The organism is Hallella bergensis DSM 17361 (assembly GCF_000160535.1).
In the GTDB taxonomy this organism is placed as follows: domain Bacteria; phylum Bacteroidota; class Bacteroidia; order Bacteroidales; family Bacteroidaceae; genus Prevotella; species Prevotella bergensis.
This window is the reverse complement of record NZ_GG704780.1, coordinates 256549-345102: the sequence shown is the minus strand read 5'-3', so window position 1 is coordinate 345102 and position 88554 is coordinate 256549. Positions and strand designations below refer to the sequence as shown.

General features: G+C 48.2%; 70 protein-coding genes and 1 tRNA gene (1 of these 71 only partly in view). 46 read left to right on the top strand and 25 right to left on the bottom strand.

The annotated features are described in order from the left end of the window. Nucleotides 1-852: 852 nt before the first annotated feature. Nucleotides 853-1377 carry an STM3941 family protein gene (locus HMPREF0645_RS01320; RefSeq protein ID WP_007172991.1) on the bottom strand — a complete coding sequence of 175 codons (525 nt, stop codon included), beginning with the start codon at nucleotides 1375-1377 and terminating at the stop codon, nucleotides 853-855. Between the two features lie 616 nt (nucleotides 1378-1993). Next, nucleotides 1994-3490, bottom strand: a complete 1497-nt coding sequence (locus HMPREF0645_RS01315; protein WP_044123121.1) for an oligosaccharide flippase family protein — start codon at nucleotides 3488-3490, stop codon at nucleotides 1994-1996. A gap of 43 nt (nucleotides 3491-3533) precedes the next feature. Between HMPREF0645_RS01315 and HMPREF0645_RS01310 the strand changes: the two genes are divergently transcribed. From HMPREF0645_RS01310 to HMPREF0645_RS01295, 4 genes are read left to right on the top strand one after another with little or no spacing between them, the layout of a single operon-like run. After that, nucleotides 3534-4460 (top strand): glycosyltransferase family 2 protein, encoded by a 927-nt coding sequence (locus HMPREF0645_RS01310; RefSeq protein WP_044123120.1) that lies wholly within the window; start codon nucleotides 3534-3536, stop codon nucleotides 4458-4460. Next, nucleotides 4424-5386 carry a glycosyltransferase family 2 protein gene (locus tag HMPREF0645_RS01305; RefSeq protein WP_044123119.1) on the top strand — a complete coding sequence of 321 codons (963 nt, stop codon included), beginning with the start codon at nucleotides 4424-4426 and terminating at the stop codon, nucleotides 5384-5386. Before HMPREF0645_RS01310 ends, HMPREF0645_RS01305 begins: the two co-directional genes overlap by 37 nt. Before the next feature lie 41 nt (nucleotides 5387-5427). After that, nucleotides 5428-6537, top strand: a complete 1110-nt coding sequence (locus tag HMPREF0645_RS01300; RefSeq protein WP_007172987.1) for a glycosyltransferase family protein — start codon at nucleotides 5428-5430, stop codon at nucleotides 6535-6537. Beyond that, entirely contained in the window at nucleotides 6521-6814 is a 294-nt protein-coding gene (locus HMPREF0645_RS01295) for a hypothetical protein (RefSeq protein ID WP_044123118.1), read from the top strand. Before HMPREF0645_RS01300 ends, HMPREF0645_RS01295 begins: the two co-directional genes overlap by 17 nt. Before the next feature lie 21 nt (nucleotides 6815-6835). Here HMPREF0645_RS01295 and HMPREF0645_RS01290 read toward each other — a convergent pair whose 3' ends face one another. After that, nucleotides 6836-9268, bottom strand: a complete 2433-nt coding sequence (locus HMPREF0645_RS01290; protein ID WP_007172985.1) for a glycoside hydrolase family 2 TIM barrel-domain containing protein — start codon at nucleotides 9266-9268, stop codon at nucleotides 6836-6838. A gap of 135 nt (nucleotides 9269-9403) precedes the next feature. On the opposite strand from HMPREF0645_RS01290, the gene HMPREF0645_RS01285 reads away from it, so the two are divergent. Further along, the gene (locus tag HMPREF0645_RS01285; protein ID WP_007172984.1) at nucleotides 9404-10201 is read left to right on the top strand and encodes a hypothetical protein; all 798 of its coding nucleotides are present in this window, start codon (nucleotides 9404-9406) and stop codon (nucleotides 10199-10201) included. A gap of 153 nt (nucleotides 10202-10354) precedes the next feature. Here the strand turns inward: HMPREF0645_RS01285 and HMPREF0645_RS01280 are convergent, their stop codons facing one another. Beyond that, the gene (locus tag HMPREF0645_RS01280) at nucleotides 10355-11839 is read right to left on the bottom strand and encodes a glycoside hydrolase family 10-like protein (protein ID WP_044123211.1); all 1485 of its coding nucleotides are present in this window, start codon (nucleotides 11837-11839) and stop codon (nucleotides 10355-10357) included. Between the two features lie 679 nt (nucleotides 11840-12518). On the opposite strand from HMPREF0645_RS01280, the gene HMPREF0645_RS01275 reads away from it, so the two are divergent. Further along, nucleotides 12519-12974 carry a DIP1984 family protein gene (locus HMPREF0645_RS01275; protein ID WP_007172982.1) on the top strand — a complete coding sequence of 152 codons (456 nt, stop codon included), beginning with the start codon at nucleotides 12519-12521 and terminating at the stop codon, nucleotides 12972-12974. A 274-nt stretch (nucleotides 12975-13248) separates the two neighbouring features. Here the strand turns inward: HMPREF0645_RS01275 and porX are convergent, their stop codons facing one another. The 8 genes from porX to HMPREF0645_RS01235 form a co-directional block, all read right to left on the bottom strand. Next, nucleotides 13249-14823 (bottom strand): T9SS response regulator signal transducer PorX, encoded by a 1575-nt coding sequence (gene porX, locus HMPREF0645_RS01270; protein ID WP_007172981.1) that lies wholly within the window; start codon nucleotides 14821-14823, stop codon nucleotides 13249-13251. A 2-nt stretch (nucleotides 14824-14825) separates the two neighbouring features. Then, a complete protein-coding gene (porW, locus tag HMPREF0645_RS01265; protein ID WP_007172980.1) occupies nucleotides 14826-18194 on the bottom strand; it encodes a type IX secretion system periplasmic lipoprotein PorW/SprE in 3369 nt (1122 codons plus the stop codon). Between the two features lie 112 nt (nucleotides 18195-18306). Beyond that, entirely contained in the window at nucleotides 18307-18693 is a 387-nt protein-coding gene (locus HMPREF0645_RS01260; protein ID WP_044123117.1) for a hypothetical protein, read from the bottom strand. Between the two features lie 39 nt (nucleotides 18694-18732). Beyond that, entirely contained in the window at nucleotides 18733-19989 is a 1257-nt protein-coding gene (locus HMPREF0645_RS01255) for a 3-phosphoshikimate 1-carboxyvinyltransferase (RefSeq protein ID WP_007172978.1), read from the bottom strand. 30 nt (nucleotides 19990-20019) lie between these two features. Further along, the gene (locus HMPREF0645_RS01250; RefSeq protein ID WP_007172977.1) at nucleotides 20020-21195 is read right to left on the bottom strand and encodes a zinc-dependent metalloproteinase lipoprotein; all 1176 of its coding nucleotides are present in this window, start codon (nucleotides 21193-21195) and stop codon (nucleotides 20020-20022) included. A 228-nt stretch (nucleotides 21196-21423) separates the two neighbouring features. Then, nucleotides 21424-24648, bottom strand: coding sequence for a carbamoyl-phosphate synthase (glutamine-hydrolyzing) large subunit (carB, locus tag HMPREF0645_RS01245; RefSeq protein WP_007172976.1), 3225 nt, complete (start codon nucleotides 24646-24648; stop codon nucleotides 21424-21426). Nucleotides 24649-24655: 7 nt separating this feature from the next. Next, nucleotides 24656-25732 carry a glutamine-hydrolyzing carbamoyl-phosphate synthase small subunit gene (gene carA, locus HMPREF0645_RS01240; protein WP_007172975.1) on the bottom strand — a complete coding sequence of 359 codons (1077 nt, stop codon included), beginning with the start codon at nucleotides 25730-25732 and terminating at the stop codon, nucleotides 24656-24658. Between the two features lie 179 nt (nucleotides 25733-25911). Then, nucleotides 25912-26709 carry a polysaccharide biosynthesis/export family protein gene (locus HMPREF0645_RS01235; protein ID WP_007172974.1) on the bottom strand — a complete coding sequence of 266 codons (798 nt, stop codon included), beginning with the start codon at nucleotides 26707-26709 and terminating at the stop codon, nucleotides 25912-25914. Between the two features lie 226 nt (nucleotides 26710-26935). Between HMPREF0645_RS01235 and HMPREF0645_RS01230 the strand changes: the two genes are divergently transcribed. From HMPREF0645_RS01230 to HMPREF0645_RS01165, 14 genes are all read left to right on the top strand, one after another. Next, a complete protein-coding gene (locus HMPREF0645_RS01230) occupies nucleotides 26936-27727 on the top strand; it encodes a DUF4738 domain-containing protein (RefSeq protein ID WP_007172973.1) in 792 nt (263 codons plus the stop codon). A 600-nt stretch (nucleotides 27728-28327) separates the two neighbouring features. Then, nucleotides 28328-29365 carry an HU domain-containing protein gene (locus HMPREF0645_RS01225; protein WP_007172972.1) on the top strand — a complete coding sequence of 346 codons (1038 nt, stop codon included), beginning with the start codon at nucleotides 28328-28330 and terminating at the stop codon, nucleotides 29363-29365. A gap of 7 nt (nucleotides 29366-29372) precedes the next feature. Beyond that, nucleotides 29373-29894, top strand: a complete 522-nt coding sequence (locus HMPREF0645_RS01220; RefSeq protein WP_007172971.1) for an FHA domain-containing protein — start codon at nucleotides 29373-29375, stop codon at nucleotides 29892-29894. A gap of 208 nt (nucleotides 29895-30102) precedes the next feature. Then, nucleotides 30103-30966, top strand: a complete 864-nt coding sequence (gene purU / locus HMPREF0645_RS01215) for a formyltetrahydrofolate deformylase (RefSeq protein WP_007172970.1) — start codon at nucleotides 30103-30105, stop codon at nucleotides 30964-30966. A gap of 3 nt (nucleotides 30967-30969) precedes the next feature. Further along, nucleotides 30970-31563, top strand: a complete 594-nt coding sequence (gene hisH, locus HMPREF0645_RS01210) for an imidazole glycerol phosphate synthase subunit HisH (RefSeq protein WP_007172969.1) — start codon at nucleotides 30970-30972, stop codon at nucleotides 31561-31563. A gap of 9 nt (nucleotides 31564-31572) precedes the next feature. Next, the gene (gene hisA / locus HMPREF0645_RS01205) at nucleotides 31573-32289 is read left to right on the top strand and encodes a 1-(5-phosphoribosyl)-5-[(5-phosphoribosylamino)methylideneamino]imidazole-4-carboxamide isomerase (protein ID WP_007172968.1); all 717 of its coding nucleotides are present in this window, start codon (nucleotides 31573-31575) and stop codon (nucleotides 32287-32289) included. Further along, the gene (gene hisF / locus HMPREF0645_RS01200; RefSeq protein ID WP_007172967.1) at nucleotides 32286-33059 is read left to right on the top strand and encodes an imidazole glycerol phosphate synthase subunit HisF; all 774 of its coding nucleotides are present in this window, start codon (nucleotides 32286-32288) and stop codon (nucleotides 33057-33059) included. The genes hisA and hisF overlap by 4 nt, the downstream gene beginning before the upstream one ends. 58 nt (nucleotides 33060-33117) lie before the next feature. Then, the gene (gene hisIE, locus HMPREF0645_RS01195) at nucleotides 33118-33777 is read left to right on the top strand and encodes a bifunctional phosphoribosyl-AMP cyclohydrolase/phosphoribosyl-ATP diphosphatase HisIE (protein ID WP_272866888.1); all 660 of its coding nucleotides are present in this window, start codon (nucleotides 33118-33120) and stop codon (nucleotides 33775-33777) included. Between the two features lie 43 nt (nucleotides 33778-33820). Continuing rightward, nucleotides 33821-34537 (top strand): cell division ATP-binding protein FtsE, encoded by a 717-nt coding sequence (locus HMPREF0645_RS01190; RefSeq protein WP_007172965.1) that lies wholly within the window; start codon nucleotides 33821-33823, stop codon nucleotides 34535-34537. Nucleotides 34538-34592: 55 nt separating this feature from the next. Next, a complete protein-coding gene (locus HMPREF0645_RS01185; RefSeq protein WP_007172964.1) occupies nucleotides 34593-35912 on the top strand; it encodes an aspartate kinase in 1320 nt (439 codons plus the stop codon). A gap of 29 nt (nucleotides 35913-35941) precedes the next feature. After that, on the top strand, nucleotides 35942-37123 hold the full coding sequence (gene lysA, locus HMPREF0645_RS01180; protein WP_007172963.1) for a diaminopimelate decarboxylase: 1182 nt from the start codon (nucleotides 35942-35944) through the stop codon (nucleotides 37121-37123). Then, nucleotides 37120-38301, top strand: coding sequence for a glycosyltransferase family protein (locus tag HMPREF0645_RS01175; protein ID WP_007172962.1), 1182 nt, complete (start codon nucleotides 37120-37122; stop codon nucleotides 38299-38301). The genes lysA and HMPREF0645_RS01175 overlap by 4 nt, the downstream gene beginning before the upstream one ends. 5 nt (nucleotides 38302-38306) lie before the next feature. After that, complete coding sequence (locus tag HMPREF0645_RS01170) at nucleotides 38307-39470, top strand: hypothetical protein (protein WP_007172961.1); 1164 nt, start codon at nucleotides 38307-38309, stop codon at nucleotides 39468-39470. A gap of 48 nt (nucleotides 39471-39518) precedes the next feature. Beyond that, complete coding sequence (locus HMPREF0645_RS01165; protein WP_007172960.1) at nucleotides 39519-41510, top strand: fructose-1,6-bisphosphatase; 1992 nt, start codon at nucleotides 39519-39521, stop codon at nucleotides 41508-41510. 481 nt (nucleotides 41511-41991) lie between these two features. On the opposite strand, the gene HMPREF0645_RS01160 is transcribed toward HMPREF0645_RS01165, so the two are convergent. Beyond that, nucleotides 41992-42387 carry a DUF3127 domain-containing protein gene (locus tag HMPREF0645_RS01160; protein WP_419185637.1) on the bottom strand — a complete coding sequence of 132 codons (396 nt, stop codon included), beginning with the start codon at nucleotides 42385-42387 and terminating at the stop codon, nucleotides 41992-41994. A gap of 195 nt (nucleotides 42388-42582) precedes the next feature. Here HMPREF0645_RS01160 and dnaN point away from each other — a divergent pair, with 195 nt between their 5' ends. From dnaN to HMPREF0645_RS01115, 9 genes are all read left to right on the top strand, one after another. After that, nucleotides 42583-43707, top strand: coding sequence for a DNA polymerase III subunit beta (gene dnaN / locus HMPREF0645_RS01155; RefSeq protein ID WP_007172956.1), 1125 nt, complete (start codon nucleotides 42583-42585; stop codon nucleotides 43705-43707). Between the two features lie 7 nt (nucleotides 43708-43714). Then, a complete protein-coding gene (locus HMPREF0645_RS01150) occupies nucleotides 43715-44578 on the top strand; it encodes a 3'-5' exonuclease (protein ID WP_007172955.1) in 864 nt (287 codons plus the stop codon). A gap of 18 nt (nucleotides 44579-44596) precedes the next feature. Beyond that, nucleotides 44597-45505 (top strand): type IX secretion system protein PorD, encoded by a 909-nt coding sequence (gene porD, locus HMPREF0645_RS01145; RefSeq protein WP_044123116.1) that lies wholly within the window; start codon nucleotides 44597-44599, stop codon nucleotides 45503-45505. A 6-nt stretch (nucleotides 45506-45511) separates the two neighbouring features. Next, nucleotides 45512-47188, top strand: a complete 1677-nt coding sequence (recN, locus tag HMPREF0645_RS01140; RefSeq protein ID WP_007172953.1) for a DNA repair protein RecN — start codon at nucleotides 45512-45514, stop codon at nucleotides 47186-47188. Nucleotides 47189-47209: 21 nt separating this feature from the next. Beyond that, the gene (locus tag HMPREF0645_RS01135) at nucleotides 47210-48889 is read left to right on the top strand and encodes a tetratricopeptide repeat protein (protein ID WP_007172952.1); all 1680 of its coding nucleotides are present in this window, start codon (nucleotides 47210-47212) and stop codon (nucleotides 48887-48889) included. Between the two features lie 127 nt (nucleotides 48890-49016). After that, a complete protein-coding gene (locus HMPREF0645_RS01130; RefSeq protein WP_245543978.1) occupies nucleotides 49017-49439 on the top strand; it encodes a hypothetical protein in 423 nt (140 codons plus the stop codon). Between the two features lie 15 nt (nucleotides 49440-49454). Further along, nucleotides 49455-50354: a hypothetical protein gene (locus HMPREF0645_RS01125; protein WP_007172950.1), complete on the top strand. Its 900-nt coding sequence runs from the start codon at nucleotides 49455-49457 to the stop codon at nucleotides 50352-50354. 17 nt (nucleotides 50355-50371) lie between these two features. Further along, on the top strand, nucleotides 50372-50881 hold the full coding sequence (locus HMPREF0645_RS01120; RefSeq protein WP_007172949.1) for a S24/S26 family peptidase: 510 nt from the start codon (nucleotides 50372-50374) through the stop codon (nucleotides 50879-50881). A gap of 21 nt (nucleotides 50882-50902) precedes the next feature. Next, nucleotides 50903-51190, top strand: coding sequence for a PqqD family protein (locus tag HMPREF0645_RS01115; protein ID WP_007172948.1), 288 nt, complete (start codon nucleotides 50903-50905; stop codon nucleotides 51188-51190). A gap of 46 nt (nucleotides 51191-51236) precedes the next feature. On the opposite strand, the gene HMPREF0645_RS01110 is transcribed toward HMPREF0645_RS01115, so the two are convergent. Both HMPREF0645_RS01110 and HMPREF0645_RS01105 read right to left on the bottom strand, forming a co-directional pair. Next, a complete protein-coding gene (locus HMPREF0645_RS01110; RefSeq protein WP_007172947.1) occupies nucleotides 51237-52445 on the bottom strand; it encodes a DUF4861 domain-containing protein in 1209 nt (402 codons plus the stop codon). 15 nt (nucleotides 52446-52460) lie between these two features. After that, on the bottom strand, nucleotides 52461-54671 hold the full coding sequence (locus HMPREF0645_RS01105) for a S9 family peptidase (protein WP_007172946.1): 2211 nt from the start codon (nucleotides 54669-54671) through the stop codon (nucleotides 52461-52463). A gap of 112 nt (nucleotides 54672-54783) precedes the next feature. On the opposite strand from HMPREF0645_RS01105, the gene mnmL reads away from it, so the two are divergent. Continuing rightward, complete coding sequence (gene mnmL / locus HMPREF0645_RS01100) at nucleotides 54784-55671, top strand: tRNA modification radical SAM protein MnmL/YtqA (protein WP_044123208.1); 888 nt, start codon at nucleotides 54784-54786, stop codon at nucleotides 55669-55671. Nucleotides 55672-55721: 50 nt separating this feature from the next. Here the strand turns inward: mnmL and HMPREF0645_RS01095 are convergent, their stop codons facing one another. Further along, a complete protein-coding gene (locus HMPREF0645_RS01095; protein WP_044123207.1) occupies nucleotides 55722-56141 on the bottom strand; it encodes a YolD-like family protein in 420 nt (139 codons plus the stop codon). 83 nt (nucleotides 56142-56224) lie between these two features. Continuing rightward, the gene (locus HMPREF0645_RS01090) at nucleotides 56225-57736 is read right to left on the bottom strand and encodes a Y-family DNA polymerase (RefSeq protein WP_007172943.1); all 1512 of its coding nucleotides are present in this window, start codon (nucleotides 57734-57736) and stop codon (nucleotides 56225-56227) included. 228 nt (nucleotides 57737-57964) lie between these two features. On the opposite strand from HMPREF0645_RS01090, the gene HMPREF0645_RS01085 reads away from it, so the two are divergent. From HMPREF0645_RS01085 to lpdA, 10 genes are all read left to right on the top strand, one after another. After that, nucleotides 57965-58270: a transposase gene (locus HMPREF0645_RS01085; RefSeq protein WP_007172942.1), complete on the top strand. Its 306-nt coding sequence runs from the start codon at nucleotides 57965-57967 to the stop codon at nucleotides 58268-58270. Between the two features lie 71 nt (nucleotides 58271-58341). Then, on the top strand, nucleotides 58342-59034 hold the full coding sequence (locus HMPREF0645_RS01080) for an XAC2610-related protein (protein ID WP_007172941.1): 693 nt from the start codon (nucleotides 58342-58344) through the stop codon (nucleotides 59032-59034). 1040 nt (nucleotides 59035-60074) lie between these two features. Continuing rightward, complete coding sequence (gene thrA, locus HMPREF0645_RS01075) at nucleotides 60075-62510, top strand: bifunctional aspartate kinase/homoserine dehydrogenase I (RefSeq protein ID WP_007172939.1); 2436 nt, start codon at nucleotides 60075-60077, stop codon at nucleotides 62508-62510. Nucleotides 62511-62535: 25 nt separating this feature from the next. Next, nucleotides 62536-63819, top strand: coding sequence for a cofactor-independent phosphoglycerate mutase (locus tag HMPREF0645_RS01070; RefSeq protein ID WP_007172938.1), 1284 nt, complete (start codon nucleotides 62536-62538; stop codon nucleotides 63817-63819). Next, nucleotides 63816-65144 carry a threonine synthase gene (gene thrC / locus HMPREF0645_RS01065; protein WP_007172937.1) on the top strand — a complete coding sequence of 443 codons (1329 nt, stop codon included), beginning with the start codon at nucleotides 63816-63818 and terminating at the stop codon, nucleotides 65142-65144. The genes HMPREF0645_RS01070 and thrC overlap by 4 nt, the downstream gene beginning before the upstream one ends. A gap of 246 nt (nucleotides 65145-65390) precedes the next feature. Continuing rightward, nucleotides 65391-66476 carry a glycine cleavage system aminomethyltransferase GcvT gene (gene gcvT, locus HMPREF0645_RS01060; RefSeq protein ID WP_007172936.1) on the top strand — a complete coding sequence of 362 codons (1086 nt, stop codon included), beginning with the start codon at nucleotides 65391-65393 and terminating at the stop codon, nucleotides 66474-66476. A gap of 11 nt (nucleotides 66477-66487) precedes the next feature. Next, nucleotides 66488-66847: a glycine cleavage system protein GcvH gene (gene gcvH, locus HMPREF0645_RS01055; protein ID WP_007172935.1), complete on the top strand. Its 360-nt coding sequence runs from the start codon at nucleotides 66488-66490 to the stop codon at nucleotides 66845-66847. Between the two features lie 31 nt (nucleotides 66848-66878). Next, nucleotides 66879-68195 (top strand): aminomethyl-transferring glycine dehydrogenase subunit GcvPA, encoded by a 1317-nt coding sequence (gene gcvPA, locus HMPREF0645_RS01050; RefSeq protein WP_007172934.1) that lies wholly within the window; start codon nucleotides 66879-66881, stop codon nucleotides 68193-68195. Nucleotides 68196-68209: 14 nt separating this feature from the next. Beyond that, complete coding sequence (gene gcvPB / locus HMPREF0645_RS01045) at nucleotides 68210-69598, top strand: aminomethyl-transferring glycine dehydrogenase subunit GcvPB (RefSeq protein WP_007172933.1); 1389 nt, start codon at nucleotides 68210-68212, stop codon at nucleotides 69596-69598. Beyond that, nucleotides 69595-70920: a dihydrolipoyl dehydrogenase gene (gene lpdA / locus HMPREF0645_RS01040; protein ID WP_007172932.1), complete on the top strand. Its 1326-nt coding sequence runs from the start codon at nucleotides 69595-69597 to the stop codon at nucleotides 70918-70920. Before gcvPB ends, lpdA begins: the two co-directional genes overlap by 4 nt. A gap of 74 nt (nucleotides 70921-70994) precedes the next feature. On the opposite strand, the gene tamL is transcribed toward lpdA, so the two are convergent. Beyond that, nucleotides 70995-73217, bottom strand: a complete 2223-nt coding sequence (tamL, locus tag HMPREF0645_RS01035; protein ID WP_007172931.1) for a translocation and assembly module lipoprotein TamL — start codon at nucleotides 73215-73217, stop codon at nucleotides 70995-70997. A gap of 105 nt (nucleotides 73218-73322) precedes the next feature. Here tamL and HMPREF0645_RS01030 point away from each other — a divergent pair, with 105 nt between their 5' ends. The 4 genes from HMPREF0645_RS01030 (at nucleotide 73323) to HMPREF0645_RS13555 (ending at nucleotide 76372) form a co-directional block, all read left to right on the top strand. Next, the gene (locus HMPREF0645_RS01030; RefSeq protein ID WP_156777810.1) at nucleotides 73323-74099 is read left to right on the top strand and encodes a TrmH family RNA methyltransferase; all 777 of its coding nucleotides are present in this window, start codon (nucleotides 73323-73325) and stop codon (nucleotides 74097-74099) included. 3 nt (nucleotides 74100-74102) lie between these two features. After that, on the top strand, nucleotides 74103-75029 hold the full coding sequence (locus HMPREF0645_RS01025; protein ID WP_007172929.1) for a hypothetical protein: 927 nt from the start codon (nucleotides 74103-74105) through the stop codon (nucleotides 75027-75029). 67 nt (nucleotides 75030-75096) lie between these two features. Then, nucleotides 75097-76167 carry a bifunctional histidinol-phosphatase/imidazoleglycerol-phosphate dehydratase HisB gene (gene hisB / locus HMPREF0645_RS01020; RefSeq protein ID WP_007172928.1) on the top strand — a complete coding sequence of 357 codons (1071 nt, stop codon included), beginning with the start codon at nucleotides 75097-75099 and terminating at the stop codon, nucleotides 76165-76167. A 134-nt stretch (nucleotides 76168-76301) separates the two neighbouring features. Then, a tRNA-Cys gene (locus HMPREF0645_RS13555) sits at nucleotides 76302-76372 on the top strand. A gap of 591 nt (nucleotides 76373-76963) precedes the next feature. On the opposite strand, the gene HMPREF0645_RS01015 is transcribed toward HMPREF0645_RS13555, so the two are convergent. The 5 genes from HMPREF0645_RS01015 to ileS all read right to left on the bottom strand — a co-directional run bounded on the left by HMPREF0645_RS01015 (nucleotide 76964) and on the right by ileS (nucleotide 84342). Then, on the bottom strand, nucleotides 76964-78598 hold the full coding sequence (locus tag HMPREF0645_RS01015; RefSeq protein WP_007172927.1) for a dipeptidase: 1635 nt from the start codon (nucleotides 78596-78598) through the stop codon (nucleotides 76964-76966). A 43-nt stretch (nucleotides 78599-78641) separates the two neighbouring features. Further along, nucleotides 78642-79559, bottom strand: coding sequence for a DUF4296 domain-containing protein (locus HMPREF0645_RS01010; protein WP_007172926.1), 918 nt, complete (start codon nucleotides 79557-79559; stop codon nucleotides 78642-78644). After that, the gene (locus HMPREF0645_RS01005) at nucleotides 79556-80233 is read right to left on the bottom strand and encodes a lipoprotein signal peptidase (protein WP_007172925.1); all 678 of its coding nucleotides are present in this window, start codon (nucleotides 80231-80233) and stop codon (nucleotides 79556-79558) included. The genes HMPREF0645_RS01010 and HMPREF0645_RS01005 overlap by 4 nt, the downstream gene beginning before the upstream one ends. A 4-nt stretch (nucleotides 80234-80237) precedes the next feature. Further along, nucleotides 80238-80618, bottom strand: a complete 381-nt coding sequence (locus tag HMPREF0645_RS01000; RefSeq protein ID WP_007172924.1) for a TraR/DksA family transcriptional regulator — start codon at nucleotides 80616-80618, stop codon at nucleotides 80238-80240. Nucleotides 80619-80691: 73 nt separating this feature from the next. After that, nucleotides 80692-84342 carry an isoleucine--tRNA ligase gene (gene ileS, locus HMPREF0645_RS00995; protein WP_044123206.1) on the bottom strand — a complete coding sequence of 1217 codons (3651 nt, stop codon included), beginning with the start codon at nucleotides 84340-84342 and terminating at the stop codon, nucleotides 80692-80694. Nucleotides 84343-84524: 182 nt separating this feature from the next. Between ileS and yihA the strand changes: the two genes are divergently transcribed. Next, complete coding sequence (gene yihA / locus HMPREF0645_RS00990) at nucleotides 84525-85142, top strand: ribosome biogenesis GTP-binding protein YihA/YsxC (RefSeq protein ID WP_007172922.1); 618 nt, start codon at nucleotides 84525-84527, stop codon at nucleotides 85140-85142. Next, a complete protein-coding gene (gene abc-f / locus HMPREF0645_RS00985) occupies nucleotides 85139-86935 on the top strand; it encodes a ribosomal protection-like ABC-F family protein (RefSeq protein ID WP_007172921.1) in 1797 nt (598 codons plus the stop codon). Before yihA ends, abc-f begins: the two co-directional genes overlap by 4 nt. 441 nt (nucleotides 86936-87376) lie before the next feature. On the opposite strand, the gene HMPREF0645_RS00980 is transcribed toward abc-f, so the two are convergent. Together HMPREF0645_RS00980 and HMPREF0645_RS00975 are read right to left on the bottom strand one after the other, a co-directional pair. Beyond that, on the bottom strand, nucleotides 87377-88300 hold the full coding sequence (locus HMPREF0645_RS00980) for a glycoside hydrolase family 25 protein (protein WP_211205367.1): 924 nt from the start codon (nucleotides 88298-88300) through the stop codon (nucleotides 87377-87379). An 89-nt stretch (nucleotides 88301-88389) separates the two neighbouring features. Beyond that, a protein-coding gene (locus tag HMPREF0645_RS00975) for a diphosphate--fructose-6-phosphate 1-phosphotransferase (RefSeq protein ID WP_007172919.1) crosses the window boundary here: on the bottom strand, nucleotides 88390-88554 show its 3' portion. The gene runs 1485 nt beyond the window's last position; only the last 165 of its 1650 coding nucleotides appear in the window; the start codon falls outside the window, past its right edge; it ends in the stop codon at nucleotides 88390-88392.

The following is an 88554-nucleotide window of genomic DNA, read 5'->3' as shown; positions in this document are numbered from 1 at the left end:
ATATCTGTTTTAATTGAAAAAGCGTTAAGACAAATCATACAACAGAAGATGATTAATATATTTCTTAAATTTAAAAACATAACTCGTTGGCGGAATTTATTTAAGTTGATAGGTATGAGTAAAAAGTTGCACACGTCGTTGACCTTTTAGTAACTTAGTGGTATAAAATCTATTAGGTTATAAAATCTTTGCTATGCGCAAACTCATGGCAAAGTTCAAAAAAATACTTGAAATCTGCAAGCAATATGCTGGAAATCAAGTCTACGGGAAGAGAAAGTTCTCGATTTGGAGCATTACCCACTGTTTTAGATTATTACCCCCAATTGTAGCATTACATTATTCTATATAAACAATCCTAAAAGACAATGTATCCAATTTAAAAATATTTAGAGAATTAACATAGGTCATTGGAAAAGCAATAAATGTTGAAGTGACAATAAATGGTCGGGGAGTATCATAAGAGAATGAGTAGGAAACCTGATTTATGGAATCTGTTAGGATCTGTTTGTGTTGCCAAGGACCTATAGTTGTACTTCTATAATGAAATTTATTTGTGAAATCTATTAAATCAGGATAGCATCCATATTTATCTATAGGTAGTTTCCTCAATGTATCTTGCACAAAGTTCGGTAGTTCTCGAAGAGATAACACTGCCATCTTTCTATTATTAACATTGTTACAACCTGTATACAGCAAAATAACGATTATTGTTGCAGAAAAAATATTCCTATTCATTTTACTGACTTTTATTTCAAAATGGTTATTAAAATGTGTGATCTTGATAGAATTTACGAATGGCTTATCGATTAATTTTTCGTTTTCTTTTTTCCTGCCAAAATATCTATTGCCTATTCATACATTTTGATTCAAGTGTTCGTTTAATATGTCACATATCTTTTTCCCGTTCATAGTCAGATTATCAGCAGGAAGGCCTTCAATTGCTCCGGACACATCGAAATTCAATACCATTATACGCTGCGTTAAAGCCGATGATTCCTCTATCTTATGTATCAATGACGTTACCTTATAATCAACGGCAATCAGTTTGGTAGATTGGATTTTTATTAACCGAAAACGCTTTACATCCGTAAAATAGATGGTATGATAGGATCCCTTTACCTGTTCGTATAATTCCAATCTATCTTCATGGATTATTAAAAGCGGAATTTGACGAATTCGGTTATAGACGGTTGATAGAATGAGAAACAATCCGCCACCACCGAAAAATATAATTCCCAATCCGCCGCCAAATACTTTTGTTGGCCAGCTTGTACTGGCATCTGTGAGAATAAAATATCCGCCTAAGGCAAAAACAAAGCATAGGATAGCCCAAAGCATATTTTTTCGCAGGCTTTGATAAATTCGTATTTCTTTCATGTTCGTTTTATTGGACGGTTTCGTTGTCAGGACCTTATTTGTAACTTATCGTCACAAAAGTACACATAATTGTCTTTTATTCTTATTTTTTGTCATCACATTTATATATTTTATCCATATTCTTTAGGTTTCCTCAATTCCGTCAGCTGTCAAATGTTCTTCACCATAAGTTGGGCATCTTGCATGGATGCTACAGAAAGAAACACGCCACCTTTTTGACAATTTCCGAACCGGGAGACGGTGCAAAAAATGAGGTGATTCTGCCGTTGCTATCCAATGGCGCTGCGACAAAAGCTGAAACGTCAGGTCACTAAAGTCTAATCATCGGGCCACAAAGCCCTTTTCGCGATGCGAAAAAGGCTTAACCGCAACCCCACCCTGCCTCTGTGCGCTCTACTTTTTAACAAAAGCAGTATAACTTCCAGAAAAACAAACGATTATAAAATGCCTGAAATTTCGGAGAATTTCAGGCCATCGCACTTTCTTTTTCAAATCAGCTAAATATAAATGGGTGTTTGTCGGATATTTTCATACGTATATCGTCAGTTCAGGAAACCCCAAGTCCGGTTGTCTACGTCACTTCGAGCCCACTCGACAACTGGAGTGAGCAGACGCCCTACTTCTTGCGGAATCGCCGGAAATAACGGCTTTTCAGCGAGTTCCACAGATGAGTCTTGGCGTGTAGAATCCGAATCGAAAACAACAGTGAAGCCAAGGTCATGACCGATCCCATCAGCCAGTAGGTCACGCCCGTGAGCGAAAATGTGAAGAAGCATGCCACAAGACCCAGTAAAACCTGAACCATCGTATTGGTCAGCACGTCGCCGGAAAGCCAAAAGCGGTATTTCCATCGCACGTATACCAGTACCATCAGGAAGTTGGCAACGGTACATGCCAACAGGGCTCCGCCCGTACCCGTTAGTCCTCCCCACTGCCAGCCCAGGATAACCATCAGCAAGAACATGACATAATAGGCAGCCTCCAGAAACAAAAAGCTCCGCGAATCGCCGCGCGACAGGGCTATATACTCCATGGGCAGGTTGACAGCGCGGAAATACATGGCCAGAAGGGTGAGTCGCATCATTCCCTGCATGGGCAGAAACTCGCGGCTGAATAAAAATGGAAGTACGATGGGCAGGGAAACCATGAAGAACACAAGCATGGGCGAAATGATCAGCACCGACACCTCGATCTGCCGGTTTACGGTTAGGTTGAGTTCTCCTCCCAACTGCCTGATGCCCGACAGGCGGGGGAAATAATCGGCCTCCATGGACGAGAACACCATACTTGTGTATGTCATGGTCAGTACGAAACCAGAATTGTAGAGTCCCACAATGTCAAGGCCGGCCACATTATTTAGATAGGAACGCAGCACAAACTCGGCGCCACTACCAAAAATTCCGGCCAAGACAAAGGCCAATCCCAATCTGATCATGCCCTCGCCCTCCTGGAAATGCTGCCGGGAGAAGGAAAAGGAAGGTCGGTAGAGTCTGTAGGAATAGGCTATGGTCAGTACACACTGCATCAGCGCCATCAGGAATATCGAGGGCACGATGCCCGCCTGACCAAAGAAGTAGAACAGCGGCACGGAGCACAGCAATGCGAAAATCATGTTGTAAACGCTCACCACGGCCAAGGCTTTCAGATGTCGCCCACCTTTGAGGATGGCAGCCTCTCCGCCCGTGACAGCCAGCAGGGCTATAACCGGAGAGAGCAAAACAAAGTGAAGCGTGTGGTTGCCCCATGAAAACGTCCAGTCGCTGAGCCATGGACTCAATGCCATGCAAAGCAGCATGCCCAGCAGGGCAGTAAGAAGACTCCAGGTTCTCACCGTTCCGATGACATGGTGCAAACGCTCTTCGTCGCCCGACTCGATGGATTCGGATATATTCTTGACCGCACTCATGGCGATGCCGAAGTTGGTCGAGTCGGAAACTACCTTGATGGTGGAGTTGAAAAGCGACACCAACCCCATGCCCTCAGGCCCCAGAATCAGGGCCACAAGTTTGTTGCGCACAAGCCCGATAAGGATGTTCAACCCCTGAACACCACCGAACAGACCTGTATATTTTAATATGTGGGAATAGGAATTATCGCTTGCTTGTTTTTCCATCGTAATGTTAACGTAAATGCAAAACATTTATTATCTTTGCATTATGAAATTAAGTATAGTTATCCCCATATATCAGGCGGAGAGCACGCTGACCCGCTGCCTCGACAGCATTGCCAACCAGTCGTTCAGAGACTGGCAGGGCATACTCGTCGATGATGCTTCGACGGATGGCAGTAGTGCCATCTGCGATGAATACGTCAAGCGCGACAGGCGGTTCCAAGTTGTGCATCTCAAGCAAAACGGCGGCCTGAGCAATGCTCGCAACACGGGTATCAGCAAGGCCCGCGGCGAATATATCACATTTGTTGACAGCGACGACTACATCGCTGACGAGAGCTTCAAGACGCTCTTCGAAATCATTAACACTCGTCCGGATTACGACATGCTGGAATATCCGGTCTATGAACACTATGGCTCCAAGAAGCGTAACCGACTGCAATTCCAGCGCAAGGATTACACCGATATGATGGCCTACTGGCTGGAGGGCGAGGCCTACAAGCACGCGTATGCTTGGAACAAGATATACAAGCGCGAGGTATTCAAGGGCGTGAGATACCCTAAAAATAAAGTGTTTGAGGATGTCTTTACCCTACCCGAGATTCTTAAAAACTGCAAGCGGGTGGCCACCACCGATGTGGGGCTGTACTATTACTGTCACAACCCTAAGGGCATCACGGAAACGGCTAATGGCAAGGACCTGTCCAACCTGCTTGAAGCCCATACTCGAACACTGGCCGACATACGCAAAGCCATGAGGAAGCGCAAAGATAAAGAGGAGATAAACCGCTATCTGAAAGACTATTATGCCCATGTGTTAAATATTCAGTTGGATGTTTATCGGGAGCGCGGTATGATATCTAAATATTTCCCCACCCTGCCCTTTAAACACACTTTCAAGCTGAGATTATTACATCTTATCGGACTGAAACGCTTATGCCAACTTCACAAAATATTCCATCGAATCCGCTGATCAGCTTCATCGTCACCACATTTGACCTGCCAGCCGAGATGATACGCGAGTGCATCGAGAGCATCCTGCGGTTGTCGCTGGCCAGAGATGAGCGTGAAATTATTATTGTGGACGATGGTTCCGACATCCCAGCTCTCAACAATCTGACTGACCTTCAGGACCAGATCACCTATATACGTCAGCCTAACCAGGGACCTTCGGCTGCCCGAAATCGGGGGCTGCAATGTGCAACGGGCAAATTTATACAGTTCGTGGATGGCGACGACTACATCATTCAGGCTCCCTACGAGCACTGTCTCGACATCATAAGATTCCGTGAGGCTGACGTCGTGCTGTTTCACGAAACCACCAAGACGCAACCCGAGGTGCCCTTTATATACGATGGGCCGGTGTCGGGCGTGTCCTTCATGCGACACAACAACCTGCGGGCTTCGGCCTGCGGATACCTTTTCAAGCGAAGCATCTTGGGTTCGCTGCGATTCACACCCGGTATCCTGCACGAGGACGAGGAGTTCACTCCCCAGCTCATGCTGCGGGCAGAGCAGGTGTATTCCACCAAGTCGGAGGCATATTTCTATCGTAAACGCGGAGGGTCGAGATTAAACAAGATAGGCAGGAGACACACCGTCAAAAGGCAAAGCGACACGATACATGTCATCCTGAAGTTGCGCGACATTGCTGAAACGCTACCCGAGACAGACCAGATGGCTGTGAATCGGCGCATTGCACAACTTTCGATGGACTACCTATACAACACCATCAAGCTTACACACAGCCACAAGCAGCTGAACAAGGCTATGAACAGACTCCGGCGATATGGTTTGTATCCGCTTCCGGACAAGAATTATACGAAGAAATACAGGGTGTTCAAAAAGCTCGTCGACAGTTCTATTGGGCGATGGATTCTCCTGTTAACGATAAGATGAAACGTCAAACCTGCCCCCGAACTCTCTGATAGCATCAGGTCATGAATATACTTTTACTGGGCGAATACAGCAATGTGCATGCTACATTGGCCGAGGGGCTAAGGCGGCTGGGGCATGATGTGACCGTGGCCAGCAACGGCGACTTCTGGAAAAACTATCCCCGGGACGTCGACCTCGAGAGGAAGCCGGGAAAGATAGGAGGCATGAGGCTGATAGGGAAAATCATCATGAACCTGCCGCGCATGAGCGGATATGATGTGGTGCAGGTCATCAACCCTATGTTTGTGGAACTCAAGGCTGAACGCGTGATGATGCTCTACCAATGGCTTCGCCGTCACAACACGAAAGTAATCATGGGAGCCTTTGGGATGGATTACTATTGGGTGCACGAGAATGTTACCCGGAAGATGTTGAGATACAGTGATTTTAATATAGGAGAAGACCTCCGACAAACGCCGATTGCCGTTCAGGAGCGACAGGACTGGCTGGGGACGGCCAAGGAAAGACTCAACAAACACATGGCCCAGGACTGTGACGGTATAGTCTGCGGACTCTATGAGTATTGGGCGTGCTATCATCCGCTGTTCCAAGAAAAGACGACGTTCATCCCCTTCCCCATCAAACCCAAGCCCAACATTAAGATAGCATCGAAGCGACAGAATGATCCGGTGGATATTTTCATAGGAATAAGCAAGGGCAGGAGCGTCTATAAAGGTACCGACGTGATGCTGGCTGCGGCGCAGGCCGTTAGCAGGAAATACCCGGGAAGGCTGAATCTAAAAATCGCCGAGGGAGTTCCGTTTGCCCAATACGTGGAGATGATGAACAGTTCGGATGCAATTCTCGATCAACTCTATAGCTATACCCCGGCCATGAATGCACTGGAGGCTATGAGTCGCGGGATTGTCTGCATAGGCGGAGGCGAACCCGAGAACTACGATATCATTGGGGAGAAAGAGCTAAGACCGATTGTGAACGTGGAGCCTAACTATGAGAGCGTGTTCCGAGAAATAGAGCGTTTGGTGCTGAATCCACAACATCTTCTCGAACTCAAGCGCCAAAGCATTGAATATATACGGCGTCATCATGATTACATGAAGATTGCCAAGCGGTTTGTTTCCTATTATTCTGGAGATGGGCAGAATTGTTAAATACAGGTGCCGACAGTGCGGATATACGGCCGATGTGTATGAGGGGCGTGGTTTCATGGGGCAACACATCATCATGATGAACTGTCCGGATTGCCACACCATTCAGCCATTGGTGGTAGGCGGAGTTATCGGCGACTCCGCCCCCTCGTTCAGCGGCATTGTCGGACGGCTGTGCTTGCACTGCGGAAGCAGCAAGATTACAGAATGGGACAAGCACACTTGTCCCAAATGCAACGCGGAGATGGAACCCGGAAGTGAGTCGGAGTTTTGGACGTAAGCCTATCCGAGGGGTGTCTTGTCAGTCCCGAGGAACGAATTTAAGTTCGCAACCTTTGAGCAAAGGTGAAGAGAAGCGAACGCCGGATCCATTGCTGATATAGACCATCATGCGTCCGCCATACACACGTTCACGATTGTCGCGCTTATTGGTGATATCCCGGTTGTTGCTGTTCTCCATGCCCAACAAACTGCCTTGGCCTAGTACCGTGCATGTAATTTCGTTATCTGCCAACTTGACCACGACTCCATGCTCGTCGATTACACAAAGTTCTATCTGATAAAAAGCGTCTTGCGCATCCAATATTTTGGCTTGCAAAGCATAAGGACGACCACTGGTTTTTATTTCATAGCTTGATTCGTCAAGCCCCTCTCCTATCAAGGTGCCCGACTGATATGGAATATCCCAATAAACAATGCCCGACTCGACCTCCGGAGCCTTGGCTTCGCCCACAATGTTTCCATTTAAACGTAACTGTGCTTTCGCCTGATTGGTATAACACACGACACGCACGGCCTGTCCCTCGTCGAAATTCCACACATCTTGTGCGTAGATCGACGGAGCGTCGCCACCTCTCCGCCTACTTCCGCGCTGCCCATCTCTTGTGCGAAAGGGATAAGCCCCGATGTAAGTGGACGGCTTGTCGCTCCACAAAGCAGCACGCCACCAACCTAACGGCTTTCTGAACCCGCCAAGATTGAGCAGTCCTGGCTCTGAGCCGCGCGAAGGCCAACGTCCGCTTTCGCCCAGATAGTCAATGCCAGTCCAAAGGAATTGACCAAAAATGAAGTCATGATCCCTCACGGCCTTCCAAGCGGGGAAGTCGTGCCGGTTTTCCGATCCATAAATCACACGGTTAGGATATTTATTGTGATCTTCCGCGTAACGGCTTTCGGTGTAGTTATATCCCACCACATCCACCGCTTCCGGATATGCCGTTTCGTTGCTCATCACCACACCGGCCAGGGCTCCTGTCACGGCACGCGTGCGATCTTCACCTCTGACCACTGCGGCCAATCGCTTGGCAATCCGCCCTATGCGCTCTGCGTGAGGGGCATGTTCGTCATATCCACCATACATGGGTTGGGTAATGCTGTTGCCATTGAGCACTGGGTGCGAGTACGGGTCGTTAGGATAATCCACCTCGTTGCCAATGCTCCACATAAAGATGCTGGGATGACGGCGGTTGCAACGAACCATGTCTCGCACGTCGCGGTCGATCCATTCCTCGAAATAGTCGAACGTTCCCTGAAATCCCGGCGTACCAACATTCCACCCCTCTAACCATTTACGCTTGGGAAATTCCCACTCGTCGGAGGCCTCATCCATCACCAACAGTCCAAGGCGGTCGCACAAATCATAGATCATCGGCGCATGAGGGTTGTGGCTCATACGTATGGCATTGACACCAATGGATTTCAATTCTTTCAGCCGACGCTCCCAGACCGGAGCCGGAACAGCATTGCCCAACACGCCGGCATCTTCGTGCAGGCACACTCCCTTGACCTTCATCCACTGACCATTCAATGCAAATCCCTTGTTGGGATCCCATCGAAGTGTGCGAATACCCACGGGCATGCGGTCAGAATCGATGTCCCGTCCATTGCGCAAGAGTCTGATGTGAGCCGTATATAAATAAGGTGAAGTTGGCGACCAGCGCTTAGGATTTCTCACGACAAGTTCGGCATGAGTCTTTCCCGAGCTGCCAATCTTCACACGACGGCGCGCAACTTCAGAACCTTCAGCGTCTTTCAGGCTCACCTCAGCTGTCAAGACACCATTGGGGTTCTCCACATCCAAGTCGAAATTAATCGTGGCCCGAGACCGAGAGATGTTCTTCAGACTCCACGTGTTGCCCCATAACGAAAAGTGAGTGGCCGCCGACCTGACCAAATAAACATTGCGATAGATGCCCGACCCGGTGTACCAGCGGCTGTCTGCAGAGCGACTGTGATCCACGCGTATGGCCAAAACGTTGTCGCCATCGGTATTGAGGTAAGGGGTCATGTCGTAGCAGAGTGCAGCGAAACCACTTGGTCGATAACCCAAGAGGTGACCATTGAGATAAACGTGCGAGCGATTATAGATGCCCTCAAAATAAATATACTTCTTGGCATCCTCCCCTAAGCTGCTGCCATTAAAATGTTTGCGATACCAGGCCACACCTCCCGGAAGGTATCCTGTGCACGAGGCCAGATGGGGTGACATGGGATGTTCCACCGACCAGTCGTGTGGCAAGTCGACCGACCGCCATTTGGAATCATCGTAATTCGGGGCTATTGAAATGGAATCGTCGGCCAGATTAAAAAGCCATCTCTCATTCCATAATTCCGCATTGCCGAAACCTGACTGTGCCGGAAGTAATGATGGGAATAAGCTACAGAATAAAAGCACGACAAACCTGTTGAATATCGTCTTGTAGGTCATCATAAAAGGGTTTGGGTAGAATTTCATGATGCGAAGTTAATCAAAATATAGCCATTTTTCATGCCTTCCTTCCTGTATTTTAGAAACGAACGAAAAAAAATCGTGAAATGTTTGTGGATTATAAATTTATACCTATTTTTGCAACCAATATGACGTGCAAAAATGAAAGATAAGAAAGCCATTACATTTAAGACATTGACCAAGAGCAACGTTTGGGATATTCAGGAGAGCGATGTGTTTCGTATGTGGGAAGCTGCTGAACGCGATGCAGATTTGAAAGAAAACATGCGACGCTATACTGACATCATCCGCAGTGCGTTTGACCTTGAAGAAGTGAAAATTGACAAACCGGAGGTTATCAAGAAATACGAAGCACGTGGCTTCAAAATCGGTTTGATTCGTACCAGTGAAAGTGCCAAGCAAAAATTTGCTGTCAAAAAGCGGCCGATACAGCGGGTTACCGACCTGACCTACGAGAACATCCGCCACATCTCCGCCCCGAAACTTATCGAGGTGCTTGAGCGAAACTTCGGTGGAGGATGGGGATCGCTGTCACAGAGCGTGCAGGATATTATTGAATCGGGATTTGACATTTCAACCACCACCCTACCCAAGGACCGACTTCACAAAGAAGGCGGGCTCTATAAGAAAAAGCTTGCCGACGGTTTTGAGGTGCTCGAAATCCCCAAAGGACTATGGGTAGAAGCCATTTTTGCCAAGGAAAAACCAGAAAAGGAAATGTACAAGGCCAAAGCAGGTGGCAAGGGCAAAGCTGATGACGATATCGAAGACTTTGAAGATGATGAAGAACTGCCTGAAGACAACTTCAAGCAAGACGACGAAGACGATGGTTTCGATGAGGACAAGCTCACTGAAGAAAGCTATCGCACGACCTACGACGCTGATCCTGAAGACCTGAACTACGAGGCAGAGGAACTCAGCGATGACAGCGACTTCTAAAACAAAATACTTTTTCCAAACAACAAAACAAAATATTCTCCCCATCATTCAACAAGAACGATGGGGAGAATTTTGTTGATGACCATTTGATTTTGCATGTAACATCGACGACGAAAGTCCGTCGACTAAGCTACAAAGGAATCGCATGGCTGTCTATAGCTTTACCTTTTTCTTCTTGGCTTTGCTCTCATTCGACATTCTATCCAAAGCCGTCACCACGTAGGTGTAGCGGACATTACCCTTGTCGTAGGGCAGATTGACAAACGTTCGCTGCGTAATGGCAAAAATCTTAGACGGATCATCCGTGTTGATACGCTCACCGTTGTTGAATCTGTAAACCACATACTTGACAGCCTTATCGTCCCACTTCTTCCCTCTGGGCGCCTTCCAGAACAGCACATAACCGTCACTGGTCCACACAGCCTTCAGTTTACGTGGCTTTTTAGGATTTTTTGAATCAATAAAACTCATCCGAGGCTGCAAGGCAGGATACTTCCAATAGGAATGGCGGAGCACCGAAGCATAATTCCCCACGTTGTCGACCGCTGCCTTGGCATACCATAACACCACCCCGTTGACATGATGCATCTGCTGATGCAGGCGGTGTTTGGCCGGCAGCTGATGGCTGGCAGGATTCTGTGGATCAGGATATTTAGTGGTGCGTTCCACGTCTTCCCCGATGAACAAGGGGCGGTTGGAAGCGTGCTTGTCCCACCATTTGATCAGCGTAGCATAGTCGGCTGCAGGATGCCCTATTTGCCAATACACCTGCGGCACACAATAATCTATCCATCCATTGTTCACCCATAGCAAGACGTCGGCATAAAGATCATCATAGTTTTGAAGACCATGGGTTGCAGAACCATTCTTGGGGTCGGAAGATTGGTTACGGTAAATGCCAAATGGAGACACGCCAAACTTCACCCATGGCTTGCGTCGATGAATGGTCTCGCCAAGTTGTTTCACAAAAAGATTGACATTGTTGCGGCGCCAGTCACCGATTGTCGCAAATCCACCTCGGCTGGTTTGATAATATTGTTGGTCGGGAATGAGCTGCCCCGGAGCCGGATAAGGATAGAAATAATCGTCGATATGGAATCCGTCGATGTCGTAACGAGACACAATATCATCGGCAACCCTGCAAATATAATCACGGTTTTCTTTCAGCGCAGGATTAAGAATGTACTGATTGTCGTACACGAAATAGCTGTTGGGGCGCATCATGGAAATGTGGGTATTGGCCAGTTGGATAGTGCCTTTGGTCTTGGCACGATACGGATTGATCCACGCGTGAATTTCCATTCCCCGTTTGTGACACTCGTCCACCATCCATGCCAAGGGGTCCCAATAAGGTTGGGGAGCACGTCCTTGCACACCGGTGAGAAACCTGCTCCATGGTTCAAGCTGACTGGCATAAAGGGCGTCGCACTCCGGACGCACTTGAAATATAATGGCATTCACGCCAATTTGTTGCAAAGTGTTGAGCTGTTCAACAAGGGTTTGCTGCATCAAGTCACGCGACATTCCCTGGAACTGTCCGTTCACTGCTTGTATCCAAGCTCCCCTGAACTGTCGTTTTTGTGCATGAATCGAGCATGTAGCTGTCAGCAGGAGGGCAAAGAGGAAAAATCGTTTCATCATTATTTAGAAATCGCTTTTAATATTATACAAACGCAAATTTACATAAAAATCGCGACATATGAGCCTGTTGAGAACAAAAAAACGGGAGACTGATTCCGAAATCTACGATGAAAAAACAAGACAAACACCCTTCTATAATTGGCGTCTACGAAAAAAGAAATCTTGTGGCTTGAAATACGCTCGTATTTCAAGTTTTCTCACAACATGCTGTCATTCAGAGTTGTACGACCTTATTAAAAATTATTCGACCATTATATTTTTCCAAAGGTCCTGCCGTTCGGGTCTAACCGCACCATGATGAAGGCTTTCTCGCGGTGCGCTCAAGGCTTAGAGGCATTGTCGTTAGGCTGTAATCGCAATGCCGATAGGCCTTCAACGCAACACTTTCACGATTTCAACACCGAAAAAATGCGATTTCAGGGCTTCATCGCCCTGCTTTATTTTCTATTTCACTCGTTTTCATCGACGTCCTAACAGGCAATAGATTCTTACAAAACATGGGCAAAATGACAATTGCCGAGTACTCTTTACTTGTTGAAAAATGTGAAAAATTAATGAAAAACAAAAGAAAGAAATACGAACTCATCGATTATTCTGAAATTTTTGATTAATTTTGTGGAAACCGTCAGGACAATGTCCGGACATCAACACGGTCATCACATAAAAACTCCACAATATGAAACTCGCAGAAGCATTAGCCATTCGTAAAGACACGCAAAGGAAAATCGAGCAGCTCAGAAGTCGCTTGCTCAACAACGTAAGAATCCAAGAAGGTGAGGCTCCTTCAGAGGATCCCTCCGAACTGATGAAGGAACTGGATAGCTGTCTGAACCGATTGCAGACCTTGATCTTCCGAATCAACAAAACCAACATGCATACCCAGGACGGGGGTAAGACTTTAACGGAGCTGATGGCCGAGAAAGATGTGCTCGCGTTGCGCATTTCATCTTTGCGCGATGTGTTCAACAAGTCCTCCGAATCGCAAGAACGCTACAGCCGGTCGGAAATCAAAGTTGTCACCACGATAGATATCAAGGCACTCGGACGCCAAATCGATCAGTATTCGAAACAGCTGCGCGAGTTGGATATCCGGATTCAGGGGTTGAACTTTTCAACCGACTTGGAAGAATAAAACGATAGTTTTTTAGATGGTAGTCTTCTCTGTTATAGGTGCGAACTAAAAAGATCATGGTTATCGGAGCGGGGATCCGATGGCGTTCGAATCGCCATTTCTGCATGTAGCACATCCCAGCATAACCACGCATGTTGCATTTCGCATATTGCATTTAGCACGACCATTAGTTGACTATAACGAGAAGATGAGGGTGGGATCGGGGAATTTTGAGTATCTGTTCTATCGACAGACCCTCTCGTAGATGTTTCTCAAGAAAACGGGCAAGTCAAGTTTACCGCTTCTTGCCCTTCATGGTCACGAGGGGAATCAGCATTTCCTCCATGGAGATACCTCCATGCTGGAAGGTGTCTTTGTAATAAGAGACATAATAATTGTAGTTGTTGGGATAGGCAAAAAAGTTGTCGCCAGAGACCAGGACATAGCTTGTGCTGACATTTGGCGCGGGGAGTTGTGCTTTGTGTGGCTCCTTGATGACAAACACTTCCTTGGCATTATAGCTGAGATTTTTGCCAAGTTTGTAGCGCAGGTTGGTATTGGTGTTTCGGTCGCCGATAATTTTTATGGGGTTCGAAACACGTATAGAGCCGTGATCGGTGGTCAGAATAATCTTGTAGTCGCTCTGTGCCAGGCGTCTGAACAAGTCTGACATGACAGAATGGCGAAACCAACTCAGCGTGATGCTGCGGTAGGCACTCTCGTTATTGGCAAGCTCGCGCACCATCTTCGACTCCGTTCGGGCATGCGAAAGCATATCGATGAAATTAATAACGACAACATTCAGGTCGTTATCTTTCAGCGTGTTGTATTGCTGAAGAAGTTGGTCGCCAGCGGCTGAGTCGTTGATCTTGTAATAGCTAAACTTGTCGTGCCTGCGAAAACGTTCTATTTGTGTCTGGATGAGGGGTGCCTCGTTGAGATTCTTGCCCTCTTCCTCATCTTCATCAACCCATAGTTCCGGGTACATCTTGGCTATCTTGGTGGGCATCAGTCCGCTAAAAATGGCATTGCGGGCATACTGCGTCGCCGTGGGCAAGATGCTCATATACATATCTTCCTCAATATCAAACTGGTCGCCGATTTCCTGAGCCAGCAACTTCCATTGATCCCATCGGAAATTGTCGATAACGATCAGGAACACTTTCTCGCCGGCGTTGAGGGCCGGAAAGATTTTCTCTTTGAAAAGTCCGGGACTCATCAGGGGCTGTCCTTCCGGACGGCGATTGGTAATGGGGGCATTCGGGTCCACCCAGTCCATATAGTTTTTCTTGATGTATTTGGCAAAGCCAAGGTCGGCCTCTTCCTTTTGCATTTGGAGCATTTCCGTCATCTGACTCTCCGTGGAGCTGAGTTCCACCTCCCAATGCACCAACTTTTTGTAAACATTCATCCAGTCGGAATAGTCCTTGCAATCGCTGATTTGCATGCCGAGTTGCTGGTATTGCTGCTGGTATCCACTTTGTGTCACCTCGGTTACAATTTCCTTGCGGTGGATGTTCTTCTTCAGCGTCAGAAGGATTTGACTGGGGTTGACCGGTTTGATCAGATAGTCAGCTATCTTTGAACCTATGGCCTGATCCATGATATTTTCCTCTTCGCTCTTGGTCACCATCACCACGGGTGTTTGTGGCTGTATCTCCTTGATGCTCTGCAGGGTTTCAAGTCCGGAAAGTCCGGGCATCATCTCGTCGAGCAAGATGATGTCGAACGATTGCTGCGAACATAACTCGATCGCGTCGGTTCCGTTGCTCACGGTGCTGACGTCGTAACCTTTCTTTTCTAAAAATAGGATATGGGCTTTGAGAAGTTCTATCTCATCGTCGACCCACAGTATAATTCCGTTGCTCATAGTTAAAATCCCTCTAATTCATAGTACTCGTCCTCAAGGTCGAAAGTGTTTTTTTTGTTTTCGGCCTTCTTGGGTGGGTTTGTCTTGTTTTGACCATTGGTGGTCTTGTTGCCTGTCGTTTTGGAGGCGTTGGTTTTGGTTCCGGTGCGCTTGGTTGCACTTCTGGGGCGTGCCTTGCTTGGTGGAATGCTATCTACGTTGTCCAAGATAATCTCTGCTCCATTGATAATGTTTGGTCGGGGACGGCGAGGCGGTGTTTCGGTCTTGACAGGGTTTGTCGGCCGAATCGGAGTGGTGCGTTTGGACTCGGTTGGTTTTTGCACCGGCAGATTGTCAGTGGGGATTACCGTGGTGCCAGCTGGTGGTGGAGTCGATACGGGCTTCTCGACGGGAATTGTCGTGGTTCCGAGTTGCTCCGTTGGCGTGGTTTCAGCAGGCACTACCGTTGTTCCTGTCGGAGTTTCTGCAGGTTTTTCCTCCATGGGAATGACGGTTTCGGCCGGCGGCGCTGTTTCCTCGGGTATAATAATGGTGTTGTTGAGGAAGTCGTCGATATCGCTTTCCGAAACAGGAGTATCTGATTTTTCGGTGGGTCTAACCGTAACACTGGCCGGCTCGGTGAGCAGATGGAACGTGGAAATCTTGAGCGGGGCAAAGTGTTTGGTGTAGAATTTGCTGTACTCGTCGTAACTGAAGTTCGTGCCGAGCAACGGCAGGTTCTCCTCACTGATGATCACAGGTCGTGCCTTGCCCATGTGGAGTGCCACTTCTTGCTGTTTGAGCAGTTGTCGACCATATTGTAATGCTTCATCATAATTGCGGAATCCGCTGATCATCATACGGTTCACGCCCTTCCCCTCTTCCACGTTGATATTGAAATCGCGGACCAGATAGCTTGTGAAGTTATACCTCGCGAGTTCGAAGAGCAACTTGTTCTGGTTCACAGAGTCGGGTTGATAAACAAGCATGAACACGAAGTTGGTGTTGCGCTCGTTACTCAGTTTGCGCGCATGGATGGAGTCGCTGTCGCTCAGCACGACACTGCGGCGAGCCCACACGTCGCCAAGGTCGAATTTGCCACCGCGCAGACGGCGCCCCTCCTTCACGCCGTTGATAATCATTCCGGCCATCTCGGCCAGTCTGCTCTGCGGATATTTCTCCACCACGATCCTCATATCAGCAAGGCATCCGTCTCCATCGCCACTGTTCAGCTTGCTCAATCCTCCGATAAACAAGAACTTGTCTCGGTTGGCTCCCAGCGGGAAACGTTTCTCAGAAATCCGGGTGTTGCCCTGCACCTCTGCAAGTCGATCGGCCTTGAAAGCCTCGTAGGTGGCAGCATAGAGCGAGTCTTCAAGATGTACGCCTTGTCGTGCGTTTTGTGTAAAGTAGGGGTCGGTGAGCACTTGGGTCCACTGGCTCTTGGGATATTCGCTTTTCAGTCTGCTGATATAGCTTTCGGCCAACTGGGGTTCTCCTTTCCTGGAGTAAAGCAGGAAGAGGTGATAATAAACCTCGTCCATTTTCTCAAAGGTGGAGTATTGTTGAACGATGCGTGTGAGCGCCTTCTCGCTGAGAGGCAGGTTGTCGAGTTTGTCTTTGAAAATCACACCGCTGTTATAGAGTCCGTCGACAATCAGCAGGTTGCTGGCCTTGACCTGATCTTCGGTAAACGGAATCTGTGCCATGTAGTATTCGCGCTTGTGCGGGTCGTTTTGTGCGCTGTCGGCTATTTGCTGCAGCGAGTCGGCCACGGCTTCTGCCCGGGCTATCGAGTCGCGTTGCACGTCTGTCAGGCCGATACTCTCGTCGACGGCACCCAATCCATCCACCACGGTGGTGTTCACACGCTGCCAGTTGTCCACGTTGTCTCGCTTGCCCCACATGCGTTGGAACTGCTGTTTACCTTGCTGGACGGCCATGGGGTTGTAAAAATACCATGCGCCATTTTGCTGCTGCATACCGGCGACAGGGCGCGGCGGAGTTGGAGAAGTGGTGCCCATGGAACTGTTTTTCTGTATCACCTGCTGGGCATTTTGTTCGGCCAGCTGCTTTTTTTCTTCCTTTTCTTTCTTTTTCAGTGCCTCGATCACCCGGTCGATAGCTGCATTGCGATCATTCTCGCTCATCACGGCCAGTGCCTGCAAGGAATCCTGCAGTTGTACGGCATCGGTGAACGGTACCAACTCGTCGAGTACCTTCGACCGTTTGGAAAGCGTTTCATAGTCTTTGCGGTCTTTGTCGAGCAATCCGATAGCCTCGCCATAGCAACGCTGCGCATCATTATATTTTTCCTTATCCCAGTACAGATTGCCTAACTTGAGGAGCAAGACGCCCTTCTCAATACCATTTCGCGTGGCTTTGGTGTTGCCGCGCTCATAGTTGGCTATGGCTTGCATGGTGTCGCGGCGGCTTAAATAAATATTACCAATGGCATAGTACACCTGGTCAAGATAATCCTTATTTTTGTCTGATCTGGCCATGCGTTTCAGTTTGGTAATCATTTTCTTGTACTGTGCATCGGCCATCACCTCCGTTTGGGCTATGCGAGCATTAAACTCCAGCTCATAAGGTGGGTTTTGCCGAATGACCTTTTGATAGGCTTTGTAGGCTTCCTGATGATTTCCCAAGGCCGCCTGCAACTGTCCCAGCAGGAAGTATTCGCGTGCCTTCTGCTTCTTGCGCATCTCATGTTTGATAACCTTTTTAAGGTATGGGATGGCTTGTTCGTATTGTTGGATGTGAATATAGTAGTCGGCCAGGGTGTAGTCCCATTCCTTTTGCGCACGCCAATGAATGGAATCTCGCTGCATGTTCCTGATTACATCCTCGGCATCATAGAGAAAGTTGTTTTCGATATAACTCTTGGCGAGCCATGCTTTTGCACGACCGTAGATGGCCGGTTGTGTCTCGTAGAGGCGGGCCATGTAGCTGAACGTGGAAGAGGCGGCATCGAAATCGCCTTGATAAAATTGGGCACGCCCCATCAGCATCCAGGCTTTCCACAGGAAGGGATTATACTCTTTGCGCCCCAACCACTCGATGTCGCGCTCGGTTTTCCGGCCACGCTTGTTCCACACGGGACGACGTTTGATGCTATGCAACTTGATGGCTTTTTCGGCTTTCTCAATCGCCCGGTCAAAATTGCCCTTGCCGAGTGAAATACTGTTTTTGTTGCCAACAGTATAGAGGGGAATAAGTTCTGTGAAGTTGTCCTTGTTGCCATTCTCTTTCTCGAGAGACCCTTCTATATAAGCTACTTTTCCATTATAATAAGTGTTGTATCGGGCATTAAACGAGTGCCACCACCGGGACTTTGCAGTGTTCTTCTCGGTGGAACATCCGGCGATGAACAACGAGAGGCAGGCCATGACCGGAAAAATAATATGGGGTTTAATTTTCAATATGAGATTGACTTCTCAACACTTATATAACCAGTTAATCGTCGATTTATTGCCTTGGAAAGTAGTGCTGATCGGCATTTTATCCGGCTAATTCTATATATTCGTCCTTAATGCCATCGGGCATATTGATGCCCCGAAGGACAAGACTTCGGCTCCATGCCTTCACCTCTTCAGACCTCAGCGTCTCAAGGATTTCGGCAAACTGTTCGGTCTCGTCATCTGTGTATGCATCCGATGGGCGGCCCTTGTAAGCATCAAGTTCTTCGTCATCGAAATACTCGATGGGCTTGACGGCTGCTTTCATCATGCATATTTGCTCACAGGAGGCGGTTGGGTCGCTGCAGGTGGAGCAGTCGGACGAGGTGGGTGTAATGACAGGAGTCTCACCATGTCGCCTGTAAGAAATAATGCCAATGATGCCAGTGAATAAAGCCAAGGCAACGAGGGATAATGCGAGAATGAGCATGATGGTGCGTTGTTTGCCCCGAAAGGTGTGGGTGATGGTTTAAAGGGATTCGATCTTGAACCCGGCGAGTTTCAGGTCGTCCCAGAATTTGGGATAAGACTTGGACACGACCTGTGGATTGTTGATTTGAAGTCCGGGAAACCTGATGGCCAGCGGTGCGAAAGCCATCGCCATGCGATGGTCTTCGTAGGTGTCGATGGGTTCGAAGGATGGGTCACATCGCCCATGTTCCCATATGAGTTCGGAATCGTTTTCGCTCCTGATAAGATAGCCCAGCTTGCGCAATTCTGTCTTAAGAGCCTCGATTCGGTCGGTTTCCTTGATTTTAAGACTGCTCAATCCCGTGAAATGAAATGGAATATCGAGGGCACAGCATGATGTAACAACCGTTTGTGCCAAGTCCGGACAGTTCACAAAGTCAAAGTCGAGCCGCTGTACCCGTCCCATGCGGTGAGCAAGGGTGACGGCAGTGGGATGCTCGCTCTCCACGTTTTCAAAAGCGGTTTTGATGCCGAGCAGGGAATATATATATTTCACCGCAGAGTCGCCTTGTTTTGAACCATCGGCCAGTCCGTTGAGAACAAGTGTGTCCTCATGATTGTCGTAGAGTGCCATCATCTCGTACCAATAGCTTGCCGAGGTCCAATCGTTCTCAATCACATAGGGTCTGGAGGTATAGTTTTGTGGTCGAATGGTTATGGTATCACCCCCTGTCCAATCAGCATCGGCACCATATTGCTTCATCATATAGAGCGTAAGGTCGATATATGGACGCGAGACGATGTTTCCGGCAAGGTGAAGTTCCAGTCCATTTTGCAAGACAGGCCCAATCATCATCAGTGCAGACGTATACTGTGAACTCACGTCTCCGGGAATGACGAGGCGACCGCCGGGAAGAGCCTTGCCCTTGATTCGCAGGGGTGGGAAGCCCTGTTTGCCTTCGTAGTCGATGTCTGCTCCCAATTTTCGGAGTGCATCGACCAACACACCAATAGGTCTGTGCTGCATACGCTTGGTGCCCGTGATGACATGTTCGCCTTGGGTGACAGCAAGATATGCTGTCATAAAGCGCATGGCTGTGCCTGCGGCCTTGACATCTATCACCGGTGGACGGTTGGTCAGTGCTTTGACAACCACTTCGGTATCATCGCAGTCGGAGAGGTTTTCGGGCATGAATCGAGCACCCGCCAATGCATTAATGATTAGTGCCCGGTTACTGATGCTTTTGGATGAGGGTAATGCAATGCTAGCATTCAGCATGCTTGGCGGCATTATTTTATACGTTGTTTTGGTCATTCGTTGTTGTTTTCAGAGGAATGAAATATGTTACCTGATGAGTCTCGGATGGGAATAGATGATGTCTTGTGAACCATTCGTAGCACGTGTCTTCTTGTTGATTCCATTCTTTTTGGGACCGGGAATGAGCGGACTGTAATAGAGTACATGCCGCATGCGTGCCTTTTGTTCTTTCGATATTTTATAACCCAGTGTAAAAGCGTAGTCCATGATATTGGCACTATGGAATTGCGACGCATCACAGGCAGAACGCTTCAGGACATCCCACACATCCAGCATTTCCGGCTGGGTGGTTGCAAGATAATGGTCGAGATAGGCGTTGTATTCACTTCGGTTATACGAGGGTGTGTCATTACAGTAATCCGTATCGGCACAAGAGTCTGCAAAATTGAAGATGTCGGCATCATGGGTGTTGCGAATATTTTCCGTAAATATGTGAAACAACCCCAGGTAATGCCCCAATTCGTGAGCGAGCGTCACGACAACGTCGGATGCAACAATCGATTTGGTTTGATGACCGATGGCTGTGTAGCGGTTGGACTGATAGTATTCTCCGGAGGGGGACTGTCCTGCGTAAATGCTGTTGATGGAAGAACACAATGGAAAGCCCAACTGTTTTTTGCTAATGTATCGATCTTCTATTTCCTCTAAGCCTTCAAGTTTCTTGTCCCCCTTCACCGTAAAAGGCATGTGTGAGATGCCCAACACCTCACCGCTATCCTTTTTCTTAAAGGGATAAAACATCACATTAATGTATTTGTTGGGATCCCAGATGTACTTCGTATGGTCTTTTGAAGACATGAACGTGACCTCGTCGATAGGGTATTCACCGGAATAATAGACATAATCCACTCCGGGTACAGGCAGGGTCCGACCACTCTCATCCCTTTTTGCCAATTCAAAACGAATGTGCGTATTGGCACTTTCACCGTAGATTCCCCCTTGGTAAATCTGATTGACATAGCTCAGGAGATTCTTCAGGCGTGCAGCCGGTATATATTGACTGGCGTTGTCTTTGTCTTGATAGAACACATGGAAGATGATGGGAAGTTGATATTCGTATGTACTGTCTATGACTTCGGCCATCTCTTCTTGTCCTTGAGCGGTGGATGAGGCGTGCTTGGGGGAGTCAAGTCCGTCGTCACCACCGCATGATGCTAACAACAACGATGTCAAAAGCAATATATATATATAAGGTTTATTCATTCTCCTGTATTTATAAGGGATTGTGCCTACTTCTTATTCTCCCGTCTATCATTTCAGTGTTCATGGCAAAGTTAACGCTTTCGTTCAAGTAATCCAACATTTACCATAAGAATTAATCAATTTGATGGTCAGAACATCATCGTTTTACTTTTCCATCAAAGCAATTGAGCCCCAAAAGTCAGACAAAGACTTCCGGGGCTCATATCTCAACAATTCCTTTCCCTGAAATTAATATTCGCTCCAGGCTTTGATATCAATGTCTTCGGGTTTCAAAGTACAGAAGGCTGTGATAAAGGCACCGGCCAAGCGACTGTTGGTTATCAGTGGCACATTAAGGTCTATGGCTGCACGCCGAATCTTGTAACCGTTGGTCAATTCGTGAGTAGTCAAATCCTTCGGTATGTTAACTACCATGTCGATCTTCTTTTCGTGGAGCAGGGTCAGAGCCTGAGGTTCATTCCCTTCATCAGAAGGCCAATAAACCATGGTGTTGTCCACACCGTTGTCCTTGAGGTATTTGGACGTTCCACTTGTAGCATAGAGCTCGTAGCCATGTTGGATAAGCATCTTGGCTGCATCCAGCATTTCGGCTTTCTGCTTTGCACCGCCTGTTGAAAGCAACACGGTGTGCTTGGGGATACGCAGACCAACTGAGAGCATGCTCTTGAGCAAAGCTTGGTTAGTGTCATCACCCAAACATCCCACTTCTCCGGTAGAACTCATATCAACTCCAAGCACTGGGTCGGCTTTCTGCAAGCGGTTGAAAGAGAACTGGCTGGCCTTGATGCCCACATAGTCGAGGTCGAAAAGGTTCTTGCTGGGCTTTTCTACGGGCAAGCCAAGCATGACCTTGGTGGCCAGGTCGATCAGGTTAAGCTTGAGAACTTTAGACACAAACGGGAAGGAGCGGCTGGCCCGGAGGTTGCATTCAATGACAAGAATGTCGTTGTCACGAGCCATGAACTGAATGTTGAATGGGCCAGAGATATGCAGTTCCTTGGCAATCTGACGGCTCACGCGCTTGATTCGCCTAACGGTTTCAATATATATCTTCTGTGGCGGGAACTGAATGGTCGCATCGCCAGAGTGTACACCTGCAAACTCAATATGCTCTGAAATGGCATAGGCCAATATTTCTCCTTCCTTGGCCACGGCATCCATTTCTATTTCCTTGGCATTCTCTATAAACTTTGACACCACAACCGGATGATCCTCACTAACATTAGCGGCCAGTTTGAGGAAGCGCTCCAGCTCCTCCATGTTAGAGCAAACGTTCATGGCAGCGCCCGAAAGCACATAACTCGGACGAACAAGAACCGGGAAGCCCACACGGTCTACAAACTGATTGATGTCGTCCATGGAGGTCAGCGCACTCCACTCCGGCTGGTTGATGCCATTGCGGGTCAGCATGGCCGAGAACTTAGCGCGGTCTTCGGCATTGTCTATATCCTTGGCCGATGTTCCCAGGATGGGCACATGCTGCTCGGCAAGGTGAACTGCCAGGTTGTTGGGAATCTGGCCGCCTGTGGAAACGATCACTCCATGTGGATTCTCAGCTTCAATGATGTCCAAAACCCGTTCGAAAGTCAGTTCGTCAAAATAAAGCCGATCGCACATGTCATAGTCTGTCGATACCGTCTCAGGATTATAGTTAATCATAATACTGCGATAGCCTTGTGTGCGGATGGTGTTCAGGGCCTGAACACTGCACCAGTCGAACTCCACAGAACTACCGATGCGGTAGGCACCGGAGCCAAGCACGATGATGGAACGCTTGTCGTTGGAGAAAGTGATATCATTCGCCACGCCGGAATAAGTGACATAGAGATAATTGGTCTGTGCAGGATATTCGGCGGCAAGCGTGTCGATCTGTTTCACGACAGGGAGTATACCAAAGCTCTTGCGGAGTCCTCTCACGGCCAGCATGGCCTGATGCATGTGTGGCATCTCCTTTTCCAAGCCAATGGCTCGGGCGATCTGGAAGTCTGTAAAACCATACACCTTGGCTTCCCGCAGCAGTTTGGCATCCAACGTGTTAACATTTGTTCTTTTAAGTTCCTCATCAATATCGATGATGTGTTTCAACTTGGCCAAGAACCACTTGTCTATCTTGGTAAGGTCATGAATCTGGTCGATAGTATAGCCCTTGTGCATGGCCTTTGAGATGACAAACACACGTTTATCAGTGGGCTCGCGCAAGGCCGCATCAATATCTTCTATTTCCAACTCCTTGTTCTCGACAAAGCCATGCATGCCCTGACCGATCATGCGGAGTCCTTTCTGGATGGCTTCCTCAAAGTTGCGGCCAATGGCCATCACCTCGCCCACACTCTTCATGCTCGAGCCGAGTTCTCGGTCGACGCCCCGGAACTTGGAAAGATCCCAACGCGGGATTTTACAAACCACATAGTCGAGGGCGGGTTCGAAAAAGGCACTCGTTGTCTTGGTCACCGAGTTTTTAAGTTCAAACAGCCCGTAGCCCATACCCAATTTGGCTGCCACAAAGGCCAAGGGATAACCTGTTGCCTTGGAGGCTAAAGCAGAACTGCGACTCAAGCGGGCGTTCACTTCAATAACACGATAGTCCTCGCTGGATGGATCGAAAGCAAACTGCACATTGCATTCGCCCACAATACCAACATGACGCACAATCTTGATGCTCAGCGCACGGAGTTTATGATACTCGCTGTTGGTCAGAGTTTGCGAGGGAGCAATAACAATAGACTCGCCGGTGTGGATGCCCAGGGGGTCGAAGTTTTCCATGTTGCAGACCGTGATGCAGTTATCGTAGCGGTCGCGCACAACTTCATACTCAATCTCCTTCCATCCCTTCAGACTCTTTTCGACAAGTACCTGGGGCGAGAATGAAAAAGCCTTCTCACAGATGGCACTCAATTCCTCATCGTTGTCGGCAAAGCCGGAGCCAAGTCCACCAAGCGCGTATGCTGCACGCACAATCACCGGATAGCCCAAGTCGTGGGCTGCCTTCTGCGCTTCATCAAAGCTTTCGCAGGCTTCGCTTTTGATGGTTTTCACGTCTATCTCGTTGAGCTTTTCCACAAACAGCTCACGGTCTTCTGTATCCATGATGGCCCGTACGGGTGTACCCATCACCTTCACATGATATTTGTCGAGCACCCCACTCTCGTAAAGTTCCACTCCACAGTTTAATGCAGTCTGCCCGCCAAAACTGAGTAGAATACCGTCGGGGCGTTCCTTCTCAATGACTCGTTCTACAAAATAAGGCTGTACGGGGAGGTAGTAAATCTGGTCTGCCACGCCCTCGGATGTTTGAACCGTAGCAATATTCGGATTGATGAGGACGGTCTCCATGCCTTCTTCACGAAGAGCCTTGAGCGCTTGAGAACCGGAATAGTCGAACTCTCCGGCTTCGCCTATCTTCAGGGCTCCGGAGCCTAATAACAAAACTTTCTTGATGGTTGTATCTTTCATGACGTAATTACTTTAGAGTTTCGATGAATTTGTCGAACATGAACATGGTATCCACCGCCCCGGAACAAGCCTCGGGATGGAACTGGCTGGTGAACCATGGATTGGTTTTATGACGGATACCCTCGTTTGAGCCGTCGTTCATATTGACAAACAATTCTTCCCAGTCTTCTCCCAGCGTTTTTGCATCGACCGCATAGCCATGGTTTTGAGCCGTGATGTAGCACTTATCTGATCCGGCAAGGCGCACCGGCTGGTTGTGGCTGCGATGTCCGTATTTCAATTTGTATATGGTTGCCCCGGCGGCTTTGGCCAACAATTGATTGCCCATACAAATGCCACAGATGGGTTTGTTGCTCATACTCATCTGCTTACGGATAATGTCCACCGCATCTTGGCATGTGTCGGGGTTTCCGGGACCATTGGCTAAGAAAAGTCCATCGAAATCCATAGAGGTATAATCGTAGTTCCAAGGTACACGCACCACTTCTGCCCCACGCTTGACAAGACTACGAATGATGTTGGCCTTCACGCCGCAGTCCACAAGAACTACTTTTTTGCCAGCACCTTCATTATATCGGATGATTTCCTTGCAGGATACTTGGTCTACGAAGTTGACTCCCTCGTAGTTTGCCTCTGGAACATTGTCGGGCTCATCATCAAAGACCAAGGTTCCCATCATCACACCGTGCTTCCGCAGTATTTTGGTGAGCTGACGCGTGTCGACACCTGTTATGCCGGGGATGTGCTCTCGTTTCAGCCAGTCACCCAAGCTCTCAACAGCATTCCAATGGCTGTAATGAGCGCAGTAGTCGGATACAATGAGTGCTGAGGCATAGATGCGATCGCTCTCCATAAATGTGGGTAATCCGTTTTCCCCGATGGTAAAGGGTGGCACACCATAATTGCCAACCAAGGGAAAAGTTAGAGTTATCATCTGGCCTGCATACGATGGATCCGTCAGCGATTCGGGATAACCCATCATAGCGGTATTGAAAACAACTTCGCCGGCTGCAGGAGCATCATAGCCAAAAGACTGGCCATGAAATTCTGTTCCGTCAGATAATACTAAGGTTACATTCTTCATCTTATCATGTTTTTAAGAGTATTCTTGATGTTATGGCAACTGAATGAAATATCACACATCCGTTTGGGTCAGCTGCTTGAGACATTACCATAAAAAATGGAATATTAAAAATTACGCAAAGGTAAGATTTAATATTCCATTTTCGCATATTCTTGTTTTAATATATTTCAACTGTTGGCTTATCTCAATATGTTAAGTACTAATGAAGCGAGTGAGGTGACAATGCCGATAACCGAGAACCATATTGTCGTGCTACTGCCTATAGATGAGTTCTTCGACTTGGTCGAGTTCGGCTCGACATATACGATGTCATTTTGTTGCAGATAATAATAAGGAGAGTTAAACAGGTTGGCGTCGTTCAGATTGATGCGCACCGCATGTTTTTCGCCGGTGGCGTCTTCACGTATCAGAAGAACATTGCCGCGCTTACCATATATACTCAGGTCTCCGGCCGAAGCCAACGCCTCGATAATGCTCATTTTCTCTGTCGATACCGGGATAACACTTGGACTTCCAACCTCGCCAATCACGGTTACTCTGTAACTGGACATTCTGACCGTGACAATCGGATTCTCGCGAGCGTTCAGATAAGGCATCACCTTCTCCTTGATCATGGCCTCGCACTCGGTCTTTGTCTTGCCCGCAACATGAATTGTACCAATGATCGGAAAGTTGATGTTTCCATCATTATCCACAAGATAGCCTTGCAGCGACCCTGAGTTGGCAGCCAGCTGCCCACTTGTGCCTACGGTGTTGGATACCGACAAGTTGAAAGGAGCAGAAGCCTCGGGGTTGGTTGTCAGCACCGTAATGGTTAATTGATCCTTGGGCATGATGCGCGCATCGTATAATCCACGCGACGCAGCCAAGCTGATGGTGTCAATGTTTTGGAAATAGGCAACGTGTTTGCTGCTTGAACAACTACCCACAAGCATTATCATTGCAAACAGGATAAAGGGTACAAATAGTTTCTTCATGTTGGATGGAATTTCTACCTCTGTTTTGTCTGCAAAATTAATATATATTTTCCAAAGCGACAAATAAATAATGTGATAATTTAAGCGTAAAATAAAAATAATAAAACCTGTATGAAAACTAAAATTCGAATCACTTCTACCTGTTGAAATAAATAAAATAATTGAAAGACTTGGGATCTCATAAATTTTTGTATCTTTGCATGGTCATTATGACTTGAATATAACAATGAATAAAAAATACTTGTTGCTATTACTTTGCGGTATAATCTTGTATGGATGCAAAGACAAGCAGCCCCAATCTGCGAGTCAGCAGGAAGATGTCCAAGCCAAGCAGATGCTGCAAGGTATTTGGATCAATGAGGAGAACCAGAGTGTAGCTTTTCAAGTGAAGGGTGACACCATATTTTATCCTGACAGCACCATTCAGCCCGTTTATTTCCAGATTTTCAAGGACACTTTTGTCCTGCACGGACCGAATGACGTGAAGTATCCCATCTTGCGCCAAACAAGACACCTGTTGAAGTTCCGAAATCAGAATGATGAAGAAGTTACGCTCACACTGAGTTCTGATGCAGAAGACGTCACGCTGTTTCCGACAAAGCATCCTAAACCCTTAAATCAGAACCAACTGATTAAGCGTGACACGGTTGTCGTACACGAGGGGGAACGTTACCATTGTTATGTACAGGTAAATCCCACGACCTACAAGGTTGCCAAAACCAGCTATAATGATGAGGGGGTTGAGGTATACAACTTTTACTATGACAACATCGTCAACCTACACATTTTCCATGGCAACAGAAAACTGTTTTCCAAGGATTTTCACAAGAATGATTTTAGCTCATTTGTCCCTCGCGAATTCCTCGAGCAATCTGTGTTTAGCGATTTGATATTCAAAGCGGTAGACAACAATGGTTTCCACTATGTCGCTTCCCTTGTCATCCCGGACTCGATGAGCAGTTTTGAGGTGGAGATTATCGTGAGCTTCAGTGGTAAGTCAAGAATATCGATACGCTAAGTTCTGAAACATCAGGGAAGGTTATTTATATTGACAAAGGACCTTCTCATTTTCGCTGATTTTAAAATCAGTTTGCTTTCGCTCAAAATACGTGAAATATGCGGTTGTTTGCAAACGCCTGACCTTCAGTGCTTTTGAAAAAACGACGCTTTTTCTCCTCTTTTTTCACCCGCGATTGAGTATCGAACGGCGAGACGAAAAGGCTTTAGACGCCGCGCGATCGAGCTTCTTTCGCACAGCCACTAAGGCCTAACCATGCGATGAGAAGGCTTTTATCGCAGCAACTTTGCGGTTTTTGGTCATGCTCGTCTCAGTCGAGCCGAAAAAAGATGGCGCTTTTCTCTCTAATTGTCTAATAAAACAATGACTGAAAAACGGTAATTATATTTTACTGCTTTGGGACGCTCGTGTGCACAAGTCAGTGCCCTCACAACTTCATGTCAGGGGTATAATCCTATTATAATAAGAAAGTAACAGCGCCCTGGTCGATTGCAGCGTAGTTTCCGATGAGTTGACCAAGTGTTTTCAATAAAATTTTTGTTTCTTTTTTTTCTTGGGCAATCTTGTTTCATTCACATTATTTTATTATCTTTGCAATCCATGATAGAACTCGGTAGACACATAGAAATATTGCTCCTGAACAGCGATTGCGTCATTATCCCCAACTTCGGAGGATTCATGGCACATTATGTTGAGGCTCGCAAAGATGAGCGCGATTCTGCGTTCCTCCCCCCTATGCGTACGATCGGGTTTAATCCCAAGCTTACACTCAACGACTCGCTGCTGGCTCAGTCGTATGTCGAGGTTTATGACATGAGCTATCCGGATGCCCTTGCCCGGATAGAGGATGAGGTTCGTGAACTCAAGCAACACTTGAACAATGAGGGGCAATACGAAATCAGTAGCATCGGCACGTTGAAATTCAAAAGCAACGGTAGCTTTGAGTTTGAACCTTGCCGGGCAGGACTGTTGACTCCGTCGCTTTACGGCTTGAGCTATTATGAATTTAAGACTTTGACGCAACTCGACAAGGAGAGTGCCGGTCAAACGCAGGACGAGCAGCATATTGAGCCCAAGGTGGTGGTACATCCGGCAACGCAGGATATACAGCAGCAGGCTATAGATGAGGTTGAAGAGGATATCGAAGAGACCGGCAAGACCACTACACTCTGGCGCAATATTGCGGTGGCATGCATCGCCTTCATCATTTTCCTGCTTATTCCTGCGCCGTTAGCCAACAATCATTCTCATGTTACTCAAAGCAAAATCAACACGAACTTACTTGAATATATTATGCCCAAGGAAGTTACGATGGGCACAACCCGTGTTGAGAATGCGGTGAAAAGTACGAAAAAGGCTTCTCCTGACCCATCGTTGTCAAAGGAAAAAGCGATTGCGCAAGAGGAAAACAAATCAGGCTTTACTATCGTTTTGGCAAGTAGGGTGAGTAAGAAGAATGCTTCAGCTTATGTGAACTCCCTTCATCAGAAAGGGATTGCCGATGCAGAGGTCTACACAAACAACAAACATACTAAGGTTGTATACGGCCACTACACCACGCAGGCAGATGCTTACAATGACCTTAACAAACTGCATGGTCGTCAGGAGTTTGCAGATGCTTGGGTGATGAAATACTAAAGCGCAGATGAAACGAATACACTGCCCCAAGTGCAACAACAATATCACATTCGATGAGACGGGCTATCGGGCCGGTCAGGTACTGCAATTCACCTGCCCTAACTGCCAAAAGAAATTCGGGATTCGGCTGCCCGAGGTGAAAAAGAAGGAAGTAGCAGAACCTGATCCAGAAGAGACTGAACCAGAAATATGCGGATATCTGCATGTGATAGAGAACGTTTTTCATTACAAACAGATCGTTCCGTTGACCTTAGGTGACAACACCATCGGACGCTACATGAAAGATGCACGAATCAATTGTCCGATCATGACTGATGATCCGAGCATGGATATCACCCATTGTCACATCCATGTGAGTCGTGACAAGAATGGCCACATGAAATATGTTCTGCGCGACGGCCCCAGCAACACAGGAACTTTTGTTGACAATCAGATTCTCAACGACCGCGAACGCAGGGTTATCGAAGACGGCACCTTGTTCACGATTGGGGCTACATCGATTATATTCAACATCAACGAGGGGGAATAAGGCTGTCGAATTCTTCTGTCATTTGATGTCGGGATTGTAAATCAGATCCTAACATATTCTTCCTTCTGCACGCTGAACAACGACCTTTTTGCATCTAATTTGTAGGTTGCATTTTACAAATAGAAGACGAATGTTGCTTTTTTCTATCAATCTTGATTGATTATAAAAGAAAATATGTAAATTTGCACTACCAACAAAACAAATTCAGATGAAGCCAACAGCCGTATTGCTTTTACACTGCCAAGATAAACCGGGAATCATTTCCGAAGTGACTAAGTTTATTACGGACAACAAGGGTAATATTGTCTACCTTGATCAATATGTTGATCATGAAGACGGCATGTTCTTTATGCGGATTGAGTGGGTTTTGGAAAATTTCATGATTCCCAAGGAAAAGATTCATGAATACATCGAAACGCTCTACTCCCAAAGATATCAAATGACTTTCAATCTTTATTTCAACGAGGACAAACCGCGTATGGCGATCTTCGTGAGCAAGATGAGTCATTGCCTCTATGACTTGCTGGCCCGCTACAAGGCAGGTGAATGGAATGTCGAGATTCCGTGCATTATCAGCAATCACGAGGACCTGAGATATGTTGCAGAGCAGTTTGATATTCCTTATTATGTATGGTCGATCAAGAAGGATCACAGCAACAAGGCTGAAGTGGAAGCCGCTGAAATGGAATTGCTGGAGCGCGAAAAGGTCACCTTTATTGTGCTGGCCAGATACATGCAAATTATCAGCGACGAGATGATTGCAAAATATCCCCACCACATTATTAATATACACCATTCTTTTCTTCCCGCTTTTATCGGGGCCAAACCCTATCACCAAGCATGGGAACGCGGTGTGAAAATTATTGGTGCCACAAGCCATTACGTGACCCAAGACCTCGATGCAGGGCCGATTATCGAGCAGGATGTGATGCGCGTGTCGCATAAGGACACACCGGAAACATTGGTATTAAAGGGCAGGGATTTGGAAAAAATCGTCTTGTCGCGTGCTGTTACCAAGCACATTCAGCGCAAAATATTGACGTATAACAACAAAACCATCATATTCAGTTAGCGCATGGAAGTGGCCATCATCAACTACAATGCCGGCAATATCTTCTCGGTGGTTCATGCCCTAAGACGTCTTGGTGTGGAACCGGAGATTACTGATGATCCCGAGAAGTTGCAAAAGTCTGACCGGGTGCTGTTTCCGGGTCAGGGGAATGCCCAGACCACCATGCACCACCTGCGAACCCACGGCTTGGACCAAGTGATTCGCGACCTCAGACAACCCGTGTTGGGCATTTGCGTTGGCCAACAGCTGATGTGCCGTCACTCCGAAGAAGGCGACGTGGACTGTATGGGAATCTTCCCGGTGGGTGTCAAACGGTTTCGGCCAACGCGTCATGAGGAAAAAGTGCCGGCCATGGGATGGAATGCCCTACGCAGCCCCAAGGGAGCATTGTTCAACGGTATTCAAGAATCTGATTATGTGTATTTTGTGCATAGTTTCTATGTGCCGATATGCGATTTCACTACTGCTGAAACCGATTACATACTCCCCTACTCTGCTGCGCTGCACAAGGACAACTTCTGGGCCACGCAGTTTCATCCGGAGAAAAGCGGGAAGGTCGGCGAGCAGATCATTGCCAACTTCCTCAATATGAAATAAGAAGGAGCTATGAATATAGAACTGATACCAGCCATAGACATCATCGAGGGCAAGTGTGTACGCCTGACCCAGGGCGACTATACCCGTAAGAAGGTGTACAACGAGGACCCGATTGCTCAGGCACAAGAGTTCGAGCAGTTGGGGTTCAAGCGTTTGCATTTGGTTGACTTGGATGGTGCTAAATCCAGACACATAGTCAACGATGCCGTGTTACGGGCCATCACGGCTCGCACCCGACTCGTCGTGGACTTTGGTGGAGGTATCAAAACCGATGATGATATAGCCAAAGCGTTTGATGCCGGAGCCTCGATGGTAACAGCAGGAAGCATTGCTGTCACCCAGCCGGAACTCTTCATGAAATGGGTTCAACGCTATGGAGCAGAACGTATGATTTTGGGCGCCGATGTCAGGAACGGCAACGTGAGCATTCATGGTTGGAAGGAGGACTCGTCGGAGAAGCTCATCCCATTTTTGAATAAATATGTTAAGGCGGGTGTCAAGAACGTGCTGTGTACTGAGATCTCAAGGGACGGCACCTTGGAGGGGCCGGCCACTGAACTTTACAAACAGATCTTGCAGCAATATCCCGAGTTGTACCTCATTGCCAGTGGTGGCATAAGTTGTAACCAAGATATCACAGAATTAGAGCAGGCCGGTGTTCCGGCAGTGGTGTTTGGCAAAGCTTGGTATGAGGGCAGAATAGACTTTAAAAAACGAAACGTATGAATACCCATGGTTTGGCCAAGCGCATCATCCCCTGTCTTGACGTGAGAAACGGAGAGACGGTGAAGGGTATCAACTTCGTGAACCTGCGTAGTGCCGGCGACCCCGTTGAACTTGGCAAGGCGTATAGTGATGCAGGAGCCGATGAACTCGTGTTTCTCGACATCACGGCAAGCTTTGAGGAACGCAAGACTTTTACAAACTTGGTTTCGCGTGTGGCTCAGGAGGTTAATATTCCCTTTACGGTTGGCGGTGGCATCAGTACGATCGACGACGTAGAACGCATGCTCTTAGCCGGGGCTGACAAAGTAAGTATCAACTCCGCTGCCATACGAAACCCACAGCTCATCAATCAGATAGCCAGTAAGTTTGGCTCTCAGGTCTGTGTCTGTGCTATCGATGCCCGCTTAGATGAAGATGGCTGGCACTGCTACGTCAAGGGAGGTCGCGAACGGACAGCATTGTCCTTGTTCGACTGGGCCAATGAGGTGGCCGACCGTGGAGCAGGCGAAGTGCTGTTCACCAGCATGGATCATGATGGTGTGAAACAAGGATATGCAAATGAAACCTTGGCTCAACTGGCTGAAAATATACCGATTCCGGTCATTGCCAGTGGTGGAGCGGGCAGGAAAGTGCATTTCAGGGATGCCTTTATTCAAGGACATGCCGATGCGGCACTGGCTGCCAGTGTTTTCCATTTTGGCGAGATCAAGATTCCTGAACTAAAGAAATATCTGAGTAAGGAGGGGGTCAATGTCAGGCTGCAAAACTGATTTAAAAATCCCCTAAAAACAGCTGGAGTACAGTTTTTTACTGTCAAAACAGCATGAATTGAAGTGCATCATGCAAATAGATTTCGATAAACAAGGCGGTCTTGTGCCAGCAGTGATACAAGACGACACAACAAAGAATGTTCTGATGCTGGGCTACATGAACGAGGAGGCGTATCAGAAGACCATTGAAACCCGAAAGGTGACCTTTTGGAGTCGCAGTCGCAACTGCTTATGGACCAAGGGAGAGACCTCTGGAAACTATCTTAGTCTGGTGAGCATCAAGAGCGATTGTGACAACGATACGCTTTTAGTCAAGGTTCATCCCCATGGTCCCACCTGTCATACGGGCACAGATACCTGCTGGGGAGAAACCAACCGGCTCAACCCTATCCTGTTCTTGTCAGAACTGCAAAACTTTATAGATGCCCGTCATGAAGAGATGCCGCAAGACAGTTATACCACATCTTTATTTAAAAAAGGTGTGGAAAAAATAGCCCAGAAGGTTGGCGAGGAGGCTGTAGAAACAATTATTGAGGCCGTAAAGGGTAACAACGACAGTCTCGTTTACGAAGCCTCCGACATGATTTACCACCTGATGGTGTTGCTCACCAGCAAAGGTCTCCATATAGAGGACTTGGCACGGGAGCTGGCTCGGCGTCACAATCCCGAATGGGACAAGGCCAGACGTGTGGAAAAAGCTAACGACGACACGAAATAAAATGATAACACAATAATCTTATTAAAGATAAAAGACATTAATCATGCTAATTGACTATCAAAAAGTTAACATATACCAACAAGAGAAACTGATACTGGAAGATGTAGACTTTCATGTTGATGAGGGTGAGTTTATCTATATTATCGGTAAGGTTGGCTCAGGCAAGAGTTCGCTTTTAAAGACGATTTACTGTGAACTCGACGTCAAAGAAGACGAAACAGAAAAAGCAGAGGTGCTCGGACGCGACCTGAAATCGATACGCAGGAAGGAGGTTCCGGCGCTGAGAAGGGAAATGGGCATTATCTTCCAAGATTTCCAACTGCTTCACGATCGCAGCGTTTATAAGAATCTTAACTTTGTTCTGAAGGCCACCGGGTGGAAGAACAAGGAGGAAATCAGGCAGCGCATCGATGAAGTGCTCAATGCGGTGGGCATGACAGAAAAGAAAGACAGCATGCCCCATGAACTGTCAGGAGGTGAACAGCAGCGTATTGCCATCGCACGATCCCTGCTGAATCATCCGAAAATTATTATTGCCGACGAGCCAACGGGCAACCTCGACCCTGAAACTGCAAACCGCATTGTCAAACTCCTGAAGGAGATTACATCGCAGGGTACGGCTGTCGTGATGTCCACACATAACATTCCGATGCTTGACCGTTTCCCCGGAATAGTATATTGCTGCAAGGACGGTCGCATGGACGATGTAACCAAAGACTACAATAAACTTGACCTGTCTGACGACCGGGAAGAAAGCTAACGTCCGACGATAACTCAATCACACATAGCATACAGTAATTTAAAACAGAAATAAAATGAAGGTATTAAAATTTGGAGGCACCTCTGTCGGGAGTCCGGAACGCATCAAGAATGTCGCCTCGTTGATTACAGAATCTGGAGAACCTACATTTATTGTGCTCTCAGCCATGAGCGGCACCACCAATTCATTAGTCGAAATTTGCGACTATCTCTATAAGAAGAATCCGGAAGGTGCCAATGAAGTAATCAATAATCTTGAAAAAATATACCTCAAACACGTCCAAGAGCTCTACTCCACTGATGAGTTTAAATCTAAGACGAGCGATTTTCTCACAGAGATGTTCAATTATCTCCGTACCTTCACCAAGGACATTTTTACCAGCTTCGAGGAAAAAAACATCGTGGCACAGGGTGAGATTATGTCTACCAACATGATGGTCAACTACCTGCAGGAAATCGGTATTCAAGCTGTATTACTGAATGCACTCGACTTCATGCGAACTGATAAAAACGCCGAACCCGACTTGCAGCATATCAAAGACAAGCTGCAGGCCATCATGAAGGATAATGAAGGGAATCAAATTTACATCACCCAGGGCTTCATATGTCGCAATGCATACGGTGAAATCGATAATTTGCAGCGTGGCGGATCGGATTATACCGCTTCGCTTATCGGGGCTTCTCTGCCTGCCGAAGAGATTCAGATATGGACTGATATCGACGGAATGCACAACAATGACCCACGTATTGTGGAGCATACAGATGCTATTCGCCAACTGAATTTTGAAGAAGCAGCCGAGCTGGCCTATTTTGGAGCAAAAATACTACACCCCACTTGTGTGCAGCCGGCTAAATATGCAGGCATTCCTGTACGGCTCAAGAATACCATAGATCCCAAGGCTGACGGTACGATTATAGATAATGTGTTGGTTCGTGGCAAAATCAAGGCCGTGGCTGCCAAAGACAACATCACCGCCATTAAGATTAAATCATCCCGCATGCTCTTGGCAACGGGATTTCTGAGAAAGATTTTCGAGATTTTCGAAACTTACCAGACACCTATCGATATGATTGCCACCTCAGAGGTGGGCGTGTCTATGAGCATTGACAACGATGCACATCTCAATCTGATAGTCGATGAACTCAAGAAATACGGCACGGTTACTGTAGACAGCAACATGTGTATTATATGTGTCGTTGGCGACCTCGATTGGAGCAATTTGGGATTTGAAACCTGGGCCACGGACGCCTTGAAGGACATCCCCGTACGCATGATTAGCTACGGAGGAAGTAACTATAACATCTCTTTCCTGATTAAGGAGACCGACAAGAAGCGTGCCCTGCAGAGTCTGAGCAACACACTTTTTAAGAAATAAACAGCTTGTCGAAAAGATTCCGTGCCGTCATGAAAGGAATGTTCCCATTACATCGCTTCCGGGATTTACCAACCCCGTTCTACTACTACGACACCGACCTGTTGCGCCAAACCACGGACACGGTGAGGCGCGAGGCCGGAAAGTATGAGGATTTTGTGGTGCATTATGCTGTAAAGGCTAATGCTAATCCCAAAATTTTGGGCATGATCTGTGCTTCCGGATTGGGTGCAGACTGTGTGAGCGGAGGCGAAATTCAGGCATGTCTTGATGCAGGCTTTTCTCCAAACAAGATTGTCTATGCCGGGGTTGGGAAGAGCGACTGGGAAATTAACCTGGCCCTCGAAGCCGGAATATTCTGTTTCAATGTGGAGAGCATGCCCGAATTGGAGATTATCAACGAACTTGCCGCAGCAAAAAATGTGACGGCTGGCATTTGCTTGAGAATCAATCCCGATGTGGATGCCCACACGCATGCCAACATCACTACGGGGTTGGCAGAAAACAAGTTTGGCATTGCCATGAATGAAATGGAGACAGCTGTCCTCAAGGCAACATCCCTGTCAAACATCAACTTCATGGGGCTTCACTTCCATATTGGTAGTCAGATACTTGAAATGAACGACTTCGAGAAGCTGTGCAACCGCATCAACGCGCTGCAAGACCTTTTAGAAGCGCGTGGCATAGTGGTAAAAGAACTGAATGTAGGGGGTGGACTCGGCGTTGATTATGAGGTTCCGGATCAGCATCCCATTCCCGATTTCGAAACTTATTTTGCCACCTACCACCATCATCTGAAGCGTCGCCCGGGTCAACGTGTCCACTTTGAGCTTGGTCGTGCCATCGTGGCGCAAATGGGAACACTCATATCACGCACGCTCTACGTCAAGCAGGGCACGCACAAGAAATTTGCAATCCTCGATGCCGGAATGACCGAACTCATCCGCCCCGCTCTTTATCAGGCTCTCCACAAAATAGAAAACCTGAGCAGCAAGGCTCCCCAGGAGAGATATGATGTGGTGGGACCCATCTGCGAGTCGAGCGATGTCTTTGCAAAAGATTATTTGTTAAACCAACTCCATCGGGGCGATCTGGTTGCCATTCGTTCATCCGGCGCCTATGGAGAAAGCATGGCAAGTCAATACAATTGTAGGAAACTGCCGAAGAGCTACACTCCGGAAGACCTGCAAGATTGTCAATGTCATAAAATATGAACACATTAATCCTTGATCATTTAACCCTTACAGCCAGTTTGGTGCTTGTCTTGTTGGGCATCCTCACACCGATGCTCAACCCTTTTTTCAGATTCAGAAAAAAACAACAATACAGCCAAGAAAGCCTTGAAGAACCAGCTGTCCAACCATCGGTCTCACTGATTCTTACCCCCTACGACGACGCTGACAAATTAGAAAAGAACTTACCTTACTTTCTCCAGCAGAATTTTTCATCGCATTATCAAGTCGTCATTGTCATCGAACAGGGTGATCATCAGGCCGAGGATATCATTAACCGCACGCTCAATGCCACCGATTTGTCCGAATCGCATGCCGAGGTTTACGTCACTTGCATTCCGAAAACATCCCGATATGTCAGCAAGAAGAAACTGGCCATCACCCTTGGTATCAAAGCCGCCAAATACGATTGGGTTCTGGTTACGGAGTCCTCGTGTCGCCCGGCCTCCCCACAATGGCTCAGTTTGATGGCACGTCACTGCAATGGGGATAACAATCTCGTGATCGGGTATGGAAGATATGACGACAGCACCCCGTCTTTTCGCAGGTTTGAACGACTGCACACCTCCTGCTATCTCATGCACGAATATACCCAAGGCGTGGCCTATCGCATGAACAGCTACAACCTTCTCATGCGCAAAAACGAATTTATGGATCAAGGCGGATTTCTTGGAAACCTGCACCTCGTGCGCGGAGAATACGACTTTCTCGTTAATAAATATGCCCCCAAAGGTACAACAGCTATCGAGACAGACGAAGACGCATGGCTCATTGAAGACCAGCCTTCTAACAAGAAATGGTTGAACAAACACTTGTACTACATGGAATCCCGGAAATTCCTCGAACGCGGAGCCAAACACCGACTGCTGTTCAACGTTGACCAAACGGCCATGCACCTCACCTATCTGCTTCTTCTCGCTAGCATAATCTACGCCATACTGACCCACAACTGGTTTCTTTTAGGTACCTCCGCAGGGGCGTTGCTTTGCAATTTGGCGTTCCGACTGATCCTCTGCCGCCGGGTCTTGAATGATTTTGACGAGCAAATCTCTGCTGTCAAAGCTCTTTTTTATGAAATGAGTCTGATATGGAGAAATGCCGGTTACATGATGCGCTACCGTTTTGCTGACAAATACGACTTCACCACCCATAAGTTGTAAACGCCATGGAACCACTCAAAATCCTGTTTTTCGTATCTCCCAAAGCCGATGCCGTAGCTGTTAACCACGAGCTGACCACGGGATTAGCACACATTTTGTCGCAGCGTGCAGAGGTGGATCTCCGCACATCGCTGCATGGCCTCGGCTCCGAAATGCTCAGCAACTACGATATCATTCATATCTTCGGCTGCTGGAACACTGCCGTCATACAGCTGCAGCACACTGCCTACAAACTGCACATTCCCACCGTCTATACACTCTTGGGCGGACTTCAGCCCTGGAACATCAAGAACCTCAAACCCACCTGCGGTTACAAGAGGCAGAAAAATGCCATCCAAAAAGCATCGGCCATACACCTCTGCAGCAAGCTGGAGTGTGACACGTTCAGCAGCTTGGGCTGGAACCAACGTTGGATGCTGGTCATGAATCCCGTGTTGACAAACCAGTTGACGTTTGCAGAGATGGGCGATAGTATGTCTGTGCTCTATCGCAAAGTTCTCGACACCCAGGCCCGACTGCTTCTCTCGTCCGATTCCAAGCAGGCAGTCGGCGACTTGCTCCAACTCGGTACAGACCGGGATGTGCTGCTCGACCAGCCTCGTTGCGCGTCGATCAAAGAACTCCTCAACAAACTGACCGGCACCGACTGGCGTAGAATCATGATATATGCCGACGATGAAAACATCATCGAACCCATAGAAACCGCATTCGAGCGAATCAACTTCACGCCGCCGGAAATCAACACGGAGGCTATCAATCGATTCACGATTCACCAATCCTATCCTGCATGCATACTGCAAGACGATGAACTTTGCTTTAAAAGCTCATCGCTCAACAGCAAATTGGAATCTTTGCTCAAGGAACACGAGGTAAACGAGCGCAAACTCTGCATCGAACTGCTGAACCTCAAGCACGAAACCGAGCATCACACTGCCCCACTCCTTCATTTGGCCAATATCTACACCACGTTGCGCTTCTGCGATATGGACGAAGACCGAATGAACGAAATTGTGAACGAATTGGGATTGGCAGACTTCGCCTCGCGACTCATGACCGTCATGCACGACCTATTGAATCTCACAGAGGGTTTCATGCCTTTCCGACCGAAGGATGATCGTGCGGCCCAGCAACTCAAAAGCAATATAACCAAGTTTAACACGTGGGCATAACTGCTTTGAAATTAAATAATTAATTGATACTGATTAAATCTTTAAATAATGGAACACAACTTTGACATCGAGAACGACATGCGCTACATACAGTTGCTCTCCAATTCGTTTCCGACGATAGCGGATGCCAGCACCGAAATCATCAACCTCCGAGCCATACTCAACCTGCCCAAAGCCACCGAGCATTTCTTGGCCGACCTCCATGGTGAGTATGAGGCCTTTCGGCATGTTCTGAAAAACGCCTCCGGAAACATCAAGCGCAAAGTGAACGACCTATTTGGCATCACGCTGCGCGAAGCTGAAAAGAGAGAACTGTGTACCCTGATCTACTATCCCGGACAGAAGCTTGAATTGGTGAAGGAGGAGGAACAGAATATCGAGGACTGGTATCGCATCACCATTCACAGGCTTGTGGCGGTTTGCCGGGATGTGTCAAGCAAGTACACTCGCTCGAAAGTGGGTAAGTCTTTGCCCAAAGATTATGCCTACATCATCCAGGAACTGCTCGATGAACGGACCGAGGATGTCAACAAGGCGGCTTACATCAATGTCATCATAGACACGATTATAGACACCGGTCGGGCCGACGACTTCATCATTGCCATATCCAATGTTATCCAGCGACTGGCCATAGACCAGTTACACATTCTTGGAGATGTCTACGACCGTGGGCCGGGGGCACACAAGATCATGGACCTGCTGGAGAACTATCATCATTGGGATATCACCTGGGGCAACCACGATATTCTTTGGATGGGGGCTGCGGCCGGCAACAACTCGTGCATCTGCACGGTCATCCGACTGTCGCTACGCTATGCCAACCTGATTACCTTGGAAGATGGCTACGGCATCAACCTCGTCCCCTTAGCCACATTTGCCATGGAGACTTACGGCGATGACCCGTGTCAGGAGTTCATGCCAAGACTGACGGGCAGGAGCGAGCATGCTGACGAGAAAACCGTGCGCCTCATTGCCCAGATGCACAAGGCTATCACGGTTTTGTCGTTCAAACTGGAAGCCCAGCTCTTTGACAAATACCCAGCCTGGCAGATGCAAAACCGCAAACTACTGGAACAGATCGACTACGAACGGGGCACCATCACACTGGATGGCAAGGAATATGAGCTGACCAGCTGCAATTTCCCCACCATTGACCCCAAGAACCCCAACGCCCTGACAGCCGATGAGCAAGAATTAATCAAAAAATTGCACCACAGCTTCTCCGTAAGCGAAAAACTGCAAAAGCACATGAGCGTGTTGCTGGCTCATGGTTGCATGTATGGCATCTACAATAACAATCTGCTCTTCCATGGTTCGGTGCCGCTCAACGACGACGGAACGCTGAAGGAAGTGGAGGTATATCCAGGCAAAAAAGCGTCCGGACTGCAACTCATGAAAGACATTGGGCATGTGATTCGCCTGGCCTTTCAAGAATACTTGAGCGATGAGGTCAGAGCGTATCCGATAGATTATTTCTACTACTTATGGTGCGGCCCCAACAGTCCTCTGTTTGATAAGCAGAAGATGGCTACGTTCGAGCGTTACTTTATCAAAGAAAAGGAGACCCACAACGAGTGTAAGGGAAACTATTTCAAGTGTCGTGACAACGAAGACGTGTGCGACTATATCCTCGATTCCTTTGGGGTAAAGGGTCCCAATCGACATATCATCAACGGCCATGTGCCCGTGCATGCGCGCGACGGGGAAAACCCCATCAAGGCCAATGGCAAGCTCATGGTTATCGACGGTGGTTTTTCGCAAGCCTATCACAAGGAGACCGGCATAGCCGGATACACCTTAGTGTACCACAGCCGAGGTCTCCAGCTGGTACAACACGAGCCGTTTACCAGTGCCAAGGATGCGATTGAAAAGGGAACCGACATCAAGTCGACCACTCAAATCGTGGAAATGTCGTCAAACAGAATGCTGGTGGCCGATACCGACATCGGCGTCGAGCTGCGCAAACAGATAGCCGATCTCGAAAAACTGCTTTACGCCTATCGGCATGGTTTGATTAGCCAGCATGAGCGAAGGAGGTAAAGATTGTCAGGAAAACTTCACCAAAAACATGACGCAAAAAACGATCGTTCCAGAAACGGAACGGTCGTTTTTGCGCTGTTATTATCCCATTTTTGATGCAAAACATTCGACCCGCTCCGCCAATAAGGTTTAATCAGGATGCGGATAGGCTTTAAACGTCGTGTGGATCGGGCTTTTTCGCCTGACCACTAAGCCTTAATCATCTTGCCGTTAAATATCAACCGCAACCCGTTTAAAAAACTTTTGTTCGGTGAAATGGCGTGTTCTTTATCACCGGTCTGGTAGACAGCGGATTGCAGAAAACTCATTTTTTTGACGAATTCAGAGACGTTGTGTTTTTGTTTTTAAATTCGCCAAGCATGCGATCTACTTTATTCGATTTTTTCGCAGGTTTTATTCAGGTATCTAAAACTTGAGGGCGGCACCTGCAACAATCTTGTTGCAAATGCCGCCCCCAGTTTAATGGTTCTTCGTATAAGTCTTAGAAGGGCAGGTCGTCCGATCCGTCGGATGAGGCAGCCAGCGGGTCAGACCCGGTTGTCGCTGCACCAGCCTCCTGTGTCGGAGCTGCTTCGCCCTGTGCCGGAGCCGGAGCTGCATTGGCGTCCACATGGTCTACGCGGAAAGCACTGATATCGTTAAAATAGCGATCCTGCCATGCGCGGGCGTTGATGTCTAACCACACGCGAATGTTATCACCCTGATGAATGTTGAATTGCTCGATCTTATCTGCTCCAAACACCCTGAAAAGACAGGTTCGGGGATACTGATCCTTGGTCTGAATAACAAATTCCTGAGATTTCCAAGGGTTGCCGGTCCTGTTGGACACCCCCTCTTTGGCAGGATATTCCTTGATGATGATTCCCTCTACTTCTATTCCTTGTAATGACATATTATGTGTGATTTTAATTGTTTTGCACGTTTAAACTGTATGCGAAATTAGGAAAAATATTTATAAAACGCAAACTTTTGGCTCTGAAAAAACAAAAAAGAAGAAAAAAAAACAATTGTGCATTTTCTTTAGATGAATTTTTAGTATCTTTGTGAGAAAATATAACAAATACCAGAACTTATGAGATTCACTTTATCCAGCACTGCCCTTAACAGTCGTTTGCAAACGCTTTCAAAGGTTATCAACAACAAGAATTCCCTGCCTATTCTTGAGAGTTTTCTCATGCAGGTGCACAACGGACAACTCACCATTACTGCATCAGACAATGAAAACATGATGCAAGCATCGCTGGCACTCGATAATTTTGACACCGATGGCGTTTTTGCCATCCCCAGTCATACCATCCTCGATGCTGTGAAGGAATTGCCCGAGCAGCCCCTGACTTTCGAAGTTAACCCCGACACCTACGAGGTGACCGTGGGATACCAGAATGGTCAATACCAGTTTGCGGCACAAAATGCCGATGATTATCCGCGCAACGAACCGCTGTCGGGTGATGTACACGTGATCACCATCGATGCAGAAATGTTGTGCAACAGTCTTTCGCGCACACTCTTTGCCACCGACAACAACGAGATTCGTCCGGTGATGAACGGTGTGTACTTCGATCTCACGCCCGACTGCCTGTCCTTTGTTGCCAGCGACGGCCACAAGCTGGTGCGTTGTCGCAACTACAGCATCAAGAGCGACATACCTGCTTCGCTCATCATGCCCAAGAAGCCAGCCACCCTGCTGAAAAACACCCTTGCCAAGGAACATGGCGACGTGGTGATCAAGTTTAACGACCAGTCGGCCGAAGTCAAATACTCCGAAGGCCTGTTGATTTGCCGTCTGATCGAGGGCGTGTTCCCCAATTATAATGCAGCTATTCCGACGGACAATCCCAACGAAGTGAACATCGATCGCAAGGTGTTGCTGTCGGCGATTCGCCGCGTTCTTCCGTTTGCCAGCATGAGCAGTCAATTGGTGCGCTTCCGTCTGAATACGGGCAGCCTTGAGGTGTCGTCAGAAGACCTCGACTTTGCCACCAGAGCCAAGGAAGAACTGGTTTGCGAATACAACGGGCAGCCGATGCAGATAGGTTTCCGTGGAGATTTCCTCATGGAAATACTCAATTCGCTCGACACCGACGAGATCAAAATACAGCTTGGCGATCCCAGTCGTGCAGGAGTCGTGATTCCGGCCACACAGTTGGAGAACGAAGACCTGCTGATGCTCATCATGCCCTTGCTACTCAACGATTAAAACAGACATGAAGTTAAACCTTACCAAACCTCTTATCATATTCGACTTGGAGACCACCGGCCTGGATTTGGCCACGGATCGGATCATCCAGATATCATATATCAAGGTAGACCCCCAGGGCAACGAAGAGCGCAAGAGCCTCTTCGTCAACCCGGAGAAGCCTATCCCGCCATTCGTTCAGGAGCTGACCCACATCACCGATGACATGGTGAAGGATGCCCCCACATTCAAGCAGATAGCGAAGTCGCTGCAGGAAACGTTTGCGGGATGCGACTTTGCCGGTTTCAACTCCAACCGTTTCGACGTTCCTATGCTGGCCGAAGAATTTCTGCGAGCCGGTGTCGACTTCGATTTTCAACGCTGCAGGCTCATTGATGCCCAGAACATCTTTCACAAAATGGAACCTCGAAATCTTGCTGCCGCCTATCGTTTCTACACGGGCAACAAGATGGAGGACGACTTCCAGGCTCACCGGGCAGACGAAGATACGGAGGCAACCTATCGGGTGCTGCAAGGACAGTTGGACAAATATAACCCTGAAAATCCTGCCGACCCGGAAAAGACGCTGGCCAACGACATGGATGTGCTGGCCGAGTTCTCGACCATGAGCAATAATGTTGACTTTGCCGGCCGTATCGTTTGGCAGGAGATGAAAGACGGGGATGGGAAAACCCTGCTCGACAGTCATGGGAAACCACGCCTGCACGAGGTGTTCAACTTCAGCAAATACAAAGGTTGGGCGGTAGCCGACGTGGTGCACCGCGACCCAGGTTTTTGCAACTGGATACTGTCGTCGGACTTCCCCCTCAACACCAAACAAGTGTTGACACGTATTCAACTGCGCGAGGCTAAGATGAATAGTAACTTTTAAACTATACCACAGCAAGTTATGCAGTTGCGTTCATGGATTGCTTGTTGTGTCGCTGGACTTTCGTCCATGATGGCTTCGGCACAAGAACTCGATGCCCGGATTGTGGTTAACCATAACCAGATACAGGGCACCGAAGCCACTGTGTTCGAGAATTTGCAACAGACGCTGGAGCAGTTTGTCAACGACCGGCAGTGGACCAACCTCAAGTTCCAAAAGAACGAACGTATCAGTTGCAGTTTCAATATAACCGTAACGAAATACGACCAGGCTACGGGTATGTTTACCTGCAAGGCCATGGTTCAGGCCAACCGCCCTGTCTACAACGCATCATACACCACGACCCTGTTTCAAATCACGGACAACGACTTCAATTTCCAGTTCAATCCGTTTGACCAGTTGGAGTGGAACGAGCAGTCGGTGGACAATCAGCTCACCGCCCTCTTTGCCTATTACGCCTATCTTTTCATCGGGATGAATCTCGATAGCTTTGCTCCGATGGGCGGCGAAGATGTGTTGCAACGCTGCATGAACCTAACCAACAATGCACAAAACCTCAATTTCACCGGGTGGAAATCGTTTGACAGCGACCGTAATCGCTTTGCCATCATTAACGATTATTTGGACGGTTCTATGCAGCCTTTTCGACAATTGCAATACGACTATTACCGCAAAGGACTCGATGAAATGGCCAATAATGTGGAGCGTGGGCGCACCGAGGTGAGCACGGCCATAGAAAACGACCTGAAAAAGTGTCACGAGGAAAGGCCGACAAGCATGCTCCCACAGATATGGACAGACTATAAACGCGACGAGTTAGCCAATATATATAAAGGAAAAGGAACTCAAAAGGAGAAGGAAACCGTTTACGACATCCTCTTTTCCATCAATGCTTCCCAAAACAATGCATGGGAAAAAATAAAGCAATAATAGTTCATGCTGAAACAACTTTACGTCAGGAACTTCACTCTTATTGACGAATTAAACATCATTTTATACCCTGGTTTTTCGGTTATCACCGGTGAGACGGGAGCCGGAAAGAGTATTATTCTGGGGGCAATCAATTTGTTGTTGGGACAAAGAGCCGACACCAAGCAGATCAAAGCCGGGCAAAGCAAGTGTGTTGTGGAAGCCCACTTCGATTTGTCCAAATACGAAATGAAGGACTTTTTTGATGAAAACAACATTGACTTCGAACCCGGCGACTGCATTATTCGGCGAGAAATAAACAGCAACGGCAAAAGCCGCGCATTTATCAACGACACTCCGGCCTCACTCAATGTCATGCGCGAACTTGGCGAGCGACTGATTGACATTCACAGTCAGCATCAGAGTCTGCTGCTGCAAAAGGAGGATTTCCAACTCAACGTGGTGGATATCATGGCCAAAAACGACAGGCAACGAACAGCCTACAAGGAGGCGTACCGAGCCTATCGCGATGCCCAGGAAGGATATATGGCCTTTGAGAAACACTTTAACGAAAACCGGGAGAATGAGGATTTCCTGCGGTTCCAATACACGGAACTTGACAATGCCAAACTCGAGGAGGGTGAACAAGACGAGGTGGAGCAACAACTCAGGACGCTGACACACGCCGAGGATATCAAGACTGCGCTTTACACAGCCACCAACTGTCTTTCGGCCGAATCGGTCGGAGGCATGGACCAAGTGAGGGAGGGCATCAATCAATTGGAGAGTATTCTCGATGTTTATCCCGAACTCTCTGAGATTGTGGAAAGACTGAATTCCACTTATATTGAACTCAAAGACGTGAGCCGTGAGGTTGAGGAACGCGCAGAGGACGTTAACTTCGACCCAGGATTGCTACAAAAGCTCTCCGACCGGCTCGACCTGATTTACTCGCTGGAGCGGAAATACCATGTCGACACGGTGGAAGCTCTTATAGAAAAGCGGGATGCCATCTACACGGAGCTTCAAAGCATTGAGAATGGCACCGAACAACTGCAGGAACTCAAGGCCATGGCAGACAAATGCTATGCCCAATGCATGAAGTTGGGCCAGGAACTGAGCGACATTCGCCGGAAAGCTGCAGCCAAGGTGGAGGCTGAAATGAAAAAGCGATTGGGACCATTGGGTATTCCGAACGTGAAGTTTGCCATAGAATTTAAGCAGAAAGAATGCTCATCAAACGGAATTGACAATATCTCTTTCCTCTTCACGGCCAACAGCAACACCCCTCTCCGACCGATCTCGGAGGTGGCTTCCGGCGGTGAAATCGCACGTATCATGCTATCGCTGAAGGCCATGATTAGTGGTGCCGTGAAGCTGCCTACGATTATTTTCGATGAAATCGATACGGGTGTAAGCGGTCGGATAGCAGAAAAAATGGCACATATCATGCGCGAAATGGCTGACAACAACCGGCAGGTTATTTCGATTACCCATCTCCCTCAGATAGCGGCATTGGGCGATGTACATTATAAGGTGAGCAAACAAGACACACCTGAAGGTACCGTGAGTCACATGCAGAAACTCTCCGATGAAGAAAGAATCAGGGAGTTGGCTCAGATGTTAAGCGGAAGCAATGTCTCAGAAGCAGCTATCGAGAATGCGCGAACGCTGTTGGGCAATGCGGCCAGAAATTCCAAATGACATGACTAAGAATTTAAATCGATGAGAAAATCAATCCTATTTATATTGTTTGCAGTTTTCCAGATACTCTCCGGAACGCCTTTGTACGCACAATCGTCAGCAGTAAAGAAAGCCGGGCAGAGTGTTTTCACACTCACCACATTCAAGGCAGACGGTTCCATCCATGGTTCCAGCTACGGTGTCTTTGTAGGTTCCGGCGGAGAAGGCATTGCCATGTGGCATCTCTTTGACGGGGCAGAGCAAGCTATTATCGTTGATGCGAAAGGCAAGAAGCATGATGTTGACGTGATGCTGGGTGTGTCGGAACTATACGATATCTGCCAATTCAGAGTAAAGGATATGAGCAGTACAGGACTCCCCCTGCCTACTTCAGACGCTGCTGCCAAAGAAACCTACTTGATAGGATATGACTTAAAGAAGTCGGTCGTTAAGAAACTGAAGCCACTGCGAAGTGAAAAGTTTATGACGACCAATAACTATTATGTGTTCAACGATGTGGATGTGTCGAACACCGACTTGGGAAGCCCGCTGCTGAACGAGCAGGGAGAATTGCTGGGTATTATGCAACGTCATAAGAACGGAGGTCAGGCCTATTCGGCAGATGCCCGCCTGATCAACACGTTTAAGCTGAACGGACTGTCCATCAACGACCGGACCATGCGGGCAACCGGTATTCGTCCGGCGCTTCCGACCGACGAACAGCAAGCTGTTCTCATGCTCATGGTGGCCGGACAGCAGACCGACAGTACAAAATATGAAGCCTATATCAATGATTTTATCTCGCAGTTTCCCACGGCTACCGATGGTTATAAAGCCTTGGCAGCTCGCTATGTGCTGAAGGGAGACCTCGGTATGGCAGACAAAACCTTGGAGCGTGAGGTGAAGAATGCAGCTCAGAAGGACTTGGCTTACAATGATTATGCGCAGGCGATGTACACGGCAGTGGCCTTTAAACGCGACACAACTTTCACCAAATGGAACTATCAGAAAGCCTTGGAACTGGCTCAGAATGCTTATCAAACCAATCCACTGCCGAGTTACAAACACCTGCAGGCAAAAATCATATATGCCCAAGGAGATTATCAGAAGGCGTTGGAAATGTTTACCGAACTGCAAAAAACAGATTTGGGAAAGAACGGTGAGGTGTTCTATGAGGCTGCACAGTGCAAGAAAATGCTCAACAGCCCGAGTGAGGAAGTGATTGCCTTGCTTGATGCCGCGGCCACAGCACAAAACGGTTTGGCTGCTGCGCCCTATATTTTGGCACGTGGACAATATTACGATCGTGCCGGAGAGTATAGAAAAGCCTTTGCAGACTACCTCGCATACGACACGCTGATTAACAATCGAGGAACCCATGATTTTTATTATACCAAGTTCCTGTGTGAGAAGAAAATACGCCAATACAAGCTGGCGCTGAACGATATTGCCCATGCCATCGTGCTCAACCGCACAGAACCCACCTATTATGCCGAGATGGCGAGCCTGCAGTTGCAGTTGAACCAAGTAGAAGACGCGATTATGACATGTGACATGGGGCTGAAGATTACTCAGGAATACTCCGATCTCTACATTATTAAAGGTATTGCTCAATGTGAAAACAAGGATAAAACCAACGGTTTGTCGACATTGCAGAAAGCTCACGAGCTGGGAGACACCCGTGCTCAAGGCCTGATAGAAAAGTATAGTAAAAACAAATAGTACAGCAGGCAGCACGCACGGAAACCCTCACATGTGTTTGATGATGAGCTGTGTGTTTAAAAAAAAGAAAGCAAGAGCATTAAGATTTTTTTTCGTAACTTTGCGAGCGAAACAACATAACGTGAACATGAATATGATTTTAAAACGATATCTGCTATGTGCAGCAATCATGTTGGCAAGCCTAAATATGTCGGCTGCCAACAAACCCCAGACAGTATATATGTATGGTTTTGCATCTTCTTTTAATGACTCCACAGTTTATTTTACAGAAATAATACGGGTGGATTCGGCTTATATAGACTCCAAAACCAAATTCCTCTATGGCCGCAACAACTATTCCTACCAGTTGCGTGACTATTTGGCCAAGAATGGATTTGACAATGCTACCTGCATCACATCGTTTGCTTTAAACCGAAAGAAAGCAGAGAAGAAATACCTCTCCATGCGTAAACGATATTTGGAAGGTGGTCATTACACCATCAAGTACCTCAAGAACGAAGACTTTGTATTCCTTCCTATCAAGGCAGAGAACGAAGCATCAGGTCGATAATGCAGGAAACTGGATATGGGAGAAAAGGATATTCATAATTTTCGTATTGCTGAATTTAATGTTCAAATTATTTTTAAGGGAAGCGAAAAGAACGGGATGCATCTGCTCCGCTCTTTCGAACCCTTCAGAGTTGACACGTTGAACGAAGAAGCTCCACTGTTTCAACTAACGGTAGACGACACGCTCAAAGCAAGACCGAAGGATACGAGAGAACGAATCAGAACCTTTGAGACCGGGAACGGTGATACCATTGTCGACCAGCTTGACGATGGCGGCTACCAATATATTATTAAGAATATTAATGGGGTTGAATGTTGCTTGCTTATTGCCAACAAAGATTTCGACAAGTGCTATTGTGCCCTTAATGGGAATTACAACATGCGGTGCTTTGGATTGAACAATGCACTCATGATGATATTCTCCTTTGCCGGCAGTCGAAGACAAGCTGTAATGATGCACGCTTCATTAGTTCGGCAAAACGGATATGGCTATGCTTTCATAGCCAAGAGCGGTACAGGCAAGTCCACTCAAGTAAGCATGTGGCTGCGTTACCTGCCGGGGTGTGACCTGATGAACGATGACAATCCCATCGTGAGGATTATAGACGACAAGGCATATATTTATGGTAGTCCGTGGAGTGGAAAGACTCCATGCTATCGCAACATCAAGGCACCACTGGGAGCTATTACTCGCATAGACAGGGCAAAGCACAATTCAGTGGACGTTCTCTCTCCCGTCGAGGCTTTTGCCTCTATCCTTCCCTCCTGTTCGACCATGAAATGGGACTTGGAAATTTTCAACAACATCTGTTATACCGTTACGAAACTAATAGAGACGACAGGGGTTTATACCCTGCACTGTCTACCCAACAAAGAGGCGGCAGAAGTTTGTAATCAAGCCATTAAGGTGAAATAATCCGGCCAACCCATGATATGTTTGTTATGAAACAGAATCAGGATGTGTCCGGTGCCAAGGATGTCAAGGAAGTTCAGATTCCAAATGCCATACTCATTCCGGAGATTATCAGTTTAATGGAAGAAGGCCATACGGTGACTTTGCGGTTGAAGGGCTTTTCCATGCGGCCTTTTTTAGAAAACAATCGGGACAAAGCCCTGATGTGTAAGGCCGTTAACCCCCAAGTGGGTGACCCCGTACTGGCCATGGTAAGTGACAAGCACTATGTGCTGCATCGCATTATTCGCATCGATGGAGAACAAGTAACGTTGCGTGGGGACGGTAATATTGGTACCGAAACCTGCCGACTACAGGATGTGAAGGGGGCGGTCATCGGTTTCTATCGCAAAGGGCGCACGACCCTTGACCGTACTGATGCCACCAAATGGAAAGTGTATTCATGGATATGGACACGCCTATTTCCCGTGCGACGATATCTTTTGGCTGCTTACAGAAGAATATGGATTCCACTATTCGGAACAATATAGAATCAATTCAATAAAGAAAATATGAAGGCAAAAAAAGGCTTTAACTTACGCAATGTGTGCGGTCAAAACTTAATTGTGGCCGAGGGCAAGGAGAATATGGACTTTAGCAACATCATCAGCATGAATGAAAGTTCTGCCCTGCTATGGGAAAGGATACAGGGAAAAGACTTTACTGTAGAAGACCTTGTGCAGATACTTCAGGATGAGTATCAGATAGACGACAACACGCCGCTTCCTCGGGAGCAGGCTATGCAAGATGCTGCTACCGTAGTTAACCAATGGAAAGAAGCCGGCATGTTAGAAGATTAAGTCACAAATGACTTTAGTAAATGAGGGTGTGTCAATCGACACGCCCTTATTTGATTTCAGGAACCAGAGGCTGTTCCAGTGCTTTCATGAAATGATTGATACGCAACTGCCACTCTTCCTGATTCCTCACATCATATTCACTCCAAGCACTACCGAAGTAATAGGTATAGCGCTCATTGTTTTTCAATCCCTTCTTCACACCAATGGCATGCCCTTCAATCCCGTTGAAAGGTTTGTCAAGCAATAACTTTTTGGTGTTGGCTCCGTATGGAAACAGGGTAGCAACATAAATCTGAAAGCCATATTTTTCAGGGTGTTCCGTGGGATCGGCATAGTGTACAAAGTTCTTTCCGATGACCACGCTTTCCGTGTCGGCAGAATGAATCACCACTCCTGCGGCCAAGTCACAAGGTTCACTCAGTCCCTCATACCATACGGTCATCTTATTAAAGTTCGATCCTTTGTCAAGACTGATTAGCCGATGTTCTACCACATGGTCATCGTTCTTGATCTTGGCGGGGTTGAAGATCAGCTCCACTGTAAAGCGTAACGGACCGTTATCCAGAATCTTATAAGTCTTAAAGCAATAAGGCATCTTCAGTTCACCGTTCACCATCAAGGCAGGAGTTCCGCAACCCAGCGTCGGTCCAACGCCATAGCAGTCAAGTCCATGACCATGGTTAAGGTGAAAAGAGGTGTGCAGATTGATGTCCCTTTTAATGCTGTCGTTGTCTGCAGCATTTATTCTGATACTTCCCTCGTATGTTGTATAATACCGTTGCGACATGTCCAATTCCTTGGAATTCTTAGTCCACACATCAATGCCATAACTTTTTTCGCCTGAACGCTGTAAGGCCGGGCCATAAACACGATACGCACCGCGGTCGTTTTCCCAGCCGAGGTCGTCTTTCCTCATAGGATACAACTTGCCTTGCACCCATGTACGCATCGGTTCCGGAGTTCCCTCAGACACCTTAAAGACTGTTTGTCCTTTTGGTTTTACGGCTGCATCGATCAGGAGTTTGCCATCGTGGGTTATTTGATAAGTTAATTGTTGTCCCATCAGGTTTTTCACAACAAATGGAGTTCCGCTTGCAATACCCATTCGCTGTCTCACCTGCTGAACATCCAATTCCACCAACTCCTGACGCTGTATGGCATCCTGATTATGCACGGTGATGGTCACATCGGCAGCTCTTAGAGCTGTCGGAATAAGCATTAAAGCTCCCAAACATACTTTACTTAATACTTTCATTGTCTATCAACTTTATTATTTCGACATCAAGTTTTCTTTAAACCATGTGGTAATCTGACGCAACAGATGATTGCGCGTGTTCCCACCAAAGATGCCATGATTACGGTTCGTATAGAATATCTGCTTAAAATCTTTATCAGCCTGCACCAATGCCTCTGCATACTCAAAGGTATTTTGCGGATGCACATTGTCATCGGCAGCACCATGGCACAGCAACAGGGCACCGTTCAGTTTCCCGGCACGTGTGATGGCATTATCGTTGTAGCCTTCCGGATTCTCTTTTGGCGTGCGCATATAACGCTCCGTATAAACCGTATCATAGAACCGATAGCTTGTGGGTGGTGCCACAGCTACACCGGCTTTGAACACTCCACGTCCTTCACTCATACTCATGAGCGTACAGAATCCACCGTATGACCAGCCCCAAATGCCAATATTATTTTGATCAACATACGACTGTTTGCTTAGATACAATGCGGTTTCCACCTGATCCTTAGCTTCGAGATTGCCCAAACGTTGATAGGTACACTTCTCGAACTCCGCACCACGTCCACCGGTGCCACGTCCGTCCACACAAACCACAACAAAACCCTGCTGTGCCAGATATTGGTCAAAAGCTCCTCCCTGCCCCATTGATCCAATGTTCCAGGAGTCCACCACCTGTTGGTTGCCGGGACCACTGTATTGGAACATAATTACCGGGTATTTCCGGTTAGCATCAAAATTGGCCGGCTTAATCATCCACCCATCTAATTTCACACCTTCTGAAGTGGTGAAAGAGAACATTTCCTTCGGCCTCCATCCGTATTGTTGGGTTTTCTGCAATAGCTCCTTGTTGTCTACATGCGTGGCAACCAACTTGCCCCTGTTGTCCCTCGTGGTATAGACGTATGGGGTGTTACGGTCACTCCACGTGTTGACAAAATATCTATAATCGGCTGAGAACACGGCCGTGTTCCAACCCTCGCGGTCTGTCAGTCGGTCCGTCTTGCCATTCTTGTGCGACACATAAATCTGCCTGTCATGCGGATTGAGCGCCGCAGCCTGATAATAAACATCGCCCGTCTTCTCATCATAGCCATAGACACCGGTTATATCATACTGACCATCACCCACTGTCCGCTGCAACTGCCCGTTGCCGTCGTACAGGTATAATTGCATATAGCCACTGCGATCCGAAGGCAGCAGCACGTAATCCTTGCCCACACGTATGGATGTCATGGCCGACTCCTGCACATACTTGGGTACACGCTCCTTGATCAGCAGTTTTGCCACCGTACTACGTGGATTGACCGTATAGAGATCCAGCTCGTCCTGGTGCCGGTTCATGGTATATACCATCACCCGGTTGGCATCCGGCGTAGGCAAAATGCGGGGGATGTAGTCTTCATCGCCAAGCGGAATATTAAGCTTTTGTGTACGTCGGCTTTGGGTATCAAAACTCCACACCGAAACCTTCGAGTTCTTCTCTCCGGCCTTGGGATACTTGTAGCTGTACATACTCGGGTAAACCTCGTTGTCCTTCATCTCCGGATTCGTCCCCTTGAACATCTGCAGACTGTATTCTTTCACGTCAGTCTCGTCATATCTTATCCAGCACAACATCGTCCCATCGGCATTGAAGGTCATGGCACTGCTGAAGGAAAACTCCTCCTCATTTACCCAATCGGGTATTCCATTGATCACTTGGTTGAACTGACCATCCTTGGTCACCTGACTCTCACTATTGTCATAGAGCAGCTTCACCAGAAAGATGTTGTTGTCTCGCACAAAGGCCACCTTGTTTCCGTCGGGCGACCAGACCGGAGTTTGCTGAGGACCACCCTCTGACAGCTTTTCCAACTTGCGGCTCTGTATCGTATAGATGTAGAACACGGCCTTATACGACCGGCGGTATATCGGCTCTGTCTTCGTACGAATGAGCATACGCTTTCCGTCCGGCGACATCACATAGCCGTCAAACGCCGTAAGGGTCTCGCCCTGAGTCTGGTTGACATCAAACAAGATACCTGTCTGTTTCCCGGTCTTGAAGGAATATTGCACAATTTGCGTCCCGTCCGGCGAAACCTGAGCATATTGGTCGGTTCCCTCTATGGGATCAATACCACTGATGCGTTGAGCGGCAAACTCGCCTTGAGCCAATGACTTCAGGTTGATCTTGTCGGATGCAGGCAGGGCAACGGTGAACATAAGCATGGCTGAACATGCCATTAAAAATTTCTTCATGACCTAATTTTTCTTTCTTTGCAACAAAGTTACCTATTTTTTCTTTAATTTTGTGTTCGGTTTTATAACATTTAACGACAAAATACACACACAAGGAGGATTTTTGGGAAATATGCGCTATTTAGACTTCGGTACATGGATAAGACAACAGTTTCCATTCAGGGTTCAGAAAATTTCCATCGATGCCGGGTTCACCTGTCCCAATCGTGATGGAAAAATTTCGAGCGGAGGATGTACATTTTGTGACAACCGCACGTTCAGCCCTTCTTTCTGCACGAAAGAAAAAACGATCACCCGGCAGTTGGAGGATGGCAAGGCTTTCTTTGCGCATAAATATCCCGATATGAAGTATTTGGCTTACTTCCAATCTTTTACCAACACATACGCCAAGACAGACCAGCTGAAGCAAATGTACGAGGAGGCACTGGCCGTAGACGATGTGGTGGGTGTGGTGATTGGCACCCGTCCCGACTGCATGAGCAACGAGCTTTTAGACTATTTAGAGGCTCTGAGTCATCAAACCTTTCTGATTGTCGAATACGGCATTGAGTCTGCCAACAACCAAACCCTACTTCGGATCAACCGCGGGCACACCTTCGAATGCAGTCGTGACACCATCGAGCGAACCCACGCCCGAGGCATCTTGACCGGCGGACACATCATTCTGGGCCTTCCCGGCGAAGACCAACAAGAGTCGCTTCGCCAGGCTCCCATCATTTCGAGTCTGCCACTCGACATCCTGAAAATACACCAACTGCAGATTATCCGTGGCACTCGGCTTGCCCGCGAATATGCCCGACAGCCTTTTCATCTCTACAGTGTGGAAGAATACATCGACCTCATTATCAGCTATGTGTCGCTACTCAGAGACGACTTAGTCTTGGAACGATTTGTCAGCCAAAGCCCGGCCGACCTGCTCATTGCCCCAAAATGGGGATTAAAAAACCATGAATTTACCAACCTGTTGAACAAAAGGATTCGCGAAAGAACAACGAGATGACCCGAAACTAAACGATTATGCCCTTTCCAAACATCAGCGCTTGAACCCGATCAACCCTCCACGTCGTTCAAGTCGACAATAAACCGGAACGGTATTTTGATCAGTCCGCCGCCCGTTGCCAACTCCATGCAGCGTTCATCTTCGTTCACACGGCACATCTCTCCGACAACCTGAAGATAGCGCCCGCCCGCCTTTTTGGTATCCGGCTCAAAATAAGTCACGCATACGCCCGGCCGTTCGGAGAGCTTTTCCCTGAGTACAGTCAGTTTCCTGTCGAGCTCTTCCCTTTGGTCGGCCGAGGGCTCCTCAAAATCCTGCGTGGTGCGTGCTGTTTCGCGCAACGTCTCCTTGTGTCCCGTCAGTGCGGCAAAAGAAGAGAATTGGGCCGCACGGTTGGCCATGGACATCGGCGGATGATGCTTGGAGACTGGATGTGGCAAATTGATGATGTCGTCGTAATCCGTACTCATAATCAGTCTGTTGTAGTGATTCGTTATAGCTTTGATGTTATATTCAAAATAGCAAACTACCGTTGTCATCTTGGTGCAGTCGGTCACGCCTTGTGTCCACCGATTTGACTGTTGCGGCTTCGCGTGGTGGCTCCTTCCTCAAAGTCAATGCCCTTGAGTATGGCATTCTTGCCAAATTTTCTTTTGATGCGCAGTAGTGTTTGCTGCATTCTGTGTTCCTTGTCCAAAGCCTCCTGCCGTTCCTGTTCCTCCTGGTGCAGGGCTTCATAGTCGGTGAACATATCCAGCTGTACCGGCTCCGAGGAATTTTTCTTAGCCTTTTGCTCATCTATCACGCGGTTGGCCACCAGCGTCAGCCGGCGTATCAGCAGGTTGGGGTTCACAATCTTGTCGAACAGGGCGGTCACCGCTTCGGTAATGAGTTTCGACGAGGAGTTATAAAAATCCAAATTGGCCGTGCCATGGGCATGCTTGGGCACCGGTCGCCCATAGTGGTCGGTTGTTATCGGTCCTTGGTAGGTTGCCCGTATGGTTGGGTTTTTCAGACTTTCCGTGTCGTAGCCGATGGAGAGCACCAGCTGGTCCGTCACCAACTGCTTGTCCACCAAGTCGAGTGCCATGATGTCTGCCATCTCCTTGGCGACCACCCGCGCCTTTTTACAGGTGTAAGGCTCATGCAACACCTGGCCGCTGCTCAGCGAGTTGACTTCCGGTTTGTATTGCTTCACCGCTTCTATGGTGCAGGGTTCCCATCCCCAGGCATGGTCTATGAGTAGTTCCGCATTGACACCAAACAGCTTATAGAGCAGTTCTTCCCGCTCGATGGAGCACCGTGCTATCTGTCCCATCGTTTGTATGCCGTAGGGTGCCAGCCTGTTGGCCGTCCCCCTCCCCACTCTCCAAAAGCTCGTCAGGGGTCGGTGGTCCCACAGCTTCTTGCGATACGTCATCTCGTCAAGTTCGGCTATCCTCACTCCGTCGCTGTCAGCGGGAATGTGTTTGGCCACGATGTCCATAGCCACTTTGGCCAAATAGAGGTTGGTTCCTATGCCTGCCGTCGCCGTGATGCCCGTCTCCTTCAGCACAGCCCTTATCATGGTCATCGCCAACTCATGGGCTGTCATCTTGTAGGTCTTAAGATAGTTGGTGACATCAAAGAACACCTCGTCTACAGAGTACACATGCATGTCCTCCGGTGCCACATATTTCATATACACCTGGTAGATGCGTGCACTGTAATCGATATAATAGGCCATCCTCGGCACAGCCACAATATAGTCCACCGCCAGCTGTGGGTTGGCTTTGAGTTCCGCGTCGAACACCGATGTTCCCGTCAGCACATAGCCCGGGGCATACAGCCTTCGCTCCTCGTTCACCTCGCGCACACGCTGCACCACCTCAAACAACCGCGCCCGACCACTGATGCCGTAGGCCTTGAGCGAGGGTGAAACGGCCAGACAGATGGTCTTTTCCGTCCGACTGTTATCGGCCACCACCAAGTTGGTGGTCAACGGATTAAGTCCTCGTTCCACACACTCCACAGAGGCGTAGAACGATTTCAGGTCGATAGCAAGATATGTGCGCTCCTTACTCATACATGTCATTCTCCTGATGCAAAGATAACAAATTAATCCGGAAAGCATATCGATACGCCATGTCAAAAGGATACACGCGCAACAGCATCGGGATACTGAAACCGGGCGTCATGCTGCTCCTCAAAAAGTTTACACGGAAACGCCAAAAAAAGGCGCTCAGGTATTCTATTGGAAAATTAAAATCCTATATTTGCCTACACGCTCATTTTGGTCTAAACGCGTAAAATTATGAAGAAGCATTTAAACCCGTTGGAGAAAGAGTTTCTCATTCGCCAGTATTTCAACAATCCGGATGTAAGCCTCAAGTCATTCTGTGAGGCGAACAATGTATCAACCAGTTCCTTCAGGAAGTGGCGGCGGCTTTATTCCCAATATGGGATAGAAGGCCTTAGCAAGGATGATAAAAAGCTCGCCCCGCTTCTCCCACCGGAAGTAAATCCTACCTTGGAAATGTACAAGAAAGAGGTCCTCCGTTTGCGGATAGAGGTCGAGCGATTTAAAAAAAACTATACTGAAATGCAAATAGTGATATAAGGTAATTGTTCATTCTTATACAATTTCAAAAAAATACGTATATTTGTCGTCATAAATTTAAAAATAGAAGTATGAAAAAAACATATGTAACTCTACTCGTTTTTGGTAGTTCTCTTTTACTATTGGGATGCACTGAGAATAAAATGAAATGTGTTCCACAGAAAGCAGCAACCTCTGATTCTTCTATGAAAAGTAATGATGACACTCTAAGACTTATTATAGGGCATGAGGTTGACGATGTTGATTATGAAGTGATTATTAAATGTGGAGACAAGACCATTCATCGCTTCGGATACAAATATCCTGAGGACGATGATTTTGTACTAAATGGAGAACGTATTGATAGTTGTCTATTGGCTGACTTGAACTTTGACGGAATAAAAGAAGACGTGTTGTTTTATTTGGGCAGTTTTGGAGCTTCAGGCACAGAATATTTTGATGCTTACGTGTGGAATCCTAAAACAGAACATTATGACAAAATAGAAGAATTCAGAGATATACCTAACCCCAAAATCAGCGAAAAATACAAGTGTATTCTTTCAAGGGGGCATGTTTCTGCCGCAGAGAATAAATATGCCAAATATGTATGCACCAATGGACGCCTCGTCAAGGTTGCTGAATTAAGGCAATATTGGCAAGGTAATATTTATCCTGAGCGGGACAGGGCTATTTATGAAGAGCATTTTATAAAAACTAATGTTTGGAAAAAGAACTTAAACCTCTATCAAATCAGCGATTTTTGGAAACCTGTCGTACAATTTTGAAAGTTTTTTATATTAGGGACTATTGATGTGCTACACTATCTAATCACCTTCCCACATATCGGCTTTGTCCTGCATCCAATGCAGGATAAGGGCTTTTCTTATTTGCAATACTCTGCTTTCTTTTCGGCTCAAAACGATAACGTCTTTTTATAACGAGTGCTTCCACAAAGCATAGCTATACTATTGTTGGAAACAAGTCTGAAGAAACAACAGCAATAAAATTGTCGCCTGCTGCTGACATCCAACAAAAACAGGTTAAGATATACATGAGATGATTTATACTTTAATGGCTTATAAGGATAAAAATATATAAATATGAAGACAAAAAATTAAGAATAAAGGACAATTATGTGTACTCTTGTGACGATAAAAAACACAAGAATAAAATCATTATGTAAACCTTTGGAAACAGAACTTAAAAAGAACCTTTTTTTTGTAAACTTTTGAGGGCTCTTACAAACATGCTGACAGTGATTCCTCTCAGGTTTTGCTGATGTCAAAATTATATCACAAAAAAGAGGTCGTCAGGACCTACCCTTTTAGACAAGAAATTCTAAGGATTTGTCAATTCTTCTTATTTCGCGGAATGAAAAAACAGAAACCACGGTGCGACGGAGGCCTGATCGTACTGCCTTAAAAGCTCTTTCATCATGCGACATGGCCTCATCCGAGATACGATTAGGCTTGAACCGCACCGCCATTACATATTGAATCGTAAACGATTGAAAAGTTATCTTTTCAGGATTTCAGCGTATAGGTTAGTAATTCCCTAACATACAACAGATTACAAAAATACGTTATTTTGGGCGTGTAGCTCGCCAGCGCTCTTTTATTTTGAAATACGCGAATTTTGAGCAACGTTTTGTCCGCATTATTCAATAACAATCTGAAAGGAAATTGCCATTAAAATGAACAAGGCGTAGTATTTTTAGCCCTTTTTCATTGGACATCAAAAAAATAATTGTTAATTTTGCAATTAAGTTTTGCCACAGCCCTGTTTGTCCCAGGGGTGGCACGACATGACTAAAATATCACATTTGATGAAAGTATTAAAGTTTGGCGGAACATCGGTAGGTTCCGTAAAAAGCATTTTGAGCTTAAAGCGTATTGTGGAAAATGAGGCACGCAAACAGCCGATTGTTGTTGTTGTCAGTGCCTTGGGTGGAATAACCGATAAACTCATTGCCACGTCAAAAATGGCGGTAGAGGGCGATGAAGGTTGGAAAGCGTCTTATCAAGACATGGTGAATCGGCATCACAAAATGATCGACACCATTATCACCGATCTCAACGACCGCGAATTATTATTTAATAAGGTAGACACCCTTTTCGAACAACTTCACTCCATTTATTTCGGGGTATATCTCATTCACGACCTGAGTCAAAAGACATTAGATACCATCGTGAGCTACGGTGAGCGTCTGAGTTCGACCATTGTGGCCACGCTGGTCCGCGGTTCCAAATGGTTTGACTCGCGCGAGCTGATCAAGACCGAGGCCGTGAACGGCAAGAACAATCTCGACAGCGAGCTGAGCACCAAACTGTTGAGGGATGCTTTTGAGGACTTGCCGCGCGTGTCGCTTGTGCCGGGTTTCATCTCCTCAGACCGCGATACCGGCGAGACAACCAACCTGGGTCGGGGAGGCTCCGACTATACGGCTTCGCTGATTGCGGCCTCGCTCAACGCGGAGTCGTTAGAGATATGGACCGACGTGGATGGGTTTATGACGGCCGACCCGAAAGTCATACGGTCGGCCTACACCATCGATGAGCTGAGCTATGTGGAGGCCATGGAGCTATGTAACTTCGGTGCCAAGGTCATCTACCCACCAACCATCTATCCGGTATGCATCAAGCACATCCCAATCCACGTTAAAAACACGTTTAACCCCAATACTCCCGGCACAATCATCAAGGACAAGGTGGAGAACGACCGCAAGGCCATCAAGGGTATATCGAGCATCAAGGGCACGACGCTCATCACGGTGTCGGGACTTTCGATGGTTGGTGTGATTGGAGTGAACCGACGCATCTTCACGGCGCTGGCCAACAATGGTATCAGCGTGTTCCTTGTGTCGCAGGCTTCATCGGAAAATTCTACCTCCATCGGTGTGCGCGATGAGGATGCTGACAATGCCGTGAAGGTGTTGAACCATGAGTTTCAGACCGAAATCGAAGATGGTGCGATGTTCCCCATGCATGCCGAGAGTAACTTGGCCACCATCGCTATCGTTGGTGAAAACATGAAGCACACGCCGGGCATCGCCGGCAAGCTGTTTGGCACCCTGGGGCGCAGTGGTATATCGGTCATTGCGTGTGCGCAGGGAGCTTCAGAGACCAACATCTCGTTTGTCGTCGACTCGAAATATCTGCGCAAGTCGCTGAACGTGCTCCACGACTCGTTCTTCCTTTCAGAATACAATGTCCTCAACGTGTTTATCTGTGGCATTGGCACCGTGGGCAGCAAACTCATCGAACAAATCCGGTCGCAATATGAAGAACTGAAGGAACATTCGCGCCTGAAGCTCAACGTAGTCGGCATAGCCAGTTCCAAGAACGCCATCCTCTCGCGCGACGGTGTAGACCTCGACAACTATCGGGAGCAACTGAAGTTGTCGGAGCCCAGCAGTCCGGAGAAACTACGTGACAGAATCCTGAAGATGAACATCTTCAATTCAGTCTTTGTAGACTGCACGGCGTCGCGTGAAATCGCAGCCCTCTATCAGTCGTTCCTGAGTCACAACATCAGTGTGGTGACGGCCAACAAGATTGCTGCCAGTTCGGCCTACGAGAACTACGAGAAACTGAAATCAACAGCATTGAAACGCGGTGTGAAATTTCTCTACGAGACGAATGTTGGAGCTGGACTGCCCATTATAGGAACCATTAATGACCTAAGAAACTCGGGTGACAGAATACTCAAGATAGAAGCAGTTCTGAGCGGTACGTTAAACTTTATCTTTAACGAGATATCGGCTCAGGTTCCCTTCTCCGAAACCGTGAAAAGAGCCAAGGAGCAGGGCTATTCGGAACCCGACCCACGCATCGACCTGAGTGGCGTAGACGTGATTCGCAAGTTAGTGATTCTGACGCGCGAGGCCGGGTATCGCGTGGAGCAAGACGATGTCGAGAAATCACTGTTTGTACCCGACGAATATTTTAAGGGTTCGGTAGACGATTTCTGGGAGAAACTGCCCGAACTCGATGCTGATTTCGAAGCGCGCAGGAGACAGCTTGATGCCGAGGACAAACGGTGGCGATTTGTGGCCACAATGGATGGCGGCAAGACAAGCGTGGCCCTGCGGGCCGTGGATCGCAACCATCCGTTTTATCGTTTGGAAGGGAGCAACAACATCGTGATGCTCACCACCGAACGCTACAAGGAATACCCCATGCAGATACAAGGCTATGGCGCCGGGGCAAGTGTGACGGCTGCCGGTGTGTTTGCCAACATTATGAGTATTGCCAACGTTTAAGCCATTTCCGTTTGATAGACAAGACATGAAACATATTATTATTTTGGGAGACGGCATGGCCGACCATGCTGTCGATAGACTCGGCGGTAAGACGCTGTTGCAAGCTGCCGACACGCCCTGGATGGACCGGCTGGCCCGCGAAGGGCGTTGCGGACGACTGATGACCATTCCCGAGGGTTTTCACCCCGGCTCAGAGGTGGCCAACACAGCCATCTTGGGCTACGACCTGAACAAGGTGTATGAAGGGCGCGGCCCACTCGAGGCTGCCAGCATCGGGTATGACTTGGCTCCGGAAGACCTGGCGATGAGGTGCAACCTCATCACGCTGGGCAACGGGAAGATTCTTACACACAACGGGGGAAATCTCTCGACGAAGAATGGGGATGTGCTGATCAACTATCTCAACAGTAAGTTAGGGACAGATCAAATACGATTTATAACCGGCATTCAATACCGCCACTTGCTGGTTATCAAGCGGGCAAGCAAGCACGTGGTGTGTGCCCCTCCCCACGACCATCCGAACGAGGAATGGCAGAGCCTGCTCGTGAAAAGCGAGAAGGGATGGGAGGATGTGCATGAGCCTATCATGGGGTCTGACGGAAAACCGACGGGCGAAACACGAATGTCGGGACAGGAAACGGCCGACCTGTTGAACGACTTGATTATGAAATCGCAAGAACTCTTGGCCAGTCACCCTTTTAACCGCGAAAAAGAGCGCAAGGGCGAGCGCCCGGCCAACAGCATCTGGCCTTGGGGCGGAGGCTACAGACCGAACATGCAGACGCTGATGCAACTCTATTCGCAGGTGCGGACCGGCTCGGTTATCTCGGCCGTCGACCTGATTCGGGGCATAGGCCACTATGCAGGGTTAGACATTATTAAGGTGCCGGGCGCCACGGGTATGGCCGACACCAACTATGAAGGTAAGGCAGAGGCCGCGCTCAAAGCCCTGAAGAAGCAGGATTTTGTTTACCTTCACTTGGAGGCGAGCGACGAGGCCGGCCACGATGGTGACCTGGAATTGAAGCTGCGTACCATCGAATATCTTGACAAGCGGATAGTAAAACCGATATATAATGAGGTGAAAACGTGGGACGAAACGGTGTATATCGCCGTATTGCCCGACCATCCCACGCCTGTGGAAGTGCGCACACATGTCAGCGAACCAGTGCCCTTCCTATTCTGGCATCGGGGTATAGAACCGGACGCCGTGCAGCAATACAACGAGGTGGCATGCGTGTCGGGGTCGTACGGTCTGCTCCGCCTCAACGAATTTATGGACTCCTTTATGAAAATAAACGTATCATGAAATATTTCTCCACCAACCATCAGGCTCCTGATGCCACGCTCCGTGAAGCTGTGGAACGCGGGCTGGCTCCCGATCGCGGACTCTATATGCCCGAGAAAATCAAGGCTTTGCCCCCAAGTTTTTATGAACATATCGACGAGATGACCTTTCAGGAGATGTCGTTCGAAGTGGCCAAAGCCTTCTTTGGCGATGACGTGGACGAGCAGTCGCTGAAGCAAATCGTTGACGAAACATTGGCCTTTGAAACTCCGGTCGTTCCTGTGGAACGCGGCATCTACGCCCTCGAACTCTTTCATGGGCCAACGCTGGCTTTCAAAGACGTGGGTGCGCGGTTCATGGCTCGTCTGCTCCAATATTTTATCAAGAAAGACAGGCGCAGCAACAACCGCGTCAACGTCTTGGTAGCAACTTCGGGCGACACGGGGTCGGCTGTGGCCAACGGTTTCCTCGGTGTGGACGGCATTCATGTCTATGTGTTGTATCCCAAGGGAAAGGTAAGCAAGATACAGGAAAGCCAGTTCACTACGCTGGGGCAGAACATCACGGCTTTGGAGGTAGACGGCGTGTTTGACGATTGCCAGGCCTTGGTGAAGAGTGCCTTTATGGATTCGGAGCTGAACCAACACATGGCATTGACATCGGCCAACTCTATCAACGTTGCACGCTTCCTGCCACAGGCTTTCTATTATTTCAATGCTTACGCACAACTCAAGAGATCCGGACAATTATGCTTTGCAAAGGATGGGAAGAGCAATCTCGTGGTTTGCGTGCCAAGTGGGAACTTCGGTAATATCACTGCCGGACTCTTTGCCGCAAGAATGGGACTACCCATTAAACATTTCATTGCATCGAACAATGCCAATGATGTGTTTTACAATTATTTACAAACCGGAGCGTATCAGCCAAAACCCAGTAAACAAACGCTGGCCAATGCCATGGACGTGGGTGACCCGAGCAATTTTGCCAGAATACTTTCGCTCTACAATAACAGCTGGGAAAGGATTAAGGCGGATATCAGTGGGGCAACCTATCCTGATTCGCGCATCCGGGAAACGATGAGGGCTTGCTACACCTCCACGGACTACGTGCTCGACCCCCATGGGGCATGTGGCTATCAAGCCCTGAAGGAACAACTCGGGAATGACGAGGTGGGTGTGTTTCTTGAAACCGCACATCCGGCCAAGTTCAAGGAAAAGGTGGACGATATTCTCGGCATAGATATAGTCATTCCGCAACGGCTCCAAAATTTTATGAAAGGCAAGAAGCAGAGTGTGGAAACGGACAGCAGTTTCGACTCGTTCAAGAGTTTCCTAATGCAAGAATAATCGGGCTTCAGCAAGCATTTTGCAAGCATTTTAATGCGTGTGTTAAAGGATATTGACCCCTGTGGCTTCTTTTGAAGGCAAAACGTCAGGACAATAGCTTTTGACACACGCATTTGCTGTGTTATTTTTAGTTTATCAAGCCTATATTTTTTGCATAATAAATCCATTAATTCAAAATAATTAGTTAAGTTTGCAGACGAAGAATGCCGATACATTCAAGAACTAACAACAATATAATATAGGCCGATGAACAAACGAACTTGCCTTTATGAGCGACACACCAAATTGGGTGCGCTCATTCAACCTTTTGGTGGCTTTGATATGCCCATACAATACACTTCCATTATTGAAGAGCACAATGCTGTTCGGCAGCATTGCGGTGTTTTCGATGTATCCCATATGGGTGAAGTCTTTGTCAGGGGAAAAGATGCAGAGAGGTATATCAACCATATTTTTACCAACGATGTGACTGGGGCGCCCATCCACCAGATATACTATGGTATGATGCTCTATCCCGATGGAGGCACGGTGGACGATTTGTTGGTCTACAAAATGGGCGACCAGGAGTTCTTTGTTGTCATTAACGCAGCCAATATTGATAAAGATGTGGAGTGGATGATGAGCAACAAGGAGGGATTCGACGTTGAGATAGACCATGCTTCGGAACGCTACGGACAACTGGCTGTACAAGGCCCAGAGTCGGAAAAGGTGCTGGCCGAGGTGCTTGGCTGGGATTGCAGTGACTTGAAGTTTTATACTGCAAAGACGATTGACACTGGCCAGGAGGAGATCATTATCAGCCGAACAGGCTATACGGGCGAGGACGGTTTTGAGATTTACGGCTCTCATGACTTTATCGTGGAACAATGGGACAAGCTCATGGCAAGCGGACAATGTGTGCCTTGTGGCTTGGGATGCCGCGACACGCTTCGCTTTGAGGTCGGGTTGCCACTTTATGGTGACGAGTTGTCGGACAAGATCTCACCCGTGATGGCTGGTCTAAGCATGTTTTGCAAGTTCGATAAACCTGAGTTTATTGGGAAAGAGGCTGTGGCCAAGCAAAAGGAAGAAGGACCTGCGATGCGGCTTCGCGGCATTGAAATGGAAGACCGTGCTGTGCCGCGCCATGGCTACAAGGTGCTGAAGGACGGCAAGGAAGTGGGCGAGGTAACCACCGGCTACCGACTCATCTCCGTGGACAAAAGCTGTGCGGTGGCTCTGGTTGATGCCAGCCTGAAGTTGGGCGACAAGGTGGAAGTGCAGATTCGAAAGAAATTGTTCCCCGGCACCATTGTCAAAAAGAAATTCTATGATAAACATTACAAAAAATAAAATTAAAGATTATGACTTATTATTGCGATTCCCATGAATATGTTCGCGTAGAAGGCGAATTTGGTTATATTGGTATTACAGATTATGCACAGAAGGCTTTGGGTAACATTGTATATGTAGACCTGCCTGATGTGGATGACGAAATAACGGCTGGCGAGGACTTCGGAGCCGTGGAGAGCGTGAAGGCTGCCAGTGACTTGATGAGCCCGGTGAGCGGCACTGTTGTTGAAGTGAATGAGGCTCTGGAAGATGAACCCGAGTTAATCAACAAAGATGCGAATGCAAACTGGATTATCAAAGTGAAGCTTTCAGATGCCTCTGAGTTAGATGACCTAATGAGCGAAGAAGAGTATCTGGCTTCTGTCAAGTAAGTAACACGCATGAGATAAACGACGCGGAACCATGTTTAAATATTTCCCACATACCACTGACGACATCCAGCACATGCTGGATGTTATCGGAATGAAGTCCTTGGACGATCTCTATGCAGATGTTCCAAAGGATGTGAGGCTAAAAGGAGACTACCATCTTCCTGAGGCAAAGAGCGAAATGGAGATACGGCACTATTTTGAGGAACTCGGCTCTGAGAATCAACAAAAAATATGTTTTGCCGGAGCAGGAGTGTACGACCATTATGTGCCGTCAGTGATTCCTCAAATCACAAGCCGTTCAGAATACTTGACAAGCTATACGCCCTATCAGGCAGAGGTGTCCCAAGGCACATTACACTATATCTTCGAGTACCAGACGATGATGGCACGCCTTACCGGTATGCAGGTTTCTAACGCCTCGATGTATGATGGTTCAACGGCCACGGCCGAAGCTGCAATGATGGCACATGCCAGTGTAAGGAAGTCTGACCGCGTGCTGATATCTGAGACGATAGACCCCAAGGTGTTGGAAGTGGTCAAAACATATGCTCATTTTCAGGGTGTGGGAATAGAGATGATTCCTCAAAACAACGGTGCAACCGACTTCTCCACATTGCCCGACATGCTCGCACAAGGCGGTGTGGCCGGCGTGATCGTGCAGCAACCCAACTATTATGGTATTATCGAAGACTTCTCGGGGGTTGCCGATATGTGTCACGACAAGAAGGCACTCTTCATCATTAACAGTATTGCAGCCGACCTCGCCTTGCTCAAATCACCTGGCGAATGGGGTGCCGACATCGCCGTTGGCGAAGCCCAAAGTCTTGGAATACCGATGGCTTGGGGTGGCCCTTATCTTGGATACATGTGTACATTAGAGAAACACATGCGCAAGATGCCTGGCAGGATTGTAGGTCAGACCACTGATCAGGACGGCCAGCGTGTGTTTGTTCTCACATTGCAAGCCCGCGAACAGCATATCCGACGCGAAAAAGCAACGTCTAACATCTGCTCCAACCAGGGGCTGATGACACTTTGGGTTACGCTCTATATGGCTCTTATGGGTAAGAAAGGCCTACGGCATGCTGCACAGATGGGATGCGACGGAGCACACTATTTGCACGACGCGCTGCTGGCTACGGGGAGGTTTCACGATGCTTTCCCAGGCAGAGCGTTCCTGAATGAATTTTGCGTGAAGTATGACGGAGACCTTGATGCCCTCCAACAGCTATGGCTTGAGAATGGCTTTTTTGGTGGAGTGAAAATATCCGACGACACTTTGATGTTGGCCATGACTGAGCAGCGAACGAAGGATGAAGCTGACAGACTGTTGAGTTTGATTAAATAAGAAAGGAGACCGTTATGAATAACAAATTTTATCACAATCTTATCTTTGAACTCAGCAAAGCCGGACGAGAGGGCTACAGTCTGCCCAAGAATGAGTTCCCACACCATGCTCTACCCCAATCAGTCTGCAGGGAGCATGAGGCCGAATTGCCCGAATGTGACGAGTTGACTGTGGTGCGCCATTATACCAATCACAGTGGCAACAACTTTGGCGTGGACAACGGCTTATATCCCTTAGGATCATGTACAATGAAATACAATCCTAAAATCAATGACGAGATAGCGGGGAGTCGTCACTTCCTAAATCTACACCCTCTGCAACCGGAAGAAACTACGTGCGGGGCGGTAGCTGTGAGCAAGACGTTGCGCAAAGTTCTGTCGGAAATTACGGGTATGGCAGACTTCACGTTGAAACCATGCGCCGGTGCTCATGGCGAATTAACGGGCCTGATGATTATCCGTGGTTATCATGAAAGCCGTGGAGACAGCAAACGAACAAAGGTTATCGTGCCCGACTCGGCACATGGCACCAACCCCGCCTCGGCAGCAGTATGCGGACTGGAGGTGGTCGAAGTGAAGAGCAAACCTGACGGGACGATAGACATAGACGACCTGTCCGCCAAACTCGACGACTCGGTTGCTGCCATGATGATGACTAATCCAAACACGCTTGGACTCTTTGAGCATGATATCACAGACATTGTAGAGCGGGTTCACAATTGCGGTGGCTTGATGTATTATGATGGAGCTAACCTGAACCCACTGCTTGGCGTATGCAGACCGGGCGACATGGGATTTGACGTGGTACATCTCAACTTGCATAAAACGTTCTCCACACCTCATGGCGGAGGAGGACCGGGCAGTGGTCCGGTAGGCGTGCGCGAGGGGTTGCAGCCTTTCTTCCCTACAGTGAATCCCTATCACGGCAACTTCCTGGTAGAGCTTCGGGCATTGAGCTATATTCTGTCCTTGGGCAAGGAGAATATCAAAAACGTCGGTCCATTGGCTACGCTCAATGCCACCTACATCAAAGAGCAACTCAAGGATCATTATGAACTGCCCATTAAGGGACTTTCCAAACATGAGTTTGTATTCAACGGACTACGTGATAAGTCCACCGGAGTAACCACGATGGACATTGCCAAGCGATTACTCGACTTTGGTTATCACGCCCCAACCATCTACTTCCCATTGCTGTTCCATGAGGCCATGATGATTGAACCCACCGAAAACGAGAGCTTGGAAAGTATAGACAAGTTTGTTGAGGTTATGCACCGGATTGCCCGCGAGGCAGCAGAGCAGCCTGAACTGGTGAAGTCAGCACCGCACAATACGCCTATTTCGAGAGTAGACGATGTGCAGGCTGCACGACATCCCATTCTCATATTCCCAGAAGAATCATGAAAACAGACCTTATTATTATCGGCAGCGGCCCCGGGGGCTACGAGACTGCCGTATATGCTGCACGTCAAGGGCTGCAGGTAGTTGTCATCGAAAAGAATGATGTCGGAGGAACGTGCCTGAACAGTGGGTGCATCCCTACCAAAGCCCTCGTGCACGATGCTGAGAATGCACTTGGAAAGGACAATGGTCAGGCCCTGTTCCAAGCAGCTGTTCAAAGAAAAGATGGCATCGTCAGTAATCTCAGGCAGGGCGTGGAAGCCTTGATGCACCAGCCGGGCATTACCTTGATTCAGGGAAAAGCCGCTTTCAGAAGCAAGCACTCCGTGGTCGTGGGAGATGAAGAAATCGAAGCCGACCATATCATCATTGCCACAGGCTCCACCGCCAAGCTACCTCCCATTCCCGGACTCGGAAGCGACGGCCAACCGATGAGCCAACACGTGGTAACCTCCGAAGAACTCCTTGCCTGCGAAACCTTGCCCTCGAGTCTTTGCATTGTGGGCGCAGGTGTCATCGGAATGGAGATGGCCTCCGTGTTCTCAAGTTTCGGATGCCAGGTCAGCGTTGTGGAATTCATGAAAGAATGTCTGCCCACGATGGATTCAGAAATTGCGCGTAGATTGCGCAAGATGATGGAGAAGCAGGGCATTCGATTCTATCTGGGAGCAGCCGTACAAAAGATTGAGGATCGCCTGGTTGTCTTTAAGGATGTCAAGAAAGGTGTGGAGACAAGCGTAGAGGCTGATGCCATACTTGTGGCCACCGGCAGAAAGCCGCACGTCGAAGGATTAAACTTAGAAGCAGTGGGTATAGAGCATGGCAAGATGGGAATTGTTACCAACGACAACATGCAGACCAATCTGGGCCATATCTATGCCATCGGCGACGTCAACGGACGCCAGATGCTGGCACATGCAGCCACATTCCAAGGATACCGTGCCGTAAATCACATCTTAGACAAACGTGATCGCATTCGCTTGGACATTATGCCGGCAGCCGTATTTACCCGTCCTGAAGCCGCATCGGTAGGGCCGACGGAGGAATATTGCAAGGCCAACGGCATTCCTTTCACCGCGAAGAAAGCCATCTATCGAGCCAACGGACGGGCACAAGCCATGGAGCAGACCGACGGTTTTGTCAAGTTACTTTTTGATGATAACGACAAAATTATAGCCTGTCATGTCCTTGGTGCAGACGCTGCCAGTATGGTTCAGGAGATATCAGCCCTGATGAATTTGGATGTCACGCGTGACCAATTGTCAGCCATCGTACACATCCACCCCACCCTCAGCGAGATTCTTCTTGACGCAGCAAGACGTTGAGCAAACCGACGAAGTAAACAAAGCCTGCTGAACCCATGTTGTTCAGCAGGCTTTTCTATGTCCAAATCATTCGTTTAGAATGGCATTCCCACGGCAAAATGGAAGCAGAAGTCGCGCTTCAAATCAGGATTGAGCACAGCCCAATGCTCCTTTCGGCTTTCATAGGCCGGGTTGATAGCTTTCATGCCCATGTCAAATCTCAGGATGAAATAATCAAAATTCAACCGCAACCCAATACCATACCCCATTGCAATCTGCTTGTAAAACTCGTCTATCTTGAATTGTCCACCGGGCTGTTCGGCATAATTGCGCAAAGTCCACACATTGCCTGCGTCCAAGAATGCCGCACCATGGAGTTTCCAAAAGAGAAACGTGCGATATTCCGCACTGAGATAAAGTTTCATGTCTCCCGTTTGGTTGATAAAGTCAATTCGACCATCGGTTCCGCGATACTTGCCCGGTCCCAACGACCGCACGCTCCATCCCCTCAGACTATTGGCGCCACCTGCGAAATAGCGCTTCTCAAACGGCAGTATCTTACTGTTGCCATAAGGCCAGGCAATGCCACAATCAGCGTGCAGGGCAAGTTCGTTATGCTGGTCGAAACGGAACAAATGAGTGTACTCGAAGTCGAATTTCACATATTGTGCATACGCGATATTGAAAAAAGTGTATTGCCCGCTTTCGTTTTTCTTGCTTCCGATGAGGTTTGAAAAGCAGTCCAAGATATTGCCTGCCGTCTCCACATTCGCCCTGATAACATCCACACCGTCGCTATAAGAGACACCTAATCCCGTCTTCATGATGAAGAGATTCTCATAATTATATCGCAGAATAGCATTACGGTTGGACACGCTGTCGAGATAATCATGCTTGAAAGTCTCGCTGATCCAAGGCATATAGACATAGTTCAGGTCGAGAAGATCCAAACGATAGGAGGTGTGGCGAGCAGGCGTTGCCCATCGGTAGCGCCACGCCGTTGAGAAAACCCTGCGATGAAATTCCGGTCGGTTTTGCAAGTCCCACGTCAGCGAGAGTTCAGATGTGGCAGTGCTTCTCCGACGGAAGGATCGTGAGAGGAACGGTGCAATGAACCGTGGGAACAGCAACTTGGCCTCGACGTTGTATTCCTCGTAATCCTCGTCGTTGTAGCCTTCAAGTCCTGTAATTGCCTCAAAGGCACTGCGCAGTTCCACACTAAAAGTTTCCGCACCACGGAATATATTCCTGTTTTCATAGGTCAGCGTGGCTGCCGCTCCAAGATTTCCCGCCGTATTGGTACCTTCAGGTCTGAAAGACACCGACCTCTGCTTGTCCATACTCACATTGATATCCACATCGAGCAATGTCGTGTCGGGTAGTTCCCTAAAACGTATGTCCGTGTATCTCACCGCCTTCATCCGACCAAAGTTGTTGTATGTCTTCTGCAAGTCAGAGGCGCAGAACGGCTTTCCGGCCCTGATGGCCGTACTGTTTTCCAACACTTTCTGTCTCAAGGGGATATATCCGTCTGCCCCACCCTGATAGCTAATGTTTCTTATCGTATAGCGGGGATGTGGCTTACCGGGGCCGGTGTTATCCGTTCGATACTTCAACAACTCCAGCGTCAGCCCCACACCTAAGCTGTTTGATGCGGAGTCTGCCTCATATTGAATGTAATCCTTATGGAAACGGTAAAAGCCCGAATCCATCAATATATTGGTAATGCGCTCCCGCTCTTCATCCAACAACTTCACCGTGAACAGATCGCCTGCACGAAGCCCCTGTCCCTTGTTACTCTTATGCGTATTTTTACTGTAATTTTTGAGGACAGTCTCGATATTCTTGTCCCTGATGTCATAATCAATGTTGTTGATAACATAGGGTAAACCGGGATGCAGCGTATAAATGGCCTTGAGTTTTTTACCCTTCACCTTGGTCTTCAAGTCCACCTGAGCATGCATATATCCCATGTTCTGCAATGCTCTCCGCAGGTCTTCTTTAGATAGTTCTGCCTGTATCGAATCATATATAACAGGCTCTTCGCCAATCTTCTGCAAAGTTCTGTTAATCCATTTTGTAGTATCCTTCCCGGAAAGCGTATAGGTTGCAAGCGGAATCTTGAACAAGGAAAACCATCTGGAATTGGCTTGCTGCCGAACATAGGGAGCCAGGGTGGCCGCATCAACATATTTCTCATCGGCCTTCACCTCCACGCTCTCCAAAAAATAGCTTTTGTCCGGAACAAACTTGGTAGAGCTGCATGCCGCTACGAGACATGCAACTACAGCAAAAAGAATGGTGTGTTTTGTTTTCAATGAATTTGCTGTTTTGGGTGCAAAGATAAAGCATTTAATTCACAGATAGCATACATTAACATGGAATTTTCGATGACTTACGAACTTATTAAGTATCTTTGCAATATGATTAGCAAAGCCACTGTTAAGCTTATCCACTCGCTTGGGCTTAAGAAAAACCGAGACAAGGAAGGACTTTTCGTTGCCGAAGGGCCAAAGGTCGTGGCCGACTTGTTGGCTGTGGCATCGCCGCTGCATCTCATTGCCACTTCCGAATGGTTTGCCGGTCATCGTATGGAAATGAACCAATGGGGCAAAGTTAAAATAAGTGAGGTCACCGAAGATGAGCTTCGCAAGGCCTCTTTCCAGAAAACCCCGCAACAGGTTATCGGCGTGTTTCCCATTCCCGAGACCGAGGCCCAAGACACCGCCACCGACATGCCCGGCCGTCAACTCTGCCTGGCCTTGGACGGTGTGCAGGATCCCGGCAACTTGGGAACCATTATTCGCATTGCCGATTGGTTTGGCATTGAGCATGTTTACTGTTCTGAAGACACGGCCGACGCCTACAATCCCAAGGTTGTGCAAGCCACGATGGGCAGCATAGCGCGGGTCAAGGTACACAGCATCAATCTCCCACAGTTTATTACCCACCTTCCCGAAGGTGTTCCGATCTATGGCACCCTGCTCGACGGGCAGAATATTTACACACAAGAACTTTCCGCCAATGGACTTATCGTTATGGGCAATGAGGGCAAGGGCATTTCGGAAGAGATACGAAAACTCGTCACCCACAAACTGTTCATACCCAGCTTTCCGCCGGACACAGACACTGCCGAAAGCTTAAACGTTGCCATTGCCACAGCCGTAACGTGTGCAGAATTCAGAAGAAGAATATCATAAATCATGGACAAAGATCTCTATAAGGTTCGAAGCTTGGCCAAATGTACACAAGCCGCTTACGATTTGTTAAGCACCAATCTCAAAAAAATCATCAGCCGCACATGGATGCCGGCCCTGATGTTCGCCGTCATTTCCGCACTAACCCATTTGCTTGTCGTGAGCTACCCGGCCATGACAGATATCGTCAACGGGCAGACCCAAGACCATGTTACAGGGTTGTTGGCCATTACCTGTTCCACACTCCTGAGCTTCTTCGTCATGACATGGGGCTTTGCCCGGGTGGTGAGCTTGCTCAATGGCCAGAGTTTCAAAACCAATTGGCCACGGATGGGCAGACTGTATCTCCTTTGCCTCGGCCTCACAGTTTTACTCTTGGCCATCATTGTTGCCTTGGGCTATCTCCCGATTCTCACGGCCGAAACTCCGCCCTCCCCCAACACGTTAGTGCTTGCGCTGGGCATCATGATGCTCGGAGCCGTCATCACCGCATTGTGCCTGATCCCAACCTATTATTCCGTCGTGAAATATTGCATGGAGCCTGAACAGAAGTTGGGCACCGTTTTGGGTAAGGCCTACTGCAGGGGCTGGCGTAGTTGGGGATTCCTTTTCTCATTGGCATTGCTCGTTGGCCTGATCACCTGCTTGCTCGCGACCGTCGTCCTGATGCCCGTTATGATTGTCCAGACGGCCTGCTATGCAAATATTTTGGGCATGAGCATGGGCGACCCGAGCGGAATGCCCGCCTATTACCCATGGTTGTCGTTTGCGGCAGCCCTGCTGTGCATGTTCGTTTGGTTTTATATCATGATATGGGAAATCCTGGTTTTCTACTACGCATACGGCACCATCGAGGCTAAATCGGCCATCAGAAAACAGGTGTCGGCTGTTACTACAAAACATGACGAAACAGATTTCCCGGAAATTTCATAGCATCAACTAATTTTTAGACACGCCCGGATCCACCCTGCGGGCGTGTGAACCCACTAACCGACAAACCATGCAAAAACTACTGTTTATTGATCGTGACGGCACCTTGATCGAGGAGCCACAGGACGAACAAATCGACGCTTTCGACAAACTGAAATTTACACGCGGCGTGTTCAGAAATTTAGGATTCATCCGTCAGCATCTCGACTTCAAGCTGGTCATGGTCAGCAACCAAGACGGTTTGGGCACCCCGTCCTTCCCTGAAGATACGTTTTGGCCGGTACACAACTTGATTCTGCAAACGCTGGAGGGCGAAGGCATCGTCTTTGACGACATCCTGATCGACCGCCACTTTCCTGAAGACCACTCGCCCATGCGCAAACCGGGCACCGGAATGCTGACAAACTATATTGGCAACGAGAAATACGACCTGGCCAACAGCTATGTCATAGGCGACCGGGGCACGGATAAAGAGTTGGCACAAAACTTAGGTTGCAAGGCCCTCATCCTTGGACGCGACGGCATGACATGGGACAAGATTGCTGAAATCCTGTTTGCCGGAGAGCGCACCGCGGAAGTAAGGCGCACCACAGCGGAGACGGACGTCTACATCAAGATTAATCTTGACGGGTCGGGCAAGAGCGACATCTCAACCGGACTGGGCTTCTTCGACCATATGCTGGAGCAAATTGGCAGGCATGGCATGATGGACATCACCATACACACCAAGGGAGATCTCGAGGTAGACGAGCACCACACCATAGAAGACACCGCCATTGCGCTTGGCGAATGCCTGCACAAGGCCTTGGGCGACAAGCGTGGCATCGAGCGCTACGGCTACTGCCTGCCCATGGACGACTGCCTCTGCCAAGTGGCACTCGACTTCGGTGGGCGGCCGTGGCTGGTGTGGGATGCGGAGTTCCGTCGTGAGAAGGTGGGCGAAATGCCCACGGAAATGTTCCTCCATTTCTTTAAAAGCTTGAGCGATTCCGCCAAAATGAACCTCAATATCAAGGCCGAGGGACAGAACGAGCACCACAAGATCGAAGGCATTTTCAAGGCGTTGGCTCGCAGCCTGAAGATGGCTGTGAAGAGAGATATCTATCATTTTGAACTGCCTTCGACCAAGGGAACGCTGTAAGGAAACATACGCCGAGCGCCGCATCGAGATCGCATACGACAGTGAAAATACATTCCCGGCTAAAAAAGTTACTGTTAAATTTTGGAATCTCGAAATAAATCATTACTTTTGCAGTCACTTAAAAGAAAGGGCATGGTACCTTGTCCGAACGGTTAGGTAATGGTCTGCAAAACCATGTAAGGCGGTTCGACTCCGCCAGGTACCTCAAATGGGAATCCAAATCTTGGGTTCCCATTTTTTTGCACCGCATACTTAAGCATGATGTATATTTATTTTCCCCCTCCGAAGTTTTCAAAAATGTCAGGAAAACTTCACTGTTAGAAGCCTGGGGGAAAAAGATGCTACAGAAAAAATTGCGCCATGTTTCTCCTGTTTACCTCTTAATTTTTGTGAGCACGACAAGCCAGACGTTGTGCGATTAGTATCTGATGACCATACGGATAAGCCCGCGCCAGCTCGCCATGGCTATTTGATGATGGTGCGACTCAAGCCCAATCGCGGTGTGAAAAGAGCCTAATCGCAGCTTAAGTGAAGTTTTAATGAAACATCGGGAAGCCCCTGTAAATATAAAACACTATTGATCAGAAAGTTAGAATAATAGCATAAATTTTGCCGTATTTGAAAACAAGTTGGATTCGTTTTCAAATACGGCAAATTTCAGGACTGGTTTGTCGTGATTATTTATCTTCTAAAATCAGGGGCACGTATGATGAATGGAGCGAGCCTTATTGCAATACTTCGTCATTGAGCTGCTCATGCCTTGCCATTCGACACGACTTATGCGGATGCCCAAGACTTATTGCTCGAACTTGCTGCCCGTTGTCTCGACTAACTTCCGGCGGTATGCCTGCGGGAATCCGGGACGTTCCACCCGTGCTCCCAAGCCCTCGGGGGTACGCTTGAAATGCCCGTTCTCCTCGGGTTTGATGGTCATGTCGTTGTATTTCACAATCAAATAGGTGGCCAGATCCTTCCAACACTCGAGCATGTGCTGTGCAGTTTCGTTGCTGTAATCGTTCAGGTATTTGATGGCCGCTTGTTGATCAGACTTGTACAAAGCCAACGCCTTGTCTTCCACGGTCTTCTGACGGGCGAAATAGCTCTGCTCCAATGAGTCGCGCACCTCTTTCAAACTTGGGAACAGCATTGCGTAACGCGGGTAAACCATATTGCTCACCCAGTTGCATACCCAAAAGGCATTTTTCATCGAGAACGTTACGGCGTCGGCTCCGGGCGTGTTGTAGCACTCCGGCTGTACGGTGTTGCCACAATATATTGGTGTGTAAGCCACCATGTTGCCATCGTCGTTGCCGAACCACAGCACTCCGCCAATCTGACGGGGCAACCAGCTGCGCATCTGGGCAACATAGCTGAATGCGGTCTGCTGTGTACTCGTCGGTCGCTCGTTGAAATATTTTTTTCCATCCACTTCAAAGAAGAGCGGAGTGGGACGATAGGGCATCTGCCAGATTCCCCCACCCATATCGGTGCTGTCCATAGCCATGGGGGTACCCTCATAATGATCGCGCATGGCCGCTTCCACGTCCTGAATGCTCAGCTTGCGGTCGGGGACAACCCATAGAGGCATGTCCTCAGCATGCTCGTCCTTACCCAAGGCCCATGGCAAATATCTATCCATGCCCTTGACAAAACGATTGAAGAAAGCCCAGACGCGTGCGTCACAGATGCGACGCCCAGAAAAGTCCGGCTTGGCATAAGTCATCTTCCAGTTGAAGTCGGCGTCTTTACCGCTGTACCACCCCATCTTGCGGGCAAACTTGACAACGTCTTTGGAATACATCACGTTGTCCTTATCTTTCATGTTGAACTTGCCAATACGACTTTGGTTGGCATGGCCGCAGATAGCGTTGTCGGGGATGCGCTGTGCCACCCAAACCACTCCTTTGGAACCCGGACCCTTGCCCATCATCTCCATAATCCAGGCTTCGTGGGGGTCGCAAATCGTAAAGGTTTCGCCCTCAGAGCAATAACCGTAGGTCTCGGCAAGCGTTGTCATCACCTTGATGGCTTCGCGTGCGGTCTTGGAACGCTGCAAGCCCAGATAGATGAGCGAGCCATAGTCGATGCCGCCCTTGGGATCCACCATTTCCTCGCGCCCACCATACGTTGTCTCGCCGATGGTCACCTGATATTCGTTGATATTGCCTATCACGTTATAGGTTTCGGGAGCTTCTGGAATCCGGCCAATAAACTTCCCATTGTCCCAATTCACAATGTCGCGCATTGTGCCTTGGGCATGTTTGCCGGCAGGATAATGGCAGAGTCCGGTGAACAACCCGTAGTCGTCAGCATTATAGGTACAGATGACCGATCCGTCGGCAGAGGCCTGTCTGCCCACAATAAAATTGGTACATGCTGGTGCAAGCGTTGCAGCCAAAAGAAAGGCTGCCATGAGGATATGTCTTTTCATTGCAAATAAATTTTTGAAATATCGGTTGTTGTTGACCCCACTCCTATTCCACCGGAATGTTCTCTCCGCGCGTATTCTGCAGCTCCTGCTGCTTCGACACACGCATGCGCTGTGGGTCTTTGCGCAGGCTGTCGTGCGGAATCCGGTCTCCTTCTTTCAGCTTCTCGGGCTTGTTCTTGGGCATCCGGCAGCGCAATAAATGGATATTGCTCAAGGCCATCAGGTGCAAAGTAGATGACGAGGCATCGTTGAAGTTGCTTTTATTGAGCATGAAAAAGCCCTTCACCTGTTTTACTCCAAGCCTGTTCGTATCTTCGAGCGTGAGATTATACGATGTGGAGGACGATAGATGTGCCACGTGTGAGGCTACGCTGTCGTTCTTAAAGACAAGCGCCAGCATGGCGATACCATCGCGCGCACCGTCTTGAAAGATAAAATCGCTATGCAGCGTGAGAATGAAAGAGTCCCCCTTGTGAAACGTGGAGTCGGGCGTATAAGAAAAAGAATACAAATTGTAGGGTCTGTTGGGCACTAAGGCAATCGTCCTGTCACCTTTCCAGATGTCAGCCGTGTCACCCGATGCACTGAACCGGGCCAAACCGGCCAACATGCCTTCTGACGAGCCATAGGAGCGCGCCTTGTCCTCCATACGTTCTGCAATGCGTTTGTAGATAGCGTGCAGACGCTCGGTATGACGCATATAATAAACCATGGAGGTGTCAAACTGAGCTTGGGTTATGCCGTGTTTTTTGAACACGGCAGTTCGATAGGTCAGAACGTTGGACTCATATTGGTCATAGTTCTGACGCGCCATGGCCTCTGACAAATGATAATCGTAAAGTATATCCTCCATGTCCTTCTCCTGAATAATATCAGAAGGAACGGTAGGCCGACATCCTGCAAGAAAAACAAACAGCCCGACGGCAATACCGATAAACAGGGTTATACTTCTGTGTTTCATCCGTTTTCTACTTGGGATTCTGTCTCGTCAGATGAGGATAGGGTTTGTTTTTTACTGTCGGAATGCTCGAAATCTTTTCGGCAAAACAGCAAAAGGCACACCACACCCACCGTGATACAGGCGTCGGCAAAATTGAATATCGGCGAGAAAAATATAAATTCGTTTCCGCCCCAAACCGGAACCCAATCGGGCCAGGTGGTTTGGATAATCGGGAAGTAGAACATATCGACAACCTTGCCCATGAGAAACGAGGAATAACCTGTTCCGAACGGTACAAAATAGGAGACGTAATAGGGAGTTGAGGCGGAAAAAATCAATCCATAAAACATCGAGTCGAAGATGTTGCCGGCTGCTCCCGCGACAATCAGGGAAAGAAAGAAAACATAGCGGGTGCGACCTTTTCTCTTCACCACACGCCATATATACCATCCGATAACCGATATGGCCACGATGCGAAGAATGCTCAGGAAAAGCTTGTTGATAAAAGTCATGCCGTATGCCATGCCGTTGTTCTCGATGAAATAGATATAGAACCAGTCCAACACCCGATACGACTGACCTAAGGTCATGGTGGTTTTTACCTCTATCTTGATGAGTTGGTCAATCACGAGGACAGCAATAATCAAGAGCCACGCCATACGGCCATCGGTCATAAATTCCCTTACACGCTTCATCCGCTTATTTTTTTCTGGCGTTTTTAGATGCTACACTCAGTGTTGCATGAGGCACAATACGTAAGCGATCCTTGGGAATCAGTTCCCCGGTTACACGGTCAATGCCGTATGTCTTGTTCTCAATTCTGATCAGGGCAGCCTCTAATCCCTGTATGAATTTTTGCTGACGCTGAGCCAGTTGAATCAGATTCTCGCGCTCCAGCGTCTGTGTTCCCTCCTCCAATATTTTGTATGTGGGAGACGTGTCTTCGTCAGAATTGCTGTCCGCATTCATGAGTCTGCGCATGGCATCACTATATATCTCACGCGCAGACTTCAACTTCTCATTGATTATTCCGCGGAACTCTTCGAGGTCTTCATCAGAATAACGTACCTTGATACCCATAATTCTTTTTGTAATAAGAACTTTTGCCCAAGCCTTACTTGCTATAGGGGCCGGGCAAAAATTCTTCGTTGTTTTATTTTTTTACTACTTTGATGTTCAGTTCGAAGTCGTCAAACGCGGTCTTCTCACCGTCGTTATCAGCTATGGTCAACTCATCGGCCAGAACCTGTGACTTGATATAGTCTTCGAAAGCATGGATTGCGGCGTCTGTTTGCTCGTGGGGAGCTATGGTCACCTGAATGCGATCGGTAATCTCCAAGCCTGTTTCCTTTCGAAGATTCTGAATTCTATTGATCAGCTCACGGGCCATTCCCTCCTGACGGAGAGCGTCCGTAAGTTCCACTTCCAGCGCAACTGTTAGGTTCCCCTCATTGCTAACCAACCATCCGGGAATATCCTCCGATATGATTTCGACATCGGCAGCCTCGACGGTAAGGTTTTGACCGTCCACCTCGAAACTGTAGTTTCCCTGACGTTCAAGCTGGGCTATTTCTTCCTGCGACAAGGCATTCATCCGCGAGGCAACAGCTTTCATGTGCTTGCCAAACTTCTTACCCATTACCCTGAAGTTACACTTCACCTTTTTAACGAGTACGCTTTGACCCTCAGCAAATTGAAGTTCCTTCACGTTCACCTCGGTAACGATCAGATCTTTCATAGCTTCGATATGGCTACGCTGGTCTTCATCGATAGCCGGTATCATGATTTGCTGCAGCGGTTGACGCACTTTGATATTCACCTTACGACGTAATGCAAGCACCATAGAAGTGATCTTCTGTGCCATGCTCATACGCATTTCAAGGTCAGTGTCTATCCAATTGTCATCGGCCACAGGGAATTGATCCAAGTGTACCGACAGCAACTTACCGCCTAAGTCATGATACAGTTCATCGGCATAGAAAGGAGCAAACGGTGCCAACAGCTTCGACACGGTCATGAGACAGGTGTAAAGCGTGTTGTATGCGGCTATCTTGTCCTCGCTCATCTCCTTTCCCCAGAAGCGTTTGCGATTCAATCGGACATACCAATTGCTCAAATCGTTGTTCACAAAGCTGTCGATCAGACGACCGGCACGCGTGGGATCGTAGTCCTCAAGCTCATGGGTAACATTCTTAACCAAGGTGTTGAGACAAGAAAGAATCCATCGGTCTATTTCCTTCAGATCCTCGCGACTGTCTCCCTGCAGCATCTTCAGATACTGTTCCGGATCGTAATTATCAACATTGGCATAGAGAGCGAAGAAGCTATAGGTATTATATAAAGTGCCAAAGAACTTCCGACGAACCTCGTCAATACCGTTAGGGTCAAACTTAAGATTGTCCCAGGGTTCACTATTGGTCATCATATAGAAGCGCACGGGGTCAGCCCCATACTTCTCTATCATCTCAAACGGATTGGTCACATTGCCCACATGCTTGCTCATCTTGTTGCCCTTGGCATCAAGAACAAGTCCCGACGAGATGACATTCTTAAACGATACCGAGTCGAATACCATCGTTGCAATCGCATGCAAGGTGAAGAACCAGCCACGTGTCTGGTCCACTCCCTCGTTGATAAAGTCGGCCGGGAAGAATGCGGGGGCAACCGGCGTACCCTCATACGTGCTGTTCACGAGCGATGCGCGATATTCAGCCTCGCTCATGCCGGTCTTCTTCAGACCCTCAGCATTGATGGCACCCTCAAACGGATAATGGAGTTGAGCGTATGGCATGGCACCACTGTCAAACCAAACATCGATCAAATCGCTTTCGCGATACATGGGTTTGCCCTCATCGTTTACCAAAACCACATAGTCGATATACGGGCGGTGAAGGTCGATTCTGTCATAGTTTTCCTGAGAATAGTCACCCGGCACAAAGCCTTTGTCTTTCAACGGGTTGTTCTTCATGACACCGGCAGCAACCGACTTCTCTATTTCGTTATACAGTTCCTCAACTGATCCGATGCACTTTTCGTTATGGTTTTCATCACGCCAGACAGGCAGCGGAGTTCCCCAGAAGCGAGAGCGCGAGAGATTCCAGTCGTTCAGGTTCTCCAGCCAATTGCCAAACCGACCCGTACCTGTCGATTCTGGTTGCCAGCGAATGGTTTTGTTCAGCTCCACCATGCGCTCTTTCATCGCTGTGTCACGAATAAACCAGCTGTCGAGGGGATAATATAGCACGGGCTTGTCGGTACGCCAGCAATGTGGATAGTTGTGCACATGCTTTTCTATTTTAAAGGCACTGCCCTCCTGCTTCATCTCCATCGACATGATTATATTCAGATCTTCAGCCTTCTCCGAGGCCTTGGCATCCCACACACCATTCGTGTTAAACTCCGGAGAATAGGCATTCTTCACGTAGTCGCCGGCATGATGTTCGTATGCCTTTGTGTCCACGCAACGCTCCACAAAGTTTTTATCAAGCTCGTCAAGGGTATAATATTTGCCCTGAAGGTCTACCATCGGACGGGTTTCCCCCTTCTTTGAAATCAGGTACAGTGCAGGCACCTTGGCATCCTTGGCCACCTTGGCATCATCAGCACCAAAAGTTGGGGCAATGTGCACGATACCGGTTCCGTCCTCCGTGGTAACATAGTCGCCAAGAATGATGCGAAACGCCTCTTCGTGCATTTCCACAAACTGATCGATTCCCTCGTTGCTTGCAAACACTTTTTCGGGATGTTTGCCGGCATATTCATTCACAAAGTCGGGTGCAAAGTCACCGATTTTCTCGCAGGGCTTCACCCAGGGCATCAGCTGCTCATAGCGCAGACCCTCCAACTCCGTGCCCTTCATGTGCTCGATAATTCTCCACGGGCACTGTTTTTTCTCCTTGTCGAAGGGCAGCAGTTCACCATCCTTGCATTCTTGATCCGCATTTAGATAGGCCGAAACGCGCGACTCGGCCATGATGGCCGTCATCGGCGCCCCATTATAGGGGTTATACGTCTCCACAGCCACATAGTCAATCTTGGGGCCTACACAAAGTGCCACATTCGATGGCAGTGTCCACGGTGTAGTGGTCCAAGCCAGGAACCAGGGCTCGCCGTGCTTGCACCACTCTGCTTTTGCATCTTTAATCAAGAATTGGGCAGTGACTGTCGTGTCCTTAACGTCACGATAGCAACCCGGTTGGTTTAGTTCGTGGCTCGACAGTCCCGTACCGGCAGCCGGCGAATAGGGCTGAATGGTATAACCCTTATAGAGCATCCCCTTGTTGTAGAGCTGCTTGAGCAACCACCAAAGGGTTTCGATGTATTTGTTGTCAAAGGTAATATAGGGGTGGTCAAGGTCAACAAAATACCCCATTTTTTCCGTGAGATTACGCCATTCTGCCGTAAACTTCATCACGTTCTCCCGGCAGCGGTGGTTGTATTCCTCCACAGAGATATATTTGTCCGACGCCTTGTTGTCAATGTCCTTCTTGGTAATGCCAAGCTCTTTCTCCACACTCAGCTCCACCGGCAGACCATGTGTGTCCCATCCGGCCTTGCGCTCCACCTTGAAACCCTGCATGGTCTTGTATCGGTTGAACGCGTCCTTGATGGCACGCGCCAGCACATGGTGAATCCCCGGATGACCATTGGCCGAGGGAGGACCCTCAAAAAATATGAATTGCGGGCATCCTTCACGCTCGTCTATGCTTTTGTGGAAGATGTCATTCTTCTCCCATTCCTTCAGTATTTCCTCATTTGTTTTGGTCAAATCAAGACCGGTGTGTTCGGCAAACTTTTTAGCCATAGTGTATCTTTCTTTTCCTTCAAGTGGGAACAATGATTCTCCACCCACAATGAACATTTAAAAAAGTGGGCGATGACTTTCTGATTCGTGATGCCCACCTTATTATAAATTTTGCGCAAAGGTAACAAAAATATATATATTCCACAAATTTTTAACTACCTTTGCATCAAAATCACATACCCATGGATATCAAGCAAGCCCAATTTGTCATTTCAGCTCCCACAGTAGAAAAATGCCCTCGCGACACCAAGCCCGAGTTTGCCTTCATCGGTCGGAGCAATGTTGGAAAATCAAGTCTTATCAACATGCTGTGCAACCACAAGGGACTGGCCAAGACATCGGCCACCCCGGGCAAGACATTACTCATCAACCATTTTATCATCGACAAGGAATGGTATCTGGTAGACCTGCCCGGTTACGGCTATGCCAAGCGTTCCAAGAGTGTCATCGAGAAGATTGACAAGATGATTCAAACCTATATCCTGCAGCGCAAACAACTGATCAACCTGTTTGTCTTAATCGACGTGAGACACGAACAGCAAAAGATAGACCGTGAATTTATCGATTGGCTGGGCATCAGCGGAATACCCTTCTCCATCATCTTCACCAAAGCTGACAAGCTGGGGCGTGTTAAAGCCAAGCAGAATGCCGATGCATGGATGAATGCTCTGCTGGATTCTTGGGAAGAACTTCCGCCTTATTTTATCACCAGTTCAGAAAAGAAAACAGGCCGCGACGAGGTGCTCGACTATATAGGAAAGGTGATGGCGGAGATTAACGAACAAAACCAGCAGGCATGACCCCATTCCTTGACGTACAAAACCTCACCAAGACGTTTGGTGCTCTGGTTCTTTTCCAAGACATCAACTTTTCGGTCGGAGAAGGCCAGAAGGTGGGACTCGTGGCCAAAAACGGCACGGGCAAATCAACCCTTTTGGAAATATTGGCCGGATACGAAGGCTACGACGACGGTTCCATCATCTTTCGCAATGGCATACGGCTGGGCTATCTCAACCAGACTCCCCGCTTCGACCCCGAGGAAAGTGTGATTGACGCTTGTTTCAATCACCAAGGCGACCCCGAACGAGTGCTCAAGGCCAAGCAAATACTCACACAGCTGCACATCGACGATCTCAACCAACCCATGAGGGAACTGAGCGGCGGTCAGCAGAAACGCGTGGCTCTGGCCAATGTGCTCATTACCGAACCCGACTTCCTGATTCTGGACGAACCTACCAACCATCTCGACCTCAACATGATCGAATGGCTCGAGAACTATCTCTCACGCTCCACCCTCACGTTGCTCATGGTGACCCACGACCGCTATTTCTTAGATCATGTTTGCAATGTGATTATCGAGTTGGACGACCAGACTATCTACACCTACCGAGGCAATTACGCCTACTACTTGGAGAAGAGACAGGAGCGTATAGACAACCGCAGAGCTGAAATACAGCGAGCCAACAACCTCTACCGCAAGGAGTTGGACTGGATGCGACGCATGCCACAGGCACGGGGGCACAAAGCCAGATATCGGGAGGAAGCCTTCTACGAGCTGCAATCACAGGCCAGTCAGCGCATCGAGGAGCGACAGTTACGACTGAAAGCCAGCAACGTATACATTGGTTCCAAAATCTTTGAATGCCAATATGTGTCCAAGAAGTTTTCCGATTCTGACGGAAACGAGAAGATTATCCTCAACGATTTCTATTACAACTTTGCCCGTTTCGAGAAGATGGGCATCGTGGGAAACAACGGCACGGGCAAGTCTACCTTTGTCAAGATGCTGCTTGGCGAGGTGCCACCCGACGATGGCAAGTTCGACATCGGACAGACCGTGCGCTTTGGCTATTTCTCGCAAGAGGGCTTGCAGTTCAACGACAACGACAAGGTAATTGACGCCGTGACGAGCATTGCCGACGTCATCGACTTGGGCGGAGGGCGCAAAATGACCGCTTCGCAGTTTCTCAACTATTTCATGTTCGAGCCCGAACAGCAACACAACTTCATTCATAAACTCAGCGGAGGGGAGCGACGCAAACTCTATCTGTGCACCGTTCTGATGCGCAACCCTAATTTTCTGGTTCTCGACGAACCCACCAACGACCTCGACATTCAGACACTTCAGGTGCTCGAAGAATATCTGCAGGACTTCCCGGGCTGTGTCATCGTGGTGAGCCACGACCGCTATTTCATGGATAAGGTGGTCGATCATCTCTTGGTGTTCGAGGGTGAGGGTGTTGTGAAGGATTTCCCCGGCAACTACACGCAGTATCGGGAGTGGAACTCCCTGAAACCGGCCGCGGAAAAAGAGGAGCCGAAGAAGACTGTTTCCAAGGCAGAGACAACGGCCAAAAAAAGCTACCGCAACGACAACCGCCGGAAGATGACCTACAAAGAAAAGCGGGAGTATGAACAACTTACCCACGACATAGAGGCGCTGGAGACCGAGCAAGCAGCGCTTGAACAAGCCCTGTGCAGCGGCACGTTATCCGTAGAAGAACTCACCGAAAAGAGCAAGCGGCTACCCCAGATCAAGGAGGAGCTTGACGAGAAAGGCATGCGCTGGCTGGAACTGGGCGAATTGGAATAGCGGCAGACTCACGTGAGAAGTGTGGCCGTGTCGGCACAACGCATCTTTTCTGCAAAAAATAAAGGCATGAAATAAACTGACAAACATGCCCTTATTTTTCGCATATTTGAAAATCAGAATGTCCTCGTTCAAAATACGGCCAAAATTCCAGTTTTTCGGCAACATCCTGTATATAAATACCTTATAAACTTGAAAACCAAAACGCAGCCTGATCGTTTTCCGAAGGGCTTGCGATTGGGGCTTTTTGGCCTTGTGGTTAGGGCTCAATCGTCTCGCAAACAAAGCTTAGCAGCGTTGCGTTTAAGTTCTTGTCGCAGTCCGATTGAATAGTAATCGCACCACTGAAAAAGCAGGCAGAATAAGAAAGCCAAGTTTTTTCGGACGAAAACAGCAGTTTTTCTTCTGGATGGTCAGAAAATCACGACCGTTTTACAGTGAAGTTTAATTGACACGATCCGACTTCACCGGGATGTTGGTCGGCACGAATTCCTGCTTGCCAATGGTGAGATGGACCAGGTCGTAGTACGAGCCGTTGTAGACGTTGAGGTCTACATTACCCTTGATGCCAGGCAGTCGTCCCGTGTCGGTGTGCTGCCAAAACCGCCAGTCGCCCTTGTATTCCATCTTGTCCACATAATAATGAGCGATCCAATAAGGGTAGTCGTCGAATACCGGAGCATTGAGATAGCTCTCCTTGAACTTATAATAGGTGTAGATAATAGGCTTCACATGGTATTTGTCCTCTACGATATGCAACCACGTGAGCACGTCCATCTGGAAATCCTCAATACTGACATCTTTCGGTTTGTGCTCAATATCGAGTACCGGCGGCAGGTCGCCGGGCAAAAGGTGCACATTGTTCAGGAAATGGTATGCCTGGGATCGTGCCGTCGACTTGTTGCTCCAAAAATGATACACCCCCCGTATGAATCCGTATTCGTAAGCCTGCGCAAAATTCTCTTCAAAATTAGGGTCAATTCGGGATGAGCCCTCGGTGCCCTTGACGAAGACAAACCGCAGGGGATAGCCATCAATTAGGGCATTCGATTTCAACTTGTTCCAATTGATGGTACCCTGATGGTGGGACACGTCTATACCGTGAATGGCATAGCCTTGGGGATATTTGGGGTCACCGTAGAGCGCACGCCACCGAAAGCCGGTGGGACCTACGAACACATAATAGAATATCCAAATATAAAGCGCCAGCACCCCGATTCCGCCAAGAAGGCATCCCGGGCGCGCCTTTTTCCCAAAAAAAGAAAAAAGCCGGAGCAAGGATATGCCCCCCATATATCGGTGGTAAAAACTCCTCGGGTGCGGGGCAGCAGAATGTCTGCGGCGACGTACCGTTTTCTTGCTGGTCATTTGGATAGGTTAACAAAAAGGGACACCCCGACGCGTGCAAACGGAGCCGGGGCATCCTTTAGGATTCATGATGAGATAGTTGTGAGAAACTATTTCCTGTTCGCATTTTCCAATGCGAGTGTCCTGGTCTCGCGGTCGCTTACCTCGGTGGGTCCCCAATACTGAATCGGGCCGGGATAAACGAAGCAAGTGTTACGTGCGAATTCATCACGCTTCTCCACAAACTTCTTGAAAGGTGCGCCTTCGAGTTCCAC

What these genes read in the sequence shown, in the direction of transcription:
- HMPREF0645_RS01085 (WP_007172942.1), top strand. Translation starts at nt 57,965, where the DNA reads ATGAAGAAGCATTTAAACCCGTTGGAGAAAGAGTTTCTCATTCGCCAG.
- HMPREF0645_RS01130 (WP_245543978.1), top strand. Translation starts at nt 49,017, where the DNA reads ATGAATATGATTTTAAAACGATATCTGCTATGTGCAGCAATCATGTTG.
- HMPREF0645_RS01235 (WP_007172974.1), bottom strand. Translation starts at nt 26,709, where the DNA reads ATGAAGAAACTATTTGTACCCTTTATCCTGTTTGCAATGATAATGCTT.
- mnmL (WP_044123208.1), top strand. Translation starts at nt 54,784, where the DNA reads ATGCGCTATTTAGACTTCGGTACATGGATAAGACAACAGTTTCCATTC.
- hisB (WP_007172928.1), top strand. Translation starts at nt 75,097, where the DNA reads ATGCAAAAACTACTGTTTATTGATCGTGACGGCACCTTGATCGAGGAG.
- thrA (WP_007172939.1), top strand. Translation starts at nt 60,075, where the DNA reads ATGAAAGTATTAAAGTTTGGCGGAACATCGGTAGGTTCCGTAAAAAGC.
- HMPREF0645_RS01005 (WP_007172925.1), bottom strand. Translation starts at nt 80,233, where the DNA reads ATGAAGCGTGTAAGGGAATTTATGACCGATGGCCGTATGGCGTGGCTC.
- ileS (WP_044123206.1), bottom strand. Translation starts at nt 84,342, where the DNA reads ATGGCTAAAAAGTTTGCCGAACACACCGGTCTTGATTTGACCAAAACA.
- HMPREF0645_RS01290 (WP_007172985.1), bottom strand. Translation starts at nt 9,268, where the DNA reads ATGAAATTCTACCCAAACCCTTTTATGATGACCTACAAGACGATATTC.
- porW (WP_007172980.1), bottom strand. Translation starts at nt 18,194, where the DNA reads ATGGCCTGCCTCTCGTTGTTCATCGCCGGATGTTCCACCGAGAAGAAC.
- HMPREF0645_RS01170 (WP_007172961.1), top strand. Translation starts at nt 38,307, where the DNA reads ATGGAACCACTCAAAATCCTGTTTTTCGTATCTCCCAAAGCCGATGCC.
- HMPREF0645_RS01275 (WP_007172982.1), top strand. Translation starts at nt 12,519, where the DNA reads ATGAAACTCGCAGAAGCATTAGCCATTCGTAAAGACACGCAAAGGAAA.
- lysA (WP_007172963.1), top strand. Translation starts at nt 35,942, where the DNA reads ATGAAAGGAATGTTCCCATTACATCGCTTCCGGGATTTACCAACCCCG.
- gcvH (WP_007172935.1), top strand. Translation starts at nt 66,488, where the DNA reads ATGACTTATTATTGCGATTCCCATGAATATGTTCGCGTAGAAGGCGAA.
- porD (WP_044123116.1), top strand. Translation starts at nt 44,597, where the DNA reads ATGCAGTTGCGTTCATGGATTGCTTGTTGTGTCGCTGGACTTTCGTCC.
- HMPREF0645_RS01315 (WP_044123121.1), bottom strand. Translation starts at nt 3,490, where the DNA reads ATGGAAAAACAAGCAAGCGATAATTCCTATTCCCACATATTAAAATAT.
- gcvT (WP_007172936.1), top strand. Translation starts at nt 65,391, where the DNA reads ATGAACAAACGAACTTGCCTTTATGAGCGACACACCAAATTGGGTGCG.
- HMPREF0645_RS01110 (WP_007172947.1), bottom strand. Translation starts at nt 52,445, where the DNA reads ATGAAAGTATTAAGTAAAGTATGTTTGGGAGCTTTAATGCTTATTCCG.
- HMPREF0645_RS00980 (WP_211205367.1), bottom strand. Translation starts at nt 88,300, where the DNA reads ATGACCAGCAAGAAAACGGTACGTCGCCGCAGACATTCTGCTGCCCCG.
- HMPREF0645_RS01300 (WP_007172987.1), top strand. Translation starts at nt 5,428, where the DNA reads ATGAATATACTTTTACTGGGCGAATACAGCAATGTGCATGCTACATTG.
- carA (WP_007172975.1), bottom strand. Translation starts at nt 25,732, where the DNA reads ATGAAGAATGTAACCTTAGTATTATCTGACGGAACAGAATTTCATGGC.
- HMPREF0645_RS01165 (WP_007172960.1), top strand. Translation starts at nt 39,519, where the DNA reads ATGGAACACAACTTTGACATCGAGAACGACATGCGCTACATACAGTTG.
- HMPREF0645_RS01135 (WP_007172952.1), top strand. Translation starts at nt 47,210, where the DNA reads ATGAGAAAATCAATCCTATTTATATTGTTTGCAGTTTTCCAGATACTC.
- HMPREF0645_RS01220 (WP_007172971.1), top strand. Translation starts at nt 29,373, where the DNA reads ATGAAACGAATACACTGCCCCAAGTGCAACAACAATATCACATTCGAT.
- recN (WP_007172953.1), top strand. Translation starts at nt 45,512, where the DNA reads ATGCTGAAACAACTTTACGTCAGGAACTTCACTCTTATTGACGAATTA.
- HMPREF0645_RS01310 (WP_044123120.1), top strand. Translation starts at nt 3,534, where the DNA reads ATGAAATTAAGTATAGTTATCCCCATATATCAGGCGGAGAGCACGCTG.
- HMPREF0645_RS01230 (WP_007172973.1), top strand. Translation starts at nt 26,936, where the DNA reads ATGAATAAAAAATACTTGTTGCTATTACTTTGCGGTATAATCTTGTAT.
- carB (WP_007172976.1), bottom strand. Translation starts at nt 24,648, where the DNA reads ATGAAAGATACAACCATCAAGAAAGTTTTGTTATTAGGCTCCGGAGCC.
- purU (WP_007172970.1), top strand. Translation starts at nt 30,103, where the DNA reads ATGAAGCCAACAGCCGTATTGCTTTTACACTGCCAAGATAAACCGGGA.
- HMPREF0645_RS01190 (WP_007172965.1), top strand. Translation starts at nt 33,821, where the DNA reads ATGCTAATTGACTATCAAAAAGTTAACATATACCAACAAGAGAAACTG.
- HMPREF0645_RS01095 (WP_044123207.1), bottom strand. Translation starts at nt 56,141, where the DNA reads ATGAGTACGGATTACGACGACATCATCAATTTGCCACATCCAGTCTCC.
- dnaN (WP_007172956.1), top strand. Translation starts at nt 42,583, where the DNA reads ATGAGATTCACTTTATCCAGCACTGCCCTTAACAGTCGTTTGCAAACG.
- HMPREF0645_RS01000 (WP_007172924.1), bottom strand. Translation starts at nt 80,618, where the DNA reads ATGGGTATCAAGGTACGTTATTCTGATGAAGACCTCGAAGAGTTCCGC.
- HMPREF0645_RS01320 (WP_007172991.1), bottom strand. Translation starts at nt 1,377, where the DNA reads ATGAAAGAAATACGAATTTATCAAAGCCTGCGAAAAAATATGCTTTGG.
- HMPREF0645_RS01070 (WP_007172938.1), top strand. Translation starts at nt 62,536, where the DNA reads ATGAAACATATTATTATTTTGGGAGACGGCATGGCCGACCATGCTGTC.
- HMPREF0645_RS01010 (WP_007172926.1), bottom strand. Translation starts at nt 79,559, where the DNA reads ATGAAACACAGAAGTATAACCCTGTTTATCGGTATTGCCGTCGGGCTG.
- HMPREF0645_RS01175 (WP_007172962.1), top strand. Translation starts at nt 37,120, where the DNA reads ATGAACACATTAATCCTTGATCATTTAACCCTTACAGCCAGTTTGGTG.
- abc-f (WP_007172921.1), top strand. Translation starts at nt 85,139, where the DNA reads ATGACCCCATTCCTTGACGTACAAAACCTCACCAAGACGTTTGGTGCT.
- HMPREF0645_RS01115 (WP_007172948.1), top strand. Translation starts at nt 50,903, where the DNA reads ATGAAGGCAAAAAAAGGCTTTAACTTACGCAATGTGTGCGGTCAAAAC.
- HMPREF0645_RS01185 (WP_007172964.1), top strand. Translation starts at nt 34,593, where the DNA reads ATGAAGGTATTAAAATTTGGAGGCACCTCTGTCGGGAGTCCGGAACGC.
- HMPREF0645_RS01295 (WP_044123118.1), top strand. Translation starts at nt 6,521, where the DNA reads ATGGGCAGAATTGTTAAATACAGGTGCCGACAGTGCGGATATACGGCC.
- HMPREF0645_RS01150 (WP_007172955.1), top strand. Translation starts at nt 43,715, where the DNA reads ATGAAGTTAAACCTTACCAAACCTCTTATCATATTCGACTTGGAGACC.
- HMPREF0645_RS01285 (WP_007172984.1), top strand. Translation starts at nt 9,404, where the DNA reads ATGAAAGATAAGAAAGCCATTACATTTAAGACATTGACCAAGAGCAAC.
- HMPREF0645_RS01305 (WP_044123119.1), top strand. Translation starts at nt 4,424, where the DNA reads ATGCCAACTTCACAAAATATTCCATCGAATCCGCTGATCAGCTTCATC.
- HMPREF0645_RS01120 (WP_007172949.1), top strand. Translation starts at nt 50,372, where the DNA reads ATGTTTGTTATGAAACAGAATCAGGATGTGTCCGGTGCCAAGGATGTC.
- HMPREF0645_RS01255 (WP_007172978.1), bottom strand. Translation starts at nt 19,989, where the DNA reads ATGACCAAAACAACGTATAAAATAATGCCGCCAAGCATGCTGAATGCT.
- HMPREF0645_RS01260 (WP_044123117.1), bottom strand. Translation starts at nt 18,693, where the DNA reads ATGCTCATTCTCGCATTATCCCTCGTTGCCTTGGCTTTATTCACTGGC.
- HMPREF0645_RS01125 (WP_007172950.1), top strand. Translation starts at nt 49,455, where the DNA reads ATGGGAGAAAAGGATATTCATAATTTTCGTATTGCTGAATTTAATGTT.
- HMPREF0645_RS01030 (WP_156777810.1), top strand. Translation starts at nt 73,323, where the DNA reads ATGATTAGCAAAGCCACTGTTAAGCTTATCCACTCGCTTGGGCTTAAG.
- HMPREF0645_RS01105 (WP_007172946.1), bottom strand. Translation starts at nt 54,671, where the DNA reads ATGAAGAAATTTTTAATGGCATGTTCAGCCATGCTTATGTTCACCGTT.
- gcvPA (WP_007172934.1), top strand. Translation starts at nt 66,879, where the DNA reads ATGTTTAAATATTTCCCACATACCACTGACGACATCCAGCACATGCTG.
- HMPREF0645_RS01025 (WP_007172929.1), top strand. Translation starts at nt 74,103, where the DNA reads ATGGACAAAGATCTCTATAAGGTTCGAAGCTTGGCCAAATGTACACAA.
- hisA (WP_007172968.1), top strand. Translation starts at nt 31,573, where the DNA reads ATGAATATAGAACTGATACCAGCCATAGACATCATCGAGGGCAAGTGT.
- HMPREF0645_RS01015 (WP_007172927.1), bottom strand. Translation starts at nt 78,598, where the DNA reads ATGAAAAGACATATCCTCATGGCAGCCTTTCTTTTGGCTGCAACGCTT.
- HMPREF0645_RS01225 (WP_007172972.1), top strand. Translation starts at nt 28,328, where the DNA reads ATGATAGAACTCGGTAGACACATAGAAATATTGCTCCTGAACAGCGAT.
- thrC (WP_007172937.1), top strand. Translation starts at nt 63,816, where the DNA reads ATGAAATATTTCTCCACCAACCATCAGGCTCCTGATGCCACGCTCCGT.
- yihA (WP_007172922.1), top strand. Translation starts at nt 84,525, where the DNA reads ATGGATATCAAGCAAGCCCAATTTGTCATTTCAGCTCCCACAGTAGAA.
- HMPREF0645_RS01280 (WP_044123211.1), bottom strand. Translation starts at nt 11,839, where the DNA reads ATGAAACGATTTTTCCTCTTTGCCCTCCTGCTGACAGCTACATGCTCG.
- porX (WP_007172981.1), bottom strand. Translation starts at nt 14,823, where the DNA reads ATGAGCAACGGAATTATACTGTGGGTCGACGATGAGATAGAACTTCTC.
- hisH (WP_007172969.1), top strand. Translation starts at nt 30,970, where the DNA reads ATGGAAGTGGCCATCATCAACTACAATGCCGGCAATATCTTCTCGGTG.
- HMPREF0645_RS01090 (WP_007172943.1), bottom strand. Translation starts at nt 57,736, where the DNA reads ATGAGTAAGGAGCGCACATATCTTGCTATCGACCTGAAATCGTTCTAC.
- gcvPB (WP_007172933.1), top strand. Translation starts at nt 68,210, where the DNA reads ATGAATAACAAATTTTATCACAATCTTATCTTTGAACTCAGCAAAGCC.
- hisF (WP_007172967.1), top strand. Translation starts at nt 32,286, where the DNA reads ATGAATACCCATGGTTTGGCCAAGCGCATCATCCCCTGTCTTGACGTG.
- HMPREF0645_RS01250 (WP_007172977.1), bottom strand. Translation starts at nt 21,195, where the DNA reads ATGAATAAACCTTATATATATATATTGCTTTTGACATCGTTGTTGTTA.
- lpdA (WP_007172932.1), top strand. Translation starts at nt 69,595, where the DNA reads ATGAAAACAGACCTTATTATTATCGGCAGCGGCCCCGGGGGCTACGAG.
- HMPREF0645_RS01080 (WP_007172941.1), top strand. Translation starts at nt 58,342, where the DNA reads ATGAAAAAAACATATGTAACTCTACTCGTTTTTGGTAGTTCTCTTTTA.